Origin of the sequence: Croceibacter atlanticus HTCC2559 (assembly GCF_000196315.1) — a bacterium.
Taxonomy (GTDB): Bacteria; Bacteroidota; Bacteroidia; order Flavobacteriales; family Flavobacteriaceae; genus Croceibacter; species Croceibacter atlanticus.
This window is the reverse complement of sequence record NC_014230.1, coordinates 2593871-2709213: the sequence shown is the minus strand read 5'-3', so window position 1 is coordinate 2709213 and position 115343 is coordinate 2593871. Positions and strand designations below refer to the sequence as shown.

The window sequence follows — 115343 nt, the reverse complement described above, 5'->3', positions numbered from 1 at the left end:
CCGAAACACTTTATGTGATAAAGTTTAAAAAGCCTATATATACTCACTTTTATCTGTTTAAAAAGAAGTTACCAGAATCTTCAATCACTATACTAGAAAACCAGTTTGAATTTTATGGTTTACTTAATACTTCTCAGAAAACATTTTTTCAACATAGGTTGGCCACATTTTTAGCAGATAAAGAATTTTTTGGACGCGAAGATTTAGAGGTTACTGAGGAAATGAAAGTTTTAATTGGTGCTACAGCAATTATGCTAACTTTTGGGATGCGCAATTATTACTTAGGTATTTTAGATCGCGTTATAATTTATCCTAATACGTATTACTCTAACATTACTGCTGCATATCATAAAGGTGAGTTTAATCCAAGGTTAAAGGCGTTGGTTATTTCTTGGAAAGATTTTAAGGAAGGTTATGCAGATACTACAGATAATTTAAACTTAGGTATACACGAGTTTACACATATTTTGCAGTTAAATAGTAAAAAATTTAGAGATGTAAGTGCTTCAATATTTAGTGATGGCTATACTGAAATAGAACAAATTTTAAAAGATGATTTATACCGTAATAATTTAATGGCATCAGACTACTTTAGGAATTATGCTTATACCAACAAATACGAGTTTTTAGCTGTTCTCATTGAAAATTTTATTGAAACACCTAAAGATTTTAAAATGAATTTTCCTCAGTTATATAGTAAGGTTAGACAAATGCTTAATTATAATTTTGCAGGTTATTAATCTTATTTTTTAATAATATCTTCTACAATCATCTTTGCATGTATACGTGAGTTTTCTATAAACCATTTATGAGTTTCCATACCACCACAGATAACTCCTGCAAGATAAACGCCTTTTACATTTGTTTCCATAGTTTCTGGATTATGTTCAGGAATGCGTCTTTTATCATTAGATAAATTAATACCTACATCTTTCAAAAACTTAAAGTTTGGTTGGTAACCAGTTAGTGCTAACACAAAATCATTATTTAATGTTTTATGAGTACCGTTGTGGTTTATATCAACTTCTGTTTCTCGTATCTCAGTAAGTTCTGCATTAAAATACGCGGTAATGCTACCTTCTTCTATTCTGTTTTCTATATCTGGTTTTACCCAATATTTTACACGGTCGCCAATACTGTCTCCTCTAACAATCATAGTAACGTGTCCACCTTTTCTGTAAATCTCTAGCGCTGCATCTACAGAAGAGTTGCTGGCACCTACAACAACAGTATTTGTTGCTGCATAAAAATGTGGGTTTCCATAATAGTGAGAAACTTTATTTAAGTCTTCGCCAGGAATATTAAGAGGATTTGGGATATCATAAAAACCAGTTGCTATAATTACGTGCTTAGTAATATATGTTGCCTTTGTAGTTTCTACAGCATGTAATTTGCCTGAAGTAATATTTGTGACCCTTTCAAAAAGATTTATAGTTAACTCTTTTGAAGTTGCAATGCGCCTGTAATATTCTAAGGCTTCTTCTTTGGTAGGTTTTGCATTAGCACTTATAAATGGAATGTTATGTAGCTCAAGTTTTTCAGACGTTGAGAAAAATGTCATATTAGTAGGGTAGTGGTAAAGAGAATTTACCAAGGGTCCTTTTTCTAATATACAATACGACAGTCCCTTTTCTTTGGCCTGTAAACCACAAGCAATACCAATGGGACCACCACCAACAATTATAATGTCATATGTGTCTTGCAAAATTATAAGTTTTTTGTAAAAGTATTAATAGCGTTAAAATAAGCAGTCTTAGCATCTAACCAACCATAATGTTTGCAATTCTCTAAAATAACTAGTTCAGAATTTGGTATAAGATTATGGGCATGCTCAGGTATAGATAGTCCTACAACATCATCCTTACCATGCAGTATTAACACTGGTTTTTTAAATGTTTTAAAAAATGAAGCTGTACTAAATTCAATACGCCTTAAATCTTGCCAGACCAAACTGTTTATTGCTCTATTACCTTGTGTTAGTCTCTTAGCTACAATAGGTATGTAAGTTGAATTATATACATATGCTGGTGCTAAAAATTTACCTCTATTATATGCTGTTGCATAAGACGTATCACCATTAGAAATCTTACGGGTATAATAATCTAATGAATCTCTTTGTGTTTGGGAAAGACTTCCTCTTATATCTAAACGCTCTATTATAGTGAGATCTAATCCTCCAGAGGAAGATTGTATTAATGCAGAAACGTGTTCAGGATATTTTGCTGTATAATAATATGCCAGCATACCACCAAAGGAATGTCCCAATACTGTCCATTGGTCAATATTTAAATGACAGCGTAATACCTCAATATCTTCAGCCATAGCATTTATGGTTATGGTTACTGAATTTATGTCGTGTAAGGTAGATAAGCCAGTACCTCTTTGATCGTAAAGGATAACAGAATTGGTTTTGGAAAGTTCTTCAGCTAAAGGTTTAAATCCTTCTGAATTCATACCTGGTCCTCCATTAATTATTAAAATTGGAGAACCTTCACCATAAATTTGATAATGTAGTTTGCCAGAGTTAACATCTAAAATAACATCTGTATGTTGAGAATGTAGCATACCTACATTACCAAAAACCATCATAGCAATAATGATTATAGATAATCTAGGTATGTTAACCATTGTTTTAATTTACCTGAGCTTTTAAATCTTTAATAGTTTTTAAAGGGTCTGAAGATCCAAATACATAGCTTCCTGCCACAAGTACATCTGCGCCTGCATTTACCAATTCTTTGGCATTTTTATTAGTAACGCCACCATCAATCTCTATAAGAGTTTCGGCATTGTTATTAAGGATAATTTCTTTTAACCTTGTTACCTTCTTGTAAGTGTTTTCAATAAAGCTTTGTCCTCCAAAACCTGGATTTACACTCATAATACAAACAACATCTATATCGTTTATAATATCTTCTAATAAATCTACAGGAGTATGTGGGTTAATTGCAACACCAGCTTTCATGCCTTCGGCTTTAATGGCTTGTAGTGTTCTGTGCAAATGGGTACAAGCTTCGTAATGCACTGTAAGTACATTGCTACCAAGTTCTGCAAATGTTTTAATATAGCGATCTGGATCTACAATCATTAAATGCACATCAATAGTTTTATTGGCGTGTTTATTAATTGCTTTTAAAACGGGCATACCAAATGATATGTTTGGGACAAAAACACCATCCATAATATCTATATGAAACCAATCTGCATCTGAGTTGTTTACAAGTTCTATATCACGTTGAAGGTTAGCAAAATCTGCAGCTAAAATTGAAGGAGCAATACGTTTTTGAGACATGTTATAAGTTTTTTGCAAAGGTAACCAATAATATAAATGTTGAAGCTGTTGTGAGTTTAAGAATACTCTTAAAATGAGAAAACCTCCGGTAATCAGCCGGAGGTCATTCATCAATCAAAAAACGAACAGTATGTTATTGTAGAAACAATAAACTGAATACTGTCGTATCGTTAAATATTTTAGATTTAGCGAAGATAAGGAATTTAGCCTAAATAGGTTTTTAAGATCTTACTTCTAGAAGTATGTTTTAAACGTCTTGTGGCTTTTTCCTTTATTTGGCGAACACGCTCTCTAGTAAGCTCGAAGGTTTCTCCAATCTCCTCAAGTGTTAGCGGTTGCTGTTGTCCTAAACCAAAATACAGTCTTATAACATCTGCCTCTCTAGGTGTAAGTGTTTCTAATGCTCTATCTATTTCAGTTTGTAATGACTCAACTAAAAGGTCTTTTTCTGGGTTTGGTGATTCTCCAAATTTTAAGACATCATAAAGGTTAGAGTCTTCACCATCTACTAAAGGCGCATCCATTGAAAGGTGGCGACCAGAGTTTTTAAGAGATTCTTTTACTTCAGAAATCGTCATTTCCAATTCCTGTGCAATTTCTTCTGGAGTAGGTGGTCTTTGGTTAGACTGTTCCAAATACGCATACATCTTGTTAATCTTATTAATAGATCCAATTTTGTTAAGAGGCAATCTTACAATACGAGATTGTTCTGCTAATGCTTGTAGGATAGATTGACGAATCCACCATACGGCATACGAGATAAATTTAAAACCACGTGTTTCGTCAAAGCGTTTTGCAGCTTTTATTAGTCCTAAATTACCTTCATTAATTAGGTCTGGTAATGTTAGTCCTTGGTTTTGGTATTGTTTAGATACAGACACAACAAACCTTAAATTGGCTTTTGTTAGTTTTTCTAATGCACGATTGTCTCCAGCTCTAATACGTTGTGCTAACTCTACCTCTTCTTCGGCAGTGATTAAGTCTACCTTTCCAATTTCTTGTAAATACTTGTCTAATGAAGCGGTTTCACGATTGGTAACCTGCTTTGTAATCTTTAGTTGTCTCATGTAATTTTTTTAGATGATTGATGACATCTTGTTGTACAGGTTATACGTAAGAATAGAAAAAAAGGTTACAAAAAAGATTAATTTTTTTTGCATAAAAAAAACCGCTTCCAAAATTGAAAGCGGTTTTAAATATGTTAAGTGTTTTGCTTATAGGTGTATAACCTCATCATAAGCAGCAGCAGTAGCTTCCATTACAGCTTCACTCATAGTTGGGTGAGGATGCACTGCTTTTAAAACTTCGTGTCCTGTAGTTTCTAGTTTACGTCCTAAAACAGCCTCTGCAATCATATCTGTTACACCAGCACCAATCATATGGCAACCTAACCACTCACCGTACTTAGCATCGTAAATTACCTTTACGAAGCCATCTTTTGTTCCAGCAGCACTAGCTTTACCAGAAGCAGAGAATGGAAATTTCCCTATTTTAAGTTCGTAACCAGCTTCTTTAGCTTGCTTTTCGGTCATTCCAACACTTGCAATTTCTGGAGTAGCATATGTACAACCAGGAATGTTACCGTAGTCTAATGCTTCAACTTTCATTCCTGCAATTTTTTCTACACAAATAATACCTTCTGCAGAAGCAACGTGAGCCAATGCTGGACCTGGCGTTACATCTCCAATAGCATAATATCCAGGAATGTTGGTTTGGTACCAGTCATTAACTAAGATTTTATCTTTGTCTGTCTTAATGCCTACAGCTTCAAGACCAATATTTTCAATATTTGTTTTAATACCAACAGCAGATAGTACAATTTCTGCTTCTAAGGTTTCTTCGCCTTTTTTAGTTTTTACTTTAGCCTTAACACCATCTCCAGAAGTATCTACACTTTCTACAGAAGAGTTGGTCATTACTTTTATACCAGCTTTCTTAAAGCTTTTCTCAAATTGCTTAGACACATCTTCATCTTCAACAGGAACTAAGTTTGGTAAAAACTCTACTATTGTTACCTCAGTACCCATAGCATTGTAAAAGTGAGCAAACTCAACACCAATAGCTCCAGAACCTACAATTATCATAGATTTTGGTTGCTTAGGCAAGTTCATTGCTTGGCGGTATCCTATAATTTTCTCACCATCTTGTTTTAAGTTTGGTAATTCTCTAGAACGAGCTCCAGTTGCAACAATTATATGATTAGCTTCATAGTCTTTCTTACCATCTTTACCTTCAACAGAAATTTTCTTTCCGGTTTTTAATGTCCCAAAGCCATCAATTACATCAATCTTATTTTTCTTCATTAGGAATTGAACACCTTTGCTCATTCCTTCTGCCACATTACGACTACGTTTTACAACTTTAGTGAAGTCTTTATCTGGATTCTCAACACTAAGACCATAATCTTCTGCGTGCTTTAAATAGTCAAAAACTTGAGCACTCTTTAACAATGCTTTTGTAGGGATACAACCCCAGTTTAAACATACACCTCCAAGATTTTCTTTTTCTATTACAGCAGTTTTTAAGCCTAATTGTGAGGCGCGTATTGCAGCAACATAACCGCCAGGACCGCTTCCTAATACAATAACATCGTACTTACTCATATTTTCTGATTTTTTAGTCTGATTTTAAGGCTACGAATTTACGCAATATTAAGAGAAACAAAAAGCGATGCTCTGTAAGTTAGAGCATCGCTTTTTAATATAATAGATGTTTTTAGAAATTAGTTTTCTAAACCTTCTGTTGTATTGTTTCTGTCGTTTAAAGCATTCATTACAGCATTGTAATCTGTAACATCTACTGTTAATGCAAAGTCTGAAGGGACTACAACAAATCTAAAAATTTGATCGTCTGTATAACCGAAATCTAAGTTACTAAGGTCATAATTACCATCTATAAACAATTCTAGATCTATAAATGTGTGAGCAGATACATATTGTATTGTACCTTCATCTGTAAAAAAGTTTTGAGGTATAAGACTCCATAAATCTGCAGTAGATCCATCATTTAACCCAACTTGACCATCAAAACGATACACTAAAATAGCGTCGCTTTCAAAGACTTCAATGTCTGAAGGGATATCGATAATTGTAGACCACAAGTTTGCACTTGCATCATAAGAGTAATTAATATTTTCTATTTCAAAAGTTTGACCTAGAATATTAACACCTGGTTCTCCAGATGGTCCTGGAGGTCCTGGATCTCCTTCGCAACTTGTAAATAAAACGGCTGTAAATGCTAATAAAGCTAATATTTTTTTCATCTCTAAGGTTTTGTGTTAGTTAAATTGAAATCAAATTCAATGCCAAAACTATTATTAGAAAAAGATAGCGCTTCCCAAAGACTCGTTAAATTATTACTTATTAAAGTTTATACTAGCAGAATTTACACAGTAACGTTGTCCAGTTTCTGTAGGGCCATCATCAAAAACGTGCCCAATATGACCTCCACAGTTAGCGCATAAAATTTCGGTTCTAATCATACCAAGAGTTTTATCTTGTTTGTACTCAATAGCGCCATCAATAGCATTATCAAAGCTTGGCCATCCACAACCACTTTCAAATTTGCTGTCACTATCAAATAATTTAGTGTTACAAGCAGCGCAGTGGTATTCACCATCTTCAAAATGCATATTGTATTTACCTGTATGTGGTCGTTCTGTTCCTGCTTCTCTAAGAATATGGTATTGCTCTGGAGATAACTCTTTTCTCCATTCTTCTTCTGTCTTATTTATATTATAGTTAGTAGACATATAATTTTTTATTTAGTTGAAGGAATAAAATCTAAAGCATCACCATTTATACAATGGCGTTTGCCTGTAGTGTTTTTTGGACCATCATTAAAAACGTGTCCTAAGTGACCACCACAAACCGCACAATGTTCTTCTACACGTGTATAGCCAATTTTATTGTCTGTAGAGAAGGCAACATTACCATCTATTTCTCTATCAAAACTTGGCCAACCTGTACCGCTATCAAACTTATGTTCGCTTTTAAAAACTGGTGTTTTACATGCTGCACACACATAAGTACCTTCTTCTTTAATGTCTAATAGCTCTGAAGAAAAAGGGCGTTCTGTTCCTGCTTCTCGTAGTATATGATATTCTTCTGAAGATAAAACTTCTTTCCATTCTGCGTTGGTTTTAGAAACCTCGTACGTATTTTCTGTTTTAGCAGAATCTTTTTTTTGTGCATTGCCACAACTCATTATAAATAGAGAAAGCGCAACTAATGATAAATATTTCATAGTATTTTTTTTGTTTTTAAGTGTTGTATGTTAAGTCGTGAAATGACTATGATACTTACGTTTTAAGGATTATCATTCAATAACTATTCCGTTATAAACGATGTAATTTCTTCAATGGTTTCAGGATGACCTAAAATACGTCTGTGTCCTAATTTTTCAGTAAGAAGCAAACTGCCTTTATCTAAAACCGAATTAATTTCTTGTGCAGAAGAATAGTGTACATCTACATCGTCTTTATCATGAACTACCAAAGTAGGAATGTTTACATTTTTAGCTGAAACAGCTCCAGAATAATTATCTAAGTCTTCACCAAATTTACCATCCATATAAGACTTTAAATGCGTAGCAACTTCAGGTTTTAACCTCATATTTCTCACAAAATCTTTGGTGATATGTGTAATGCTGTTAGCTGTGCCAATAATGCTGAGTCTATCTAAAGGCAAGCCGTCACTTACCGCTTTAAGTAGAGACATGCCTCCAAGTGAGTGTCCTATAGCAAGTTGAAAAGGATACTTTTCATGAAGGTATTTTACAGACTCTATAAAAAATGGCATCATGCTTATTTTTCCAGGAGCACGACCGTGAGCTGGAGCATCAAAACTAATAGTTGAATATCCTTTTTTTTCTAAAGACTCTGCAATTTTAGCTAATTGAGTACCACTTCCAGACCAACCGTGGCACAATAATACTTTTTTAGGAGAGGTTCCATAATGAAATACTACAATTTCACGATTAATTGAAGGTACAGTAAGTCGCTCAATCCTAGAATTATTATACATGTGTTTTTCTCGCTCAGGCATTGGATATTTAAATGGCGTGAGAAATAATTTAGCTGCAAACCTGCTTGCTAATTTTGGAGAAAAAAATTGTATTATTTTTCCTATAGCTATAAACTGTTTTGGCATGAGTAATGCTTGAACAGGAACCGCGTCTTTTTTTGTTGTGGTCATGGATATACTTTATCCTAACAAATTTACTTATTTGCATTGTGACCAAGTCTTAAATTTATCTTATTCAATAGTTATATTTAGCTTTTTCTGTAAACCAACTTCAACTAATTGCCTGTATTTTGAAAGTGTAATATCTACTAAGCCTAGTTCAATCTTTGAAATAAGTTCTAGTTTGGTATTAGTTCTTTCTGCAATATCTTCTTTGCTTATTTTTTCTTTTTTTCTAGTAGTATTAAAAAGGACTCCGAGTTTAAATTTTAAAGATTTCTTGTCAAACTCATCTCGCTTAGGTGTTCCTTTTCTACCAAATCTATCTTCTATATGTTGTTTGTAAGATGTAGGTGTTTTTAAAGGGTTCATAATATTTTGATTTTATAAGTGTCTTTAATTTAATAAAATAGGCAGTGACTCTCAAATTTTAGCCTACTATTTGTCGATACGCTCTGTATTTCGCCGGTTTTAAGGTCTTTTATGACTTTTTATGATTTTCTTACAAAGTGTTATTGGTATCGTTTTTGTAATTTTAAGCCTATAAAAAATCAACTATGAAAACTAAAACAACTTTAATATTATTAGGAGCTGTAGGATTATTTCTTGCGTGTACCACTAATCCTTTTACTGGTAAAAAAACATTAGCGCTTGTGCCTAATTCACAAATTTTACCAATGGCATTTCAACAATATGATGCTTTCTTGTCTGAAAACAATGTTGTGACAAATACAAGTGAGGCATTAATGGTTAAGCGAGTAGGAGAGAAAATTAAAAATGCTTCTGAAACTTGGCTTAATGCAAATGGATATTCAGGTTACACTTCAGATTACCGTTGGGAATATAATTTAGTGCAAGATGATCAAATTAACGCTTGGTGTATGCCAGGTGGAAAAATTGTTGTGTATACTGGTATATTACCAATTACTCAAGACGAAGCAGGTTTAGCTGCAGTTATGGGTCATGAAGTTGCTCACGCATTAGCAAATCACGGACAGCAACGTATGAGTGCAGGACAATTACAACAAATAGGAGCTGTTGCAGGAACTATTGCTGTAAGCGGAAGTAGCCAAGAAACACAACAAATCTTTGGTACAGCTTATGGTTTAGGGACTCAATTTGGTGTCATGTTACCATTTAGCAGAAGCCACGAAACAGAGGCAGATATTATAGGACAACAAATTATGGCCATTGCAGGTTACGAACCATTAGAAGCTGTAGAGCTATGGCAACGTATGAAAGCAAATTCTGGAGGTCAAGCACCACCAGAGTTTATGAGTACTCACCCAAGCAGTGATACCAGAATTAACAATTTGCAAGCCAATGCAGATAACGCTAGGGCAGAAGCTAGACGATTTGGAGTTACTAGCTTTAAACGTTAATTCTTAAAAATATAATCTATAAAAGCCGTTCTATTTGAGCGGCTTTTTTATTTTTATAACATGCAAAACCTACCAAAAGGAAGTAAAAAATTGCTCAATGCTTGGGCGTTTTACGATTGGGCAAACTCGGTATATAGTTTAGTAATTGCTTCTGCAGTCTTTCCTATTTTCTACGGCGCCATTACATTAGTAAAAGATGAACAAACAGGTAAAATCTTAGATGATACCGTTACCTTTTTAGGCATCAATTTTAATAACGATAGTCTAATAAGTTATATTACAGCTTTAGCTTTTTTAGTGGTATCCTTCTTAAGTCCGTTTCTAAGTGGTATTGCCGATTATGTAGGGAATAAGAAATCTTTTTTAAAATTCTTTTGCTATTTAGGCGCTATATCCTGTATAGGTTTGTTTTGGTTTAATATAGATTATCTGTGGTTTGGTTTTTTATGTTACTTTTTGGCTTTAATAGGATTTTGGGCAAGTTTAGTATTTTACAATTCATACCTGCCAGACATCGCTTTTCCAGAACAACAAGATAAAATTAGTGCTAAAGGCTTTTCATTAGGTTATATAGGTAGTGTTATATTATTAGTTATTTGTTTAGCAATGATAATGTTTTACGACGCATTTGGATTTGAAGATGAAGGCTTACCTACCCGATTATCTTTTATTCTTACTGGAGTTTGGTGGATAGGATTTAGCCAATACACCTATAAATACTTACCCAAAGGGAATAAGGCTGAAAAAAAATTAACTAGAGGTGTGTTATTTAATGGTTTTAAAGAACTAAAACACATTTGGATTAAACTTGGAGATAACATAAGATTAAAACGATTTTTAGGCGCTTTTTTTGTTTATAGTATGGCTGTGCAGACAATAATGTTAGTAGCCACTTATTTTGGAATTGAAGAATTAGATTGGGGAGAACAAAACTCTACAACAGGTTTAATAATTAGTATTCTACTTATACAGTTAGTAGCTGTAGTTGGTGCTACATTAACGTCTAGAGCCTCAGGTAAATTTGGTAATATCCCAACATTAATTGTAATAAATATTATATGGATGGCAATTTGTATATATGCATATACAGTAACTACTCCTAATCAATTTTATGTTGCAGCAGCTTGTGTTGGTCTTGTAATGGGTGGCGTACAAAGTTTATCTAGATCTACGTACTCAAAGTTGCTTCCAGAACACGCTATAGATACAGCATCATACTTTAGTTTTTATGATGTTTCAGAGAAAATAGGAATCGTGATAGGAATGTTCTCTTATGGTTTTATTGCTGAGCTTACTGGAGATATTAGGTATTCCATTATCACATTAACTGTATATTTTCTAATTGGTATTATTTTGCTCTTAAGAATTCCTAAAGCTTTGGGATAATCATCTTAATATTTTTTAATTATGTTTGTTATGACTAAAAAACATATGATGAAACACCTACTTAACTTAAAATGTATTCTTATTGCCCTAATTGTAGTTAGCTTTTCAGCTTGCGAGAATGAACCTTTAGAAGGAGAATTTGCAGCTAGTGGCGGCGCAAATCTTACCTGTGAGCAAGCAGCACAGGCAACTGTTTCTGCAGGACTTGCACTTTCTGATGCTACAACAGAAAATGTAGATCAACTTTGTAACACTTATAGCTTAGCTATTGAACAACAAATTACATCTTGTGGAGATGAAACAGGTGTTTTACAACAATTATTAGATAGTATTGAAGACTGCTCTGCCTTTGTTGGTGGTGGTGGAAGTACATCTGGAATCTTCGATTTTGATATTGTAGATGGAGATGCTTTTGAAGGTGTTTCAATTTCTGCAGTTAGCAATGAAGACGGATTGTTAGTTGATGCAACAGTAGGAACAAGACAAGCAGGATTCCAAATATTTAACCCAGTACAAGGCACTACATATGATCTGTCTGACCCAGATCAAGCTATATTACTTTATGATACAGATATTTCAAATGAAGAGTCTGACGTTTTCTTTGCTATTTCTGGATCACTTACATTAAGTACGTATAATACTAATACAAATATAGCTGGAGGTAGTTTTTCTGGTGTAATGCAGGAATTTTTTACAGAGTCTACAATTACTGTAGAAAATGGAATTTTTCAAAATATTGAATTTTCTGTAGAAGAACCAGTAAACAGCTGTACAGCAACAATAGATGGTGCAGGATTTAATGCAAGTTTATTTCCAGTAGTATTTGTACAAGAAACAATACAGGTGACTTTTGATGATGATATGGGAAGACAGATCCGAATTATTTTCCCAGATAACATTACAGAAGGAACATATGATTTAGCTGCTACTCCAGAAATTTATAGTGCCACGTATACAGAAAGTGATGTGGATTATACAGGAGTTGAAAATAGTGGAAGCATTGTTATTACAAATGTAGAAAATGATGTAGTTACAGGATCATTTAATTTTGATGTCGTTAATGATGGTGACCCAGAAGATGTAATTGTAATTACAAGCGGAGAATTTGTTATAGATGTAAGCTTTTAAGTTTTACCTATAATTTTAAAAAAGCCGATAGAGTATATGCTCTATCGGCTTTTTTTATGCCTTAATTATTATTGGTTTTAAATATACAAGTAATGTTTTATAGAGCCTTGATTCAACTTTAAATACCTAATTACTGTCTCTAAGTATTTTAAGTTTAACAACATTAGTTACACTTAAATTAGCATTAAATCTTAAACACAAATATTATAGCATAAAAAAACCGACTCAAATTAATGAGTCGGTTTTAATAATATTAGGATTTAGAATTACTTCTTAGAAGCTTCATCCATACCTTCTTTTACCATACTGTAAAATTGGTCTAATTTAGGAAGTACTACAATACGAGTTCTTCTGTTTTTAGCTCTACCTTCTGCAGTGTCATTACTAGCAACAGGAATGTAGTAGCTACGTCCTGCAGCTGTCATACGCTGAGGTGGCACACCATACTCGTCTTGTAAAATTCTTACAACACTTGTTGCACGTTTAGCACTTAAATCCCAGTTGTCTTCTAAAACAGCATTCTTAATTGGCACATTGTCTGTATGACCTTCTACCATAAATTCAATATCTGGTTTAGCATTTACAACTGTAGCAACTTTACCTAAAACTTCTTTAGCACGGCTAGTTACGTTGTAGCTACCACTCTTAAATAATAATTTGTCTGAGATAGATACATATACAACACCTTTTTCAACATTAATTTCAATGTCTTCATCTGCCATATTACCTAAAGCACCTTTTAAGCTTGTTACTAATGCAAGAGTTACAGAATCTTTTCTTGTAACAGCATCACGTAACGTTTTAATCTGTAAATCTTTTTCTTTTAAAGATTCTAAAGATTTTTCAAGGTTTGTAGCACCTTTAGTTGTCAAGGTAGTTAAGTTACCTTTTGTTTCAATAAGATCTGCATTAGTTCTTCTTAAGTCTGCTACCTGATCTTCTAAAGCATTTGCCTTAGCAGTTGCTCCAGCTTTTTCTTCTAAACAAGAGTTTAATTTTACGGTAGCCGTATTTAACCTGTCTTGCGTTTCCTGTTGCTGAGCTTCTAAATCAGCATATTTCTTCTGAGAAACACAAGAAGACAATAAAACCGCTGCAGATGCAGCAATAATCATTATTTTTTTCATAATTGTTTTAATTCGTTATTTGTACATCAAAATTATCAAAAAGAATGCCGACTTTCTTAGTATTAACAATACTTTAAGTAAAGATTATAGTTCCTTAAAGGATTGTTTTTTCAGAATAAAGTGTTTGTAAACTACCGAGTTAATTTGATGATATTTAATACTACTTTTTAATGCCTTTCGTTTCTTTAAAAATTTTGGTAGTTGTGCATAAAAGCTACCGTGTGCTTTAAGAATAGCAATAAAATGTTTTGGTTTTTTTTCAAGTAGAAATTTAAATCCTGCAATCCCATCTAAAATTAAACGAATTAAGATGAAGCCATAAACTTTAGGGCCAGCAACGTTTTTAATTAGGGCAAATAAGGTATTCCTAAAGTTAAAGAATGTTTTCTTAGGATTCATACTGTTTAATGTAGCACCACCAACATGATATACAGTGCTTTGCCCAGTATAAACTATGTAATATCCTGCATTTTTAATGCGCCAGCATAAATCAATTTCTTCTTGGTGAGCAAAAAAGTCTTCATCTAAAGCGCCTACCTCATGAAATGCATCATTTTTAATTGCAAGGCAAGCGCCGCTTGCCCAAAATATTTCTTTAGTGTCATTGTATTGTCCGTGGTCTTTTTCTAAGCTATTAAAAATACGACCTCTACAATAGGGATAACCTAAAGCATCAATATAACCACCAGCTGCACCTGCATATTCAAAGTAAGATTTATCTTTATAATCTAATATCTTTGGTTGTACCGCTGCTACGTTAGGGTTGCTTTTAAAACAAGTTAAAATAGGAGTGAGCCAATGTTCTGTCACTTCTACATCACTATTTAATAGAATAAGGATATCTTCGTTAAGATGTTTTAAAGCATCATTATACCCTTTAGCATAACCGCCATTAACAGCATTCTGTATTATTTTTACTGAAGGGAATAGTGAAGTTATCAATAAGACAGAATCATCTGTCGAGGCATTATCTGCCACATAAACAGTTGCTTCTTTAGAGAAATTAACAACAGATGGTAAGAACTTTTCTAAGAGCGCTCTACCGTTCCAATTTAATATGACAACTGCAATCTTCAAAGGATAAAATGTTTAAGGGCAAAACTACTTTAAAATATGTTATTTCTAAGTTATTACTCGTGTAATTGCAATTTTCTGTAGTTTAGTAACCTCTAAAAGATTCCTTATGAATGTTATAATTATTGAAGATGAAAAACCATCTGCAAGGCGTTTACAACGTATGCTTGCCGAAATTGGAATCTCTGCATTAACAATGCTTCATAGTGTAGAAGAATCAATCGAGTGGTTGAGTATGAATGCACATCCAGATCTTGTGTTTTTAGATATTCAACTAAGTGATGGCTTATCTTTCGAAATTTTTGATGTGGTAAACCTTAAGAGTGCAATAATCTTTACTACGGCTTATGATGAGTATGCGTTAAAAGCATTTAAATTAAATTCTGTGGATTATTTACTTAAACCTATTGATGAAGATGAATTAAAAGTGGCAGTTAAGAAATTTAAGACAACATTTTCTACAGCATCATCGGCATCAATAAACATGTCTGAGATACGACAATTATTAAATGTTGCTGAAACTGCTTCTTATAAAACAAGATTTACGTCTAAAGTTGGTCAACATATTAAGGTATTTAACAGTTCTGCAATTGAGTGTTTTTATTCTGAAAACAAAGGAACCTATCTTTTTAATACTGAAGGAAGAAGTTATTTAGTAGACACAACAATTGATGAACTATCAACCGATTTAGATCCAAAAAAATTCTTTCAAGTTAGTAGAAAGTTTATCGTGAGTTTTAAGGCAATACAAGATATTGTTAGTTATTCTAACTCAAGGTTAAAGGTGAAACTAAAAACATACAATGAGCAAGAAATTATAGTTAGCCGAGAACGTGTAAAAGAATTTAAAGCTTGGTTAGAGTAAGTATATGTCTAAATCTTTAAGAGTCCTTCAAATTATAGATACGTTAAATGCAGGTGGTGCAGAGCGCATGGCAGTACAAATAGCTAATGGTTTAGTTGATAAGACTGGCTTTTCAGGTCTATGCTGCACTCGTGAAGAAGGTGTGTTGAAAGATTCTTTAAGTCATAAAGTAAATTACCTTTTCGCAAAAAAAAATAAGATAATTGATTTTAGTGCATTAAAAACAGTTTTAAGGTTTTGTAAAAAGAATGAAATAACAATACTTCATGCACACTCTACCTCATACATATTTGCAATACAACTAAAAATATTAAAACCATCCCTTAAAATTGTTTGGCACGATCATTTTGGCAATTCTGAATTCTTAGAAGAAAGAAATTCTTTCCTTCCTTCCTTAGTTTCTGTTTTTTACTCAGGAATAATATCTGTGAATAAAAGCCTTGAAGCTTGGGCAAAACATAATCTATACTGTAAGAAAGTAGAATGTATAAATAACTTTTATTCAAAAGATAAATGTAACTCGGCTAATGTAGTAAAATTAAAAGGCTATGATGAGAAAAGAATAGTTGCATTGGCAAATTTAAGGCCACAAAAAGATCATGGATTTTTACTAAGCTCATTTGCTTTAGTAGTGAAAGAATTTCCTGATTGGACTTTACATTTATTAGGTAGCTATAATGAAAGTAGCGACTATTTTAATTCTCTAAAAATCTTAATAACGTCTAGTGGTCTAGAAAATAATGTATTTATTTATGGGTCTGTAATCTGTGTTCAAGAGGTCTTAAAACAAGCTGATATAGGTGTTTTGTCATCTAAAAGTGAAGGACTTCCGCTAGCCCTTATTGAGTATGGAATGGCAGGATTACCTGTTATTACAACAAATGTTGGTCAATGTAAAGATGTTGTTGATCAAGATGGTTTAGTAATTAATCATGGTGATGTTAATAATTTTGCTAAGGCCTTTAAAACTCTTATAAAAGACATTGAATTAAGGAAACAATTAGCAAACACTTATTACATTAAAATAAATAAACATTATACAGCTAATATATCTTTAACTAAAATCTGTGATTTTTACATAACACTCTAAAGTGAAATTTAAACCATTAAAAAAAATAGCATATTTACAGTTAGTAGTATTACATATTGTAATAGCAATAATTGTTACGGTAATACCAGTATTTGCTAAAGTTTACTCAATTTCAGTTTTACTTATATTTTTATTTCTAATTCTAAAATCTAGAAACAAAAATAACGAGGTTTTAGTAGCTGCAGCATATTTTACATCTTGTGAAGTATTCTTGAGAATGACCAATGGTGGTATTGCTTATGAGTTTGGTAAATATGTTGTTATTGGGTTATTACTAATAGGTCTTTTTTATAGAGGAGCATCTTCTCGATCTGGCCCATATTGGTTATATCTTATCCTATTAACACCTGGAATTTTATTTGCAGCAATGTATTTAAATCCAGAAACAAATGTTAGGAATACAGTTTTATTTAATTTAACAGGACCTGTTTGTCTTGGTTTAAGCGCAATTTACTGTTATAGGCGTTCAATTAGTACGCGTAGGTTACAGCATATTATTCTTGCGCTGTTACTACCGGTAATAACTATGACCGTTTACTTATTTTTTAATACTCCAGATATTGGAGATATTTTAGGAAGTACACAATCTAATCATGAAGCTTCTGGAGGTTTCGGTCCTAACCAGGTTGCTACAACTTTAGGAATAGGAATATTTGTACTTCTTACCCGCTTATTTTATATAAAGAATAAGTTCATTAATATTTTAGATCTCATATTGCTAGCATTAGTTACATATAGAGGTTTAGTTACGTTTTCGCGTGGAGGTATAATTACAGGGTTAATTTGTGCTATAGCTTTTGTAGGTATTTATTTTTTAAGAGGAAATATAAAAACTAAAGCGTTTTTAATACCGAGGCTATCTATAATAGCTATTATACTAGCAAGTACCTTTGCTTTTACGGCTATTAAAACTTCTGGGTTAATAACGAATAGATACACAAACAAAGATGCTGCTGGTCGTTTAAAAACTGATATTACCACTGGAAGAGCAGAGCTTATTACTTCGGAACTTGAAGCGTTTTATGATAAACCAATTACTGGTATTGGTATTGGTAAAATTAGAGAGTATCGCTATGAGAAAACTAAAATTCTTGCAGCTACACATAATGAATTTAGTAGATTATTATCTGAACATGGTATTTTAGGTATTGTAATACTTCTTATTTTAGTATTAACTCCGTTACTTTACAGGTTTAAGAATAGGCGTAATAATTACTTTTATGCATTTTTGTTATTTTGGGCATTAACTATTAGTCACTCTTCAATGAGGATTGCAGCACCAGCATTTATTTATGGCCTCTGTTTATTAAATGTAACCTATGAAACATCTCCTTTACGTAGGAAACAAACTTCAGCAGCACGGTTACACACCTAGTGGTGTAGATGTTTATTCTAAAAAATTTGAAGAATTAGGCTTTAAGGTAACTGCAGTTTCTTCAATAAAAAATAAATATCTAAGACTTTTAAAAATGTTTTTTACAATACTTAGATATAGAAATAGTGTTGATTTTATTTTAATAGATACCTACAGTACTCAAAATTTTTATTTTGCTTTTCTATGTGGTCTATTAGCTAAGCTTATAAAGATAAAATACATTCCTATTTTAAGAGGTGGCAACCTACCACAAAGGCTTGTAAAATCTAAAAAACTTTCTAATTTATTATTTAAAAATGCTCACGTAAATATAGCGCCATCAAAATATTTAAAAGACGCTTTTAACGTTCATAATTTTAATAATGTCTTATACATTCCTAATAGTATTTCTTTAAAAGATTATGAGTTCACTCCTAAACCAATTGATATTCCAAAATTACTTTGGGTAAGATCTTTTGTAAAAATTTACAATCCCAAACTTGCTATTAAAATTTTTAGTGCTATTAAAAGTAAATATCCAGAAGCTACACTGTGTATGGTTGGGCCAGAGAAAGATGGTAGTTTACAAAATTGCAAAGCCTATGCAGAGCAGTTAAATTTAAATGTAAAATTTACAGGGCAATTAACAAAGCAAGAATGGAGAGAGCTTTCTAATAATTATAACATCTTTATAAACACTACAAATTTTGATAATACACCAGTAAGTGTAATAGAAGCTATGGCTCTTGGTTTACCCGTAATCTCGACAAATGTTGGAGGATTACCATATTTGATAAATAATGTTGAAGATGGAATATTAGTTCCGGCTAATAATCCCACACATTTTATAGATGCAATTGTTTCCTTAGTTGAAAACCCAACAAAAGCTCAGGAATTATCAATACACGCAAGAGAAAAAGTTTCTAACTATGATTGGCAAATCGTTAAGCTTAATTGGCAAAAACTCTTTACTTAAAATGTTATATTTGAATCCCAACTAAATGAAATGCCTAAACCTACAACTATTCATTTCGAAATATCTGAGCGTAAAGTTTTATTAAGAATATTTGATGTTCTTTTAGTACTTTCTAGTCTTTATTTGGTTAGTGAGTTGTTTGATTTAGAGTATTTTAATATAAGTGAAGAACATTGGGTGTGGTCTATTGTACTGTGTGTTTATTTACTTGTGTTTTCTACTATATTTGAACTCTACAACCTTCAAAAAGCAAGTAATCTTCAAAAAACCGTCAAGAATATATTTGCAGCTGTTTCACTAACAGTATTACTTTATCTTTTTACTCCTTTTTATACACCTAAACTTCCTAGTAACCGATTACAAATTTTAGTGTTTTTCGGTATTATAACATTTACACTCTTTATATGGAGATTGGCTTACATAAAGTTAATTTCTGCACCTAGGTTTTTCAAACGTATTTTAGTGGTAGGCGATTCTTTTGATATAGAGCTAATTGCTGAGGCATTACAAAAAAGTGATCCTAACTATCAAGTAATTGGATATGTGAATACAGATATTAATAATGACGAACAATCAGAATTTAAAAATTTAGTTCAGATAGATGTTAACGTTATAGATGATGCCATAAAGCAATATCATATAAATGAAATTGTAGTAGCAAGTTCTTATACAGAAGGTGTAATGTTGCCGCTATATAATAAGTTAATAACTCTTCTAGAAGATGGTTTCCCTATTAGAGAATATACACAGGTATATGAAGAAGTAACTCATAGAATACCTGTACAGCATATAGATAAAGATTTTTATAAATTTTTCCCTTTTAGTAGAAGTAATCAAAATAAATTCTACTTGTTTTATCATCGCCTTTTTGATGTTCTAGTTTCAGTTTTAGGTATTTTACTATCTACTATATTATTGCCTTTTATCCTCATAGGAAATTTAGTAGCCAATCGAGGCCCTTTATTTTACATACAAGAACGTATAGGGAAAAATGGAAAGCCATTTAAGATAATGAAATTAAGAACTATGGTTGTAGATGCTGAAGTTTCTGGGGCACAATGGGCAAAAAAAAATGATACTAGAACAACTCCATTCGGAAAGTTTTTAAGACGGTCAAGAATAGATGAAATTCCTCAGTTTTATAATATTATATTAGGACACATGAGTATTATTGGTCCTAGACCAGAACGACCAATGTTTGTGAAAGAACTATCATCCATAATCCCTTTTTATGAAACTAGACACGTTGTAAAACCAGGTTTAACAGGTTGGGCCCAAGTAAATACATCTTACGGATCATCTTATGCAGACAGTCTAGAAAAACTGCAGTATGATCTTTATTATATAAAACACAGAAGTGTTTATTTAGATATAAGCATTGTACTTAAAACGTTAAGCACTATAATATTTTATAGAGGACAATAGGTTGTTAATTTAGACTTCGCCACGCCTTCTTGTTATAGCGTATAAGAAAAGGAAAATTAAGACAAAGGCAGATGTTCGTGCTATATAATCACCATATTTTACATAAAATGTCATAGTATCATTTAGGGTAACAGTGCCTTTAATGCTTCCTTGCTTCTCATATCCTAAAGTTTCTAAAACCTCTCCAGTTTCAGAAATAAAACCAGAAATTCCAGTATTAGCACTTCTAGCAATACTTCGTCTAGTTTCTATAGCTCTTAATCTTGCGTAATTAAAATGCTGCTTATGACCTTGAGTATTGCTCCACCATGCATCATTGGTTATAATACTTAAAAACTGAGCTCCGTTTCTTACGTAACCCGTTACAAATTCACCATAAATAGACTCATAGCAAATTATAGGAGCTGTTTTTATATTGTAATTTAAAGTAAAAGCTTCTCTATCTTCTTGTGTCGTTTTCATTGCTACTGTACCGCCTAAATCTAACATAACATCACCAAGTAGCGGTTTTAATAGTCCTTGATACGGAAAATTCTCTACGCCAACTACAAGTTTAGATTTATGATAAAGCTGAATATCTTTACTTGTATTCATCATATAAGCAGAGTTATAATCATCAAACCAACCACCTTTAGGATGACTATTAGATTGTGGTGTTACTCTAGAACTTTCAGTAAAATAATCATACATAGAAATGCCAGAAAGTATGCTTAGTTTATAGTGCTTACTCACCATTGTTTTTCCAAATTGATAAGCTGGTGAATAGTTTATTTTAGAAAGTGGTGTATTGTCTGCAAATACTGTCTCAGGTGCTAAAACTAAAGCCGTACTATCTGTAACTCGCTCTTCTGCTAAAGTAGTAAGGAGTGTTTGTATGTTGCTATCTGTAATGTTATATTTCTCGTTGTAAGGATCTATATTAGGCTGTAAAATAACAACCTCTGCAGTTTTAGTAGATGTTTTGTAAGTTTTTAAAATGATTACAGATACAAGTAATGGTAAACCTATACAAGCCATTAACTTTATCGCACCATTTAAGATAAGTTTAGTCTCTTTATATTTAAGGTAAAGCAACGTTGCTTTAAAGATAATAAAATTTCCTATCCAAACCCATAACGTTCCTCCAAAAGCACCTGTGTACTCATACCATTGAATCCACGATGTATATTCTGCAAATGCATTTCCTAAGTTTAACCAAGGCCAAGAAAATTCCCATTGTAGGTGAAGGTATTCAAATGATATCCAAAGCAGTACGAGAAATAGTGCGCTTTTCTTAAAATCTAATCGTTTGGTTATTTTGTAATAAAATAAAAACACCAAAGCCATTAAAAGTGTGTTTACTAATACAGCAAACCACATACCGAAAGGCGTAGAGTAGTAGAGCCAATACGTGCTTACAATATTCCAAATAAAGAATGATAGGTATGACAAACCTAAAATTAACCAGCCAGATTTTTTTTGAGATGCACTGCGTTCATGAATTACAATGAGTAATGGTACAAAAGCAAAAAATAGTAATTGTGGTATACCGTATGTTGGCCAAGCTAAAGCTAACAAAACTCCAGAGAGTAGAGAAAGTATGAGGTGTCTCATCTATTTAATTTGAAATCCTCTCAAAAATAGCAAAAGGTAATCCCATTACCTAAAGGAATCTAAACTTACCTTTAAAGAAAAAACGTTAGAGTAAAGAGCAGCACTTTGATCACCAATGTCTGTAAAAGCATAATCTACCTGAATACCTCTGTATTTAAATCCAACACCAAAACTTGGCTGAAATCCAATACGTTCATCACCTTGAAACTCACCTTCAAAATCTGGATCATTTGGTGCGCCTTCTAAAGTTTCAATATTTTGAAAATTATTAACGCCACCTCTTAAGTAAACAAGGTTTATATAACCTACTTCAAAACCAAATGCTGGAGAGATGCTAAATGCTGAGGTTGAAATAATATCATTAGTTTCTGCAAAGCGCATATTTAAATCTAATTCTGCTTTTACATCAAAATCGTATCTAATCGTCATGCTTTTTGCAATACCTAATTGTAATTTAGGAAGCGTGATCTCTGTATTTTCAGGAAGTTCTTGGTTTTGGCCTTCTACAGCATTTTGTACAGTAGCATACTCTTCTTCATCTATACTCCAAGCATTAAATGTTGTTGTAATATCACGCGCCATAAAACCAAATTTCCAGTTGTTTCTTTCAAGCTGAATACCTGCATCTAAACCAAAACCCCAAGAATTCGCAAAGTCTCCAATAATACGGCGAATTACTTTAGCATTTACACCATAACTAAAACCAGGTATCTTTAGCTGTCTTGCATAAGAAAACGTAAAAGCGTAATCTGCAGTTGAGAATAAGCTTATCCTATCATAATTTATGTTTCCTTGGTCGTCTATTAATTGTGTGGTGTTTAAAATATCATCAACACCAAAACGTATGACACTAAACCCAATTGCACTTTCATTATCTAAAGGTTTTGCAACCGCCAGGTAATCATAATTAGCAATGTTTGCAAAGTAGCTGGCATGCATTCCAGAAACTTCCCAATCATTAATATTAACTAAGCCAGCTGGATTCCAATAACCAGAATTTACATCATTACTAAGTGCCGTAACAGCATTACCCATACCAAAAGCAGCAGCATCAACACCAATATTTAAAAATTCATTGGAGTATTTACGTGTGGTCTGTGCACTAAGTGTAACAGATACTAAAATTAAAAAGAAAGTAAAACTATGGCGCAATATGATGATTTTAGGCAAATATGCTGAAAAAAATACAATTCTATAACTCTAATTACGAGGCAATATTGCCTTTGGTTGTTATAAGACGAAAATACTTTGCTATTTTTACATTGTAACTATAATTATCCTAAATGACTAAGCAAATACCTAACCTAATTACACTATTAAATTTATTGTGCGGAAGCATTGCAACAATCCTTGCAGTACAAAACCATTTGGTGCTTGCAGCTTTGTTTGTAGCTATAGGTATTTTCTTTGATTTCTTTGACGGTCTTGCAGCAAGACTTCTTAATGCAAAAAGTGAATTAGGTTTACAGTTAGATTCTTTGGCAGATATGGTTACAAGTGGATTAGTTCCAGGCATTGTAATGGTGCAACTATTAAATAACGCTCTGGTATCTAAAGATGGTTTTTATGGAAGTTGGGATGTTGAAAATCATATTTTCGAATACCCGATGTTATCATTTATCGGCTTAGCGATTACGTTAGCGTCTTGTTACAGGTTAGCTAATTTTAATGTAGATGATAGACAGACAGATAGTTTTATAGGATTACCAACTCCTGCCAATGCATTGTTAGTTTTAAGTTTGCCGCTAATATTAGAATACCAACCTGTAGAAATATTTGTTGAGCTATTTACTAATATGTGGTTCTTATTTGCTTTTACAGTTTTAAGCTGCTTTTTATTAAATGCTAATTTAGAATTATTTGCTCTTAAATTTAAGAACTTCAAATTAGATGGAAATAAAACAAGATTTGGATTCTTGCTATTGTGTATATTGCTAATTGTGTTTTTAAAGTTTATAGCTATTCCAATTATTATGTTAAGCTATATTTTAATTTCATTCTTTAAAAAACCATCTCATGCCTAAAAAATCTTTAGTCCTATACGTTGTTATATTTATAGTAGTTTATTTTGGATTTAATTACTTTTTACAACGAGAAGTCTTTGCAGAGAAATGGCCGGCAATTTTAATTACTTCAATAGTCGCTGGATTGTTTTCTGGAGCTGTACTTTACTTTTTGTCTAAGAAGAACCGTAAAAAATAATCATACATTTTGCTATGAGTAATCTGATTTATTTAAATCTTACTCACTTAGATGTCTTAAAAAAAAGAGAATTTTGATAGTAGTAGTATTTATTAAGTAAACAACTTCTTCTTACGTAACTCAAAGTTTTGCCCTAAGTATACTTTACGTACCATTTCATCTTCTGCCAACTCTTCTGGTTCGCCATGTTTCAAGATGCTTCCTTCAAACATAAGATAAGTTCTATCTGTAATGGCTAACGTCTCTTGAACATTATGATCTGTGATAAGAATACCTATGTTTTTGTTTTTAAGCTGCGCTACAATACGCTGTATGTCTTCAACAGCTACAGGATCTACTCCTGCAAAGGGTTCATCTAAAAGTATAAAACTGGGATCTGTAGCTAATGCACGAGCAATTTCTGTTCGCCTACGTTCACCACCACTTAATAAATCGCCTCTGTTTGTCCTAATATGATTTAGACTAAACTCATCTATAAGGCTTTCCATTTTCTCCTCACGTTGCTGCTTATTAAGCTTTGTGAGTTGTAAGACACTCATAATATTATCTTCTATACTTAGCTTTCTAAATACAGAAGCTTCTTGAGCTAGATACCCAATGCCGTGCTGTGCACGTTTATACATTGGGTATTTAGTAATATCTTGTTGGTCTAGATGTATGCTTCCGCCGTTAGGTTTAATTAGGCCAACTATCATATAGAACGAGGTTGTTTTTCCGGCACCATTAGGTCCTAATAAACCAACTATTTCTCCTTGGTTTACTTCAACAGAAATACCTTTTACAACTTTACGGCCTTTGTAGGCTTTCATTAAATTGTCTGCTCTTAATTTCATTGTTGTCTATATTAAATCACTAACTAAACGTAAAGATAGCAATTAGATTATGCTTCAGAGGTTTCTAAAATTTCCCAGTACTCATAAGCTCTTCTTAAGTGAGGAATTACTATTGTACCACCAACTAATGTACCAATACTTAATGTTTCCATTATTTGTGCTTTGGTAACGCCTTGGTTAAAGCTACTTTCTAAATGGTACTTTACACAATCGTCACAACGTAAAACTAAAGATGCTACTAATCCTAATAACTCTTTTGTTTTTACATCTAAAGCACCTTCTGCAAAAGCATTGGTGTCTAGGTTAAAAATTCTCTTAATGACTTTGTTGTCTTCATTAAGGATTTTGTCGTTCATCTTACTACGGTAAGAGTTGAACTCATCAACCATATTTATCATGAGGTCTTTTTTAATTGTTGTTCTTTTTTTCGTTGTTTACGCACAACCCATTTTGCAATTACGATACTTACTTCGTATAAAATAAGTACAGGAATTGCTACAATAACCTGACTGGCTATATCTGGAGGCGTAATAACTGCTGAGATTACCAAGATGATAACTAACGCATACTTTCTATAGGTTTTTAAGAATTCTGGAGTTACCAAACCTATTTTTGTCAAGAAATAAATGACAATTGGCAACTGAAATATTAATCCGCTAGCTAAAACTGAAGCTCTTACTAAACCGGTATAACTACTTAAATCAAAATCATTAAACACCTCTTTACTTACTTGGTAGCTACCAAGAAAGTTTATAGATAATGGAGTGATCACGTAATAACCAAATAGTACTCCTAAAAAGAATAGCATAGATGAGGCCGTTATAAAGCCTCGTGCGTGTCTGCGTTCTGTATGGTGTAATCCTGGCGAAATAAATTTCCAGAATTGATAAATTATGTAAGGAAAGGCTACTATAAATCCTGCGGTAATAGACATCCAAATGTGAGCAGAGAATTGTCCTGCTACCTTTCTACTTTGTATTCTAAATGGTAACTCTTCAAAACAAAAGCTATCATCTAAATGAACAAGTTGTGCTAATTGGCATAAAATATCATAGGTTACAAAATCTGCTTTCTTAGGGCCAAGTAAAACAACATCAAATAAAAATTTATATGAGAGGAACGCCGCAGTAGCACAAATTAAAACAGCAATTACGCACCTAATAAGATGCCATCTTAAATCTTCAAGATGATCTAAGAAAGACATTTCTTTCGCGACTTCTTTAACAGATTTTTTTGCCATTATATAATACCTTCTCTAATAAGATTGTGTAAATGTACAACGCCGCTATATGTACCGTTTTCTTCGGCAAGTAGTTGTGAGATGCCATTGGTTTCCAAAACATCCATAGCATCAACAGCCATAGCATCATTATCTATAGTTTTTGGAGATTCACTCATGATATCCTGAGCAGTGAGCGCTTCAAAATTATCTGTTTTTGCGAGCATACGTCTTAAATCTCCGTCTGTAATAATACCTACAATTTTGTTGTCTTTAGTTACAGCAGTAACACCTAACATTTTTTCAGAAATCTCTACTATTACTTTCTTTATGTCTGTAGTTAAAGATACTTCTGGTTTTTGGTTTGCTTTGGTAATATCACTTACGCGTAAATAAAGTTTTTTGCCCAATGCACCACCAGGATGATATTTGGCAAAGTCTTTACTTGAAAATCCACGTAGGTCTAAAAGACAAACTGCTAAAGCATCACCTATAACCAATTGTGCCGTTGTACTTGTTGTTGGTGCAAGGTTATTAGGGCAAGCTTCTTTTTCGACAAATGCGTTTAAAACATAATCTGCTTGCTGTCCTAAAAATGAATCCTTATTACCTGTAATAGCAATAAGTTTATTATTAAAGTTCTTAATTAATGGTACTAAGACTTTAATTTCTGGTGTATTACCACTTTTTGAAATACAGATAACCACATCATCTTCAAGAATAGTTCCTAAATCACCGTGTATGGCATCTGCAGCGTGCATAAAGATTGCTGGAGTTCCGGTAGAGTTTAAGGTAGCAACAATTTTAGTAGCAATAATAGCACTTTTGCCAATACCTGTAATAATTACACGTCCTTTTGAGTTATAAATACATTCAACAGCATTAGAAAATGAATCATCTAGCAGGCTCTCAAGGTGAGCAACGGCTTTAGCTTCATTTAAAATGGTGTCTTTTGCTACGGAAAGAATTTTATTCTGAAGTGTCAATTTTATGAATTTTTGGACTTGTAAGTCCTTTAGAAATCTGTATATTTAAAATACAAAGGTAATGTAAAAATGTAATTAAGCTTAATGGGATTAACCGAAATCAATTTACACGAGCAGCTTAAAAAGTACTTTGGCTTTAGCCAATTTAAAGGCCTTCAAGAACAGGTCATTAAGAGCATAGTTTCAAACGAAGATACATTTGTAATTATGCCCACTGGTGGCGGAAAATCTTTATGCTATCAATTGCCAGCGTTAATAAAAGACGGTACTGCAATTGTGGTTTCGCCGTTAATTGCATTAATGAAAAACCAGGTAGATGCCTTAAGAAGCATTTCTTCTCAAGAAGGCATTGCTCATGTCCTTAATAGTTCTTTAAATAAAACTGAAATTAATCAAGTAAAATTAGATATCACAAATGGTGTGACCAAGCTATTATATGTTGCGCCAGAATCTTTAACAAAAGATGAGTATGTCGATTTTCTTAAAGAACAAACCATTTCTTTCTTAGCTATAGATGAAGCACATTGTATAAGTGAATGGGGACACGATTTTAGGCCAGAATACAGAAACCTTAAAAAAATTATTAAACGTATTGGAGATGATATTCCAATAATAGGACTTACGGCAACCGCAACTCCTAAAGTGCAGGAAGATATATTAAAGAACCTTAATATGTCTAACGCCAATACATTTAAAGCTTCTTTTAACAGGCCAAATTTGTATTACGAGGTACGCCCAAAGACAAAGGAAGTCTTTTCAGATATTATTAGATTTATAAAAAAGCGAACTGGAAAAAGCGGTATTATTTATTGCTTAAGCAGAAAAAGTGTTGAAGAACTAGCACAGACACTACAAGTAAACGGTATATCTGCAGTGCCATATCACGCTGGCTTAGACGCTAAGACAAGAGCAAAGCATCAAGATATGTTTCTTATGGAAGATGTAGATGTTGTTGTAGCAACCATAGCTTTTGGTATGGGTATAGATAAACCAGATGTAAGGTTTGTAATACATCACGATATTCCTAAGAGTTTAGAAAGCTATTATCAAGAAACTGGTCGTGCCGGTCGTGATGGTGGTGAAGGGCATTGCTTGGCATTTTACGCTTATAAAGATATAGAGAAACTGGAGAAATTTATGAGCGGTAAACCTGTTGCAGAACAGGAAATTGGTCATGCATTATTGCAGGAAGTTGTTGCATACGCAGAAACCTCTATGTCTCGAAGAAAATTTTTACTTCATTATTTTGGTGAGTCTTTTGAAACTGAAACAGGAGATGGTGGTAATATGGATGATAATATCAGGAATCCAAAAACTAAAACTGAAGCCAAAGATGAGGTTACATTATTATTAAAGACTATTAAAGATACTAATGAGCTTTACAAGTCTAAAGAAATTGTAAATACCTTAATCGGAAAATCTAACGCATTAATAAAGTCTCATAAAACAGATGCTCACGAGCTATTTGGAAAAGGAAAAGATAAAGATGCCAGCTTTTGGATGGCGCTATTAAGACAAGTGCTTGTTGCTGGTTATTTAAAGAAGGATATAGAAAGCTATGGTGTTGTAAAGCTTACCAAACGAGGTAAAGACTATTTAAATAATCCGCAGTCGTTTATGATGTCTGAAGATCACGTTTATGATAGTAATGCAGAAGGAGATATTATTGTAGCTACTAAATCTAAATCAACTGGGCCAGATGAAAAGTTAATGAAGATGCTTAAAGATCTTCGTAAGTCTGTAGCTAAACGAAAGGAGTTGCCTCCATTTGTGATTTTCCAAGATCCGTCTTTAGAAGATATGACGGTAAAATACCCTATAACTATTGAAGAGTTAAGTAATATACATGGTGTAGGAGAAGGCAAAGCGAAAAAGTATGGAGCTCAGTTCGTAAAACTAATTTCTGAATATGTAGAGGAGAATGATATTTTCAGGCCAGATGATTTTGTTGTAAAAACAACAGGTTCTAACAGTAGTTTAAAACTCTACATCATTCAAAACATAGACAGGAAATTACCATTAGAAACCATTGCAGGTTCTAAAGGTATGACCACTCAAGAATTTATTGGTGAGCTTGAGGCTATTGTTTATAGCGGAACAAAATTAGACATCTCATACATTGTAAATGATTTGTTAGATGAAGACCAACAAGAGGAAATACACGATTACTTTTTAGAAGACGCAGAGACCGATAAGATTGAAGATGCTTTAGAAGAATTTGATGGTGATTATGATGAAGAAGAACTTAGGCTTTACCGAATAAAATTTATTAGTGAGGTAGCCAACTAAAACACTTCAACTATAACCTTTAGGAGGTAAAAATTAAGTAGTGTAACAAACAACCGCTATAAACTACTTATATAGAAAACCATAACCTATGAAATCATATTGGAAGAAAGGCCGAAAACAAAAGCTAATAATTGTTTTTGGAAGCGTGTTACTACTATTACTTTTGTTCTTCCTAAGAGATGATTATCAACCCATTTTATTATTTATAAGGAAATATATATTCCTCATTCTTCTTGGAGGTATATTCTTAGCATTTGCATTTAGAGCTTTTAGGCATTCAGAAACATTTTTTAAACGCATTGCATATTTGGCGCTAATTGCAGGAGTTTTTTTTGCGGGATGGTATGTTGGTTGGAAATTGGAGCTATACGAATATATGCAAACCTACAATGTCTATAACAATCTAGATAAAGTTGAAATAGATGAATTGCCATTAACAACAAATGAGCGTATACAGCCTTATAATAATATACTTACAATGGCCTACGAGAGTATTTCTGAAACCCAAGAAGTGTCTCTGCCACAATTGGTTAGGGTAGATAATGAAAACAAGTGGACAATGGCTGTGCAACCGGCACAAGAATACACGTGGCAACGTGTAAATGATAATACCGAAGAGGTATTTTCTGTTGAAAGTACTTCTCCTTTTCCAAGGTTTTCAAATGAAAATAGAATTCCTGTAACTTTTTCAATAGGAGAATCTCTAGCTTTTAGCCGAAATACATATAATGCCGTAGTACAACGATTCAATATCTTTCAACTTTTTAATTTAGAGCCAAGTGAAGTTTTTTACATGAAAAATGACACAGGTGCTTGGGTGCAAGTTGTTAGTCTTATAAAATGGAAAGGCTTCTTTTTTCCTTATCCTACTTTTGGAGGAGTTATGATTATAGATTCTGGAGAGCATAACTTTAATGATTATGTAGAGCGAATGACAATAGGAAAAGGCTTATATGTTAGCCCAGACCAAATGGACAACTATCCTTTTTTAAGAAAGCAAAATACATTAGCAGAGCAAATTTCAAAGTTGCAAGCAGAATCACTAAAATTCTTAGCAGGTTTTTCTGATCCATTACCCTGGAATATGGAAACAGCTGTTAAAATTCCAGATCTTAAGGATGATGAGAATACTCAACCTTACGTAACAGATTTTATATTTGATGATGTAGATAATACCGCATTTAATGGTCTATACCATTGGTTTGGGTTGGAGCCAATAGGTGAGGAGCGTACAAGTTTAGCTTTTAGTGTGTTTGTACCTGCAGATGGTACTCAAAAATTATATTATTATAATCATGCGGCAAAAAAAGAAGGTTTAGCAGGTGTGTCTGCAATGCCTTTAAAAGTCATTGAATCTAAAAAAGAATACGATTGGGATAATAATAGACCAGTTGAATTTAGACCATACATTAAGCATATAGGAGAACGTAAGCGCATGTTTGTACTAGGTACAGTTACAGCAAAACGGAAAGACAGCAAGAAGTTTGATGGCTCTGCAACACCAGATTTAGCTTTGGTAGATGTTCAATATAGAGATGTAATCTGGATAGATGCTAAACATCCTTCATCTTGGGAAAAAACTATTTACAACCAAATGGCTGAGGTTTGGTCTACAGCAGAAGGTTTAAACCTTAAGTCAGAAAACACCCTGGAAGTTAAAGCAACAGATACAATTACTAATACTAAAGCTATTAAAGAAGCTTTACAGGCTATAGCTAGAGACAGTATAAATTAAAATCTATTTTTTTATAGCAGAAACTTCGTCTTCTGTAACCATTGTTTCTTGAGTATTGCCCCAAGAATTCATAACGTAATTCATAACATCTGCAACTTCATCATCAGATAAGCCAAGTGGTGTCATAACATTGTTATACGTTTTGCCATTAACTTGTATTTCACCGTTTAGTCCATATTTTACAGAATGTATGCTTTCCTTGCGTTTTTCTTCTAACCAATTAGAGCCTGCTAGTGGAGGATAGGTAGTGCCAACACCTTTACCGTTAGGCATATGGCAACGCTTACAAAAATCTATATATACAGCTTCACCTCTTTTTATACTTTGCTCCAATGGTGATTCTTGAGAAAATGTTTTTTCAGATTCTGGTATTAATGAAGTCTCAGTCTTTTGAGTTTCATTTTTACAGGAAAGCAGTGAGAATACTGTTACACAGATTAAAATACTATATTTCATTATTGTTGTTTTGTTACTAATTTTAATATTCCTTTACTTTCTACACCTATATATATAAAACCATCAGGTCCTTCTTCTACACTTCTAACACGACCAATGTCCTTAAGTAAGCGTTCTCTCTTGGTTACATTTTCACCATCTAATATATTATGTTCTAGATATTGAAATTTAAGTGATCCAGAAAGTAAGTTTCCTTTTAGATTAGGGTATTTATCTGAAGTTACAAAAGACATACCGCTAGGTGCTATTGAAGGAACCCAATAAAAAACAGGTTGCTCCATTCCTGGTTTGCTTGTATCTTTTGTGATTGTTGTTCCAGAGTAATTTTTACCGTAAGTAATAGATGGCCAACCGTAGTTTAACCCTTTTTTAGGAATATTAATTTCATCGCCACCTTTAGGACCATGTTCATGTAACCAAATTGTATTTGTTTCTGGGTTTATCTCCATACCTTGAGGATTTCTATGTCCGTAAGACCATATGGCTTCTTTTGCATTTTCTTTACCAACAAAAGGGTTGTCTTTAGGTACAGAACCATCTATATGTAGTCTATATAACTTTCCGCCGTCTCTTGTAATATCTTGTGGATTTTCATCTCTATTACCACGTTCTCCAATTGTAAAGAAAATAAAACCTTGATCATCAATCACAATTCTACTTCCAAAGTGCTGACCTCTAGTTGTATTAGGAGTAGCCTTATATAATGTTTTAATATTTTCTAAAGTATTATTTTTTAACTCAGCTCTAATTAATGCAGTATTTCCACCTTTGCCTTCACCTTCCTCAGAAGCATATGTAATAAAAATAAAATTGTTGTTTTTAAAATCAGGATGTACTTTAATATCTAACAATCCGCCTTGACCTCTATTATAAACCGCAGGGACATTTTTAATAGCTGTCTTTTTACCATTTACAATATGGTATAGAGTTCCACTTTTTTCAGTAACCAACATACTTTCATCTGGAAGAAAATCAATGCCCCAAGGAATATCTATTCCGTCTACCACTAATTCTGTTGTATAAGAGTTATTATCAACTAAATCTAATGTTTCTTGTGGTATAGTTTGTTTGTTTGTGGTTGTCGTTTGTGCCGTATCTTCAGAAGATTTCTCTTCATTTTTACAACTACCAAAATTGGATAAAATTAAAACAGAAAGTAAAAGTTTAAATAGCTTCATAGGTAAGTATGCTTTAGACTTGAAAATTAATAAAACTAATTAATAAGTTTCTAAAACTTAGGTTAAGACTTCATATAAACTATAAGACTTACATAACCAAGACGATTAAATTTATGGGTTTTATAACATCTCAAATTTGTATTTGTTGAAGTTTTAAAGCATATTACAGCAACAAAATATATTACTATGACAACCTTAAGCGCAGGAGATAAAGCTCCAGATTTTAAAGCTGTAGATCAAGACGGCAACACACATACATTACAAGATTATAAAGGCAAAAAATTAGTGGTATTCTTTTACCCTAAAGCAAGCACACCAGGCTGTACTGCAGAAGCCTGCAACTTAAGAGATAATTGGACAACATTTCAATCTCAAAATTATGCAATATTAGGTGTTAGTGCAGATTCACAAAAAAGACAAAGTAATTTTAAAACTAAACACGAATTACCGTTTCCTTTATTAGCAGATGAAGATAAATCTGTAATAAATGCATTTGGTGTTTGGGGTCCAAAGAAGTTTATGGGTAAAGAGTATGAAGGTATACACCGCACAACATTTGTTATAGATGAAGAAGGTGTGATCTCAGAAGTAATACAGAAAGTGAAAACCAAAGCTCACGCAGAGCAAATTTTATAATCATGGCAATATTTGGTAGTTTAATTAAGAGTGCAATTGAGTTTAGAGAAAAATTTACTTCAGAGTCTCAACCAATACTGGAGCAAGAGAAAGTTTTAGAAGAGCTACTTAAAAAAGCAAAGGATACGCTTTTTGGTAAATATTATTTTTTTGATAATATTTTGCAGTGTGATAATATTCAGAAAACATTTGCAGAAAAAGTGCCTTTTTTTGATTACCACCAAATGAATGACCAATGGTGGTCGCGATTACACGAAGGCCAAACCGATGTGTCTTGGCCTGGAAAGCCATCTTACTTTGCGTTAAGCTCTGGAACTACAGGAAAAACCAGCAAACGTATTCCTGTAACAGATGATATGATTGAAGCTATTAGGTTAGCAGGAATTAAACAAGTTGGTGCATTAAGTAATTTTGATCTTCCTTCAGATTTTTTTGAAACAGAGTTTATGATGCTAGGAAGCTCTACAAACCTTGTGGAAAAGGACGATCATTTAGAAGGTGAAATTAGTGGAATTAGCGCAAGTAGAATTCCGTTCTGGTTTAAAGGATATTATAAACCAGGAGAAGATATTGCAAAAATAGACGATTGGGATGAGCGCGTACAACATATAGCAGAAAATGCTAAAAACTGGGATATAGGTGCCTTAAGTGGTATTCCATCTTGGCTTGAATTAATGTTGAAAAAAGTTATCGAACATCATAATCTAGATAATATTCATGATATCTGGCCAAACTTACAAGTGTATACTTCTGGCGGTGTAGCTTTTCAACCCTATGAAAAAAGTTTTAACGCATTATTAGCGCGTCCCATTACAGTAATAGATACTTATTTGGCTTCAGAAGGTTTTATCGCTTTTCAAAATAGACCAGAAACTACAGCCATGAAACTCATAACAGATAATGGTATTTATTTTGAATTTGTACCATTTAAACCAGAGTATATTCTTAAGGATGGTAGTATTTCTCAAGACGCAGAAGTTCTCAATTTATCCCAAGTTAAAACAGATGAAGATTACATTTTAATTATGAGTACAGTTTCTGGAGCTTGGAGATATTTAATAGGAGATACCATTGCTTTTACAGATGTTGAGAGAGCAGAGATTAAAATAACTGGTCGTACAAAGTTCTTCTTAAATGTTGTGGGATCACAGCTTTCAGTTAATAAAATGAATGCTGCTGTTAAAGACCTTGAAGAAACTTTTGATATAGAAATACCAGAATACACCATATCTGCAAAACGATTTGATGGCGAATTTTACCATAGTTGGTATTTAGGGACCAATGCTACAATAGATAATACGAAACTTGCTGAAGCTTTAGATGAATCATTGCAAAACGCAAATAAGAATTATAAAGTTGCAAGAGGTAAATCTTTAAAAGGCGTAAAAGTTACTTCCGTATCTCCAGATGTTTTTTATGAATGGAGTGGAGCCAACAAAAAGAAAGGTGGCCAAGTAAAAATGGAAAAAGTGATGGGTGAGGAGAAATTTAAAGATTGGGAGGCATTTGTTGAAGAGAATAAATAAGTGACTTTGTTTTAGTAACTTATTTGATCTTTAATCGTTCGTGTGTAACGAGGAAAGATTATTAATCATATACGCATGTTGTAGACGTTTATACTGAAGGAGAATTTACTAGATTTATAAATATAAAAAATGCGTTAACTAAAATTGCTAACGCATTTTCTTTAAAAATTTGCATAATGAAGATTATGGCATTTATGCAGGTACACTTAATTTTACTTCGACTTTATGGTCATTAAATTTAACTTCAACCTTACTATCATCAGTTTTAACTTCAAATTGATTTGAAGTATTTTTTTCACCTCCAGCCTTTAGTGCATTATCGCCAGAAAAGAATGTTTTATGGTCGTCTCCTAAATTTGAACCTGCCATTCTTTGATGTTTTACGCAAGATACACCTTTGCGAATTTCTTGTCTTTGTACCTCTTTTACATAAGACAACATACCAGACTCTCCAAAATAACCTTTGGTAAGATCATTCATGTGTAATGCGGTTGTATGATATGTAGGCAATGTGATTAAGTGATGGAAAATTCCGGCGTCTCTTGCACTATCTGTTTGAAATGTTCTAATTTTCTCATCTGCGCGATAGCATAGTTCTGAATTATCATATTGAGCATCCATTAAATTATTTCTATCATAAGCTGTCATGTTTTCACCTTCCAAAAGCATTTCTTCAAATACTTGATTACGGAAATTTAATGTCCAATTAAAAGAAGGTGAGTTATTGTAAACCAATTTTGCATTAGGCATAACGTCTTTAATTCTGTTTACCATGTGTGCAATTTGCTTAACATTAGGCGTAGGTGTTTCAATCCATAACAAATCTGCTCCGTTTTGAAGATTTGTAATACAATCTAACACAACTCTATCTATATTTGAGCCGTTTTTAAATTTGTATAAACCATTTGCTAATCGCACAGGGCGAACTAATTTACCATCTCTTTTAAGCAGCACATCATCTTCTTTAGCATCATTAATCGCTATTTCTTCAGTTTCTACAAAGGCTAAATATTTAGATGCTAAATCACCAGGTTCTTGGCTAACTGGCAGTTTTTGGGTAAGGCCAGCACCTTCAGAATCTGTTCTTGCCACAATGATCCCTTCGTCGACTCCTAATTCTAAAAAAGCATACCTAATAGCATTTAATTTAGCTATAAAATCTTCATGTGGTACTGTAACCTTTCCATCTTGGTGTCCACATTGTTTTGCATCAGAAACTTGATTTTCAATTTGGATAGCGCAAGCTCCAGCTTCTATCATTTTTTTAGACAGTAAATAGGTTGCTTCTTCATTACCAAAGCCTGCATCTATATCTGCAATGATTGGGACAATATGTGTTTCAAAATTGTCTATTTGATCCTGAACATCCTCACCGTTTTCAAGTCTGTTAAACAAATCATTCAATTCTATTGCATCTGCTTGTCTTAAAAAGTCATAAATTTCTTTTATTAATGCCGGAACAGCAGTTTTTTCATGCATAGATTGATCTGGTAATGGTCCAAATTCTGAACGTAATGCAGCAACCATCCATCCAGAAAGGTACAAGTATTTTTTATTGGTGGTCTTATGATGTTTTTTAACTGCTATCATTTTTTGCTGAGCAACAAAACCGTGCCAACAACCAAGGGATTGTGTGTATTGAGATGAATCTGCATCATACTCGGCCATATCTTTTCTCATTATTGCAGCCGTATAATTTGCAATATCTAAACCTGTTTTAAAACGATTTTGAGTCACCATTCTAGCAGCACTTTCTGGATCAATTGCATTCCAAGTATCTCCATACTTTTCTTTAAGGTTTCTTACAGCTTGCAGTGCAGAACTATAATTAGCTTGTGATAAATTTTTCATAATTTTGTGATATGTTATTTAGTATTAATAATTAGGTCCTGTTGATTGTTGCCGCAATCGCAGGATTGTTTTTTACAGATATTGATAAGCTGAAAGCGTTAAAAATTCTTCAAATTTTTCTGACAATACTATTTTATCAAATAGCTCAAACGCCAGTTCAAACTTGGTATTTTTAATGTTAGACTCGCCATACTCTTTTATTATTTTTTCAACTTCATCATTAAACAACGCTTTGTAGAGTGTAAGGTCAAATTTTCTGTCATCTTCAAGTATGACTTCATTTTTTAACCATTGCCAAACTTGTGTTCTAGAAATTTCGGCAGTAGCAGCATCTTCCATTAAATTGTATAGTGCTACAGCTCCATGTCCTCTTAGCCAAGCTTCTGTATATAAAATACCTACGTTAATGTTTTTTCTAATTCCTGCTTCTGTCACAGTACCTTTTGGAATTTCTACTAAATCTTCTTCGGTGATGTGTATATCGTTACGTGTTACGTGTAACTGGTTTGGTGTTGGCATAAACTTGTTAAATTCTGTCATTGCTATTTCAACTAAAGCAGGATGCGCAACCCAAGTACCATCGTGACCGTTCTTTACTTCACGTTCTTTATCTTTTCTAACTTTTTCTAGCGCAACCGCGTTGGCTTCTGGATTGTTTTTAATAGGAATTTGCGCTGCCATACCACCAATGGCAAGTATGCCACGTTTATGACAACGCTGGATCACTAATTTTGAATAAGCATCCATAAATGGTGTCGTCATAGTTACCTGGTCACGATTAGGGACTACAAAATTTGGGTGATTTCTGAATTTCTTGATGTATGAGAAAATGTAATCCCAACGACCACAATTTAAACCAACAATATGGTCTTTAAGCTCGTAAATTATTTCATCTAATTGAAAACTTGCAGTAATTGTTTCTACTAAAACGGTTGCTTTAAAAGTTCGTTTTGGAACTTTTAAATAGTCTTGAGCGAAAGTGAAAACTTCATTCCACCAGCGTGCTTCTAAATAATGCTCTAATTTTGGTAGATAAAAGTAAGGAGCTGTACCATTTTCTAACAATGTTTTTGTGTTGTGAAATACGTATAACCCAAAATCTACTAAACTTCCTGAAGCTTCTTCATTATTTATTAATATGTTCTTTTCGTTTAAATGTAAGCCTCTTGGTCTTACTAGAAGAACAGCTGTTTTATTATTTAATTTGTAAGATTTCCCACGTTTTGTGTCAACTAATTTAATTGTTTTCTTATTAGCATCCATTAAGTTTTGCTGTCCTTGAATGCTGTTTCTCCAAGTAGGGGCATTGCTGTCTTCTAGGTCAGCCATAAACGTTTTGGCACCAGAATTTAAAGCATTAATAATCATTTTTCTATCGACAGGACCAGTAATCTCTACGCGTCTATCCTGTAAGTCGCCCGGAATGCTACCTGCTGTCCAGTCGGTATTTCTAATCTCTTTCGTTTCTTTAGGAAATTCTGGAAATTGCCCGTTGTCAAATACACTTTGCTGTTGTAAACGTCTATTTAACAATTTTAATCGCTCTCCATTAAATTTTTCATGAAGTGCAGCCAAAAAATCATGAGCTTCATCAGTTAAAATTTCTGGATAATAATTATTGACATCTTTGGAGTATGTGATTTTTGGTAATTTTAAAAGCGTGTGTTCCATCTTGTGATTATTTTATGAAGCAATATTAGTATAAAGATTGCTATAAAACAAGCGAACGTTCGCTAAAAGTGTATTTTCGCAAAAAATTAAGTGTTCGCAGAAAAGTTTATATTTGCTATTATGGAAGAAGATTATATTAAACTTATATTCGGCTTGAAGTTAAAGCAAATAAGGACTGACAAGAATTTGTCATTGTTTGGTTTGTCTAAACTTTCGGGTTTATCTAAGTCGTATTTAAATGAAATAGAAAATGGGAAAAAATATCCCAAACCTGATAAAATCGCCATACTGTCTAAAAAATTAGACGTGCCTTTTGATCAAATGGTATCACTAAAATTAGATAAAAATTTAGCGCCAATTGGAGATATTTTACAGTCTAAAATACTCAAGGAAATACCGCTCGAGGTTTTTGGTATTAAAGAAAGTAATTTAATTGATATTGTTGCAAACGCACCAACTAAAGTGAATGCGTTTATAAGTACAATTATCAAAATTGCACAGCATTATAATTTTGGTAAGGAGAATTTTTACCTCGCTTCAGTGCGTTCATTTCAAGAGGCAAACAAAAATTATTTTGAAGATTTAGAACAAAGTGTTTTAAAGTTTGCTAAAGCTTATCACTTGGATTTGAATCAAAAAATTACCGCTAAAGATCTAGAAGATATTCTAATAGAGGAATATGGCTATAGTATTGTAGCTAATGAGTTAAGTAAATATGAAGCTCTAGGTAATTTACGATCTGTTTTTATTCCAAAGACTAATACTTTATTACTTACAGATGAGGTAGATGATGCGCAACGCACCTTTATTTACGCCAAAGAATTGGCTTATAATTTTCTTGAGATAAATGAACGGTTATTTACGTTTCCTTGGATAAAGTTTGATTCTTTTGATCAGGTATTAAATAATTTTTATGCGTCTTATTTTGCAGGTGCATTGATAATACCTAACGATCAAATTAAAGCAAAATTGACTAAAATCTTCAAAAAGGAAACTTTTGATACATCTCTTTTTTTAGAAGCTATAGATGCGTTTAATGCTTCTCCAGAATCTTTTTATCAACGCTTAACTAATATATTACCGAAAGCCTTTAATATCCAAAATTTATTTTTTTTAAGATTTACTTATAAAGCTGCAAGTAATAAATTTCATCTTAAAAAAGAGTTACATCTGTCACACCAGCATTCACCACGTGCCAATGAAACTAATGAACATTATTGTAGAAGATGGGTGTCTTTAAAAGCTTTAAAAGATATAAGTAAAAGTAAAAAAGAGCACGAATTTGATATTCAGATTTCTGAGTATGAGGATGGCGCAAAGTATTTAGTAATATCTTCTGCTACTAAAGATCCATTTAAAGATAACCACTACAGGAGTATAAGTGTTGGAATGTTAATTAATAAACATTTGCATCGAAAGCTCAGTTTTTTAGAAGACGCAAAAATAAAAAATCAGAATGTAGGCGTGACTTGCGAGCGTTGTGCAATTAAAAACTGTGAGGTTAGACAAGTTCCACCAACTATATTAGATAAAGTTGCTAGAAACAAAAAGATAGAAGAAATTGTTCAAAAATTAAATACGAAGTTCACGTCTTAAATGAATTACGTTTTGCATATGGCTAGTGGCGGCTTCGAAGCACTTTCCTGTCCACCGAAATCAAGGCTTGCTACGTAGCGAAATTCTTGCTGACAGCCGTTCACCCGCTATAAAATATATGTTTTGTTGTGTGCAGTTTTTATTCATTCTTTTATTGATTGTGGAGGACCTGCTTGTTCAATTGCATCTCCACCAAACTTAATTAAATCAAAAAGATGAGTTACCGTCCATCTTAATTCATCTTGATTGCAGTAGTAGCCTTCAATCTTTCCATATTCGTTGTAATCTGATATATTAAAACCGTCTTCGATGTCATTAAACCAAATCACTTTCTTGCCACAGATTCCTACGACCCAAAATCCACCACCTTCGCTCCCATAGTCCGGTTCAGTCCATTTTTCAGGATTAATTTTTATCAGTTGCCAGAAATTCCATAATTCTCCGTTCAGGTCAGTTTCTGTTTTCAGAATTTTGACCAGTATCTCAATCTCTGTTATTGGTTTCCACATAGTTCTTTCAAATTGCACACAACTCGCTAAATAATCTATTTTATCGTCGATATCCAGTAAAGATATAGAATTAAACTATTTGTCATTTGGCGTCAATTGGGTTAATGGTTTTTAAGATTTTAAAGTTATCGACTTCTGAACTGTTCTTTATGTTGGGTATTCTCAGAATTATTAACATAATTCTTCAAATAATGCTCGAACTGACATTTGAGGATAAAAAAAAAGCCTTCCAAAACTGGAAGGCTTTTTAGTTTATACAAAACAGGAATTAATCTCTGCTTTTGTTTCTATCGCGATCACCACTACGATTTCTATCACGGTTTCTGTCGCCTCGAGGTTTGTCTTCTCTAGGAGCTCTTTCTTTATAACCTTCTGGCTTTTCTAAAAGTGCTTTACGAGATACTTTCTCTTTACGTGTACGTTTATCTATACCAAAGTACTTAACATCAATAATATCACCTAGTTTTACTACATCAGAAACATTTTCTGTGCGTTCCCAAGCAAGTTCACTAACGTGCAGTAATACTTCATTTCCTGGAGCTTCTGTGTATTCTACAACAGCACCAAAGTCTAGCATTTTAATAACTTTAACTTCGTAAACGCTACCAACTTGTGGTTTAAACGTTACAGAGTCTATCTTAGCTAGTACAGCATCAATACCTTCTTGCCCAGTACCAAGTATTTCAATAATACCTTCTTCTGTAACAGGATCTTCGTTAATAACGATAGTTGTACCTGTTTCTTTTTGAAGTTCTTGAATTACTTTTCCACCAGGTCCAATCATTGCACCAATATACTCATTAGGTATTCTTACAGAAACCATTTTAGGAGCATAAGATTTTACATCTTCATTTGGTTGAGAAATAGTATCTGTTAACTTCTCTAAGATATGTAAACGACCATCACGAGCTTGTTTTAGCGCATTTACTAAAATCTCATATGATAAACCTTTTACTTTAATATCCATTTGGCAAGCTGTAATACCATCTGCAGTACCAGTTACCTTAAAGTCCATATCACCTAAGTGATCTTCATCACCTAAGATATCAGATAGTACAGCATACTTTCCACTTTCTGCATCAGAGATTAATCCCATTGCAATACCAGAAACTGGTTTTTTCATTTGTACACCAGCATCCATCATTGCCATTGTACCAGCACATACTGTAGCCATAGAAGAAGAACCATTAGATTCTAATACTTCAGAAACAACACGTACGGTGTAAGGACAATCTTCAGGAACCATACCTTTTAAGGCACGTTGTGCTAAGTTACCATGACCAACTTCTCTACGTGATGTTCCACGAATAGGTCGTGCTTCACCAGTTGAAAAAGGAGGGAAGTTATAGTGTAAGTAAAAACGCTCTTCACCTTCATAAGAAGGCATATCAATCATATTTGCATCTCGTGATGTACCTAAGGTTACTGTAGCTAAAGCTTGAGTTTCTCCTCTGGTAAATATTGAAGATCCGTGTACAGATGGTAAATAATCTACCTCACACCAAATAGGTCTTATATCTGTAGTTTTACGACCATCAAGACGTAAACCTTCATTAAGCGTTAAATCTCTAATAGCAGCTTTTTCTGCTTTGTAGTAATACTTAGAGATTAAGCTGCCAAAATCTTCTTGTTCTTCTTCAGAGAAGGTAGCAATAATTTCATCCTTAATATCAGAAAATGCTTGGCTACGTTCGTGCTTAGCAGATCCAGCTTGTGCAATAGCATAAACTTTATCATATGCCATATCATGCACTTTCTTAGCAAGATCTTCATCTTCACGTTCTGCAGCGTATTCACGAGTCTCTTTCTTACCAAATGCTTCAGCTAATTTTACTTGAGCCTCACATTGTACTTTAATAGCTTCGTGTGCAAACTTAATGGCTTCTGTCATTTCTTCTTCAGAAATCTCATCCATTTCACCTTCAACCATCATTACAGAGTCTGCAGATGCACCAATCATCATATCGATGTCAGATTCTGCTAACTGTGTTCTTGTTGGGTTGATTACAAATTCCCCATTTACACGACCTACGCGTGCTTCTGAGATAGCACACTCAAAAGGGAAATCTGAAAGTTGAATTGCTGCAGATGCTGCTAAACCAGCCATTGCGTCTGGCATTACATCGTCGTCATGAGACATTAACTGAATCATCACTTGAGTTTCTGCATGATAATCTTTTGGGAAAAGAGGACGTAAAACACGGTCTACTAGACGCATTGTTAATACTTCACCATCACTTGGTCTTGCTTCTCTTTTGAAGAAACCACCAGGATAGCGTCCTGCAGCTGCAAATTTTTCACGGTAATCTACCGTAAGTGGAAGAAAGTCCACATCACTTTGTTTGTAGTTAGACACTACGGTACAAAGAAGCATACATTTGCCAGATTGTACCACTACCGAACCGTGTGCTTGCTTAGCAAGTTTACCAGTCTCAATAGTAATTTCTCTACCATCACCTAAATCGATGGTTTCTTTAAATACTTGAGGTATCATAAATTGTGTTTGTTGAGAGCAAATACTGCTCTCATTGTTAAAATTGGTCTTCGTCTTTCCTGGACGATACAGGGTTGTGTGTAGTAGTAGTGTGGCTTTCGCCGAAAATTGACCAATGAAAAACTAGAGTTTAGCTTTCTTGTATAGTTGTAGTTTTAAATGCCCAACCAAACATTGTAATAAAAAAGGGAACGCCTAGACGTTCCCTTATATATAACTTACTTACGTAAATTTAATTTCTTTACAATCTCTCTGTATCGTACAATATCTTTCTTCATTAAGTAATCTAATAAAGAACGACGACGACCTACCAAACGTACTAGAGAACGCTCTGTAGCGTAATCTTTACGATTGTTTTTTAGGTGATCTGACATGTGTGAGATACGGTGAGTAAATAATGCGATTTGTCCTTCTGCTGAGCCAGTATCATTTTTATCTTTACCGTGTTCTGCGAAAAGGTTTCCTTTTTCTTCTTGAGTTAAATACATTCCAAAATTGTTTCAATGAATATCATGTACATGGCAGACGTTCTACCAAGCCGCAAAGATATACTTTTTATTTAGATAATTAATTTTCAGTTTGAAAAATTATTTAAACATACGATTACAATTAATTTCTCGTTATTCATAAACTAATAAAAACTCAAAAACTAAACTTATGAAATTAAAATTTTTAGCTATTTGCTGTATTACTTTAGGAATAGTATCGTGCTCTGATGATGATAACGAATCAGAAAATGAAACACCTTCTAATTTTTCTGTCGAAAATGAACAACGCTCTGCTCAAATGAGTACAAGTTCAGATTTAAGCTTTAACGTAGTAGAAAATGCATTCGATGAACAAACAGCTCCAAGTGAACTAGTCTCTAGCACAACATTTTTTCCTACTTGTGCAACAATTACTTTAAATGGAAATGGTGACGGTAGCGGTACAATAACTGTTGACTTTGGTGAAGGTTGTACCTTAAATGATGGCAATTATGTACAAGGTGCTATTATTATAGATTATGAGACAGTAGATGAAAATACACGAAATCTTACATATACTTATGAAGACTATGCTGTAAACTTAATTGAAATTTCCGGTGGTGGTGCAGCAGTAAGAACCCTATCTAACAACAATGGTTTACCACAATCTGTAGCTACAGAATCTATTTCTGCATCTTTTCCTAATACAGATGTTACAGGTACAAGAGTTGCAAATCGTACTGTAGTATGGGTTGAAGGTGTAGGTTCTGGAACCTGGACTGATAACGTATATGAGGTTTCAGGAAACTGGGATACGGAATTAAGTAATGGATTTTCAAGATCTGGAAATGTTACTACAGTGTTACGTAGAGAGCTAAGCTGCCCAGTAGTGGTAAGTGGTGTTGTGGAAATTACTCAGAATATAGGTACAGCTAGTTTAGACTATGGTGATGGCACTTGTGACTCGATAGCTGTTTTAACCTTTAACGGTGTAGATTATGAAATCTATATTGGAAATTAAGAGCTTTTCAAAATAGGATAAAAAAAGCCTCCAATTATTGGAGGCTTTTTTTAGTTTCTTACCGGCTGATTTAAAATTAAATCAAGGTATAAGTTTACTTTTTTCTTTAACTCGCTTCTTGGAGTTATAAAATCTAAGAAACCGTGTTCTTGTACAAACTCTGCAGTTTGGAAACCATCTGGTAATTCTTTACCTGTAGTATCTCTTACTACACGTGGACCAGCAAAACCTATTAAGGCTCCAGGTTCACTAATATTTATATCTCCTAACATTGCAAAAGATGCTGTAGTACCACCAGTAGTAGGATCTGTACATAATGATATGTAAGGAATATTTGCATCTGCCAATTGAGCAATCTTTGCAGATGTTTTAGCTAATTGCATTAAAGACAAAGCAGCCTCCATCATACGAGCACCACCAGATTTAGATATCATTAAAAATGGAATGTTGTGTTTAAGTGAGTAGTCTGCAGCACGTGCAATTTTTTCACCTACAACACTACCCATAGATCCTCCAATAAACCTGAAGTCCATACAGGCAATAACTAGATCTTTACCTTGAGATTTTCCAACTGCAGTTCTTACTGCGTCTTTTAAACCTGTTTTCTTTTCAGCTTCTTTAAGACGATCTACATATTTCTTTTTGTCTTGAAATTTAAGTGGATCTTTAGAAGTTAGGTTAGCGTCTAACTCTTTGTATTTATTGTCATCAAATAGTATTTGAAAATACTCGTTACTACCAATTCTTACGTGATAGCCATCTTCTGGACTAACATAAAAATTTTCTTCTAATTCTTCTGCATCTACAATCTTACCAGTAGGACTTTTGTACCAAAGTCCTTTAGGGACATCTTTCTTGTCTTCTGTCTTTGTCTGTATCCCTTTTTGGGTTCTTTTAAACCAAGCCATATTTTTGGGTTTTTTAAGTTGAAATTAAATTCAATTTCAATCTTTATAAAGTATTCACATTATTTAAATCTTCAAAAGCTTTCTTTAGTCTAGCTTTAAAAGTTAATTCGCCTTCACGTACCCATTTTCTTGGGTCGTAATATTTTTTATTTGGGATATCATCTCCGTCAGGATTTCCTATTTGTGCCGAGATGTAATCTTTTTTGTCTAAAATATAATCTCTACATCCTTCGGTAAATGCATATTGTAAATCTGTATCAATATTCATTTTTATTACGCCGTAACCTATAGCTTCTCTAATTTCTTCGACTGTAGAGCCACTACCACCGTGAAATACAAAATCTATGTGGTTATGTTCTACATTGTATTTATTAGAAATATATTCTTGAGAATTTTTAAGAATCTTTGGAGTAAGCTTTACATTTCCTGGCTTATAAACTCCGTGTACATTTCCAAAAGCTGCTGCAATTGTAAATTGGTCGCTTACTTTGCTTAACTCTTCATAAGCGTAGGCAACTTCTTCTGGTTGTGTGTATAGTTTAGAGTCGTCTACATCTGTATTGTCTACACCATCTTCTTCACCGCCAGTAATACCTAGCTCAATCTCTAATGTCATACCCATCTTACTCATGCGAGCAAGGTATTCTTTACAGATTTCAATATTTTCTTCAAGAGGCTCTTCACTTAAGTCTATCATATGAGAGCTGTATAGAGATTTACCAGTTTCGTTATAAAACTTTTCACTAGCATCTAACAAACCATCTATCCAAGGTAATAACTTTTTAGCACAGTGATCTGTATGTAAAATAACAGTTGCGCCATAAGCTTCTGCAAGCTCGTGTACGTGTTTAGCACCTGCTACACATCCTGCTATTGCAGCTTTTTCATTTTCATTAGATAATCCTTTTCCAGCATTAAATTGACCGCCACCATTTGAAAACTGAATAATTACAGGTGAGTTTAACTCTGCCGCTGTTTCCATTACAGCATTAACAGTACTTGATCCAACCACATTTACGGCAGGTAAAGCATAGCCGTGTTTTTTAGCGTGGTTAAAAATATCTTGAACTTCTTTGCCTGTAGCAACTCCAGGTTTTATTGTGTGACTCATAATTTTTAGTTTGTTAGGTTACAAAAGTAGTAAAAAATGCCTGCTTAAAAAGGATAGTTTATACCAACATTATATACGGCATTTGCAAAGTTATATTGTTTAAACCATCTGTCTCCTTCAGTTAATGCTGGATTGTATGTTTTAAAGCCGATATCAAATCGTATTACGAAAAAATTCACATCGTATCTTAAACCAAAACCAGAACCTACAGCTAACTCACTAAGGTCTGAAAGTGATGTGAATCTTGCATCTTCATCATCTACATTATCTAGTACATTCCAGATATTTCCTACATCTACAAATAAAGCACTGTTTAATTGTCCAAAAAGATTAAATCGGTATTCACCGCTAAAATGTATTTTCATATTAGCTTCATTAAACTCATTACGGCCACCTGTACTTCCTGGTCCAAGATCATATGCTTGCCAACCTCTATTATCATTTGTGCCTCCTGCAAAAAATGACCTAGAAAAAGGAATGCTTTCTGAGTTGCCATAAGGAATGGCTATACCACCAAAAGTGCGTATTGCAAAAATATTCTTGTTGCCCCAATCCCAATGCTTTATGTAATCTAGCTCTAATTTTGCGTATTGAGAAAATCGTACACCAAAGATATTATAACCACCAGTATTGTTTTCTTCGAGACCTATACTACTGGCAATTGTTGACAGTGTATTTCCTGCAAATTCTATTTTACCTCTAAATCTTGAAAAATCATTATCATAAAGGTTGTCTCTATTATCATAAACATAGGAGAAATTAGAGGCAAAAATCAGGTTGTCTTCTGTTAACCTGTCTTGGCGTTCATTTATATTGTTTATGTCTTGTAGCTCATCTGTAGTTAAGTTATCTATGTTGTTAGATAAAGCATCATTAATAAAGCTATTGGCGCCTTCGGGAATTATTAATGTAGATGTGCCGTCTTCGTTAGTATTAAAGTATGCAGGGTTTACATCATTATTGTTTTGAGCAATGTCATTTAGAATATTAAAAGAGTTTCTGTAAACATTAAAATAATTTCCTGTATTTAAATTTCTAACATACTGAACGTTAAGTAAATCTAGTTGATGTGTTAATGTTTTTTTAGGCTGCCAACGGTATGAAAAAGCACCTGTGACATTTTGTTTATCTAAGCCTATATTTTGTTGAGTGCTTACACCTACGCTTAATGTGGTGAAGGGTGACATGTAATTAGGAATATATTTTTCTGTGTTTATAGGGAACAGTATTTTTGGGAAAGACAATTTCATATCTGCTCCAACTTCTGATATATTAAAAAAACGATCTTCGCTATCTGCAGCATCACTGGAAGAACCTATACTACCTCTAGTTGATATTTCAAAAGTTTCTGCACCTCTAAAAATGTTTCTAATTAGTAAAGAGCCTCCAAAACCAATACCGAAATCTTGTATATTACTTTGAGAGACATCAAAATTAAAGGCGACATTGTATTTTTCTCTAGGCGTTAAAAATACATTGGCTATTAAATTAGTATTTGTGCTGTCTCGAGGATCTTCCACATATTTAATATTAGGATATTTAAAAATCCTTAATTGTGAAATTCGATTGTATGTTAAGGTTCTGTCTATGTCTTTAAAAACATCGCCCTTTTTTATAAAAATATTATCTGTTAAAGATTTGGGCCTGTACTTTATTTCATCGAAAGCCATGAGATTATAACCGTCATAGCTAGTGGTATCTGTAATGGGTTTATTTCTATTTTGATACGTGTAGTCTGTAATAATATTAACCTCACTAATCTTATGAATTTTAAAGGGAACCTTTATAGCAGTATCTCCCAGTTTTACAGGTCTGTCACCAATAAGCACATTTACATTAACCTTATGGTTAGTGTTTACAGTATCTGCATCAAAATTTAAAAATTCTTGCTCAAAATGATAAAGGCCACTATTTCTAAACAGTGTTGTAAGACGGTCGCGTTCATTCCCAAAATCTTTAGTGGCATATTGTACTCCAGACTTAATAAGACTTTTATCTTTATGGGCTTGATATAAAGAATCTACAACTGGTGACTCTATTTTTCTTGAAATGCTATCTACTATGTAGGGTTTGCCTGTAGTAATAAAATAATCAACAGTACCACGTTTGTTGTCTTCTAAATTTATTTCATATTTAGAATCAACATTAAACCAGCCATTATTCCAGTACCAAGCTTCTAATCTGTTTTTAGATTTGTTGGTTTTTTCTTCATTTATAATTGTTGGTGCTTGTCCTGTACGTTTAATCCATTCGTTAAAGTTAATTCCAGCATCTATGCGCTTGATAATTTGCTTTTCTGACCAGAATTTTTTCAGAAATTTTAGTTTCTTAGGGTTGTCATAAATTCTAGAAGTAAGAATAGAATCTATATTTGGTCTTGCCATATTATAAATGTGCAAGCGTAAAGGAACGCCAAGTAGTTTAACGTTAGGGTTTTGATACAATTGGTTTCTTATGCGAGGATCTGAAACTTTTTCATCGTTTTGATAAATAGTATTTTCAGTAAGTAAATGCTCATCTGCTTCTAAGCGTTTTACAGCATTACAAGAGCTTAACACCACAAGGATTAAAAGAATAAGTGTTATTTTTACGTGCTGTACGGTCAAGCCTATAGTATAATCTAATATTAAACGTTCAAAAGTACCATTTTTACATGGTTAGCAAAAGCCAATCTAAGTTAATACGCAGTCTAAACCAAAAAAAATTCCGTTTAAAACATGGGCTTTTTGTTGTTGAAGGTGTTAAGAGTATAAATGAATTTTTAAACTCAAGTTTAGAGCTCTATTCATTATTATCAACAGAAAATGTTTTTTTAAGTCATTCTAAAGAAACTCAGCTTATTTCTTTAAAAGAATTGCAGGCAATATCTCATTTGTCTACAGCTCAAGTTGCTTTGGCAGTGTTTAAGATTCCTGTTCCAAAAACTGACTTTAAACAAAATAGACTTCTTGCTTTAGATGGTGTTAGGGACCCTGGAAATTTGGGAACTATTATTAGGTTATGTGATTGGTTTAATATTCAAAGTCTTATTTGCTCTAAGGATACTGTAGATTGTTACAACCCTAAAGTTGTGCAAGCCACAATGGGATCATTAACTAGAGTAGAGGTTATTTATACAGACTTACATAAGCACTTAAATACTTTAGATTTACCAATTTTTGGAACTTTTATGAATGGGGAATCTGTTTACAGCAAACCATTACCAGAAGATTTTGTTATTGTTATGGGGAACGAAGCTAATGGTGTTACTAAGGAAATAGAGGAACTTTGTAATCATCGTATTGCCATACCTCAATTTGGTAGTGGTGCACCTACAGAAAGTTTAAATGTGGCAACTGCTACTGCAATTACATTGAGTGAATTTTCTAGACGTCTTATTGAAAGGTAAAGTTTATAAATACGCCTCTAGAAGACATTTTTTCAATATTACTTGTATAAATACTGTTAGGGTCCGCATCTCTTACCAATTCATCATTAAGAGCAAAAACACCTCGTATTGAAGGTGTAAATTTGAAATAGTAAAGGTACAGGTCAATCCCAAAGCCTACCTCATAATAATAACTGTTATTGGTCATTCTAAACTGGCCAACACTATTATCATCTGGATTATCTTGGTTACTAGAAAGGTTTATTGCTGTTGAAAGGCCACCAACAATAAATGGCTTCCAGTTATTTAAGCGTTTTGTTGAAACTTTTAATAGAAGCGGAATATGAACATAGGTAGATTTTACTTCTCGCAATCTATCTTGATCATCTTCACCTGCAAACGGAAATATTAAGTTTCGGCTACTAAACGCAACCATTGGCTCAAGCCTTAAATCTAAATAATCATTAAGTCTTAAATTTCCTAAAAGCCCAACATTAAAACCAACGCTTTTTTCTACTATGATATCTTCTGTTTGGTTTTTGTAATCAAAATCAAAGTCATAACTATTAAACCCTAAGGTGTATCCCCAAGATAATCTTGATTTATCAAAATTGTCAAGGTTTCTAATTTTCTCTTTGCCAAAAGGCCATTGGGCTTGGGCATTATGAAATGATACTAAGGCTATTAAGATGATAAGAAGTCTTCCCATTAAGATGTTTTTGAAGCAGTATAAATTGTTGCAGAACCTAGAGTTTGTGGTAAATTCTTCACATTTATAAACCCTACTTTTCTCAAAATATTGTTGAAAGCTTCACCATGTGGAAATTTAGAGGCACTTTCACTTAAATATTTATAAGCTACTCTGTCTTTACTAAACATTTTTCCAATGGTTGGTAAGATAAACTTGCTGTATAAATTATAACCTTGTTTAAAAGGGAATCTTGTGGGAACAGAAGTTTCTAATACCACAAAAGTTCCAGAAGGTTTTAGTACTCGTAATATTTCAGACAGTCCTTTTTCTAAATCTTCAAAGTTTCTAACACCAAAAGATACCGTTATAGCATCAAATTTATTGTCTTCAAAAGGTAAGGCTTCACTATCTGCTTTTTGCAAGATAACCTTATCTGTAAGATTTGCTTGAGCCACCTTTTTATGACCTATAGAAAGCATTCCTTCACTAATATCCACACCAATTATTTCAGAAGCACCGGTGCGTTCCATTTGTATAGCAAGGTCTCCAGTACCAGTGGCAATATCTAAAACGCTTTTAGGGTTGGTAGAAGCCACTATGTCTATCACCTTTTTACGCCATTTTACATCAATACCAAATGAAATGACACGATTAAGCCCATCATAATCTGAAGAGATATTGTCAAACATTTGTTCAACCTGCTGCTTCTTATTAAGTTGAGAATCTTTATAGGGAGTAACTTTCTTAGACATTTAATTTTTTTTGCAAAGATAACTTTCTAAATTGATACCTGTGGAATTGTAGATAAGTAAAATTAATAGCTACACTATACAATTACAAAAAACAATTTTAAAGCAGTTTAAACTTCTGAAAGTCTTTAGGTTAAAAACCTTCCGAAATTTGACTTAACGTGTTTGGTGTCTAAATAACCCTTATAATTCTTTAAGAATTTAAATTTGAAGTATCTTTGTATCACTTTTTTATAAACTATGAAGATTATTATTGCCGGAGCTGGCGAAGTAGGCTTCCACCTTGCAAAACTACTTTCTTACGAGTCTCAGGATATTACCCTGATAGATAATGATAGGAAAAGTCTTAATTACGCCGATACGCATTTAGATATTAGGACAATTAAAGGTGATGCTACATCTATACGTATATTAAGAGAATCTCAGATAAAAGGTGTAGACCTTGTTATAGGTGTAACCGAAAGTGAAAATACAAACATTACAATTTGTGTGTTAGCAAAGCAATTAGGTGCTAAGAAAACCATTGCAAGAATCTCCAACACAGAGTTTATAGATTTTAAAGAAGAAATAGGGTTTACCAAATTTGGAATAGATGAGCTAATTTCTCCAGAAGCCTTAGCTACTAAAGAAATTGGGTTACTACTTAATCAAAGTGCATTTAGTGACACTTATGAATTTGAAGGAGGCGCACTTACACTTATAGGAGTTACATTATCTAGAACAGCATCTTTTGTTGGTAAAACAGTTAAGGAAGCCGCTAAGATATTTCCAGAATTACACTTTCAACCTATTGCCATACAGAGATTTGGAACTCAGTATACCTTAATTCCTCGTGGAGACACTCAGTTTAAAGAAGGCGATCAGGTATATTTTACTACTATAAAAGGTGGCGTTGAAGAGCTTTATAAATTAACTGGTAAAATTAAGCAGGAGATTAAGAATGTCATGATTCTTGGTGGTAGTAAAATTGGAGAGCAAACAGCAAAACAATTATGCTCTACTAAATTTAACGTTAAGCTTGTAGAAAACAATAGTGATAGGGCTTTTGACCTTGCAGACGATTTGCCGAAAGCTTTAGTAATAAATGGAGATGGTCGTAATGTCGAGCTTTTAGAAGAGGAAAACATTCAGGATATGGATGCTTTTATTGCCGTAACAGGTAATAGCGAAACAAATATCATGTCTTGCCTTGTTGCCAAAAGTAAGAGTGTTAAGAAAACTATAGCGCTAGTTGAGAATATGGATTATTTTCAATTGAGCCATTCTATCGGGATTGATACATTGATAAACAAAAAGCTATTAGCTGCGAATAACATATTTAGATACATACGTAGAGGAGATGTTGTTGCTATGACAAAGCTCAACAATATGAATGCAGAGCTTTTAGAGTTTATAGTAAAATCTACATCAGAGGTTTGTAATACATTAATTAAAGATGTCGCATTTCCTAGAGCCGCTATTATAAGTGGTGTTATAAGAGATGGAAAGGGTATTATAGCTTTAGGAGATTTTCTTATAAAAAGTGGAGACCGTATAGTAGTTTGCTGTTTACCTAGAGCCATAGTAAAGGTTGAAAAACTCTTTTTATAATGCCAAGGTTAAACTTTAAAATCATCTTATATATAATGGGACTACTATTGCTTTGCAATGGTGGTTTTATGTTACTTTCTGTAATTGTAAGTTGGTATTATAATGATGGTGTTACTTTAGAGTTATTCTCTTCTTCATTGCTTACTCTAATAATTGGGACATTATTAATGTTCACTACAAGAAACCATAGTAAACGTATAGATAAACGTGAAGGGTATATCATAGTTACTTTTGGTTGGATTTTTATGGCTCTTAGTGGTATGATACCCTATTTGCTTTCTGAAGCTATTCCAGGTTTTACAAATGCATTTTTTGAGACCATGTCTGGTTATACCACAACAGGCTCTACAGTATTAAGCGATATAGAAATAGTACCTAAAGGTGTTTTGTTTTGGCGTAGCCTTACACATTGGATAGGAGGTATGGGTATAATTGTACTAGCAATTGCCATTTTACCATTATTAGGAATAGGCGGTATGCAGTTATTTGCTGCAGAAGCGCCAGGACCAAGTGCAGATAAACTTAAACCTAGGATTACAGACACAGCAAAACGTCTTTGGTTAATTTATGTTGGCTTCACTTTTTCTGAAACTATTCTTTTGAAAGTTGCAGGAATGGGTTGGTTTGATGCTGTGAACCATTCCTTAAGTACATTATCCACTGGAGGTTTTTCTACTAAAAATGCCAGTTTAGCTTATTGGAACGATACGCCAATTATACAATATATAGTAATTGTATTTATGTTTTTGGCAGGTATGAACTTTGTCATGAGCTACTTTGCATTAAAAGGGAAATTTAGTAGGCTTTTACAAGATGATGAACTGCGTTGGTATTTTGTATTTATAACTGGCTTTACCATAATAGCTTCTGTTTTGGTTTACTTATTTGCAGATGTAAGCATATCCTCAATAGCTCATCCAATGGTTTGGGGTGAAGCAGAAAGTAGTTTTAGACATTCATTATTTCAAGTATTGGCAATTATAACTACAACGGGTTTTGTGACCGCAGACTATACGTTATGGACACCATTCTTAACTATTTTCTTTTTCGGAATGTTCTTTTTGGGTGGTTCTGCAGGATCAACTTCTGGTGGTGTGAAAGTTGTGAGACACCTTATTCTTATTAGAAACGGTATAACAGAATTTAAGCGCACTTTACATCCAAATGCAATCTTACCAGTACGATATAGACAAAAAGCTATTCCAAAAGAAATTGTTTTTAATATCCTTGGTTTCTTTATCCTTTATATGTTGGCATTTATTATTGGTGCAATAGGATTAGCTGCTTTAGGGTTAGATTTTGAAACAGCTATTGGTGGTGCAGCAACATCAATTGGTAATATAGGACCTGCATTTGGTGACTTAGGACCTGTAAACAATTTTAATGGTTTGCCTAATTTTGGAAAATGGTGGTGTAGTTTTCTTATGTTAATAGGAAGGCTAGAGCTGTTTACAGTTCTTATTATACTAACACCATTCTTCTGGCGTAACAGATAACTTTAATTTAGGTTTTCATTAAATGCACTTGGCAATAGTTTAGGAATAAACTTAATAAGGATAGGTAGCAAGATGCTTCCGCCAGGAACTAAAAAAATAGCCAGAGATGGTATAGATTTACAAATATCTAATAGCTGCTCCTTAACCTTTTGTTTTTCCACATCATTTAAATCTCGCACTGTAGACTGTCCCAAGAGGATAACCAACTCTTTACTTTCAGATAATTCTTTTAGGAGTCGTTTTCTATTTCTTATTACTAATACTTTTACAGTACGGTTAGTTTGTTTGTAAAAGTGTTTTACAGGATTACTGTATTGAAAAAATGCAATCTTATTTTTATGCGTTTCTATAAAAAAATGAACGTGAGTTAAAGCCTGCTCAACAAAATCCTTTCTTATGCTCAAAGCTTCTCCTAGATCATAAATAAATTGAAATTCTGTTTGGTCAAGCCTATTGTCATCCCAAACCGCAAGGCAAGACATATCTAAAAGGTAATAACGTTCTAAAACTTCAGAAAGAGAATCAATAGAAAGATCAGACAAGTCTGCAGCATTATCGTGTATAATGGTATTGTAACGAACAGAGCTTTTAAAGAGCTTTAGTAATAGTTCATCATACTCTTCTTTATTTTCCTTTTGCTTTAAGGACAAGCATATAGATTTAACAACAGTAGCCTCAATATGCTTTGCGTATTTTAAAGTATCATTATTGTACATTAAAAAATGATCGAAAGCTAAGACATCAATAAACAAAAGAGCATTGGTTACTAAATGGCTAAAGTTCTTTTTTATAAAAGATTCATTGGTTTGTATACGTTGCTGAAGTAAGTTTTCTAAGGTTTCATAGTTAGAAAGTTTAGAAACACTAGGTAATTTCAAAAATGTATACGTTTTACTATTTAAGCTTCTGTAGAATTCAATTATAGAAAGAACGCAATCTTCTTCAGATGCATTTTCAATAGATTGAAAATATATATAACATAAGGCATCAAATAAATTAACCTTTGTAAGTTCTTCCTCTGTTAACTTAAGTCGTTTAGTTTCTTCGGTATTTAAAGTTTTTACAGAAGTACCATAAATGAAACCAGATTCTCTAAACTGCGTATAAACATCTTTCTCTTCGCCTAAATAGGGAAGAGTGGCTGTTATAAAATGAGGTAAGTGCTTCTTAATCCAGCCTTTCGCAGAAGGGTTCATAATTTAAGATTATGCAGGTAAAGTTAAAATATTATCAAAACAATATGTTAATCTATTATCATATTTAGCTGTTTAATATTTCTTTATATGTGTTTAACACAACATTAACGATTGTTACAAAACTGTAGCCTCTAATTCCCCGTAAGTTTAGGTGAACGAATAAAATTTTTAAATTCTAATTATGAAAAAATCAAAATTAATAGCAGCAATAGGTGGTCTTACGCTTGCTGCGGTTGCGACAGTATTTATCGCGGCTGACCACATTGACTCTCCATCTGTTGTAAACGGAGGAGCAGACATTGCAGACCTTTACGCTTTTGAAGGAGAAAATCCTGATAACACAGTATTTATTGCGACTTTGCCAGCTATGACATTACCAGCAGGTTCTCCAGCAATAGATTTTGACGAGAGTGTTCTTGTTGAGTTTAACATAGATACCACAGGTGATGGTGTTGAGGATTTCGTATTACAAGCTATCCCTAGAGATGGTGTAATGTATTTCTTTGGACCATATGCAACTACTGCAGATACTACAGGTAAAGTAAGTACTATTGACACGAATGCACAGTACCAATCTTCTGTAAACATTAACGGAGCTCCTGTAACTAGTACAGACGGTCTTAGTTATTATGCAGGTACAAGAAATGATGCTTTCTTTTTCGACTTTGAGCAATTTAACAATGTAAAGCAAGGTCCAGACGTAGCACCTAATGGTTTTGACCAAGCAGATGAAGCTTCAGATTTATTCTCAGGTTTAAATGTTAATGCTATCGTTGTAGAAGTTCCTAACTCTATTTTAGGTGATGGTGCTCCACACGGTGCAGGTACAGGCGTAGACGTTTATAACGTTTGGGTTGAAACTAAAAGACAATAAAAGAAAACGTAAATTTTTAAAAGACAATAATTATGAAAATATTTAAATATACAATCTTATCACTTTTTGCAGTTGCTGTATTAGCTAGTTGTGGTGATGATGATGATAATGGAAACGTTGTAGCTGCAGATCCTACTTGTAGCGATGGTATCCAAAACCAAGGAGAAACAGGCGTAGACTGTGGTGGTCCTTGTACACCTTGTGAAGATATGGGTACAGTAGATTTCTCAGGTACTTTTACGCAAGTAGATATTATGGGACGTCCAGGTATTAATACTGTATTAGGTATTAGTGATGAAAGAAAAGACGATTTTAATGACTCTACTCCAGCAGAACAAGGTGCAAACTTTGCAACTGAATTTACAGGTATGATTAATGGTTACCATACTGCATATGGTGCAGAATATGAAAATAATATTCTTAACTTAACTGCAGACCAAATGGGATCTATCTTAGCTTTAGATGTATTACAAGTAGCACCTAACGCGCCAACTACATATTTTGATGGAGAAAATGTTCTTACAGGTCGTAACTTAACAGACGATGTTGTAGATGTTTCTTTAGTATTATTATTTGGTGGTGCTAACGGAGATAGATTTGATGGTGACGATGGTTTACCAGAGTTAGTAAGTGACAATGTTGGGTTTGACTCTACAAATGCAATTACTACTAGTTTCCCATATATGGCTCCAGCAAACTAATAATTAAGAGTTTTATTGAGTAAATTTGTAGAAGAGAACGCATATATGTGTTCTCTTCTTTATTTAAACCTATTTTTAAAATGAAATATTTAGCCTACATTTTTATTGCCAGTTTTCTGTTTATTTCCTGTAAACAGGATGCAAAGCAAGATTCAAAAGAAGAAACTTCAACTGTTTTAAACAAAGAAGATTATAATACGTATTTAGTGAGCAACAATACAAGCACTTATGATTTTGCACTAAAGAATAAAGAAAAATGGGCATCAAATGTTGCTAAAGATAGTAATGCTATTGCAAGCTTAAGCTATTTAGCCAGTGCCTACAATATGCTTTTTAATACAACAGGCAATGTAAATTATTTAGATACAGTTGCACTATTGCAAGACCGTGCTTTAAATGTCTCTTCTGAAACTTTTAAAGCAGACAAGATGCGTGCAAGAGCTGCAACATTCATTTCACAGCATAGATTTCAAGAAGCAAGAGATAGTTTGTTGGCAATTAAAAATTTATCTGGTAAGTCTGGAACAAACCTTATGTTGTTCGATGCTTTTATGGAAACTGGTGAATATAACAAAGCTGAAACCATATTAGATTCTTTAAAAAATAATAAGGATTACGATTACCTAATAAGAGCAGCAAAATGGAATGATCATAAAGGCGATCTAGATACCGCTATTAACCTATTAGAAAAAGCTAGAGAAATTGCAGACAAACGTAAAAATCCAACTTTACAAATTTGGATTTACTCTAATCTTGGAGATTTTTATGGTCACGCAGGAAGAATAGAGGATTCCTATAATAGTTATTTAAAAACGCTTGAGTTGCAACCAGATAATGCATACGTAAAGAAAGGTTTGGCTTGGATTGCCTATTCTTATGAGAAAAATGCAGATGAAGCCTTAAGAATACTAGATAGCATAAATGTAAATTATAATACACCAGATTATCATTTACTAAGAGCAGAAATTGCAGAATATAAAGGTGACGATGCTCAAAAGGAAAAAGAATTACAAGAGTATAAAGATAAAGTGAACAATCCTGCTTACGGCGAAATGTACAATGCATACAATGCTGTGGTGTACGCTGAAGAATTTAAAGACTTTGACAAGGCACTACAAATTGCACAAAGAGATGTAAACAATAGATCTACTCCAGAAACCTATCATAACTTAGCTTATGTACACCATTTAGCCGGTAATAATGAAAAAGCTTTAGCACTTATTGAAGATCACGTTAAAGGAAAAACATATGAGCCAATGGCCCTATATCATTCAGCAATAATTTATAAAGCCAACGGAATGACCGAACAAGTCGAAACTTTAAAAAATGATGAGTTATTAGGTACAGCCTATGAAATGGGACCAGTAACTTATGAAAAAATAAAAAATCTTTAAAAAATTTAAATCTGAGAAAACCATCGTCTATATTTTCTCGTAAGTGATAGTATAGAGAAAGTTTGAAATTCAAAGTAAGAGGTGATTTTCAAAAAAATAAAAGCTCGAGAGAGCTTTTTGTATAAGCTAGTTTAGCTTAGAGTTTTTTCAGAGTTTTTTGTTAGTAGGATACCTGTCTAGAAATAGACAGGTATTTTTATTTAGAGTTATTTGCAAAGCAAATTAGTATATAAAAAAAAGCAGCTTAAACTATTTAAGCTGCTTTTGTAATAATGAAAGGGGTTTATCTTTATGCACCAACGGCACCTAAAACATATAGTTGTTCTAGAGTTGGAGATTCACTTCCGCCTTCCGGCTCTAATGTAATACCAAAAGCTTCAGAAGTATTGCTGTTATCTAATTTATATATTTGAGAAGATTGTGACTCATTCTCAGTTAGCAAACCTAAACTAGTAGGCGTAAGCGGATCTAATTTAAGAGACCATACTTGGTAAACCTTACCTTTTGGAGGCTTTGGTAAACCTTGAGCATCAATATAGGCTGTATTTGTTTTTGTATTCCAATACACAGAAGCATAAGCATCTTTATCAACAGCTTGTGCTCCAAGAGGAACTTTTATATACTCATTACTTCTTACAATGGTAAGCAAGTCTTTGGTTTGAGTAAGTTCAAGTTCAGCTTGCTCATATTTACTATTTACAAGTACATTTTGAGTTTTTTGATATCTTAAGTCTTCTCTTAAATTATTAGTTTCGTTAAGTGTATAAAATAATCCACCTATTAAAGCTATGCTTGCAGCCCAACCAATAATTGCAGGCATATTATAACTCTTTTTAGGAGCTATAGAAACTACTTTGCCTGTATGATTAAGTTTTCGTTTTATATCTGCCAGAACTGTTTCTGGGTTATATGGTGCAACATGAGTAGATAAGCTTTTTAAGGCAGTTTCAATTTCTTCTACTTCTTTATGTACTTCTGGGTATTGGTGTAATACCTTAGACACTTCTTCTGCCTCTGCTTGAGTTAAAGCGCCGTATACATAAAGTTCAAGTATACCAGATTCTATATATTTATTAATATCCATGTGTAACTATTCAGTCATTAATTCCCTCAACCTGTTAATACAAATCCTATTTCTGGTTTTTACAGTACCAAGTGGCATATCTAACTCGACTGCGGCATCTTTTTGTGTAAACCCTTTGAAGTATAAAATTTCAATAACTTTTTTGCAAAGTGGCTCAAGAGCGTTTACAAATTTTCTGATTCCGATAGTGTCTGTACGTTTAGAGAAACTATTCTGATCTTCAAGAATATTTACGAAAAACTCTGCCTTTAGGTTTTTCTTTTTGTTCTTAAAGTCTTTAGATCTAATCTTATCTATAGCTGCATTGCGAGCAATGTTAAGAACCCAAGTAAAAAATCGACCTTTAGTTGAAGAATAAGAATTGGCATTGTCCCATATCTTAATAAAGACATCTTGCAAAACTTCTTCTGCAATTGCTGTGTCTTGTACCACGTTATAAATAATACCAAATGTGCTTTCGGAGTATAGTTCGTAAAGTCTTTCAAATGCTTTTTCGTCTCTACGTTGCATTTGAAGAATTAAACTGTCTGGTTGCATAGTGCTTTTTTAGTTCAGCTAAAAATAAATAAAAAAATGGAAGAAGGGCATAAAAAAAGCGACCATTAGGTCGCTTTATGATTTTTAGCAATGAAATCTACATTTTTGCGATCACACCACACCCAACTCTAGTACCTGCAGCACCAGATGGTTGGCTTGTAAAATCATCTACACCATCGTGAATAATAATAGCTTTGTTTAAAATATCTTTATTAGTATCTCCACAGCCAATACACCATTCATCTGTAGTTAAGTTTACTGTACCATTACCTTTAGCATCTACGTTAAAGTTTCCAATATCACCTTTATGGTAGCCATTTTCACTTCCCCATTTGCCGTGTGGTGCGCCAGTAGGATTCCAGTGTCCACCAGCACTTGTGCCGTCTGTAGCACTACAATCTCCTTTTTCATGAATATGAATGGCATGTTTACCTTCTGCTAATCCAGAGATTAAGGCTGTCATAGATACATTGTCTCCTTCTTGTTTAAAAACAACGCTTCCGCTTACAGTACTTTCACTTTTGGCTTCAAGGGTAGCTTTGGCTTTTTTTACCATAGTTTCCTTAGGAGCTTCAGTTACTTCTGTAGTGTCCTCAGACATTTTATCTTCTTTCTTTTCTTTCTTACAAGCAACTGCAAAACATAATAATGTCGACAGTGCTAATACGCTTAATTTTTTCATCTTTAATTCGTTTTGTATGGTTATAATACCAAGTTACTATTATTTGCCTTTCCTATCAATATTTTAAGGAGGTTTAACTTAAATACAACACTTATTAAGATTTGCTAATGCTGCCTTTGTTGTCCATATATAATAGTAGTAAGGGTATTAAACCGTGTGGTAATCTATATAACATCTCAAATGTGTTTTGATGTAAAGATCTTAATATGAAATCTGAATAAAAATTACCGAGTAATCTAGCCATTGCTGTGGAGAATCCCCAGATTACAGCCCATATAAGACAATATTTTACAATGGTTTTGTTTGGAAGAAAAATGCCAATTGCAATTACAAAGTCTAAAATACCTGCTATAAGTAAGAATGATTTTGCAAAACTTTCTGAACAATTAAAAATGCGTATAACCATATCAACAAAATAACCAGGTACAGGATAATATCCTAATGCATAAAGTCCATGACCGATGAAGGTTAATGCTGTAATTAGTTTTAATATAAATTGAAGCGTTTTATAACTCAAATTAAATCTCAAGTAGCTTAACAAAATAAAAGGAGTTGTAAACTGAATACTGTACTCTATAAATTGTCCAATCTTATAATTTTTGGTAATTGTAAGTAACACAGCTAGAAATATGAGGCCAATGCCAGAAAATAATATGGGTACTTGAAAGGCTTTATAATTTTTTTGGCGTAACCATATAACAAATGGTATAGTTATGATAAATAACGTTCCAAAACAGTATACAATATAATCTGTGTAAATATCTATTTCTGGTAAGGACAAGAACTCGTGCCAAGTCATTTTAAACTGCTTTTCTACATACGGTTTAAAATATTCTGCATAATAATATAAACTTATAAATGGCGCCGAGAAGAAAATAAATTGGTAAGCTCTTCCTAGTAATACAAGAATTACAGAAATTTTTAAAAACGTAATCAGTTTTGAGTTTGGCATTTTTAAAATTTCAGCAAAAATAGAGGCTTTATTTACAAACAAGACCACTTAACAATTATGTAACTTTTTAATAAAATAAAAAGGTATTTAAGGTAACATAGCAAGGTTAATATTGCATGTGTAACATCTTAACATTTTCATTAACAATTAATTATGTATAAAATTACCTTCATCGCTTTTTTTGTCTCTTTATCTGTTTTTTCGCAATCTGAGAAATACAGATTAATTATAAACGACGACCCTGCCACTTCTGGAACAATTGCATGGCACCAGCCAATATCTTCAATAGGATCTTCTATATTATATTATGGTACTGAAGATTTTGGTTCAGATTGGAATTCTTATCCAAACTCTCAAGAAGCAGACAGAACATCTTTAGCACAACAAATGCATACTAAATTTGTTAGGTTAACTAACCTACAACCAAACACTGCCTATTACTTTGTACTTAGAAATCCTATTACAAATGTAACCAGTGAGCGTATGTTTTTTAAGACCTTACCAAATGACCAAAGTAGGTTATCTTTTGTTGCTGGAGGAGATTCTAGAACAGATGGAACACCAGATGTTTTTGCAAATAGAGATGCTAGGTTAAATGCCAATAGGATGGTAGCTAAAGTTAAACCTCACGCCATTTTTTTTGGTGGCGATTTTACGTTTGCAGACACACCAACAGAATGGGATTATTGGTTAGATGATTGGCAGCTAACAATATCAGATGAAGGTCAATTATTTGGTATAGTGCCAGCTAGAGGTAATCATGAATTTAATCCATCTACTGTTTACGATCTTTTTGATGTGCCAACTTCAGACTCATATTACGCAATAACCTTTGGAAATAATCTTGTAAGAGCATATACTCTTAACTCAGAAATTTCTGTTGCAGGAGACCAAGCGTTGTGGTTAGAAAATGATTTACAAGAAAACAATGCAGATCAATGCTGGACTCTTGCACAATACCACACACCAATAAGACCACACGAATCTGGCAAGACTGAAAATGACGATCAATATGATGCTTGGGCAGGATTGTTTTATGAACATGGTGTCGACTTAGTTTTCGAATCTGATTCTCATATGGTTAAAACTACCAAAGCATTAAAACCAGACGTAAACGGAGAATTAGGTTTTAGTGAAGATCCTATAAATGGAACCTATTATGTAGGAGAAGGTTGTTGGGGAGCACCAACAAGAAATAATGATGATGATAAGGAATGGACTTTAGCATCTGGTTCCTTTAATCAAATTAAGTGGGTTTGGGTAGACTGTGAACGTATAGAAATGCGTACTATAATGACAGATAATGCCGAAGAAGTAGCAAGTTTAGGAGACAATATATTTGAAGAGCCAGATAATATTGAATTATGGAATCCAGAGAGTATTGGAGAAGTGTTAGTAATTCAAAATCAAGCGTTGTCTAATCCAGATTTTGTTAAAACTAATGTAGCTGTTTATCCAAATCCTTTTAAAGGCATACTTAATGTTGAAGTACCTAGTATATTAGAGAAAGTTAATATTACACTATATGATATTAACGGTCGTTTAATATTAAATGAAACTAAAAAAGTTATTAAGGGTTCTTTTACAATCAATACCACAACAATTTCTAATGGAATGGTGTTTTTGAGAATTTCAACCACAAGAGGTCAAGCTATTGCTACTAAAAAGTTGCTAAAAGAGTAATTATTACTTAGAAAAACACAGATACAAGTGAATCTCTACAGTTTTAAAACTGTAGAGATTTTTTTTTCGTAGCTATTTTACCAAATTTGGAATAACGAAACATACTCCACACATAACATTAGGAAGCTTTTTTTTGTAATTTCGTCGCCCTTAATTAGACAGATACACTATGTGCACGGTAACTTTAGTACCAAATAAAGCAAGAAAAGATAGTTTTACGCTCACCTCAAATAGAGATGAAGCTATAAACAGGGAAACTATAGCACCAGAGTTTTACGAAATTAACGATGTAAAAATGTTATTTCCTAAAGATGCTATAGCTGGTGGCACTTGGATAGGCCTTAGTGAAAAAAAGCGAGTAGTTTGCTTGTTGAATGGAGGTTTTAAGCTTCACGAAAGACAACTACCTTATAGAATGAGTAGAGGTATAGTTGTAAAAGATGTATTAGGCTGTGAAACTATAGAAGAAACTTTGCAATCTTATAATTTTGATAATGTTGAACCATTTACATTGGTGATAGCAGACTGGAACCAAGGATTAAGATTTTATGAAATGGTTTGGGATGGTAATAAAGCACATTTTAAAGAATTGCCATTAACTACCCATATTTGGTCATCTTCAACATTATATACTGATGAGATGAAAGCAAAGCGAAGACATTGGTTTGCTAAATACCAATTACAACATAAATTAACTCCAGAAAACTTATTAGATTTCCATTTAAATGCAGGAGAAGGTGACTCTAATGTAGATTTACAAATAGATAGAGGAATGCTCAAAACTATTAGCATAACTCAAGTTGTAAAGATAGATGAAGAGCCTACTATGCGTTATGAAAACCTAAACACTAAAAATGTGCTAGCTACAAAATTTGAGCCTGCAACACTTTGAAATCTTCAGGTAAAATAATACCAATTGCGTTTCCAGATCAATTTGTAAAATTATCTGATGAAAAACGATTATCCTATCTACATTGGTTTGGCTTAGGCACAAAAACGCATATAAAAGCAGGACACGCATCACTTGTTTTGGTAGACCACGCTAATGGTGAACTGCATTATTATGATTTTGGAAGATATATAACACCAAAAGGAAAAGGTCGCGTAAGAAGTAAACGCACAGATGTTGAAGTTAAGATTCCATTTACAGCACAATTTGATGCAGAGAAGACTATTGTTAATCTAGATGAAATTTTAATTTGGTTGCAGTCTAAACCAGAAATCACACATGGTTATGGTAGGTTAGTAGCATCTGTAGCAGATATAGATTTTGTAAAAGCTTACACCTACGTCGAAACTTTGCAAGAAATGGGAAGCATTCCTTACAAAGCATTTGGTGCCGGTACTAAGGAGTTTGGATCTAATTGTTCTCGATTAGTTACAGATACTATAATCGAAGGAATTTCTAATCCTAAGGTAAAGCGAAAATTAAAACTTAATAAGCAGTTTACACCAAGCCCTATTGGTAATGTGCAATCTGCAGCCAATAGCTCTAAAATTTATTGTGTAGAGCACGGTATTGTATCTGAGTTTAATAGCACAGCATTTAAAGAAAATATTGTAAATTTTTTTGACAAAAAACACGTTTTAAACACCTCTGGAATTAAGGTTATAAAACCTAAAGATTCTTGTTTTTTAAAAGGTACAGGAAGTAGTGCTTATTTTAAGCTGAAGGCTTCAGAACTAAGCAATGAGTATCTAATTACAAGGTATAACGAGGAAGGCCAGAAAGACTTTGAAGGAAGGTTTAAGCCAACTACTTCAGATTTCAGCATTACTAAACCTTACAAGTTTGTTTATGATAGTAATTGTTTGTATTGCCATATAGAACAGGAAGGCAAACGCTTTAAGTTTAATTTAATATAAACGGAGCACTCAATTTAAAATTCGGGATACTAACCTTAAATGTTTTTCCTGTAGAAAAATTTAGCATCTCGTAATATCCATTCATTGAACCTATTGGCGAGGATAATAAACATCCGCTTGAGTAGCTATGTTTTTGTTGTGGCGGTATCACAGGCTTTTTACCTATAACACCTTCTCCTTCTACATATTCAGGTAATTTTAAAGCGTCTCTAATTTCCCAAAACCTATTAAGTAACTGTATGGTGTCCTTGCTTAAATTTTCGATAGTAATGGTATAGGAAAAAGCTTGAAACAGTTGGTGTTCTCTATAAATAGAGCCTTCAAACTTTGTTTCAACAGAAATTTTAATTCCTTTTGTAACTTTTGTAACCATACGTTTTTTAAAAAATAGCGAAGGATACTAAAAATGAGAGTATAGCACCAACAAACGCTAAGATTAAAAATACAAAATTTACGATAATAAACTTCACAATAGTTTTAAATCGTCTTTGCTTATAAAACCTTCGCATGGCCTTATAGAGATAAAAAAAGAATATTAGCGTGGCACCATAAAATACAATTTGACCAACTCCTATATAACTTAATATAAATGCAAAGGAATACAGTACAAAAAACAAACTTTGGATATGAAATAAAAAGACGATATGTTCTGCATAACTAAAAGGATTTCTAATGTATAGTAACCATACAAATAATGCAAAAACAGGAAGGTAAAAGAAAATAATTATAGGCAACTTGTTTATAAAATAGCCCAATACAGAAGATAGGTTAGAGGTAACATCACTTAGTTGTACGCCTTTGTGGTAAAGATACCTGTGATAATATGTTTTTGTATGTTTTAAACTGTCTAAACCTAATGCTGCATTTGTGATGCTTGTGTCTTCGTAAAATTGCTGATACAAATCTAAGCGTTTGTCTAGTGTTGTGAAAAAACTAAGACTATCTAATTCTTGTTCTGAAATATAAATATCCTTGTAAGACGTTATGGTGTCGTTTTTTAAATACTTATTTAAACCTAAGCTATCCAGATGAGCAAGGTCTTCTTTAGGAACCTCGCTTAATTCTTGTTTAAAAGTGTTTGAAGTATTTTCGGATAAGTTGTCTAATTTTCTGATGTTATAATCTATAGCATCAAAATTTAAACTAAAGCCATAAATTATAAAAAATATAATACTCACACTAAGATAAAACCGAAACGGATTTACATAGCTTCTTCGCTTTCCTTTAATATATTCCTCGCTAATTTTTCCAGGTTTAAAGAGCAAGGCTGTTAATGTATTCCTTAGTCTGGAATCATAGGAAATAATACTTGCAAAAAACTCTCTTACAAAATCTCCAACTTTAAGCTTTTTAAGTGTGTTTAGTTGTCCGCATTGTGCGCAGAATTTGTCGCTAACATCTAGAGGGTGATTACAATTTAAACAGGTTTCACCGCGATATTTACGGAGTAGGCGAGAGTCACTCATAAGGTTTGGTTAGAGTGCTATAAAAATAGGGATTTAATTAAAATAATTAATTAGTAATGTTTACACTATTTGCAGAACCAATACCAATAACACGATCAAAACGACCACCAATATCCCTATAATAGGCTAAGACAGTATATTCATTTTCTGTTTTGTCAAAATTACCACTTATAAATCCTGGATTAATACTGCCGTCTGGGTTAAGTAAAATATACTTGTAATTATAAAAACCTTGCTTAAATAAGCGTTCGTTTTCATAAACACCACGTTCCTTATTATAAGTAAGCTTAGTGGTGTCATCTAATATATAGTTATTAAAGTTACCATATATATGCAGCTGTCCGCCATTTAAATCTTCATAACATTGTAATGAGAAATGCATCCATACGTATTCTGCTTCAATATCCTCATCACGTCCTTGTAGTGTTCTAACTCTGTAACTACCATTAATGTCTGGATAATAGGTATAAGGCTCAAAGGCTCTCATTCCATCTGTATAAAGGAAATTGTGATAAATGTCACGTTTTTCAATCCTCTTAATATTAATGGTTGCAGCTCTAACATCTTTATTGTCAAAATTTAAAAACTCATTGCTTGCCCAAAAGGAAGATTCGGTATCATATCTATAAACATATTCGTTACCTATATTGTACTGTGGTCTTAAATTACTTATTGCAGTATTTAAGTCGTTATTTTGAATAACTAGCGTTTTTAAAGCAATATCTGGGTTCTTGATAAGTAATTGGTCGGAAGAGATACTAAAATGTACAGACTGCTTCGTATTTATAAACTCTTGGTCTCTCATACGTTTTACCTGTGCTTTTACTGTTGCTAAATTTTCATAAACAATAAACTTGCGACTAAACATTAACTCCTTAGAGTCATTATATATCTTAAGCATATAATTGCCGCTCTTCTCAATGCGTTTAGTGTCTTCATTAGGTATCTGGAGCGTATAGTGGCTGTATAGTTGTAAAGCATTAAAGGAGTTTTCGTAGGTTACCAGCCTTACATTGTCAAAACCTTCAAGATATTCATTTTTAGATATGGTTGTTGGCGTCCAATCAAAATTATAATAGTCTATTACATAGTAGTAATCCTCTTCATCGCCAATAATATCATCAAATTCTAGAGTTAATCTTTCGCCGAGTCTTATAATAGGAGTACCACTAAATTCTGAGCTTGAGCCTTTAAAATTTACAGTTCTTATATAATCTGGAGGAATTGTTTCCCATTCAGGATTTTGAGCTAATGCGCTGAAAGATATTGCAATAAATAGCGTTAAGACTAATCTGTTAATCATCTATAATGAGTTTTTACAAATATAAACAAATATGATGCCCATTATATGAGAGGTATAAGAATACTGAAGCCTCTTAATTTAGAATTGTTATAAATAAAATTACAAGACGATTTAGGTGATTTAAAAACAGTTTTATTATTAAATTTGCACACCGTTTCAAATACTCAATTTGTTCGGTATTAATTGAGAACTTAATAGCTATTGTATGTCAAAAGACATTACCATTAAAAAAGGTCTCGATATACGCTTAGTAGGAAGTGCAGACAAAGTACTTGTTGATGCTCCTAAATCTAAGACGTGTACGATACAACCCGCAGATTTTCATCTCACCATTCCAAAAATGGTCGTTAAAGAAGGCGCTAAATTACGTGCTGGAGATGAATTATTTTATTCAAAAACACAAGACAGTATAAAAGTAGTGTCTCCTATTGCAGGTACACTTAAAGAAATTACACGTGGTGCAAAGCGTGTAATTACTCATATTGTTATAGAAGCAGATGGCTCTAACGAGTCTCGCGACTTTGGTGCAGTAAATGTAGCAAGCGCAGATGCAGAGGTGTTAAGAGCTCGTTTCTTAGAAAGTGGTCTTTGGCCATTTATTAAGCAGCGTCCTTATGATGTAATTGCGAACCCAACTTCGGAGCCTAAAGCCATTTTTATCTCTGGTTATGCCAGTGCACCATTGGTGGCAGATTTAGACTATACGCTTGCCAAGCAAGAAGAGAAATTGCAAGCTGCTGTTACAGCACTTAGCAAAATGACTAAAGGGCAAGTTCATGTTACTATAGGTAAAGATTCTGTGTCTCCTTTTGAAAATTTAAAGGATATTACTTTACATAAGATAACAGGACCGCATCCTGCAGGAAATGTAGGGACGCAAATCTCTAAAATAGATCCAGTAAATAAAGGAGAAGTAGTTTGGACAGTAAATGCTCAAGATCTTATTGTGATAGGAGAGTCTTTGCTTACGGGTCATTTTAACTCAGAACGTCAAATTGCTGTTGCAGGTTCATCTGTAAAGGCGCCTAAATACTTTAGAACTCATATTGGAGCAGATTTAGAAGGAATTTTAAATGAAGCTGGTATAGAGGCTAACTCAAGAGTAATTACAGGTAGCGTTCTTACAGGAGATAAGACAACTGCAAAAGGAAACTTAGGGTATTATCATAACACTGTTACTGTAATCCCAGAAGGAGATGATTATGAATTCTTTGGTTGGAATAAGCCAGTTTTTAATAAAATATCTCTTACAAGAGCATTAACATTCTCTTGGATGCAACCAAACAAGAAATACGATTTAGATACCAATACCAATGGAGAACATCGTGCCTTTGTTGTTACAGGTATGTATGAAGAGGTTTTTCCTTTAGATATTTATCCATTACAAATTATGAAATCTTGCCTTGTTGAAGATTTAGATGCAATGGAGCAATTAGGAATGTACGAAGTAGCACCAGAAGACTTTGCATTAACAGAGTTTGTATGTGTATCTAAACAACCACACCAAGCAATTATCAGAAAAGGCTTGGATGTTATGTATAAAGAAATAGGATAAGGGATGAGCTTAAAAAGTAAATTACACGATTTAAAGGTTAAGTATCAAGGCAAAAAAATGGCGCCTGCATTTAATGCATTGCATACATTTTTATATGCGCCTAATGAAACCACATCTCACGGCTCACACGTTCGTGCAGCAGATGATTTAAAGAGAACAATGAATACGGTTATCATAGCTTTGGTCCCGTGTTTAATCTTTGGTATTTTTAATACTGGTTACCAACATTATGCAGCTATAGATGCTGCTGCAGGTGTAGCAAGAGAACTTTCTGTTTTTGGAAACTTTCTTACTTGGGATAATTTTTGGTTAGGATTTATTACTGTAATACCATTAGTAGTGGTGTCTTACGGAGTTGGTCTTTTAGTTGAATTTATCTTTGCTGTTATTAAAGGACACGAAGTAGAAGAAGGTTACTTAGTAACCGGAATGTTAGTGCCACTTATTGTACCTGTAGATATTCCACTTTGGATGCTTGCAGTAGCTGTAATATTTGGTGTAGTAATAGGTAAAGAGGTATTTGGTGGTACAGGAATGAATATTCTAAACCCTGCATTAACAATTAGAGCATTCTTGTTCTTTGCTTATCCAACCTGGATGAGTGGTGATAAAGTTTGGGTTCATGGTGCTGTAGATCGTGCTAAAGAAATTGCTGGTGGCGCAAACGTCGATGCTATTTCTGGAGAAACTGTGTTAGGGATGTATGCACAAAACCAAAACGTGTTAGATACCTATTCAATAGCAGAAATGTTTTATGGCTATATACCAGGTTCTGTAGGAGAAACTTCTAAGTTACTTATTATTATAGGTGCATTATTCTTAATCTTTACTAAAGTAGGTAGCTGGAGAATTATGCTTAGTACTTTAATAGGAGCTTTAGTGATGGGCTTAATATTTAATGGAGTTGTTAATTTAGATTGGATTTCTGAAAGCAGCAAATTTTACGGATTAATGAGCGTTCCTTTCTGGCAACACTTAATTATTGGTAGTATTTTATTTGGTGCGGTGTATATGGCTACAGACCCTGTATCTGCATCACAAACCAATAAAGGAAAATGGATTTATGGATTCCTTATAGGTTTCATAGCGATAATGATACGTGTGTTTAACCCAGCATATCCAGAAGGTGTATTCTTAGCAATTCTATTAATGAATGTGTTCGCACCAACAATTGATCATTATGTTGTTCAAGGAAATGTGAAGAAACGTATGAAGCGTTTAAAACTTAAAACTGCTTAATCATGGCAAATACAGATAAAAATAGTTACACTATAATATTCGCCATTATCATGGTGGTTGTAGTAGGTGGTATTTTGGCAAGTTTAGCTTCAGGTTTAAAACCTTTAGTTAAAGCCAATGAAAAATACGAGAAACAGCAAAACGTTCTTTACGCTTTAGGGGTAAATGATAACGAAGGTCCAGGTGATGTTAAATTTCTTGGGACAGATGTTGTTGAAGATAAATTTAAGAGCATTGTTAAAAAACAACTTTTAATAAAAGGAAGTGAGATAAAGGAAATAGCTTTAGATACACTTGTAGATATTAAAAAAGAAGAAACAAAAGCGAAAGACCCTAATTACGAAAGAGCTTTGCCATTATATGTTGCAGAAAAGGATGGTAAAGAGTTGTTTGTAATACCTGTAAGAGGTAAAGGTCTTTGGGATGCTATTTGGGGATATGTTGCTGTAGATAAATCTATGACTATCACTGGAGTTTACTTTGACCATAAAGGTGAAACACCAGGTTTAGGAGCAGAAATTAAACAGCGTTACTTTATGGACGATTTTACTGGTGAGTCTTTCTTAGATGGAGGTGCTTTTAAAGGTATTACAGTTGCTAAAGGTAACAACGATCCAAAAAATACAGACACTAGCGATAATGAAGTAGATGCCCTTGCAGGCGCAACTATTACAGGAGATGGTGTAACAGCAATGTTAAAGAAGGATGTACGTATGTATGTTCCTTATTTTAAAACTTTAAATAATTAATATGGCTCTTCTTTCAAAAAAAGATAGGGGTTTAATTTTAGACCCATTAGCAGATGATAACCCAATTACAATACAAGTTCTTGGTATCTGTTCTGCATTAGCAATTACAGCTCAGTTAAAACCATCTATTGTAATGGCTATTTCGGTAGTCTTTGTATTAGGTGTGGGTAATGTTGTAATCTCATTAATGCGTAATATAATTCCTTCTAAAATTAGAATTATAGTACAACTTATAGTAGTAGCAACATTAGTAATTATTGTAGATCAGGTCCTAAAAGCCTTTGCTTACGAATTAAGTAAAGAGCTATCAGTATTTATCGGTCTTATAATTACTAACTGTATTATTATGGGACGTTTTGAAGCTTTTGCTTTAGGTAATGGCCCTTGGAGATCTTTCTTAGATGGTATAGGAAACGCTGCAGGTTACGGTTTAATATTAATTATAGTAGGTTTCTTTAGAGAGCTTTTAGGTTCTGGAACTCTATTCGGATTTAAAGTTCTTGGTGATTCTGTTGAGAAAACAGGACTTTATGCTATTGGTTATGAAAATAACGGTTTTATGGTATTGCCTCCTATGGCACTTATCGTAGTTGGAATCATTATATGGGTACAACGTAGTAAGAACAAAGCATTAATAGAGGAAAACTAATAGCAGTAAGCAGTTTTATATAAACTGTTAACTGAAAACTTATTACTTAAACAATGGAACATTTAGAATTATTTTTCAAGTCAATTTTTGTTGACAATATGGTATTCGCATATTTCTTAGGAATGTGTTCTTACCTTGCCGTTTCTAAGAAAGTGAGCACAGCTGTAGGATTAGGTGCTGCTGTTATTTTCGTATTAACTGTAACTGTACCGTTAAACTGGTTGTTGGATCAATATGTACTACAAGAAGGTGCTCTTACTTGGTTAGGACCAGAATTTGCAGACTATGATTTAAGTTTCCTTTCATTCATCTTATTTATTGCTACCATTGCTACAATGGTTCAGTTAGTTGAGATAGTTGTAGAAAAATTTTCACCATCACTTTATACATCATTAGGTATTTTCTTACCTCTTATTGCTGTAAACTGTGCTATTTTAGGTGGTTCTTTATTTATGCAATCAAGAGAGATAGAAACTTTTACTTTAGCGCTTAACTATGGATTTAGCTCAGGTATTGGTTGGTTTTTAGCTATCCTTGCTATTGCAGCTATTCGCGAAAAAATTAGATACTCTAATGTACCTGCTCCATTACGTGGATTAGGAATTACATTTATTATCACTGGTCTTATGGCTATTGGTTTTATGAGTTTTGGAGGAATGCTTACTGGTGGCGATGGAGAAACACCATCTACTGAAGGTACTCCAGACGATTTAGGAGTAAAGATAGAAGAGAGTGTAAAAACTAATGAAACCGCAGAGGTTTCTAACATAACTATAAAATAATATGTTTTTAGCAAGCACATTAGGAGTTGTTGCAGCAACAGTTATTGCTTTTTTAGCATTAACATTAATATTAGTAGCATTATTATTATTTACAAAGCAAAAACTATCTCCATCTGGCCCTGTAAAGATTACCATTAACGGTGAGAAAGAAATAGAGGTTCCTTCTGGAGGTACTTTACTTACAACATTAAGTTCAGAAAAAATCTTCTTACCATCAGCTTGTGGTGGTGGTGGTACTTGTATACAATGTGAGTGTCACGTACTTGAAGGTGGTGGTGAAGCATTACCTACAGAAACACCACACTTTACAAGAAAGGAATTAGCACACGGTGCACGTTTATCTTGTCAAGTAAAAGTAAAGAATGATATGAATATTCAAATCCCTGAAGAGGTATTTGGAATTAAAAAATGGGAGGCAACTGTTGTACGTAACTATAACGTGGCATCTTTCATTAAAGAATTTGTAGTTGAAATTCCTGAAGATATGAATTACAAAGCTGGAGGTTACATCCAGATTGAAATTCCTGAATGTGAAATAAACTACAAGGATATAGACATTACAGCTCACCCAGAGGAACATGATAGTCCAGATAAGTTTCAAGCAGAATGGGATAAGTTTGGTCTATGGCCTTTAACAATGAAGAATGACGAAGTTGTAGAAAGAGCTTATTCAATGGCCTCTTATCCTGCAGAAGGACGTGAGATTATGCTTAACGTACGTATTGCTACGCCACCTTGGGATCGTAACAAAAATGCTTGGATGGATGTAAATCCTGGTATTGCTTCATCTTATATTTTTGCAAAGAAACCAGGAGATAAAGTAACTATTTCTGGTCCATTTGGTGAATTCTTTATTAATCCAAGTGATTCAGAAATGCTTTATGTTGGTGGTGGTGCAGGTATGGCGCCAATGCGTTCTCATCTTTATCACTTATTCCGCACACTTAAGACTGGTCGTAAAGTTACGTATTGGTATGGAGGTCGTTCTAAAAGAGAGTTATTTTACTTAGATCACTTTAGAAACTTAGAAAAAGATTTTCCAAACTTTAAATTTTACCTAGCATTATCTGAACCGTTAGAAGAAGATAATTGGAAAGTAAAAGAAAATATTGATGCAGAAGGAGATGGCTTTGTAGGCTTTATTCACCAAGTGGTAATCAATAATTACTTAAATCACCATGAGTCTCCAGAAGATATCGAGTTATATTTCTGTGGACCACCATTAATGAACCAAGCCGTTCAAAAAATGGGTGAAGACTTTGGTATCCCAGATGAAAACATCAGATTCGATGATTTCGGAGGATAATCCATTTTAATTCAACATATTAAAGACGCTCTTATGAGCGTCTTTTTTTATGCTTAAAATACCCATTTTTAGGTATTTAGAGTCTTTAGGTTATTCTTTAAACTTGTATATAACTTAAATGTCTGCCCTATGAAACTATTTATTATAGCTTGTTGTATGCTATTTTGGTACACAACTAACGCACAAATAAATATTAATATAGAGAATGATACAATTTACTCTATTCAAGATCTTATTGAGCTAAAAGAATATTCATATTCTAAAACTCATCCACTAGAATTTGTGGGAAGTTTTGAAAAACTTAATGAATATACAAGAGACGGTTATTCTTGGAAAACAAAAGTCAAAATTTCACTACTTAAAGATGGAACTTGTAATACACTTTGGTATAATAGTGGTTTTGCTGATAAGCAACCCATTACTAAAGAAGTGCCTGGCTTTTGGGGTATTGCTGTAGATAAAGAAACATCATTACCAATCACAAAAATGGTAAACGGAAATACTTATTACAGAATCATACTATCTTCTGGTTCAGATAAAACCTTGGCTTATTACGATAGGCCCACATACGATGATTGGATTATAGTGAACCCTAACAAAGAAGTTTTTCTCAAACTTATTTTTTCTAGTGATGAACCTATAAAGAAGACCTAGTTTTTAGTTACTTTCTTAAGTGCAAACTCTTAGTTATTTTAGGGGTTTATTTACCTTTGTAAAATGGCACTATTAACTGAGCAGGAACTTCATAATTTAGCTATGAATATTGTAGGAAAAGACCTTGAATCTAAAGGGTTTGAGTTTCTTGCGGTAAATTCTAAATTAAAAAAGGACCCTCAATTTGTAGCTCTTAAAGATAAAATTCTTCATTTTGTAGTAGTAAGAGCTATTACTTTTCCAGATAATGCCAATAGTTATGACAAGGACTTTATGCAAACCATAAAAGATCATGCCATAAAATTTGAAGCCAAAACATATTATGCTGGTGTAGGTTTAGGGAACTCAAATAACTACCAACAACCGTTAGAGCAAGGTGATGCGTATGCGGTTATATATAATGGTTTACAAGAAGTATGAAAAAGTGTTTATTCTTATTAGTTATATTTTTTATTTGGTCTTGTAATAATAATGATCAAAATGAGAAACGTATTAGTGGTAACGCTTTAGGTACTACCTATCAAATAATCTATTTTGATAATTTAGATGAAGAAGTGTTTACAAAAGACATGGATTCTCTATTATATGCTGTTAACTCATCACTAAGCACATACCAATCAGATTCTGATATTTCAAAATTAAATGCTGGAGACACTACTATTGTTATTGATGATATGTTTACTGAAGTATTTCAACTTTCTAAGAAAATACATAAAGAAAGTTCAGGTTATTTTGATCCTACAGTTGGTAACCTAGTAAATGCTTACGGGTTTGGTTCTAAGAAATTTACAACAGTTGTAGATAGTACTGTAATTGATTCCCTAACTACCTATGTAGGATTAGATAAAGTAGTACTTAACAAAAATAGAACCATATCTAAAAAACATCCAGAAGTTTACTTAGAGTTTAACTCCATAGCAAAAGGCTATTGTTTAGATAGAATTTCAACTTATCTAAAAGAAAAAGATATTTCTAATTTCTTAATTGAATTAGGAGGAGAACTAGTAGCAAGTGGAAGTAAGCAACCTGAAAATAAACTCTGGGTAGCTGGTATAGAAGAGCCTTTGGAAGATGGCTCAAGGGCAATTGCAAAAACCGTGAAGCTAAAAGATATAGCTATGGCAACTTCTGGAAACTATAGAAAATATAAAATAGACAGTCTTTCTGGTCAAAAATATGTACATACAATTAACCCTTTAACAGGTTTTCCTGAGCAGAATGACATGTTAAGTGCTTCTGTATTTGCTCAAACTTGTGCAGAGGCAGATGCCTATGCAACCACGTTTATGACAATGGGTTTTAAAAAGTCTAAACAACTACTTGATTCTTTACAAAGTATAGATGCTTATCTTATGTATTTAAATACCGATAATGAGATAGAAGTGTATGTAACAAAAGGCATAGAGCCTTTTATAAATTAAGGTTTAGTACAAACAGGTAAAAGTTCTCCCCAAGCCAATCTAAACCTATCTGAAGCCTCTTTTCCTATAGTTTTTGTATAATCTATGGCATCTACTTTAAAACCGTGAGAACGTAATATATCAAAGTAATCTAACCCATATACTCTTACATGGTCATATTGACCAAAAATCTTTGCTCGCTCTTTGGCGTCTGTAATGCTGTCATCCTCAAAAGTAGTAGCTCTTTCTGTCTCTTGAGGAACTTGTAGTATTGCAGTTCCACCTGGTTTTAAAACCCTGTACAATTCAGAAATAGCTTTATGATGATCTGGAATATGCTCTAATACATGATTACATAAAATAAAGTCATAAGCGTTATCTTGAAAAGGTAGGTTGCAAATATCTGCCTTAACATCTGCTAAAGGCGAATTAAGATCTGTAGTGGTGTAGTCTAAATGTTCTAGAGACCTAAATCTTTTATAAAATGCTTGTTCCGGAGCAAAATGAAGCACTTTTTGTGGTGTGGTAAAAAATGTAGTTTCGTTTTTAAGATATAGCCAAAGTAATCTATGCCTTTCTAAAGAAAGCGTAGAAGGTGATAGTACGTTTTCTCGTTGGGTTTCATAGCCATATGGTAAAAACTTCTTATACGATTTGCCATCTATAGGATCTGTATAGGTGTTACCTTTATAAAGCCTTGCTAATATTGGTCGCGCAATATAGCTTAACCTTATTAGTAATGGTCTAGGTACCACATTAAGAATGCTACTAAAAACAGTTTTCAACTTATGATTCTTGTAAAAGTGTAGTTAAGTCTAACCTAAACTCATCCTCTTCATTTGTGGTAATTCCTAGAGCTTCGTGAACATAATCGAACGTAGATAATAAAACAGGCTTACCATCTACAATGGCAACATCATGTTCAAAGTGTACACTTGGTTTGCCATCTGCAGTAAGAATTGTCCAACCATCAGATAATTGCTTTATACGTTTTGCTCCCATATTTATCATAGGTTCAATAGCAACTGTCATACCTTCAATAAATTTCTTACCGCGACCACGTTTACCATAGTTTGGCATTTCTGGATCTTCATGCATCTTTCGGCCAATACCGTGACCAACTAATTCTCTTACTACAGAATATCCTCTTTGTTCGCAGTATTTTTGTATTGCAAAACCAACATCACCAACTCTATTGCCTTCCTTAAGTTGTTTAATACCAACGTAAAGAGACTCTTTAGTAGTTTTAATTAATTTTTTTGTGGCTTCATCTACTTCACCAATTTCAAAGGTGTAAGCGTGATCTCCGTAAAATTCATTCTTAATTGCACCACAATCAACAGAAATAATATCACCTTCTTTAAAGGGAATGTCTTTTGGGATTCCGTGTACTACTTCTGCATTTGGAGATATAAGTAGAGTAGAAGGACAATCATATAAACCTTTAAAACCTGGTATTGAGTTTTCTTCTTCTCTTATGTAAGCTTCTGCTAGAGCATCTAACCTTGCACCTGTAACGCCTGGTTTAATTTCCTTTGCCAACATACCTAAGGTTCTAGAAACTACATGTGCGCTTTCTCGCATTAAAGCGATTTCTTCTCTTGTTTTTGCTATAATCATAATTGGGTATTACTCTGCGTAACTGTGTTTGTATGGTTGGCCAGATACTATTTTTAAAATATCTTCTGCCAATGTTTCTTGGGCGTACTCAACAAATCTATTTACTTCTTTGCCGTTCTTACTAAATATAATTGTTGGTACTTTTATAATATTATAACCTTCTTGGAGGTTATTAGGTGTTACTTTTTTACGGTCTACAGATATTACTTCTAAGTTGGCCATATTATAACCAGACTCTTCTAGTAATTTATAGAGTTTAGGTGTTTCTCGCTTACTATCACTACACCAAGTGCCCATAAACACCTTAATATCATAATCATTAATGTATTTGCTTATGGCAGCAGCTGTTTCTGCATTTATACTATAGTCTTCATATCTTGGCGAGAACCAATCTCCATAGGGCGCATTCATAAAGTCTTCTTTTGTAAGAATACTAGATGGTGTTTTTACCATAATTGAGTCTACTTTAGCTGTAGTTTCTGTTGGAGTTGCTGTACTTTCTACAGCAGTTTTTTGGTGACCACAAGACATAAGGGTTACACATAAAACAAGGATAAAAAATGTTAATCTCATAATAATGAATTTTGAGTCATTAATTTAGGTTTTGCAACTCCCATTAAATGTAATATTGTAGGTGCTATATCTCCCAATACACCATCTTTAATAGTTTTAAGAGAATCATCTACCAATAGCATTGGTACAGGATTGGTTGTATGTGCTGTATTAGGTGAGCCATCTGGATTTACCATTACCTCACTATTACCGTGATCTGCAATTACAATAGTTGTGTAGCCTTGTAACTTAGCAGCTTCAATTAGTGTTTGTGCACAAGAATCTACAGTTTCACAGGCTTTAATAGCTGCATTAAAATCTCCAGTATGACCAACCATATCTGGATTTGCAAAGTTAATGCAAATAAAATCGCTAGCAGTTGTCTCAATGTGAGCTTTTACACGTTCTGTTAACTCAAAAGCACTCATTTCTGGTTGTAAATCGTAAGTAGCAACATTAGGAGATTTTGCCATAATCCTTGTTTCACCCTTAAAAGGTTGTTCTCTTCCGCCAGAAAAGAAAAATGTAACGTGCGGATATTTTTCGGTTTCTGCAGCGCGTAATTGCGTTTTACCACTCCATTCTAAAACTTCGCCTAAGGTTTCTTTAATATTTTCTTTTTTAAAGATGACTTTAATATCATTAAAGGTTTCATCATACATTGTCATAGTAACAAAATATAATGGTAGCTTAGCCATACCTTCTTCAACAAAATCTCTTTGGGTTAGTGCATTTGTTAATTGCCTACCACGATCTGTTCTAAAATTAAAGAATATTACAACATCGTTTGGGTTTATAGTAGCAACTGGATTATCATTATTTGTGCAGATAAGCGGTTTTATAAACTCATCTGTAATGCCGTCGTCATAATTAGACTGTATACTTTTAAGTATATTATTTGTTGGCTGTCCTTCTGCATTTACCAGTGCATCATAAGCTAATTTGGTGCGCTCCCATCTTGTGTCTCTATCCATTGCATAATATCTGCCAGTAACTGTGGCAAGCTCTGCATTATATTTTGGCAATGTGGTTATTAAGTTTTCAATAAAACCTTTACCTGATTGTGGGTCTACATCACGGCCATCTGTAAAGGCGTGTATGTAATTTTTAGAAATACCGTAAGCATTTGCAGCGTTTAAAAGCCCGTTTAAATGAGATGTGTGAGAATGTACGCCACCATCTGAAAGTAATCCTATATAATGTACAGGTTTATTAAACTCTTTTGCATAGCTAAAAGCACGTTGTAGGACCTCTTCATCTTTTAAGGTGTTTTGAGCTACAGCGTTATTAATTTTAGCAAGATCTTGATAAACTATGCGTCCTGCACCTAAATTCATATGGCCAACTTCGCTGTTTCCCATTTGTCCTTCTGGTAATCCTACATTCATACCATCTGTGCGTAATGTAGCATTTGGATATTTTGTATACAATGCATCTATATAAGGTGTGTTTGCAGCATCGACAGCAGAGACAGATGTATCTGTTGCAATTCCCCAACCATCTAAGATCATTAACATTACTTTTTTATCCATAGCCATATTTTTTGGCAAAGATAAGGAAGACCTAAGACATACAACTTTAGTTTAGCAAGCTGAATTTTTAGAAATAGGATTGAAAAATTAAACTTAATTAGGAATTATTTTTCACATTGAAAGTACATTGAATTTCAGGAGTTTTAAAACATAAATTTAAGCACTAAAATTAGGGGACTAACTTTCAGTTTTATCTGTTTTAAAACAAATTAAGAAGATAATGTTAGCAAACAATTAAGTCTTTGCAACTTTTCATTTTTTATTAGGTTATTCTTAAAATCGGTGCCAACTTTGCACTGTGAAAAGGAAGTAAGAATTTAGTTTTAAAACAATGAGAAGACTCTTTATAGTAATAGCACTTTGCCTATTTGCTTTTGGGTTTGCCAAGCACTTTAAAAAAGACTTAAAGACGTTTAAAGCAGATCAAGAACAGATAGATGAGCCCATTACAAAGGCCGCTAAACTGAAACGATAAATACAAAGGAGCTACTGAATAAACAGTAGCTCCTTTAAATTTATAATGAACTTAAAACTGTAAGTATAAACTCCACTTTATTACAATTCTAAAAGTTCTTTTAGCACATCTTTATAAACTGAAACGGGTTGCGCTCCAGATAAAGCACTTTTATGATTAAAGACCATTGTAGGAACAGAAGTAACACCTAAATCTTGCCATTTTATCTCTTTAGCAACAACTGCATTTTTATAACTTACATCGTCTAAGCGTTGTTCTGCTTCTGTCTTATTTAATCCAACAGTTTCAACAGCATCTAACAATATAGTTTTTTCTGAGATGTCTTTTCCTTCGCTAAAAAACAAGGAGACTAACTCTAGGTTTAATTCGGTTTGTTTGTGTTGTTCATTTGCATATTCTAACACAATATGTGCATCTTTTGTATTAACCATTCTCAAGGCGTCGTGATAATTAAATGTAAACCCTAATTCGGCTCCAAATTGTGTCATACGTTCTTGAGACTGTTTTTGATCTTCTAAAGATGCACCATACTTTTCAGAAATATGTTCTTGTACAAGCTGTCCTTCTTTAGGCATATTTGGATTTAACTCAAATGGTTGCCACTCAATAGTTACTTGTTCTTCTACATTTAATTCCTTAATAGCTTGCTCCAAGCGTTTGTAGCCTATAATGCACCAAGGACATACAACATCTGATACAATATCTATCTTAAGTTGTTTTGACATATTTTTTTATTTAAAAATACAGAAACCTAATTAGCTTAGGCTTCTGTATATGTATACTTTTATTACTTAGAGGTTTTCTCCCAAGCAAATTTCTCAAAAGCATCATCAACCGGAGTTTCTGCAATGTGATTAGTGTAATTACTAATTACTTTTTGTGAAAGGCCTAAGATTATTTCTAAGAGTTGTCTTTCACCATAACCAGCATCGTAAAAAGCTTTTAGTTCTTCATCACTTACATTACCGCGGTTTTTAACAACAGATAATGTCATTGTACGCAATGCTTCTAATTTTTCGGTAGGTAATTCTGTCTCATTACGAAGGGCATCTGTAATAGCATCATCTACCTTCATCATCTTTGCAATTCCTGTATGCGCAGGAACACAGTAATGACATCCATGTTCTACATTAATACTTTGCCAAACAACCGTAAGCTCATCATTATTAAAAGATGAGTTTGTAAATAGCTCATGTAAGGTTTGGTAAGCTTCTAATAAACCTGGAGCACCAGCTAAAACACCGTGTAATCCTGGAATCATACCATATGCTTTCTGAGATTTTTCTAATAAAGGCTTGCTCTCTTCTGGAGCTGTCTCTGCGTTGTGAATTTTTAATGTACTCATAATTTTCAATTTTAATGTTAGTAATTATTAAACTAAGCAACTGCTTAGTTATAGGGTAAAAAAATAGATTATATATTTTTAAATGTTGTTTCTATATAATCGTCTAGTTGTTCGTCGTTAAGAATTCTAGAACCTAACGACAATCCTAGCATAGATGTCATTAAGTAGTTAGATTCTCTTGTAATATCTTCTTTTGTCTTTGTAGTTTCCTGTTTTAAGTTGTTTATAAACAGAACTTTAATTTCTTCTGTAAACTTTAATAACTCTTTCATTAAATCCTCTTCTGCATTGTTGCCAAGTTCACTAACGGTGTTACAAACTAAGCATCCTTTTCTAGAGGTATTGTCTTTTGTGAATTCTAAAAAATCATAAAAGAACTGTTTAATTCCAGTTGTACCAGAGTTAGAATCTCTTAATTTATGTCTAATAAAATTCAACTGAACTTTGTACGCCTTAATACTTTCTACAAATACACCATGTTTACTTCCAAAACTAGAGTATATAGAAAATTGATTAATTCCCATTTCTTTTTCCAGCATACGTATAGATGTGGTTTCATAGCCATTCTTCCAAAAAAGGTTCATTGCTTTTTGAATCACATCGTGTTCGTTATATTGTTTTGTTCTGGCCATAATTTTAAGAGAACACAAAACTAAGCAATCGCTTTGTTTCTTTTTATATAAGTCGGCATTTATTTAAATTCTTACAATATTGGAAATAATCCAATTTATAGTATGGAATATTTCCAAGTTATGAATTTCTGAATTATATTTGTGTATAAATTAGAGTATATGTCTTTTGATCGACTTAAAGAAAAATTAAATATTCTGGCAGATGCTGCAAAGTATGATGTCTCTTGTTCTTCCAGCGGAAGCAATAGAACTAATAAAAACAAAGGTTTAGGAAATGCATCTGCTTCAGGAATATGTCACACATATACAGAAGATGGCCGTTGCGTGTCATTATTAAAGATATTACTTACCAATCACTGTATTTTCGATTGTGCGTATTGTGTAACTAGAAAGAGTAACGATATAAAACGAGCAGCATTTAAAGTACAAGAAGTGGTAGATCTTACCATAAATTTTTACAGGCGTAATTACATAGAAGGATTATTTCTTAGTAGCGGCATTTTTAAAAATGCAGATTACACTATGGAGCGTTTGGTTGCTGTAGCAAAGAAATTAAGGTTGGAAGAAAACTTTAATGGTTACATACACCTAAAATCTATTCCAGGTGCATCAGACGAGTTAATGCGCGAAGCCGGTTTGTATGCAGACAGGCTAAGTGTGAATATAGAAATTCCTACCACAAGCGGCTTAAAGTTATTGGCACCAGATAAAAAACGCGAAGATTTTATAAAACCAATGGTAAAGGTTAAAAATGAGATTATTCAATATAAAGCAGAAAAGAAGCTTATAAAAAGCACACCAAAATATGCGCCAGCAGGACAAAGTACACAAATGATTATTGGTGCGAGTGGTGAGACAGATAAGGATATTATGTATGCGTCTAATTACTTCTATAAAAATTTTAACCTTAAACGGGTGTATTATTCTGGCTATGTGCCAATAAGTTATGATAGCCGTTTGCCACAGATAGGTGCAGAAGTCCCAATGCTTAGGGAAAATAGACTTTATCAAACAGATTGGTTATTGCGTTTTTATGGGTTTGATATTACTGAAATTTTAAATGAAGATCATATGAATTTAGATTTAGATATAGATCCAAAATTAAGTTGGGCACTTAGGAATATGAATGAGTTTCCTATTGATATAAATAAAGCAGATGGCAGGATGTTAGCCAGAATTCCTGGTTTAGGAATGCGTAGCGTATATAAAATACTTAAGGCTAGAAAGTTTAGAGCACTTAATTGGGATCATCTCAAAAAAATTGGGGTAGCACTAAATAGAGCACAATACTTTATTACTTGCGATTCTAAAGATTTTGAAACGAGAGACCTTACTCCAGAGCGTATTAAAGGCTATATATTACAAAACTCTAAAACTAAATTTAATAGTGCTAGGCAAGCACAATTAAGCCTATTCTCATGACAACACGTTTCACACTAAATTACGATGGCACTTTTGATGGCTTCTTAACGTGTGTGTTTGAAGTGTATGAAAAGAAAATTAAAATATTTAATATCCAGAATATTACAGTGGCGCAAGATTCTTTGTTTGCGCAAAGTTATGCTGTACAGACAGAAGAGGTAAAAGCTAATCGTGTATGGTCTTCTTTAAAAAAACGCTTAACACCGCAAGCATGCCACCAACTATATTGTGCATTTTTAAGTGAGCGTACAGGCATAGAAGATGTAATGTTACGCTACATACAAAAGTCTTTAAAAAGTAAAAGAAGTATAGCTACAGATTTTTCTGATGATGATGTTTTAAAAGTAGCACAACTAGCTAAAATGGTAAATAGGGAAAAGCACCGTATGGAAGCTTTTATTAGATTCCGGCTTACCAAAAACGGCGTATATTTTGCCAATTGTGATCCAGATTTTAATGTACTCCCATTAATACGTAAGCATTTTTTAAAACGCTACGCAGATCAGCAATGGATTATATACGATTTAAAGAGAGATTATGGTCTGTATTATAATCTGCATAAAGTAGATATTGTAAACTTTCAGTTTGATAAAAACTTTGATCCCACTAAAACATCTTCAGATATGTTTGATGAAGATGAGTTGGTTTTTCAAACCTTATGGCGCGATTATTTTAAAAGCACCAATATTAAATCTCGCAAAAACATGAGGTTACATATTCAACATGTACCAAAGCGATATTGGAAGTATTTAAGTGAAAAATTACCTGAGTAGGAAAATCTATTTATGAGGTACGCCTTTTACGGGTATATATCTTAAGAACCACATTTTTTCGCCATCTGGTTGTACCCATTCGTGAAACATATCAAATCCATAACGGCGATATACTATCACTACTTTACGTTTTCTGGTTTCGGCATATAATGGTAATTGTAGTTTATCTGCAACGTCCATCATTTTATCTTTCATTTCTTTTGCCGTTTGGGTTTCGTCTCCAAAACCTCTTGTATCTGGTAGGATACCCCAAAACCAACAGTATAAATAATCACCTTCTAACGGGCGTTGAGCTTTAATGTACTTTTGTTTCTTTAAAATTTTAAGTGCATTTTTTATGCCTGTTACGTGGCGTACCAATGCCAATTCTTTAGGAAGATCTTTCCAAAAGTTTTCTTCTTTAGCGTTAGTCTTAAAGAGAATAGCAGTACCAGCGCCATTTTCTGAAACTATAAGTGCGTCTTTAGCTATGGCTTTTTCGACCATATGCGTTGCTAGGTAATGAAAGCGTTTGTCACGGTTTCCACCTTTCTTAACAATTTCCTGTGCGCTAGGCGTATCTTTTAACGTTGTAGCAACGTTTTCAATAATTTGAGCTTTGTTCAATGCAGATAAATTTCGACAAAGATAAAAAAATAGTTATCCTAAAGATTGTATATTTAAAATCCGAATAAAATTAAGCCATGAGACAAATTTCTGCAGACCAATTTAAGATTACATATTCAACTACTTTAAAAGAACATTCAACTAAAATAGACCTGCAAGCAGATGAGGATACAGTAAAGGATGCTTTAAAAGATGTTCGTAAAGATTTGGGAGATTGGCAGGATACGCTTTATGCTCATGACAAGTATGCTGTGCTAGTTTGCTTACAGGGAATGGATACTTCTGGAAAAGACAGTTTAATAAGAGAAGTTTTTAAAGATTTTAATGTTAGAGGTGTTGAGGTGCATAGTTTTAAGGTACCTACAGATTTAGAGCGAGATCATGATTACCTTTGGCGCCATTATTTGGCGTTGCCAGCACGAGGAAAGTTTGGTGTTCATAACAGGACACACTATGAAAATGTATTGGTTACACGAGTACATCCAGAATATATTTTGGGAGAGCAACTACCTAATGTAACTTCTTTAAGTGATGTAAATGATAAGTTTTGGAATAAACGCTTTAAGCAAATAAATAATTTTGAAGAGCATCTTGCAGAAAACGGAACTTTAATCTTTAAGTTTTTTCTTAACCTCTCTAAAGAAGAACAAAAACACAGACTCCTAAGACGTTTAAACAAAAAGAGTAAGAACTGGAAATTTTCTCCAGGAGATCTTAAGGAGCGTAAACTTTGGGACAATTATATGACTTGTTATGAAGATGCTATAAATAGAACATCTAAACCACACGCACCTTGGTATATAATACCAGCAGATGATAAACCAACGGCACGTTATTTGGTTGCTAAAATATTACACGATAGCTTAACACAACTTGAAGATGTTGTTGAGCCAGAATTAGATTCCGAAATTAAAGCTGAAATAGATAGTTATAAAGCAGAATTAAATAACGAATAAATCCTATTACAACTGTAACAACAGTTTAAAACTACCGTAATTAACGTATAAACGTAACACATACAATGAAATATATTACCTTTTTACTTGCCCTAGTAATCTCTCTAACCACATTCGCACAAAATACATCTGCAGAAAATGATTCTTTAGCTTTACGTAAGCTTTATGATATGTCTTTGCTTAATGGCAAAAGTTATGAGTGGCTAGACCATTTATCTAATCAAATAGGAGGTAGGTTATCTGGATCTATACAAGCAGAACAAGCAGTGCAATACACTAAAAAAGAATTACAAAAATTAGGCTTAGACAAGGTTTGGTTACAACCAGTAATGGTTCCAAAATGGACAAGAGGCACTAAAGAATACGCTTATATAGAAACTAAGCCTGGCGAGAGTAAAACAGTAAACATCTGTGCGCTTGGTGGCTCTGTACCAACACCAGTAAATGGATTAAAAGCTGAGGTTATCGAGGTGCAAGGTCTAGAAGATTTAGCAGAATATGGAAAAGAGCAGATAGAAGGTAAGATTGTATTTTATAACAGACCAATGCGCGCCAACCTTATACAGACGTTTGAAGCTTATGGAGGTTGTGTAGACCAACGTTATGCAGGTGCTGCAGAAGCTGCTAAATATGGAGCTGTAGGTGTTATTGTGCGCTCTATGAATTTGCGCTTAGATGATTATCCACATACTGGATCTATGAGCTATTTAGACACCCCAAAAGATAATAGGATTCCTTCTGCTGCAATTTCAACTAATGATGCTGAATATTTGAGCAGCCTTTTAAAATTAACGCCAGATGCTAAATTCTTTTTTAAGATGAGCTGCAGAACGTTTGATGATGTACAATCTCATAACGTTATAGGAGAAATTACAGGAAGTGAGTTTCCTAATGAAATAATTGTAGTAGGAGGTCACTTAGATTCTTGGGATTTAGGCGATGGTTCACACGATGATGGTGCTGGCGTTGTGCAATCTATGGAAGTGTTACGATTATTAAAAGAGTCTAACATTACACCAAAACGAACTATTAGAGTTGTATTGTTTATGAATGAAGAAAATGGGTTACGTGGCGGAAACAAATATGCAGATGTTGCAAAACAGAAAAACGAAAATCACATTTTTGCATTAGAAAGTGACGCTGGCGGATTTACACCACGTGGATTTTCATTTGATTGTACAGATGCTCAATTTAAACAAGTAGAAGCTTGGAAACCATTATTTAAACCTTATTTAATTCACTTTTTCGAGCAAGGTGGAAGCGGAGCAGATATAGGACCTCTTAAAAACGGAAACTCTGTATTGGCTGGATTACGCCCAGACTCACAACGTTATTTTGATTACCATCACGCTGCAAATGATACATTTGAGGCAGTTAATAAACGTGAACTAGAGCTAGGTGCAGCAACTATGACAAGCTTGGTATATTTATATGATACATATGGTGTAGAAGGTTTTCCTACAAAGATGCCTTTTAAGAATTAATTAAATTATTCTTTAAACTCTCCATACATCTCAATTAGTTTGTTGTATCTGTATTTAAAAATTTCCTCTAATTTAGGTTTTACTAAAAATGGATGCACAAGTTGTCCTAACCAACCAAACGGTACTTTATAATCTACAATATCTTCCATTTCAACACCACCATCTATCTCTTTAATAAAGTGCTTGTGATGCCATAATGCGTAGGGACCAAAACGTTGTTCATCAACAAAATAAGATTTGTCTTTTACGTGGGTAATCTCTGTTACCCATTTGGTTTTAATTCCTAAAACTGGAGTTACTATATATTGTATTATTTGTCCTGGATACATAGGTCTGTCTGCACCACTCAAAATATGAAACCCCATATAGTCTGGAGTAATTAATTTTAGGTTTTTAGGATTAGCCAGTAATTCCCAAGCTTCATCAATTGTAATAGGTAATTTTTGAAATCTATGTAGTCTATATATCTTCATATCACAAAGATAACATATTGTTTAATCATTTATTAAAAATAATAAACAAAGTTAATAATCACTCAGTGATGAGATCATTTTAATTCAATTCCTTTTAAGATTTCGTTAACATTTCAAGGTGCTTAATAATAGTACTTTAGAGGGCAACTAAAAATTACATTTTATGAAACGTATAGTATTATTTATGAGTGCTTTAGCTTTGTCTGTAGCTACTCAAGCACAAATTAAAACACCAGCACCAAGTCCTGCAGCAAAAGTAATGCAGACTGTAGGTCTTACAGATATGACAGTTGAGTATTCAAGACCAGCAATGAGAGATCGTGAAATTTTCGGAAATCTTGTACCATTTGATAACGTGTGGAGAACAGGTGCTAACGCCAACACTACAATTACATTTAGTGAAGATGTTATAGTTGGAGATGAAAAAGTTCCTGCTGGAACTTATGCGCTTTATACTATACCAAACGCAACAGATTGGGAGTTCTTTTTATATAGCGATACTAACAATTGGGGTGTACCACAAAAATGGGATGACAGCAAGATAGCTGCAAAAGCTACTGCTAAAGTACAAGAAATGCCAATGGATATAGAGAGCTTTACCATTACTTTTGACGATGTCATGAGTGACTCTGTAAACCTAGGATTATTATGGGAAAACGTGTATGTAGCCTTACCAATAAAGACACATACAGATAAGACAGTAATGGCAAATATTGAAGCTACTTTAAATGGACCATCTCCAGCAGATTATTACGCAGCAGCGGTTTATTATTCAGCTAACGATAAAGACATAAAGAAAGCTCAAGATTGGATGACAAAAGCTATGAGTATGATGGAGCAGCCTGCATTTTGGCAACTGCGCCAACAATCTTTAATTTATGCTAAAGCAGGAAACAAGAAAATGGCTATTGAAACTGCTAAGAAATCTTTAGAAGGTGCTGAAAAAGCTGGAAATGCAGATTATATAAAGATGAATAAAGAATCTTTAAAAGAATGGGGCGCTAAATAATTTAGAACCTAACCAACTATTTAAACTCCTCAAACTTATGTTTCGAGGAGTTTTTTATTTAATGTTCTTTAGCTTTAAAAGTTGTTTGCAATAGGATAGCAATTGCCATTACAATACCACAACCCAAAACATTAAGCCATAGGTAAGGCAGGTAATCCATATACCAAACAAACACAATAATTGCTTGTGTAAGTATGGCAGCTACAAATGTTGCCTTGCTTTTTACATACTTTACAAAAAAGGCAAGTAGGAAGATACCAAGAATATTTCCATAAAATATTGAACCTATAATATTTACGAGCTGTATAAGATTGTCAAATAAATTTGCGACACAAGCCACTAATATGGCTAAAACTCCCCAACCTAATGTGAACCATTTAGAGGCTTTCACAAAATGCATGTCATTTTTTTCTGTAGTAACGTTACGCTTATACAAATCCATAGCTGTGGTAGATGCCAATGCATTTAATTCTGATGCCGTGCTACTCATAGCAGCAGATAAAATTACAGCCAAAAGCAAGCCTATAAGACCTCTTGGAAGATTGTTTAGTATAAAATTTATAAAAACATAATCCTTGTCATTAGTTTCAATTGTAGCGTCTGCACTCGTGATTATTGTTTTTGCTTTTTCGCGTACGGCAACTTCTTCTTTGTTTAATTGAGCCAATTGAGATTTTAACGCCTTGTAGTCTTCTGAACTAGTTTGATCTGAAACTTCTGCATACGCCAAACTGGTAATATTCTGTTCTGCTTGAATTGTTTTTAATTGATTTTCAAGTGCAGTGTATTCTTGTACATATTCAGAATTCTGAACAGCTTCATGAGCAGCTGGATTAAAGTTTATAGGAGATGCGTTAAATTGATAAAACACAAATACCATAACACCAACCAATAGAATAAAGAATTGCATTGGTACTTTAAGAAGACCATTAAATAATAGTCCTAATTGGCTTTCACGAACAGATCGACCAGACAAATATCGCTGTACTTGGCTTTGGTCTGTCCCAAAATAAGATAACATTAAAAAGGTACCTCCTAAAAATCCTGTCCAAATAGTATATCTATTACTAAGATCAAAAGAAAAATCGAGGATCTCCATTTTTCCACTTGCACCAGCAATATCTAAGGCTTTAGTAAAAGTAATATCTTCTGGTAGTTTGCTTACAATAATAAAGAAGGCAGCAAACATACCTGCAAAGATTACGGCCATTTGCTGTTTTTGTGTAATACTTACAGCTTTAGTTCCACCAGATACAGTATAAATAATAACAAGAACACCAATAATAATATTAAGCGTGAGTAAATCCCAACCTAATACTGCAGATAAAATTATTGCAGGAGCAAATATGGTTATACCTGCTGCTAAACCACGCTGTACAAGAAATAGTATTGCTGTAAGCGTTCTGGTTTTTTGATCAAACCTACTTTCTAAATATTCATAAGCCGTGTATACCTTTAAGCGATGGTAAATAGGAATAAACACCAAGCAAATAATTACCATGGCGATAGGTAAACCAAAATAAAATTGAACGAAACCCATACCGCTATGAAAGGCTTGTCCTGGTGTAGATAAAAATGTGATGGCACTTGCTTGTGTAGCCATGACAGATAAACCTATGGTCCACCATTGTGCTTCATTATTACCTTTTATATAATCTTGTACATTCTTACTACCCTTAGTTTTATAGGCACCGTAAGCCACGATAAAAAGTAGTGTACAACATAAAATGACCCAATCTATATTCGACATTTAGTTTTGTTTATGTTTTAAGTAATTCACAAGATTTTTAGTATTGTCTATATCACAATTGGTAAGTAAAATATCCAAGTGTTTGTTTTTAATTTTGATAACTAGTCGTTTTCGGGTCTTATAAACACCATCATTAAATATAATTTCTCCAGAAGAAGATATTGATGTGAATATTGAAAATACAAAACTCAAAATAGAGCTTAATATTTTTTTTTCTTCCTCTATAATATAGACTTTAATTAAATCATTGTAATTATAATTTCCGTTATGGTTTCCATTGTAAGCACTTATAATTTTAAAATTGTCTTGATATAGAATAAATTCTAATAAAGGATCACTTCTCAAAATATAAGATTCTAATGAAACCATTTTAACTAAATTGATTCATTATAATGTAAAACAACAGGATATAGATAGCATTAGCTACTAGTATAACTGTGTAAATAGGTTTCCAAACATACTTTTCAGGTTTTTCCATTACTTTCCTAGTGATATTAAGTTAGTAAATAGGCGATAGGCTCCAGATACACCAGCAGGAAATTCTCTAAAGAAACTTAAGCCTGTATATATATAATTTCCTTTACCATATTTAGCAATTAGTAAACTTCCTTTTTTAGGAGATTCTCCACTATCATTCATTTCAAAAAGTGGTGTAAACTCTTTACCCCAATCATCTGGAAAGTACAAACCACGTTCTTGCACCCAACCTTCAAAATCTGTTTGGGTAATCTTATTTGGTGTATTTAACACTGGATGTTCAGGATTTAAAAATGTAACCCTAGCAAACTCATCTGTAACTCGGTCTCTAGAAAGATTTAATTTATAAGGTGCCAAATTCTCTTGAACTAACAACCTGTGTGAGGTGTTATATTGTACAATGAGATTACCACCATTATTTACATATTCTAAGAGTATAGGCTGTTTAAATTTAAGTGCATCAACCGTGTTGTAAGCTCTAATTCCTACAACAATAGCATCGTATATCTTTAAATTTTCAGCAGTTATGTTATCTACATTTAATAATGATACGTTGTAGCCTATTTGTCTTAAACTTTCTGGAACAACATCACCAGCACCAACAATATAACCAACATTATTTCCTTTTTTCTTAATGTTTAACCTTACAACTTTACTTTCTGAAGGCAGTAAAACACGTTGTATTGGTATGTGATCATATTCAATGACCTCTAATGCGTTGGTATACGTATTAGTTGCTGTAGTTAATATTGGAGAGATATAACCTTCATCTTGGTGTTGTGGTGGTGTAACTTTAAAATTTATAGATTGTGTAGCGCCTTTCTGTTTTATGGAAATAGCAGCGCTCTCTGGAGAAACATTCCAAGAATTAGGAACATTTAATTTTAAAGTACCATCTAAAGATGCTGAGTGGGCTGTAACATTAACAGCTATGGTTTTAGAAGCTTCATCTTCAAAGATTACGACATCATCATTTAAACTTACACTAGCTTTTGGGACAATTTCAAAAGGCATATAAACTTCTCCCTTTACAGGATCACTTGTTTTATATACTATTAGCCTTGTAATAGTAATAGGCATTCCTGCTATGGTTAGCTTAAATTGTACATTATGTGGAGATGGCGTTTGTGGTTTTCCTATAAATGCTTCATTGTCTACGGCGTACATTCCTAAAGTTCCTTTTTTTGTAAGCCAATACGGCGATGTGAATGCTGCAGAATTTGATATACTATAATTAAACTGGCGTTCAATATCATTGTTTGGAGTAAGTTCTAAAGTGTCTTCAATAACTTGGTTACTTGCCGGAAACAGGATACTATTTACTCTAATATTAACAGGAGATCTATTTATTGCTTCAATATTTAAAGGAATATTACTAACTCTTGTTGCTGTAGGTGTTGTTGCAGCAGCTTCTAGATAAAGACCTGCACAAGCCGTTATAATTTGTTCTAACTCTTTAGACTTTGTGGTTTTCCAATGAGAGTCATCTAGTTTTTGCAATGCCGTATAAGCTTGCATTAGCATTGGTATACTGGCAGAAGGATCTTTAAAATTATAATTGGTTTCAACAGATTTTAGTAATTTTCCTACAGTCTCTCCATTTTCTAGACGACTCCAAGTGGTGTTAATGCCTTCAAAAAGATTTGATTTATCTTTTGGCATATCGCCATTAATAAGCTCAAGGTAATTTACATCGCTACCACGAGATCCTGTACGACCAAAACCCTGAGATTTATGCTGACTTCTACTTAATGCTGAAATTTCTGAATTAGATAAGCCTTTTGAAGGGTAATACACGCCAGTTTCAAATTCTAATAATTTAGATTTGTCTGCATTATCAAATTTTTCTTGGCTTCCGTAAAACCACCACGATGTATTGAAAAATTGACGTTTTGGTTGCCAAGGTTCTAACGTTTTTAATTGGTCTTTAAACGCAGTAGCTTTTCCTGCCAAACTATAGGCTTCAACACTTAACATTGCAGAAGATGTATGATGGCCGTGTGTTGTTCCAGGAGATCTATGATCAAACCTGTTTATGATAACGTCTGGTTTAAACGTTCTAATCATCTTCACCACATCTGCGAGCACCTCATCTTTGTTCCAAATGTTTAAAGTTTCATCTGGATGCTTTGAGTATCCAAAATCATTAGCACGTGTAAATAATTGTTCACCGCCATCTGTACGTCTGGCAGCTAATAACTCTTGTGTTCTTATTACTCCTAATAACTCTCTAATTTCTGGGCCAATAAGGTTTTGACCGCCATCACCACGTGTTAATGATAAATATGCCGTTCTAGCATGCTTTTCGTTAGATAGGTATGATATAAGCGTTGTATTTTCATCATCTGGATGCGCAGCCACATACAGTACAGAAGCAAGAACATTGGCTTTTTTTATAGCCTGATAAATGTCTGCCGAATTTAATTTTGTTGGTGCTTGAGAAGATACAGTTGTTGCAATTGCTAAAGCTATTAGCAGGAAAAATTGTTTCATTAATGTAGTTTCAATTTGGGTATTCTCAAAGATACCAAAATCGAAAAGAACGCACAGTTAATAAAACTGATCTTCTTTAGGAGTTTCTGTAGTAGGATCTTCTGGTTTAGGAATATCTTCAAAAGCTATAATACTAACACCTTTTTGCATAAACATAGCGTTAGGATAGGTGATTATAGCATTGGTATTAGTTCTTAATACTACTTGAAAAGCTTTAATATTCTCTATATAACCCTCATAATCATACTCTTTATCATGTATTTTAATGTAGTCTCCAATTTTATATGGAAATGTAAAGAACATAATAATACCACTCGTGATGTTACTAAGAATAGACCATTGGGCAAAAAAACCAACACCAATAACAGCAAAGACTGAAGAAAATACTAAGCCTAAATCTTTTATTTGAACACCCCAAACCATAATAAGTCCTAAGACTGTACAGAAAATGGTAAAGAAATCTACATATCTAATTATAAGTCCTGTACGGTGTTCCATACGCTCAAACTTACGTGCGTATTTCTTTATAATCTTAATGAGCACTAATCTTATTATAATTAGTGTAAGTATTACAATTGCAGATATGATAATTGGGTAGGTCATATATAATGTGGAATTAAAGTCCTAGAGAATCTCTTAGCACTTCGTGTTTGTTAGCATTTTTTTTCCAGTATGGTGATTTTAAACGCTTCATCTTAATAGCTTTTGTAGTAAGTGTAGTATTACCATCTGGATAGGTTTCAAACCACGATAAAATCTCAAAAGGAAAGTTAGGGTCTTGGTGTATTTTTAGAGTTCTGTTTAATTCTGGATACTTTAGAACAGTAACCAATGTGTCTTGTAGTTGGTTTTGTGAAAGATCTACATTATAGGCTTTTAAATCTTTATGCTTCAATCTTAAATATTCTAAAGATGGTATCATACGTTTAGTGTCCAGATTTAGTGTTGTGGGATCTATACGTAATTGTGTCCAAAGATCATGTTCTAATGCAGATTTGTCCAATGTAAAATTTTGATCTGCTTCTCCCTGAAAATAGGAATGAGACGTAATTTCATAACTGTTTCTGTTATTTAGCTGCGTGTACACATGACCACACCATTCTTGCACAGATGTAGAAACCTTTAAAGCCGATTGATTATTAGCTACAGGATAAAATGTACTCGTCATTATGGAGTAAGGGTAAATTCCTGTATTAAACGTTTTTGTGGCATTTAATTTAAGAACGGAAATATTACTATCCTTTTGCTCATCTGCTTTTACTTGTACTTCTGGTAAAAATGGTTCTGTTACAAACACCATCATAGCCGTTCCTTCTCTTAATTCACCATAGCGAGCTTGAGAAAGTTTGTAGCTTGTTAATTCTGCTTCACCAGCATACCAATAAGATTTAAATGCTTCAGACAACTCTTGAGGATTCTTTATTGAACCATCTGAAGTACTATTGGGTAAATTATAATCTTGGTTACAACCTAATGTTAAAAGAGCAAAAAAGGGTATAAGTCTTAAGGATTTCAGCATAACAGTTAAGGTTTTTTAAAAGGGTTTAATACAGCTATAAAAGTGTAATAATATAAGTATTAAAACTGAAATATCTTTAACGTGTAGATGCGGCAATGGCCATTAACTCCTCATAAACCAAATGCATTGGCATTCCTACAACATTGGGATAACTGCCTTCAATTGATTTTATTGCGATTAATCCAATCCATTCTTGTATACCATAAGCACCAGCTTTATCCATTGGCTTAAAGGTATCTACATAATAAGAAATGGCTTCTTGAGAAATAGGATTAAAGGTTACTTTGGTTGTGTAATTTACAGTTTTGCTTTGGTGCTTTTGAGTAAAACAAATAGAGGTCATAACCTCATGAGATTTGCCAGACATTTTAGATATCATCTCTTTAGCTTGTTCTGGAGATGTAGGTTTTCCCAAAGCTTCACCTTCAAACCAAACAATAGTATCACTAGTGACCAAAATATCTTTATCGTTAAGGTCTTTAAATGCTGAAGCCTTTAGTTCTGCCAAATAATCTGTTATAGCTACACCTTTTAACTCTGGTGGATAAATTTCTTCGACTGGCTTAAGTTGTACAGTGAAATCTAACTGTAATTCCTTAAAATATTGCTGACGTCTAGGTGAACCAGATGCCAAAATAAGATTGAAATCTTTTAAATGATCTTGTAACATAATTAAAGCATGAATTGATAAAACGCCATAGAAATTACACCAAACAACATAACAAGTTTTAAAATACCGCTCAATTTGCGATAATCGTGTTTAGTATCTGCATTCCAGATTTTTATTAAAACATATAATAAAGGGCCTAGAATAAGAAAAAGAACATATAAAACAGCAACTTGATTTTGAAACATGTAGGTGTATAAATAATATATCAAGCCAATAATTAATAAGGCTGTAACCGAAAATATTACTTTGTTGGTTCTTGTTTTTCCTAAAATTATAGGAAGTGTTTGTATACCAGAATTATGATCTCCCTTTACATCTTGTTGATCTTTAACCATTTCTCTAATAAGGTTAACTGCAAAAGCAAACACTGCATAGTCTAACATTAATCCAAATATTAATGTTTGTACAGCTTTATTTTGAGGTGTTATAGCTGGCATTAAATCATAAATGGCAACTACAATTATAACAAATGCTACAAGCAGGCTAATAACCAAATTACCAACAAGCACAGTACGTTTTAGGTAAGAGGCATATATATAAAGAATAGCAGAAATACTTATAAATAAAGCAGAAAATCCTGGTTTGCCTATAATATTAGATAAGTAAAAACCTATCCCTACAGCTATAACATTTAAAATTATAAAGAGTGTATAGGCACTTTGCTCTGAAATAGATTTACCTACCAACACATGTTCTGGTTTATTTATCTGGTCTGTCTCTACATCATAAATATCGTTTATTACGTTTCCTGCTGCAGTAAGGCATACTGTTGCAAGTACTAAAAGCGCATAACCAAAATCACTTAGAGTAATAGTTATACCAAAAGGTTCAAAAAGAAAATAACGCAGGAACACCTGTGTTAAAATAACAAAGATGAGGTTTTGATAGCGGAAGAGTTTTAAATACTTCAAGGGGACAAAAATTTAGATGACAAAAATAGAAAAATAGGGGACTTGCATAAGCAATTCCACTTAAATTAAGCGTTTGGCCACCAAACTACAAATACTCTTGAAAACGTGTCCTTATGTTTAACCCAAATTAATGGCGCGCGGTTTTCTTTTAAATGAGTTTCGATAGTTAAAATAGCTTCAGCTTTAGACAACCATTCTTTATGATACTTAGGACTAACACACCAATCTGTTTTTTTTGGAATCGCAAATGCATATGCTTCAGAATAAAAGTCTTTAAATGTTTTTAGTGACATATAACTACCAGAAACACTTTTGGAATTAATGGTAAATCGCGTTTTGTTATTTAAAGAAAACGGAACAAAACAATGCGCCATAAAACAAACCTGTTGTACGCAATCTGCAGCGTTAATGTTATATGCTTTTAATGCTTGTTGGGTTTCAGGTTGATGTATTAAAGGTAATTGATGAGCTTTAAGCTTATCTAGTTTTTGCCTAAATGAATCTTTACGATTAGGACCTATCCATTGCTCTGGTTCTGTATTAAAAGCGCTGTCATAAAGATAAAATTTACAAACTTGTTCTAGGTGAATAAGTGTATTTGTCTTAATGTCTTTAACTATAAAATCTATCTCGCCAATAGTATTCTTGCCATCTTTTATTTGCAAATTACTTGCAACAACCTCATAGCGTGAACACTGTTGCAAAAGGTTTTCTAAAAACCGTTCAGAACGCTTGCCTAAAAATAAATTGTCTTGTATAGGTTCACCAGCATAGCTATCAGTTTGTAATTCTGGTAGCTCAAATTGTGTGAGAGACTCATACTGCCCGAACCACAGTTGAGGTGTGTTTATAAAACCTCTATATTGTTGCTGTAAATTTTGTTCTGCAGTAAAAGTTTTATTCATAGCTACAAAATTACAGTACTAAAGAATAACCAATTGCAATTCGGTATTAAAAAACTACAATTCGGTATATCTAATTGTGTAACTTTAGGAATAGCCAATACATTTGCTACAGTAAAACAAACAAACCTATGTCATCATTTTTCACACATTTAATAAGAGCCTTTTTTGTTGGGATACTTGTGTTTATTATTCTCACTAGCATTCAAATTTGGACAGGTTCTGTATTTGTGCTTAATAAAAATGTGCTTTTAAATTTTCTATATACAGAAGCGTACAGTATCATACTTTACCTTATAAATTATTATACCGTAAAATTTCTAATAGATAGGTTTGGTAAACATTTGTTTAAGCTTAAGAATATAGTTTTAGGTATAGTTCTTAATGTTTTAGCAACAGCAATAGGTATTTTCTTTTTAAGGCTATTTACAGAGGTATTTGTTGGCGGCCAATCTCTTGTGCAGTTTTTAAGTTCAGAAAATCCTATTACTTATTGGTTGTCCTTAACTATAGCGATTACCATAACTAGTATATTTTATATTGTTTACTACAACCAACAAAAGCAGGAAATTGCAGTAAAAACAGAACGTATAATAGCGGGAACAGCATCTGCAAAGTTTGATGCTCTAAAAAATCAATTAGATCCTCATTTTTTATTTAATAGTTTAAATGTATTGTCTTCTTTAATTGAAGAGAACCCAAGAAACGCACAGAAATTTACCACGTCATTATCTAAAGTGTATAGGTATGTGTTGGAGCAGAAAAATAAAGAATTGGTAAGTGTAGATGAAGAGTTAGATTTTGCTAGAACATACAGCAACCTATTGAAAATGAGATTTGAGGACAGTGTGATTTTTGATATCCCAGAAACTTCAACCAATCCTAATGCCAAGGTGGTACCATTATCTCTACAGTTATTGTTGGAAAATGCAGTTAAACATAATGTGGTATCTGTTAAAACACCATTGCGAATTAGTATTTATGAAGAAGCAGGATTTTTAGTCATTAAAAACAACCTTCAGGCAAAAGAACATTTAAACAAGCGTCAAGGTGTTGGCTTATCTAACATAAAATCTAGATATGCGCTCTTAACAGAACGTGCTATGAAGATTATTAAAACCCCAAACACTTTTGAAGCAAGACTACCAATATTAACCAAACAACTTTCTATGACAACACAACTTTTAGAAGAGAATACTATTTCTCAAACAGACAATCAAGCCAGACTTAAAGCCGCAAAGGAGCAAGTAAAGAAGCAACGTGAGTTTTATGGAAACCTTGTAAGTTATTGCTTTGTAATACCATTTTTAGCATTTATTAATTATACGACAATGGGTTGGGGCTTTATGTGGTTTTTATTCCCAATGTTTGGTTGGGGATTGGGTTTAATGTTTCACGCTATGGATGCCTTTGATTGGAATCCCTTTTTAGGTTCTAATTGGCAAGAGAAGAAAATTAAAGAATTAATGAATAAAGATAATTTTAAAAACTACTAAGATGGAAAGACCAGAACAAAATACATACACAACAAAATATGAGCAGGCAAAAGCACGCGTAAATGAACTTAAAGGCTTTTATAATCACTTAATAGCATATATAGTTGTAATAGTTGGCTTAGCAGGATTAAATTACTATACTAACGAGTTTAGATATGCTTGGTTTTTATGGACAGCTTTTGGTTGGGGTATAGGATTGGCTAGTCACGCATTTAAGACATTTTATGGTAGTGTGTTCTTTGGAAAACAATGGGAAGAACGTAAGATTAAAGAGATGATGGATACAGATGCAACCTATAATGACAGCACAACATCTGGACGTTGGGAGTAAATTAGAATTTAATAAAAAAATGCTATCGTCTTGGGTGAAATTGATTAACCACATCTCTTAAATGTGTTTGGTCCAAATGCATATAAATTTCAGTAGTCGTAATACTTTCGTGTCCTAGCATTTGTTGTATAGCTCTTAAATCAGCTCCATTTTCTAATAGGTGAGTTGCAAAAGAATGTCTAAACGTATGTGGACTTATAGTTTTTTGTAAACCACATTTTTCAGACAAGTTTTTTACAATAGTAAAAATCATAGCACGTGTTAATCCGCGACCTCTACGATTTAAAAACAGAGTATCTTCGTGGCCTTTCTTAATATCTTGATGGTTTCTTATTTCGGTTTTATAAATAGAGATTAACTTTTGAGTATGTTCTGCAATTGGTACAAAACGTTGCTTGTTTCCTTTTCCTGTTACTTTTATAAAGCCTTCCTCAAAAAAGAGATCAGAAAGATTAAGGGTAATTAATTCACTTACACGTAACCCGCAACTGTATAAAGTGTCAATCATAGCTCTATTACGTTCGCCTTCTGGCTTACTAAGATCTATATGTGCAATTAAATTGTCTATCTCTTCTAAGGATAATGTATCTGGTAATTTTCTGCCTATTCTAGGAGATTCAATTAAATCAACAGGATTTGTTTCTCTATAATCTTCAAAGACGAGATAGTTGAAAAAACTTTTTAATCCAGAAATTAATCGTGCTTGAGAACGCTCATTCATATGTTTAGCCACATCATACACAAAGGCCTTTGTAATGTTTGCATCAATTTTTAAAGGAGATGTTTTTAAGTCATTTTTCTCTAAAAATTTCATAAGCTTCTCAACATCATAAGAGTAGCTCTTTATAGAGTTTAAAGAGAGACCACGTTCTATTTTAAGATAATGTTGATAATCTTTTAACGTTTGTAACCAAGTCAATATTTTTAACGTTTTTTAAGTTATGATTAAGAATGAAATAACACTTTCTTAAATAAACAACTTCTAAATTCGCTTAAAACTAAAACTAAAATTATGAAAAAACTATTTTTATTTGCAGCAATCGCTGCATTCGGTATTACAAATTTACAAGCACAGGATGGGGTTTCATTTGGTGCAAAAGGTGGTGTTAATTTTTCTACCTTAACTGGTGATGATGTTGATGATCTAGATGAAGATAATGCCAGAACTTCTTTTCATGTTGGTGCCATAGTTGAAATTCCTATTTCAGATCGTTTTTCTGTACAGCCTGAAATTTTATATTCAGGACAAGGTATAAAATTTGAAGATGAAGATTTTTTAGGACAAGGAACAGAAGCTAAAATTAAATTAGATTATATTAATGTACCTGTATTGGCTAAGTTTTATCTAGTAGAAGGTTTTAGTATTGAAGCTGGACCACAATTTGGATTCTTAGTTAATGATGAATTTGAAATAGAAGACTCTAATGGTGATACAATAGAAAGTGAAGATCTTGATGCTGCATCATTTGATTTAGGAGCTGCTGTAGGATTAGGTTATAAATTTACAAATGGCTTATTCTTACAAGGACGCTATGTATTTGGACTATCTAATATAGACGATTCTGATGAAGAAGGTGCTTTTGAAGATGACTTAACTAACTCAACATTACAATTTTCTGTAGGTTTACAGTTCTAAGAAACCTTAGAGATTATAGTAAAAGGGAAGCTTTTTAAAGCTTCCCTTTTTTTATTTTAAGAAAAATTTAAACCTCTAATTATACCATTTGGCACGAAACTCGTTATAGGAATAACAAAATTTACACATATGAAACGATTATTAATTTTAGGAACAGTTTTAATGTTCTCAGTAATTACAGTGCAAGCACAAGAAGTTTCTTTTGGATTAAAAGGAGGTTTTAATGCTGCAAATACAAAGACAGACTCAGGATTTGAAACTGAAACAAGAAATGGTTTTCACGTAGGGTTATATGCTGAAAATAGATTGAGTGATGTTTTTGCAATACAACCAGAATTAATTTACTCACAACAAGGTTTTACAGAATCTAACGGAGCTTCAGAACGCGAACAGAAGGTAGATTATTTAAACCTTCCGGTAATGCTTAAGGTTTATGTTATTCCAGGATTGTTTGTAGAAGCTGGTCCTCAAATTGGATTGGCCATTAACGATAAAGAAGAAATTAATGGTCCTTTCTTTACATCTGAGACCGAACGTGATCCAGATTCTTTTGATTATGGGGTAGGCCTTGGTGGAGGTTTAAAACTATTTAATGGCCTAATGGTTGGCGCACGTTACAATATTGGTTTAGGCGAACTTTATGAAGATGTAGAGTTTAATAACCGCGTATTTCAAGTTTACCTAGGAATAGAATTATAATAGTATTTAATTATATATTTGTTCAAAAAGCCACATAGCACATTGTAATGTGGCTTTTTTAATACCTTTACTGTATGAAGTTACTCATTATAAATGGTCCTAATATAAATTTATTAGGCAAACGTGAACCAGGTATTTATGGCACTCAATCTTTTGAAGATTTTTTTGTAAACCTTCAATTTAAATATAAAGATGTAGAGTTGTCTCATTTTCAATCTAATGTAGAAGGAGAGTTGGTAACTAAACTTCAAGATGCAGATACAGAGTTTGATGGCATTATATTAAACGCTGCAGCATACACACATACTTCAATTGCAATAGGAGACGCTGTAAAAGGTATTATGACCGCAGTGGTCGAAGTTCATATATCGAATACATTTTCTAGAGAAGAATTTAGGCATAATTCATTTATCTCGCCTGCAGCAAAAGGTGTAATATTAGGCTTCGGAATGCAAAGTTATGAATTGGCCATACAAAGCTTTTTAAATACTGTTGAAGATGAAGGCTAAAGCGTTTTTAAATTGGAGTAGTGGTAAAGATGCAGCATATACACTACAACTTTTAAATACCTTGGAAGAATATAAAGTTGAAGCTTTAGTAACTACCGTAAATTCTGAAAATAACAGAGTCTCTATGCACGGATTACGCGCTGAGTTTTTAGAACTACAAGCAGAAGCATTGGGGTTAAAATTAAAAACTATTGCGTTGCATGGCCAGGTTTCTATGGAAAGCTACAATAAGACTATGCAAGATGCTGTTTCAGCTTTAAAAACATCAGGATTTACGCATAGTGTGTTTGGTGATATTTTTTTAGAAGACCTAAAATCTTACAGAGAAGCGCAATTACAGGACGTTGGTATTTTTGCCGTTTTCCCATTATGGAAAAAGAGTACCACACAACTTTCTAAAGAAATTATAGCTTCAGGCGTTAAAGCAATTGTAGTTTGTGTAAATGCTAACGTGTTAGACAAGTCTTTTTGTGGTAGGGAATACAATGAGCAATTTTTAGAAGACTTACCGAAAGAAGTAGATCCTTGTGGTGAAAATGGAGAGTTTCACACCTTTGTTTATGATAGCCCATTATTTAAAAACAGCATAAAATTTACTTTAGGAGATATTGTAAATAAAACCTACAAACCTGTTTCTAAAGGCAGTAATTGTCACAAAGACAATACAACTTGGGATACTTCGTTTTGGTATGCAGATTTACTACCAAACTAACAGCAATTTCTTTGCTTAAATGTCCCATCAGGCTTACCTTTGCAACACTAAATTTATAAATGAAATCTGAAGATTCAAAACATAAAAGATCTACACCTAAAAAGTCTCGATTTAGACTATTACACCAATATTATAGCTATACGGGATTTTATAAATTTTTAGGTACCAGCTTAAAGAAGGCATTACCACCTATATTAATATTTATAGGTATTTTAATGGGTATACATTATTTCGTTATTGATATTAATGAATTACTTGTTAAGATGACAGAAACGTATTCTGCCATTGTAATACTTACAGTGTTTTTTATATCAGAATCTATTTTAGGTATTATTCCTCCAGAAATATTTATTGCTTGGAGCGATAAGACAGATGCACCATTGGTATACTTATCTATTATTGCATTATTATCTTATTTAGGAGGTATTATTTCTTACTTTCAAGGTGTTCTTATCACTAAAATTCCTGCAATGCACGAGTATTTAGAGGTTAAGATGGCTAAACACGTAAATAATACTAGAAAATGGGGTGGTTTTCTAATTATTGTAGGAGCACTTTTACCTATACCATTTGCAATGACAAGTATTGCTGCTGGTATGATTAAATATCCATTTGTAAGTTATTTATTATTCGGGTTGTTGCGTTTTGTAAGATTTTACCTTTACGCTCTAGCTATCTTTAGTTTGGTATAATTATGTTGAAAACATTTAAAATTGTTAGCTATTTAGAAGGTATTTCATACCTGCTTATATTATTTGTTACAATGCCCCTTAAATATATTTGGGATATGCCAGAAGCTAATATGGTAATTGGTATGGCGCATGGTGTTCTTTTCTTACTCTATATAGCTTTAGCAGTTTTTATGAAACAAATTTTAAACTGGAATATAAAGACTTTCCTTATTGTCTTGGTGTGTAGTATTATACCATTTGGTACGTTCTGGATGGATAAAAAGTACCTGTAATTAATTAGCATTCATAAATGCTTTAATTTCTTTAACTCTATTATTCCAAGGATAAAAGTACTGCACAATCATTGGTACGTGTTTTTTATCTAATTTAATAAGTTTTGCTTCGGGTTGTACCTTGAGTAACTCTTCTCTAAATATTCTATTTCCTTCAATAATAGAGTTATAGGTTTTTGTACCTAGATAGGTAAAAATAGGAGGTGTTTCAGCATCTATGTGATAAAGTGGAGAAGCTTCTTTCCATAGTTTAGGATTTGTAGTCCAAGTGGTTACATAATTATCTGGTTCTTCTTTTGGTGGGTTTTCTTTAAGATAACTATACATATCTAAGCCTGCTGCATCATTTAAGATTATACCTTTAATTTTAGATGTTTCTCCTTTATACTTTGGAGACATTGTTGCCAAAGCTGCTAAATGTGCTCCTGCAGAGTGTCCTGTAATAAAAATTCGTTCTGGATTACCACCATAGGTTTCAATAGTATTATATGTCCACGTAATTGCTTTAGTAACCTGTTGTGCCATTGTATCATAATTAGCATTTGGGCTTAAAGTGTAGTTTGGAATTACTGTAACAATATCTTCCTTGCCAAATTGCCTTCCCATAAAACCATACATATCTTTATTGCCACTGTTCCAATTTCCGCCATATATAAAGATGATAACATCTTTAAGTTCTTTTTTAGATGATCTGGGTGTAAAGACATTTAATTTTAAAGGTTTTAAATCGTGATGTTCTGTATAACTTATATCTTTAAACTTTTTAGTTGCACAACTTGTAAAGACCATTAATATAATACCAATTGAAAGAATTTTCTTTGCAGACATTTTTATTTTTTAAAGCTTAAAATTACCATTTATTTTAGTGAGATTAATCATAAAACAAATCTGTTTAACTGTTTGTAGTGCATTGTTTACAATCAATTCATTTCAAGCTCAAAGCACTATTGATGACACTTTAGTAAACCTGAAATCAACTAGTGATGAATTTTTTTATGACATACGTTATGCAACAGCTAATAATTTTTTAAAATCTGCTTTTTACGATTGTCCTAATTGCTATTTACAGCCAGATGTAGCAGAAGCACTTTATTTAGCCAATCAATATTTTTGTGAGTTAGGTTATTTTATAAAATTATATGATTGTTATAGGCCTATAGCTAAACAGAAGCTAATGTGGGATGCTTACCCTAACCCTATGTATGTTGCCAACCCATACACTAAAGGCTCTATACATAGTAGAGGAGCAGCTGTAGATCTTACATTAGTAGATGAGAGAGGTTGTGAGCTTGATATGGGAACACCTTATGATTTCTTTGGAAGAGCAGCACATATTGATCATACCAATTTACCAAAAGAGGTAATAGAGAATCGCAAACTACTTCAAGAAGGGCTTCTTAAATTTGGTTTTTTAACTATTAGAACAGAGTGGTGGCACTTTAGTTACAAAGCAAATTACCGGTATAAAGCTTTAGATATACCATTTAACTGTGAAGAGTAATACTAGAAAAAAGAATCTAATTTATCTTCAAAATTGGTGTCTTGTAGTATAGCATCTCCTGAAACTATAATACCATCTTCATCTATAAATATTACCTTGTTTATAAGGTCTGTGTATAGTTGAGGTTCAAAAGGAGCATCAACAAGTCTAACTTCGGTATTGCGATTATAGTTATAATTGTCTAACAACTTTGTCCAGTCTTCAAAACCTATAAGGTCTGTATTTACAGCTATAAACTTATATTCTGGATGCTCTAAACGTATTTGGTTAATTTTATGATGCTTTGAGGTTAAGCGTTGAGAAAAATTATTATTCCAGAAATAAATTACAGTTTTAGATTTCACTCTATTTGTAATAGGTTCCTTTTTACCACCTATATCTTGTATAATAAAGCTTGAAATCGATTTTCCAGGAAATAAAGAACGTTGCAAGTCTGCTAGATTATTAAAGAAATCTAAGTTTTTTACTGATGGGTGAACAGTATGAATTAGCTTCATAGTCTCCATCATATTTTCCATAGTGTTGGATAATAGTAAGGCTTCTGTTCCTAAACGTTTAATAAAGCGCTGTTTAACACTTTGTTCTTTTATAACACTATCTACTGTTACAAGTTTAGCTCTCAGGTTTGTTAGTTTACTTTCTTTGTAACATTCATCTGGTGAGTTAGTAGTAACACATTGTTCTGCTGTAATATTCTTTACATAAGTATCTAGTGTTCTTAAATAGATATAAAATTTAGAAAAACGTTTACTATTAAAGTTTAAGGAATCTCTATAGCTTAAAAATTCATTAGAGAAGACATTAGATCTATTGTATTTATTTTGAAGATACACATACTGCTCGTTCTGAAAGTAATATTGATAATCTGCACTAGTTTTTGCAAATGAATAGAAATTATCTGAAAACTTAAACTTTTTATGTTGTCTGTTAAGTTCCTTTATTCTGTTATTATATATACTATCTGAAATCTTTTTAAATTCTTTTGGAGGATAAGATTCAGACTTTTTAATGAAGTTTACACTGTATTCGTCTTCTAGGAAAGTGTTTATTAATAAGTTGTTTTTTTCACTGCCTTCTCCACTAAATGAAAGGGACTCATCAAACTCTTCGGTATTTAAATAGATACCAAGGCTATCACCAGGTTCAAGAAAAAACAATTGGCTTTCTGAAAAATGCTTTATCCAGTAAATATCAGATGCTGCAGAGTCAAACTTATATTGAAACTGGTTTTGTTCATCTAAAAATATAGTATCTGCATTACCATTTGTTTGTAAAATGGTAATATAGTTATTGTGTGGATTAGCAATTTCTCCTATAATATAGGCAGATGGTGTGTCCTTTACTTTTAAAACCTCGTTTTTACAAGAAATTAAACACAAAAATATGCTAAATAGCAGGCTGTGGTGTTTTAACTTCATCTTTTTGAGCTTGATTGTTTAAAATAATAAATCGGTCAATAGCATCTGTAAATTCAGGTTCTAAAAAGTGGATGCTTCTCTGTAAAACTCGACTATTTTTATCTAAAAACAATATTCTTCTTGAAAGTTTAATTAAAGTACTTTGGCTTTCCTTAAAAGAGGCTAATTTATATTCTTTTGCAGTATTGTATTCAAAATCTTCAATAATATCTAACCATTCACCTTTAGGTTCTTTATCTATATTAATTGCTATAAAATTAAGGTCTGGATACATCTTTTGAAGATCATACATCTTATTATGGTAAGCTCTATAATTATCTTCATTGGTGCCAGTCCATGTCATTATAATTGTAGGCTTAGTTACGACATTGCCTAAAGTAACACTATCTTTTGTATTAGCAGATATTAAAATACGTTGTGCAATTGTGCTTCTGGAAAGATAGCTTCTTTGCATATTTGCCAAGTCTTCAATTTTCTCTGCTTGCTTTTCATTTGGTAAAAGCTCAGATACCAATCTGTATATGTCATCGATTTCCTCTACACTTTTGGCAGTTATAATGCTAGAGGTTGCAAAATTTTGAAGGTATCTGGACTTTAGACTTGGTAAGGTAATGAGTGAGTCTGTAATTTTAATTCTTTCAATATAGCTTTCGAGAGTAGAGAGGTTTTGGCAATCATTAGAAGTTAGCTTACATTTTTTTATGTAGGCGTTAGTTATGTAGCTATTAATAAATCTTAAGTAAGAGAAATCTGATTTTAAAGGAGCGTCATTAAAATTAACGTCTTTACGATATTCAAAATAGGTGTCACTAAATTGGTCTAATAACTCTGGTTTAACCTTAGTTATAAAATTAAAGTAGCGCTCTTTAATGTCGTAATAGTTATAATTTACTACTTGTCTTGCTAAATATTTAAACTCATTAGAGTAACCTCTTTTGCTGAGTAATTTCTTAGTTTTTAGTTTTTGAGATTCCCAATCTTCATTAATATGTTGTTCAAATACTTTAGGACCAACTTCTAATTCTGATATAAGTTTAGAGTCACTTTTTTCATTGATTAAAAAGATATCTATCAAAAAATTATTCTTCTTATAGCCTTTGCCAGAAAAGGAAATAGACTCGTCGAATTCGTAAGTATTTAAGCGTATTAGTATACTGTCTTTAGGTTCTAAATAAACAAGTTGTTGCTCTGTAAAATGCTTAAAGCTATAAATGTCTGGTTTAACGTTTTTAACTATATATTCAAATCGCCCTTTGTCATCTAAATAAATAGTATCAATTAAAGCATTGTTTTTAAGAAGTACAACGTGGTTAACTTTGGGATTAATAATTTGTCCTCCTAAAAAAGCATCTGTTTTACCAATCTTAGAATCCTTAGAAGAATTTTGACAACTAACTAAAGCAGTTAAAATAAGTAGGCCGTAAGTAAGATTCTTAATCATATTTAACCTCTAAGATTTGTTGAAGTTTTATAAACTATGCAAGTTAACGTGATTATATACAAACTTTTGTTAAAAACTGTTAAAATATGTTAATTGAAGATCTTGTTACTGGTTAAGAAATTCCAGGATGATTTGCTCAAAATCAGAGTCATTTAAAAGTGTTGCACCAATGACAATTGTACCTTGTTTATCTACAAAAATAACTTTATTGGTATAGTTCTTTAGCAGTTTAGAAGCTACCGGAGATGTTAATATATGGTATTCTTTTTCTGGATTATAGTTATACTCTTCAATAGTCTTAATCCAAGGATTTACAGACGTTGGGTCTTCAGAGAAATTTGCATAATCTGTTGTAATACCTATAAAATCTACTTCAGGATATTTTTCACTAAGATTGCGTATTTTCTTGTGATTAGTACTGTGGTGCAAATAAGAATCGATATTCCAACTGTGTAATATTGTTGGCTTATTAATAATTTCCTTTAAAGTAGATGTGTTTTTATCTACATCTACAACTCTTACTGAAGCCATATTACTTCCAGGCAAAAATAATTTTTGAAGATATAACAGATTTTTAAGTTCTTGTATACCATCTTTATTATACCCTAAGTTACTTAATAATTTTATGGTTTTTTGAGATGTTATAGTATCATTACTTAATAAAACACCTTGTTTTCCAAACCTATTGTAAAATCTGTCTTTAAGAACAGGTAAATTTGTAATTGAATCTAGTAAGTTGGCTTTAAGCTCTATATTATTAAAATCATTGTTTTTAGTACAATCTAAAACTTCTGTATGTTCTTTTATACAAATATCAAAAACCTTGTTTTTTAGGTAGTTGTCTAAAAGTCTAATGTTGGTATAGTAATATTGAAACTCTTCATCATTAAATTCTAAATCTTCTCTATAGCTAAAATACTCTTTAGTAAAGAGCTTTCTTTTTTCTGGGTAGTACTTAGAGATGAAAAAGTAAAAACGTTCTTTTAGGTCATAATATTGAAGATGCGCTGCTTTCTTAGCAAACTTTAAATAGTCTTTAGATAAGTTTTCCTGTGAAGCGATTTTTTCAATCTGCGCTAAATTTCGATTAAGTTGGTCTTCAATTTTAGCAGAGACAAGATGTGGTTTTAAAGCACTGTTTCTAACTAAGAAATCTTCAGCCAATTCATTTTGTAAATACAAACTGGTAATAAAGTTATTTTTCTTGTAACCTTCACCGCTAAAAGCTATTGACTCGTCAAAATTAAATGTATTTATATGGAGTAGGATGCTATCATTTTCTTCAATATAAATTAGTTGGCTTTCCTTATTATACGAAAACTCATATAAGCCATCGTCAGGATTATTAATTTTAAAAGAAAACCTATTAAAATCGTCTACTTTGGAAGAGTCTACAACCTTTCCAAATTTCTTTAGGTATATATTGGTAGCTGTAGGATTTACGATTTGACCACTAAAAATAGCATATCCTTTAGTATTCTCTGATTTGCAAGAATTTAAAAGAAGCGTAAATAAAAATAGAACTAGTAGTGTTGACCTCACTTTGTAAATTAGTTGTGGGTAAATGTAATGCTACTTCAAATTCTACATTGTTAATCAGTAGTTAAATGGAAATCTGTAATCGTTAATCTTTTATTAATCTCTTTAATATGACTACTTTTGCCGAAAAATTAAACAGTTTATGCTAACAGTTTCAAATTTATCTGTACAGTTTGGTAAGCGTGTCCTTTTTGATGAGGTTAACACAACGTTTACTCAAGGTAATTGCTATGGTATTATTGGTGCAAATGGTGCTGGTAAGTCTACCTTCTTAAAAATCATTTCGGGCAAGTCTGAGCCTACTTCTGGTCAAGTGTCTTTAGAGGCAGGAAAACGTATGTCTGTTTTAGAGCAAGACCATACATTATATGATGAGTATCCAGTATTAGAAGCTGTTATAATGGGTAATAAACCATTATATGCTATTAAGAAAGAGATGGACAGCATTTATGCAAAAGAAGATTTTGGAGATGCTGATGCAGAACGCGTAGGAGAACTTCAAGTAGATTTTGAAGAAATGAATGGTTGGAATGCAGATAGTGATGCTGCGGCATTATTATCTAACTTAGGGATAGAGCCTGCTTTGCATTATACAAAAATGGCAGATATAGATGGTAAACTAAAAGTAAGAATTCTTTTAGCTCAAGCACTTTTTGGATCTCCAGATGTGCTTATTATGGATGAGCCTACCAACGACTTGGATTATGAAACTATATCTTGGTTAGAGCATTTCTTGGCAAATTTTGAAAATACAGTAATCGTAGTATCTCACGACCGTCACTTCTTAGACGCTGTATGTACGCATATTAGTGATATAGATTTCGGAAAAATTAATCACTTCAGTGGTAACTATACTTTCTGGTATGAGTCTTCACAGTTAGCAGCAAGACAACGCTCTCAACAAAATAAGAAGGCAGAAGAAAAGAAGAAAGAATTAGAAGAATTTATAAGAAGATTTAGCGCCAACGTAGCAAAGAGCAAACAGGCAACATCTCGTAAGAAGATGATTGATAAGCTAAATATTGGCGAGATTAAGCCATCAAGCCGTCGTTATCCTGCAATAATTTTTGAGCGCGAGAGAGAAGCTGGAGACCAAATTCTTAACGTAGAAAACTTATCATCTTCAATAGATGGAGAGTTGTTGTTTAAGAATATTAACTTAAATCTGGCTAAAGGAGATAAAGTGGTTGTCTTTTCTAGAGACTCTAGAGCAACTACAGCATTTTATCAAATACTAAATGGACATCAAGAAGCAGAATCTGGCAAAGTTGAATGGGGTATCACTACTAACCAATCATACTTACCATTAGATAATTCACAGTATTTTGAAAGTGACCTTACATTAGTTGATTGGTTGAGACAATGGGCTAAAACAGAAGAAGAACGTGAGGAAGTACACATAAGAGGTTTCTTAGGTAAAATGATTTTTAGTGGAGAAGAAGCACTTAAAACCTGTAACGTACTTTCTGGAGGAGAAAAAGTGAGATGTATGTTAAGCCGTATGATGATGATGCGTGCTAATGTTTTAATGCTAGACGAGCCTACAAACCACTTAGATCTAGAATCTATTACAGCATTTAATAACTCTTTAAAGAACTTTAAGGGAACGGTTATGTTTACAACACATGATCACGAATTTGCACAAACCGTAGCAAATAGAGTAGTGGAGCTTACACCTTCTGGAGTTATAGATCGTTACTTAACGTTTGATGAGTATATGAGTGATAAGAACATAAAAGAACAGCGTGAGAAAATGTATGCAGTTAATGCGTAACACCTGTATTTTAATATAAATTTTAAAACACCTGTAAAATATAAATTACAGGTGTTTTTTATTTTAAGAAATGTTGAAGTAGATATAGTTTTACATTGTCTATTTTAAACGAAAATGTAACATTGTTTTTATAACTAAAAACTTATTTCTTAATATCTTTAACCTATATGAAAAACATAGAGGACTACAGACAATCCTACGAGAAAGATACCTTGGTCGAAACGGCATTAAGAGACCAACCTTTGGCACAGTTTGAAGACTGGTTTAAAACTGCAGAAGCTTGTGAAGATATCTTAGAGGTTAATGCAATGACGTTGTCTACACTAGGTAAAGATGGATTTCCAAAATCCAGAGTGGTTTTGCTTAAGGAGTTTTCTCAAGAAGGCTTTATTTTTTATACCAATTATACATCAGAAAAAGCAGAAAGTATTGCTTACAACCCAAAGGTATGTATGTCCTTTTTTTGGCCACCATTGGAAAGACAAATAATAATTAAAGGAACTGTTGAAAAGGTTTCTGAAGAAAAATCTCAAGCCTATTTTAATAGCAGACCTAGAGGAAGCCAGTTAGGTGCTTGGGCATCTCACCAAAGTAGTATGGTGGCATCAAGAAAAGTTATAGAAGAACGCTTACAGCAACTTAAAACTAAGTTTGAAGATAAGCCAATTCCAAAACCAGATTTTTGGGGCGGATTTTTAATAAAACCAGAAACGTTCGAGTTTTGGCAAGGAAGACCAAATAGGTTACATGATAGGATCCTTTATACAAATACAAATAACACTTGGAGTCATAGACGCCTAGAACCTTAGCATTATGAAAAGACTAATTTTAGTAAGACATGGTAAATCATCTTGGGAAACTAACCTTCCAGATAGGCAACGCCCTTTAAAATCTAGAGGCAATACAGATGGCATACTTATTTCTAAAGCCTATAAGGAAAGTTATAAAAACCCAGAATTAGTACTAACTAGTGATGCTGTAAGAGCAAACACCACAGCTAATATATTTAAGGCAACGCTAGAGATTCCAGATGATAAATTTATTGTAGATCCTAAACTTTACACTTTCGACGAGCGTGAGCTAAAGCACATTATAAAAGGTTGTAAAGAAAGTATAGATACGTTAATGGTTTTTGGCCATAATAACGCCTTAACATTTTTAGCTAATGATATAGGCAGTGAGTATATAGATAATATACCAACAACAGGCCTTGTAATTATAGACTTTAAAGTAGAACGTTGGACACAAATTAAAGAAGGACAAACAATAAAGACATTATTCCCAAAACATTTAAAGTAGATGCACGATAACCAATATGTAAACCGGGAATTAAGCTGGTTACAATTTAATGCCCGAGTTTTACAGGAAGCAGCAGATATAAAAGTACCCTTAATAGAGCGCTTAAGATTTATAGGAATTTTTTCAAACAACTTAGACGAATTCTTTAAGGTAAGATACGCTACAATAAAGCGAATAGACTTAGCTGGCAAAGGTGCTAAAAGCATTTTGGGAGGTATAAAAGCTTCAGATTTATTAGAGAAAATAACCAAAATTGTTATTGAGCAGCAAACCGAGAGCTTAACAATACTTAAAGCTATTCAGAAGGAAATGGCAGAGGAAAATATTCTTTTCCTAAATGAAACTAACTTGTCTGAAGAGCAACAACTATGGTGTAAAAATTACTTTCTACAAAAAGTAAGTCCTGCATTAGTTACCATAGTATTAAATGATCTGGTTGAACTTCCTAGACTTAAAGATACAGCTGCATACCTAGCTGTAAAGATGGTTATGAATGAGGTTGAAGAACCTAAGGGCATAAAAAAAATTATAGGAAAACCACAGCGTGAAAAAAAATATATACTAATTGAAATCCCTAAAGATATAGAGCGCTTTGTTGTTATGCCAGAGAAAGATGGTAAACAACAAATTATAATTCTAGACGATTTAATTAGGGCGAATCTTCAAACCATATTTAACATCTTTAATTTTGAAAGTATCACTGCGCATATGATTAAAATTACCAGAGATGCAGAGCTGGATATGGATAGTGATTTGAGTAAAAGTTTCATCGAGAAAATATCATTAAGTGTTAAGGATAGAGTAGAAGGAGATCCTGTACGCTTTGTGTATGATAAGAAGATAGGAAAAGATACGCTTACCTTCTTAATGAATATGATGGGTATAGACAATAATGATAGTATAATTCCTGGTGGTCGTTACCACAATAGGAGAGACTATATGAGTTTTCCTAGTTTAAGTGAAGGTAAGTATCTGTATGAAAAAGTAGAACCTTTGCCTATAGCAAATTTTAATATTCAGGGAAGTTTGTTAAAACAGATATCAGAGAAAGATGTGCTGCAATATGCACCATATCACACATTTTCATATACAGTTAAATTTTTAAGAGAAGCTGCTTTAGATCCAACTGTAAGATCTGTAAAGATTACAATATATAGGTTGGCTAAGATATCTCATATTGCCAGCTCATTAATTAATGCAGTTAAAAACGGTAAAAAAGTAACAGTACAAATTGAATTGCAAGCACGTTTTGATGAAGCTGCAAACATTAAGTATGCCGAGCAAATGCAGCGTGAAGGTGTAAAGTTGATTTTTGGTGTTACAGGCCTAAAAGTGCACTGTAAAGCTTGTGTGATTGAACGTGAGGAAAAAGATGGTATGAAACGCTACGGCTTTATAAGTACTGGTAACTTTAATGAATCTACTGCAAGGATTTATACAGATTATACATTGTTTACTGCCAATCAAAAAATTCTTAAAGAGGTAAATAAAGTATTTAACTTCTTTGAGATAAACTACAAGGTTAGCAGGTATAAACATTTATTGGTAAGTCCTCATTATACAAGGTCTGGATTGCTAAAATTAATTCAGAATGAAATAAATCTTGCAAGGTTAGGCAAGCCTGCAGAAATAAAAATGAAGCTAAACAGCCTTTGTGATTACCCAATGATTGATAAACTTTATGAAGCAAGCAGAGCTGGCGTAAAAATAAAGTTAATTATTAGAGGTATTAACAGTCTAATTCCTGGCGTGGAAGGTATGAGTGAGAATATAGAAGCCATAAGCATTATCGATAAATTTTTAGAACATCCTAGATTATATATCTTTGGAAAAGGAAGTGATTCTAAAATCTATATTTCTTCAGCAGATTTAATGTCGAGAAACTTAGATAACAG

Annotated in this window: 114 protein-coding genes (2 of these 114 running past the window's edge); 54 read left to right on the top strand and 60 right to left on the bottom strand. The window is 33.1% G+C overall.

The window, feature by feature from the left end:
- Positions 1-740: the 3' portion of a zinc-dependent peptidase gene (locus CA2559_RS12320; RefSeq protein WP_013188237.1), read on the top strand. It extends 67 nt beyond the left edge of the window; 740 of the gene's 807 nt are visible here — the last part of the coding sequence; the start codon falls outside the window, past its left edge; its stop codon occupies positions 738-740.
- A gap of 2 nt (positions 741-742) precedes the next feature.
- On the opposite strand, the gene CA2559_RS12315 is transcribed toward CA2559_RS12320, so the two are convergent.
- The 10 genes from CA2559_RS12315 to CA2559_RS12270 all read right to left on the bottom strand — a co-directional run bounded on the left by CA2559_RS12315 (position 743) and on the right by CA2559_RS12270 (position 8847).
- Entirely contained in the window at positions 743-1705 is a 963-nt protein-coding gene (locus CA2559_RS12315) for a YpdA family putative bacillithiol disulfide reductase (RefSeq protein ID WP_013188236.1), read from the bottom strand.
- 2 nt (positions 1706-1707) lie between these two features.
- Positions 1708-2628: an alpha/beta fold hydrolase gene (locus CA2559_RS12310; RefSeq protein WP_013188235.1), complete on the bottom strand. Its 921-nt coding sequence runs from the start codon at positions 2626-2628 to the stop codon at positions 1708-1710.
- Positions 2629-2632: 4 nt separating this feature from the next.
- Positions 2633-3292 (bottom strand): ribulose-phosphate 3-epimerase, encoded by a 660-nt coding sequence (rpe, locus tag CA2559_RS12305; protein ID WP_013188234.1) that lies wholly within the window; start codon positions 3290-3292, stop codon positions 2633-2635.
- Between the two features lie 203 nt (positions 3293-3495).
- Positions 3496-4359: a sigma-70 family RNA polymerase sigma factor gene (locus CA2559_RS12300; RefSeq protein WP_013188233.1), complete on the bottom strand. Its 864-nt coding sequence runs from the start codon at positions 4357-4359 to the stop codon at positions 3496-3498.
- A 147-nt stretch (positions 4360-4506) separates the two neighbouring features.
- Positions 4507-5895: a dihydrolipoyl dehydrogenase gene (gene lpdA, locus CA2559_RS12295; protein ID WP_013188232.1), complete on the bottom strand. Its 1389-nt coding sequence runs from the start codon at positions 5893-5895 to the stop codon at positions 4507-4509.
- 119 nt (positions 5896-6014) lie between these two features.
- Positions 6015-6554 carry a hypothetical protein gene (locus tag CA2559_RS12290; protein ID WP_013188231.1) on the bottom strand — a complete coding sequence of 180 codons (540 nt, stop codon included), beginning with the start codon at positions 6552-6554 and terminating at the stop codon, positions 6015-6017.
- A gap of 93 nt (positions 6555-6647) precedes the next feature.
- Entirely contained in the window at positions 6648-7043 is a 396-nt protein-coding gene (gene msrB / locus CA2559_RS12285; RefSeq protein WP_013188230.1) for a peptide-methionine (R)-S-oxide reductase MsrB, read from the bottom strand.
- 8 nt (positions 7044-7051) lie between these two features.
- Positions 7052-7537, bottom strand: coding sequence for a peptide-methionine (R)-S-oxide reductase MsrB (gene msrB / locus CA2559_RS12280; RefSeq protein WP_041241021.1), 486 nt, complete (start codon positions 7535-7537; stop codon positions 7052-7054).
- A gap of 83 nt (positions 7538-7620) precedes the next feature.
- Positions 7621-8487 carry an alpha/beta hydrolase gene (locus tag CA2559_RS12275; RefSeq protein ID WP_013188228.1) on the bottom strand — a complete coding sequence of 289 codons (867 nt, stop codon included), beginning with the start codon at positions 8485-8487 and terminating at the stop codon, positions 7621-7623.
- 60 nt (positions 8488-8547) lie between these two features.
- Positions 8548-8847 (bottom strand): helix-turn-helix domain-containing protein, encoded by a 300-nt coding sequence (locus CA2559_RS12270; protein ID WP_013188227.1) that lies wholly within the window; start codon positions 8845-8847, stop codon positions 8548-8550.
- 185 nt (positions 8848-9032) lie between these two features.
- On the opposite strand from CA2559_RS12270, the gene CA2559_RS12265 reads away from it, so the two are divergent.
- From CA2559_RS12265 to CA2559_RS12255, 3 genes are read left to right on the top strand one after another with little or no spacing between them, the layout of a single operon-like run.
- Positions 9033-9857, top strand: coding sequence for a M48 family metallopeptidase (locus CA2559_RS12265; protein WP_013188226.1), 825 nt, complete (start codon positions 9033-9035; stop codon positions 9855-9857).
- A gap of 60 nt (positions 9858-9917) precedes the next feature.
- Positions 9918-11243 carry an MFS transporter gene (locus CA2559_RS12260; protein WP_013188225.1) on the top strand — a complete coding sequence of 442 codons (1326 nt, stop codon included), beginning with the start codon at positions 9918-9920 and terminating at the stop codon, positions 11241-11243.
- Positions 11244-11288: 45 nt separating this feature from the next.
- The gene (locus CA2559_RS12255; protein ID WP_148232816.1) at positions 11289-12371 is read left to right on the top strand and encodes a DUF6252 family protein; all 1083 of its coding nucleotides are present in this window, start codon (positions 11289-11291) and stop codon (positions 12369-12371) included.
- Between the two features lie 266 nt (positions 12372-12637).
- Here the strand turns inward: CA2559_RS12255 and CA2559_RS12250 are convergent, their stop codons facing one another.
- Positions 12638-13498 carry an OmpA family protein gene (locus CA2559_RS12250; RefSeq protein WP_013188223.1) on the bottom strand — a complete coding sequence of 287 codons (861 nt, stop codon included), beginning with the start codon at positions 13496-13498 and terminating at the stop codon, positions 12638-12640.
- Positions 13499-13582: 84 nt separating this feature from the next.
- Entirely contained in the window at positions 13583-14575 is a 993-nt protein-coding gene (locus tag CA2559_RS12245; protein ID WP_013188222.1) for a glycosyltransferase family 2 protein, read from the bottom strand.
- 106 nt (positions 14576-14681) lie between these two features.
- On the opposite strand from CA2559_RS12245, the gene CA2559_RS12240 reads away from it, so the two are divergent.
- From CA2559_RS12240 to CA2559_RS12220, 5 genes are read left to right on the top strand one after another with little or no spacing between them, the layout of a single operon-like run.
- Complete coding sequence (locus CA2559_RS12240) at positions 14682-15437, top strand: LytR/AlgR family response regulator transcription factor (RefSeq protein WP_013188221.1); 756 nt, start codon at positions 14682-14684, stop codon at positions 15435-15437.
- Between the two features lie 4 nt (positions 15438-15441).
- Complete coding sequence (locus CA2559_RS12235) at positions 15442-16527, top strand: glycosyltransferase (protein ID WP_013188220.1); 1086 nt, start codon at positions 15442-15444, stop codon at positions 16525-16527.
- A gap of 1 nt (position 16528) precedes the next feature.
- Positions 16529-17902, top strand: a complete 1374-nt coding sequence (locus CA2559_RS12230) for an O-antigen ligase family protein (RefSeq protein WP_013188219.1) — start codon at positions 16529-16531, stop codon at positions 17900-17902.
- A complete protein-coding gene (locus tag CA2559_RS12225) occupies positions 17847-18857 on the top strand; it encodes a glycosyltransferase family 4 protein (RefSeq protein ID WP_013188218.1) in 1011 nt (336 codons plus the stop codon). The genes CA2559_RS12230 and CA2559_RS12225 overlap by 56 nt, the downstream gene beginning before the upstream one ends.
- Before the next feature lie 30 nt (positions 18858-18887).
- Positions 18888-20282 carry a sugar transferase gene (locus tag CA2559_RS12220; protein ID WP_013188217.1) on the top strand — a complete coding sequence of 465 codons (1395 nt, stop codon included), beginning with the start codon at positions 18888-18890 and terminating at the stop codon, positions 20280-20282.
- Positions 20283-20291: 9 nt separating this feature from the next.
- Here CA2559_RS12220 and lnt read toward each other — a convergent pair whose 3' ends face one another.
- Both lnt and CA2559_RS12210 read right to left on the bottom strand, forming a co-directional pair.
- Entirely contained in the window at positions 20292-21875 is a 1584-nt protein-coding gene (gene lnt / locus CA2559_RS12215) for an apolipoprotein N-acyltransferase (RefSeq protein WP_013188216.1), read from the bottom strand.
- A gap of 45 nt (positions 21876-21920) precedes the next feature.
- A complete protein-coding gene (locus tag CA2559_RS12210; RefSeq protein ID WP_013188215.1) occupies positions 21921-23027 on the bottom strand; it encodes a putative type IX sorting system protein PorV2 in 1107 nt (368 codons plus the stop codon).
- Between the two features lie 131 nt (positions 23028-23158).
- On the opposite strand from CA2559_RS12210, the gene CA2559_RS12205 reads away from it, so the two are divergent.
- Both CA2559_RS12205 and CA2559_RS12200 read left to right on the top strand, forming a co-directional pair.
- Complete coding sequence (locus CA2559_RS12205; protein ID WP_013188214.1) at positions 23159-23899, top strand: CDP-alcohol phosphatidyltransferase family protein; 741 nt, start codon at positions 23159-23161, stop codon at positions 23897-23899.
- Entirely contained in the window at positions 23892-24077 is a 186-nt protein-coding gene (locus tag CA2559_RS12200) for a hypothetical protein (RefSeq protein ID WP_013188213.1), read from the top strand. Before CA2559_RS12205 ends, CA2559_RS12200 begins: the two co-directional genes overlap by 8 nt.
- A 92-nt stretch (positions 24078-24169) precedes the next feature.
- On the opposite strand, the gene lptB is transcribed toward CA2559_RS12200, so the two are convergent.
- The 4 genes from lptB to CA2559_RS12180 are packed head-to-tail and all read right to left on the bottom strand — an operon-like array spanning position 24170 to position 27115.
- Entirely contained in the window at positions 24170-24910 is a 741-nt protein-coding gene (gene lptB, locus CA2559_RS12195) for an LPS export ABC transporter ATP-binding protein (RefSeq protein ID WP_013188212.1), read from the bottom strand.
- 47 nt (positions 24911-24957) lie between these two features.
- The gene (locus CA2559_RS12190; RefSeq protein WP_013188211.1) at positions 24958-25308 is read right to left on the bottom strand and encodes a carboxymuconolactone decarboxylase family protein; all 351 of its coding nucleotides are present in this window, start codon (positions 25306-25308) and stop codon (positions 24958-24960) included.
- Positions 25305-26150: a twin-arginine translocase subunit TatC gene (gene tatC / locus CA2559_RS12185; protein ID WP_013188210.1), complete on the bottom strand. Its 846-nt coding sequence runs from the start codon at positions 26148-26150 to the stop codon at positions 25305-25307. Before tatC ends, CA2559_RS12190 begins: the two co-directional genes overlap by 4 nt.
- Positions 26150-27115 carry a KpsF/GutQ family sugar-phosphate isomerase gene (locus tag CA2559_RS12180; RefSeq protein WP_013188209.1) on the bottom strand — a complete coding sequence of 322 codons (966 nt, stop codon included), beginning with the start codon at positions 27113-27115 and terminating at the stop codon, positions 26150-26152. The genes tatC and CA2559_RS12180 overlap by 1 nt, the downstream gene beginning before the upstream one ends.
- Before the next feature lie 84 nt (positions 27116-27199).
- Between CA2559_RS12180 and recQ the strand changes: the two genes are divergently transcribed.
- Together recQ and CA2559_RS12170 are read left to right on the top strand one after the other, a co-directional pair.
- A complete protein-coding gene (gene recQ, locus CA2559_RS12175) occupies positions 27200-29404 on the top strand; it encodes a DNA helicase RecQ (RefSeq protein ID WP_013188208.1) in 2205 nt (734 codons plus the stop codon).
- A gap of 88 nt (positions 29405-29492) precedes the next feature.
- Positions 29493-31139 (top strand): TIGR04086 family membrane protein, encoded by a 1647-nt coding sequence (locus tag CA2559_RS12170; protein ID WP_013188207.1) that lies wholly within the window; start codon positions 29493-29495, stop codon positions 31137-31139.
- A 3-nt stretch (positions 31140-31142) separates the two neighbouring features.
- Here the strand turns inward: CA2559_RS12170 and CA2559_RS12165 are convergent, their stop codons facing one another.
- A complete protein-coding gene (locus tag CA2559_RS12165) occupies positions 31143-31595 on the bottom strand; it encodes a c-type cytochrome (protein WP_013188206.1) in 453 nt (150 codons plus the stop codon).
- Positions 31595-32773, bottom strand: a complete 1179-nt coding sequence (locus CA2559_RS12160; protein WP_013188205.1) for a PQQ-dependent sugar dehydrogenase — start codon at positions 32771-32773, stop codon at positions 31595-31597. The genes CA2559_RS12165 and CA2559_RS12160 overlap by 1 nt, the downstream gene beginning before the upstream one ends.
- 186 nt (positions 32774-32959) lie before the next feature.
- Here CA2559_RS12160 and bcp point away from each other — a divergent pair, with 186 nt between their 5' ends.
- Entirely contained in the window at positions 32960-33409 is a 450-nt protein-coding gene (gene bcp, locus CA2559_RS12155) for a thioredoxin-dependent thiol peroxidase (RefSeq protein WP_013188204.1), read from the top strand.
- 2 nt (positions 33410-33411) lie between these two features.
- A complete protein-coding gene (locus tag CA2559_RS12150) occupies positions 33412-34935 on the top strand; it encodes a GH3 family domain-containing protein (protein ID WP_013188203.1) in 1524 nt (507 codons plus the stop codon).
- A 192-nt stretch (positions 34936-35127) separates the two neighbouring features.
- Here the strand turns inward: CA2559_RS12150 and CA2559_RS12145 are convergent, their stop codons facing one another.
- Positions 35128-36786: an isocitrate lyase gene (locus tag CA2559_RS12145; RefSeq protein WP_013188202.1), complete on the bottom strand. Its 1659-nt coding sequence runs from the start codon at positions 36784-36786 to the stop codon at positions 35128-35130.
- A 72-nt stretch (positions 36787-36858) separates the two neighbouring features.
- The gene (gene aceB, locus CA2559_RS12140) at positions 36859-38457 is read right to left on the bottom strand and encodes a malate synthase A (protein ID WP_013188201.1); all 1599 of its coding nucleotides are present in this window, start codon (positions 38455-38457) and stop codon (positions 36859-36861) included.
- Positions 38458-38577: 120 nt separating this feature from the next.
- On the opposite strand from aceB, the gene CA2559_RS12135 reads away from it, so the two are divergent.
- Positions 38578-40053 (top strand): helix-turn-helix domain-containing protein, encoded by a 1476-nt coding sequence (locus tag CA2559_RS12135; protein WP_013188200.1) that lies wholly within the window; start codon positions 38578-38580, stop codon positions 40051-40053.
- Positions 40054-40196: 143 nt separating this feature from the next.
- Here the strand turns inward: CA2559_RS12135 and CA2559_RS12130 are convergent, their stop codons facing one another.
- The 3 genes from CA2559_RS12130 to rpsO all read right to left on the bottom strand — a co-directional run bounded on the left by CA2559_RS12130 (position 40197) and on the right by rpsO (position 43544).
- Positions 40197-40562 (bottom strand): hypothetical protein, encoded by a 366-nt coding sequence (locus CA2559_RS12130; RefSeq protein ID WP_013188199.1) that lies wholly within the window; start codon positions 40560-40562, stop codon positions 40197-40199.
- A 268-nt stretch (positions 40563-40830) separates the two neighbouring features.
- Positions 40831-43056: a polyribonucleotide nucleotidyltransferase gene (locus CA2559_RS12125; protein ID WP_013188197.1), complete on the bottom strand. Its 2226-nt coding sequence runs from the start codon at positions 43054-43056 to the stop codon at positions 40831-40833.
- A 218-nt stretch (positions 43057-43274) separates the two neighbouring features.
- A complete protein-coding gene (rpsO, locus tag CA2559_RS12120) occupies positions 43275-43544 on the bottom strand; it encodes a 30S ribosomal protein S15 (protein ID WP_013188196.1) in 270 nt (89 codons plus the stop codon).
- Between the two features lie 169 nt (positions 43545-43713).
- Here rpsO and CA2559_RS12115 point away from each other — a divergent pair, with 169 nt between their 5' ends.
- Positions 43714-44544, top strand: coding sequence for a hypothetical protein (locus CA2559_RS12115; protein ID WP_013188195.1), 831 nt, complete (start codon positions 43714-43716; stop codon positions 44542-44544).
- 50 nt (positions 44545-44594) lie between these two features.
- Here CA2559_RS12115 and accD read toward each other — a convergent pair whose 3' ends face one another.
- The 3 genes from accD to tamL are packed head-to-tail and all read right to left on the bottom strand — an operon-like array spanning position 44595 to position 49169.
- Entirely contained in the window at positions 44595-45452 is an 858-nt protein-coding gene (accD, locus tag CA2559_RS12110) for an acetyl-CoA carboxylase, carboxyltransferase subunit beta (protein ID WP_013188194.1), read from the bottom strand.
- Positions 45453-45495: 43 nt separating this feature from the next.
- On the bottom strand, positions 45496-46563 hold the full coding sequence (gene fbaA / locus CA2559_RS12105; protein ID WP_013188193.1) for a class II fructose-bisphosphate aldolase: 1068 nt from the start codon (positions 46561-46563) through the stop codon (positions 45496-45498).
- Between the two features lie 44 nt (positions 46564-46607).
- Complete coding sequence (gene tamL, locus CA2559_RS12100; protein ID WP_013188192.1) at positions 46608-49169, bottom strand: translocation and assembly module lipoprotein TamL; 2562 nt, start codon at positions 49167-49169, stop codon at positions 46608-46610.
- Between the two features lie 47 nt (positions 49170-49216).
- On the opposite strand from tamL, the gene CA2559_RS12095 reads away from it, so the two are divergent.
- Complete coding sequence (locus CA2559_RS12095) at positions 49217-49951, top strand: RNA methyltransferase (RefSeq protein ID WP_013188191.1); 735 nt, start codon at positions 49217-49219, stop codon at positions 49949-49951.
- Here CA2559_RS12095 and porT read toward each other — a convergent pair.
- Entirely contained in the window at positions 49938-50639 is a 702-nt protein-coding gene (porT, locus tag CA2559_RS12090; RefSeq protein WP_013188190.1) for a type IX secretion/gliding motility protein PorT/SprT, read from the bottom strand. The genes CA2559_RS12095 and porT overlap by 14 nt on opposite strands.
- A complete protein-coding gene (gene ubiE / locus CA2559_RS12085; RefSeq protein ID WP_013188189.1) occupies positions 50639-51373 on the bottom strand; it encodes a bifunctional demethylmenaquinone methyltransferase/2-methoxy-6-polyprenyl-1,4-benzoquinol methylase UbiE in 735 nt (244 codons plus the stop codon). Before ubiE ends, porT begins: the two co-directional genes overlap by 1 nt.
- Positions 51374-51610: 237 nt before the next feature.
- Between ubiE and trkA the strand changes: the two genes are divergently transcribed.
- Together trkA and CA2559_RS12075 are read left to right on the top strand one after the other, a co-directional pair.
- The gene (gene trkA, locus CA2559_RS12080) at positions 51611-52960 is read left to right on the top strand and encodes a Trk system potassium transporter TrkA (RefSeq protein ID WP_013188188.1); all 1350 of its coding nucleotides are present in this window, start codon (positions 51611-51613) and stop codon (positions 52958-52960) included.
- Positions 52960-54456 (top strand): TrkH family potassium uptake protein, encoded by a 1497-nt coding sequence (locus CA2559_RS12075; RefSeq protein WP_013188187.1) that lies wholly within the window; start codon positions 52960-52962, stop codon positions 54454-54456. Before trkA ends, CA2559_RS12075 begins: the two co-directional genes overlap by 1 nt.
- Positions 54457-54458: 2 nt before the next feature.
- Here the strand turns inward: CA2559_RS12075 and CA2559_RS12070 are convergent, their stop codons facing one another.
- A complete protein-coding gene (locus CA2559_RS12070; RefSeq protein WP_013188186.1) occupies positions 54459-55652 on the bottom strand; it encodes an LETM1-related biofilm-associated protein in 1194 nt (397 codons plus the stop codon).
- A 181-nt stretch (positions 55653-55833) separates the two neighbouring features.
- On the opposite strand from CA2559_RS12070, the gene CA2559_RS12065 reads away from it, so the two are divergent.
- The 3 genes from CA2559_RS12065 to CA2559_RS12055 all read left to right on the top strand — a co-directional run bounded on the left by CA2559_RS12065 (position 55834) and on the right by CA2559_RS12055 (position 58621).
- Positions 55834-56526 (top strand): DUF4331 family protein, encoded by a 693-nt coding sequence (locus tag CA2559_RS12065; protein ID WP_013188185.1) that lies wholly within the window; start codon positions 55834-55836, stop codon positions 56524-56526.
- 32 nt (positions 56527-56558) lie between these two features.
- Entirely contained in the window at positions 56559-57227 is a 669-nt protein-coding gene (locus tag CA2559_RS12060; protein WP_013188184.1) for a DUF4331 family protein, read from the top strand.
- An 80-nt stretch (positions 57228-57307) separates the two neighbouring features.
- Entirely contained in the window at positions 57308-58621 is a 1314-nt protein-coding gene (locus CA2559_RS12055; protein ID WP_013188183.1) for a tetratricopeptide repeat protein, read from the top strand.
- 289 nt (positions 58622-58910) lie between these two features.
- Here the strand turns inward: CA2559_RS12055 and CA2559_RS12050 are convergent, their stop codons facing one another.
- From CA2559_RS12050 to CA2559_RS12035, 4 genes are all read right to left on the bottom strand, one after another.
- A complete protein-coding gene (locus tag CA2559_RS12050; protein WP_013188182.1) occupies positions 58911-59705 on the bottom strand; it encodes an anti-sigma factor in 795 nt (264 codons plus the stop codon).
- 6 nt (positions 59706-59711) lie between these two features.
- Positions 59712-60242 carry an RNA polymerase sigma factor gene (locus CA2559_RS12045; RefSeq protein ID WP_013188181.1) on the bottom strand — a complete coding sequence of 177 codons (531 nt, stop codon included), beginning with the start codon at positions 60240-60242 and terminating at the stop codon, positions 59712-59714.
- 97 nt (positions 60243-60339) lie between these two features.
- On the bottom strand, positions 60340-60924 hold the full coding sequence (locus CA2559_RS12040; protein WP_013188180.1) for a superoxide dismutase family protein: 585 nt from the start codon (positions 60922-60924) through the stop codon (positions 60340-60342).
- 94 nt (positions 60925-61018) lie between these two features.
- Positions 61019-61876: a hypothetical protein gene (locus CA2559_RS12035; protein ID WP_148232815.1), complete on the bottom strand. Its 858-nt coding sequence runs from the start codon at positions 61874-61876 to the stop codon at positions 61019-61021.
- 153 nt (positions 61877-62029) lie between these two features.
- Between CA2559_RS12035 and CA2559_RS12030 the strand changes: the two genes are divergently transcribed.
- The 3 genes from CA2559_RS12030 (at position 62030) to CA2559_RS12020 (ending at position 65425) form a co-directional block, all read left to right on the top strand.
- Positions 62030-63559 carry a fibronectin type III domain-containing protein gene (locus tag CA2559_RS12030; protein WP_013188178.1) on the top strand — a complete coding sequence of 510 codons (1530 nt, stop codon included), beginning with the start codon at positions 62030-62032 and terminating at the stop codon, positions 63557-63559.
- Between the two features lie 169 nt (positions 63560-63728).
- Positions 63729-64451 (top strand): NRDE family protein, encoded by a 723-nt coding sequence (locus CA2559_RS12025; RefSeq protein WP_013188177.1) that lies wholly within the window; start codon positions 63729-63731, stop codon positions 64449-64451.
- A complete protein-coding gene (locus CA2559_RS12020) occupies positions 64448-65425 on the top strand; it encodes a DUF6695 family protein (protein ID WP_013188176.1) in 978 nt (325 codons plus the stop codon). The genes CA2559_RS12025 and CA2559_RS12020 overlap by 4 nt, the downstream gene beginning before the upstream one ends.
- On the opposite strand, the gene apaG is transcribed toward CA2559_RS12020, so the two are convergent.
- Genes apaG through CA2559_RS12005 form a run of 3 tightly spaced genes read right to left on the bottom strand, consistent with a single transcriptional unit; the run spans position 65412 to position 68194 of the window.
- Positions 65412-65798, bottom strand: a complete 387-nt coding sequence (apaG, locus tag CA2559_RS12015) for a Co2+/Mg2+ efflux protein ApaG (RefSeq protein WP_013188175.1) — start codon at positions 65796-65798, stop codon at positions 65412-65414. The two genes, CA2559_RS12020 and apaG, sit on opposite strands and share 14 nt — an antisense overlap.
- Positions 65799-65805: 7 nt before the next feature.
- Positions 65806-66891, bottom strand: a complete 1086-nt coding sequence (locus CA2559_RS12010) for a DUF3667 domain-containing protein (RefSeq protein WP_013188174.1) — start codon at positions 66889-66891, stop codon at positions 65806-65808.
- A gap of 46 nt (positions 66892-66937) precedes the next feature.
- The gene (locus tag CA2559_RS12005; RefSeq protein WP_013188173.1) at positions 66938-68194 is read right to left on the bottom strand and encodes a type IX secretion system plug protein; all 1257 of its coding nucleotides are present in this window, start codon (positions 68192-68194) and stop codon (positions 66938-66940) included.
- 205 nt (positions 68195-68399) lie between these two features.
- On the opposite strand from CA2559_RS12005, the gene CA2559_RS12000 reads away from it, so the two are divergent.
- From CA2559_RS12000 to CA2559_RS11960, 9 genes are all read left to right on the top strand, one after another.
- Positions 68400-69749 (top strand): Na(+)-translocating NADH-quinone reductase subunit A, encoded by a 1350-nt coding sequence (locus CA2559_RS12000; RefSeq protein ID WP_013188172.1) that lies wholly within the window; start codon positions 68400-68402, stop codon positions 69747-69749.
- A gap of 3 nt (positions 69750-69752) precedes the next feature.
- Positions 69753-70988, top strand: coding sequence for an NADH:ubiquinone reductase (Na(+)-transporting) subunit B (locus tag CA2559_RS11995; RefSeq protein WP_013188171.1), 1236 nt, complete (start codon positions 69753-69755; stop codon positions 70986-70988).
- Between the two features lie 2 nt (positions 70989-70990).
- The gene (locus CA2559_RS11990) at positions 70991-71737 is read left to right on the top strand and encodes a Na(+)-translocating NADH-quinone reductase subunit C (protein WP_013188170.1); all 747 of its coding nucleotides are present in this window, start codon (positions 70991-70993) and stop codon (positions 71735-71737) included.
- A gap of 1 nt (position 71738) precedes the next feature.
- On the top strand, positions 71739-72386 hold the full coding sequence (locus CA2559_RS11985) for an NADH:ubiquinone reductase (Na(+)-transporting) subunit D (RefSeq protein ID WP_013188169.1): 648 nt from the start codon (positions 71739-71741) through the stop codon (positions 72384-72386).
- A 53-nt stretch (positions 72387-72439) separates the two neighbouring features.
- Complete coding sequence (gene nqrE / locus CA2559_RS11980; RefSeq protein ID WP_013188168.1) at positions 72440-73168, top strand: NADH:ubiquinone reductase (Na(+)-transporting) subunit E; 729 nt, start codon at positions 72440-72442, stop codon at positions 73166-73168.
- A gap of 1 nt (position 73169) precedes the next feature.
- On the top strand, positions 73170-74474 hold the full coding sequence (nqrF, locus tag CA2559_RS11975) for an NADH:ubiquinone reductase (Na(+)-transporting) subunit F (protein WP_013188167.1): 1305 nt from the start codon (positions 73170-73172) through the stop codon (positions 74472-74474).
- A 129-nt stretch (positions 74475-74603) separates the two neighbouring features.
- Positions 74604-75128: a hypothetical protein gene (locus CA2559_RS11970; RefSeq protein WP_041241020.1), complete on the top strand. Its 525-nt coding sequence runs from the start codon at positions 74604-74606 to the stop codon at positions 75126-75128.
- A gap of 63 nt (positions 75129-75191) precedes the next feature.
- Positions 75192-75548 carry a hypothetical protein gene (locus CA2559_RS11965; RefSeq protein WP_013188165.1) on the top strand — a complete coding sequence of 119 codons (357 nt, stop codon included), beginning with the start codon at positions 75192-75194 and terminating at the stop codon, positions 75546-75548.
- Entirely contained in the window at positions 75545-76549 is a 1005-nt protein-coding gene (locus tag CA2559_RS11960; RefSeq protein ID WP_013188164.1) for an FAD:protein FMN transferase, read from the top strand. The genes CA2559_RS11965 and CA2559_RS11960 overlap by 4 nt, the downstream gene beginning before the upstream one ends.
- On the opposite strand, the gene CA2559_RS11955 is transcribed toward CA2559_RS11960, so the two are convergent.
- Genes CA2559_RS11955 through gpmI form a run of 4 tightly spaced genes read right to left on the bottom strand, consistent with a single transcriptional unit; the run spans position 76546 to position 80232 of the window.
- Entirely contained in the window at positions 76546-77313 is a 768-nt protein-coding gene (locus tag CA2559_RS11955; protein ID WP_013188163.1) for a class I SAM-dependent methyltransferase, read from the bottom strand. The genes CA2559_RS11960 and CA2559_RS11955 overlap by 4 nt on opposite strands.
- 1 nt (position 77314) lies before the next feature.
- On the bottom strand, positions 77315-78148 hold the full coding sequence (gene map / locus CA2559_RS11950; protein WP_013188162.1) for a type I methionyl aminopeptidase: 834 nt from the start codon (positions 78146-78148) through the stop codon (positions 77315-77317).
- Between the two features lie 9 nt (positions 78149-78157).
- Entirely contained in the window at positions 78158-78721 is a 564-nt protein-coding gene (locus CA2559_RS11945) for a thioredoxin family protein (protein WP_013188161.1), read from the bottom strand.
- Entirely contained in the window at positions 78718-80232 is a 1515-nt protein-coding gene (gpmI, locus tag CA2559_RS11940; RefSeq protein ID WP_041241229.1) for a 2,3-bisphosphoglycerate-independent phosphoglycerate mutase, read from the bottom strand. Before gpmI ends, CA2559_RS11945 begins: the two co-directional genes overlap by 4 nt.
- Before the next feature lie 331 nt (positions 80233-80563).
- On the opposite strand from gpmI, the gene CA2559_RS13840 reads away from it, so the two are divergent.
- Positions 80564-80707: a hypothetical protein gene (locus tag CA2559_RS13840; RefSeq protein WP_013188159.1), complete on the top strand. Its 144-nt coding sequence runs from the start codon at positions 80564-80566 to the stop codon at positions 80705-80707.
- Between the two features lie 80 nt (positions 80708-80787).
- On the opposite strand, the gene CA2559_RS11935 is transcribed toward CA2559_RS13840, so the two are convergent.
- The 3 genes from CA2559_RS11935 to CA2559_RS11925 all read right to left on the bottom strand — a co-directional run bounded on the left by CA2559_RS11935 (position 80788) and on the right by CA2559_RS11925 (position 82684).
- Entirely contained in the window at positions 80788-81432 is a 645-nt protein-coding gene (locus CA2559_RS11935; RefSeq protein WP_013188158.1) for a DsbA family oxidoreductase, read from the bottom strand.
- Positions 81433-81494: 62 nt separating this feature from the next.
- Positions 81495-82052 carry a carboxymuconolactone decarboxylase family protein gene (locus CA2559_RS11930; RefSeq protein WP_013188157.1) on the bottom strand — a complete coding sequence of 186 codons (558 nt, stop codon included), beginning with the start codon at positions 82050-82052 and terminating at the stop codon, positions 81495-81497.
- 68 nt (positions 82053-82120) lie between these two features.
- A complete protein-coding gene (locus tag CA2559_RS11925) occupies positions 82121-82684 on the bottom strand; it encodes a TetR/AcrR family transcriptional regulator (protein WP_013188156.1) in 564 nt (187 codons plus the stop codon).
- 159 nt (positions 82685-82843) lie between these two features.
- Here CA2559_RS11925 and CA2559_RS11920 point away from each other — a divergent pair, with 159 nt between their 5' ends.
- Both CA2559_RS11920 and CA2559_RS11915 read left to right on the top strand, forming a co-directional pair.
- Positions 82844-84106 (top strand): putative DNA modification/repair radical SAM protein, encoded by a 1263-nt coding sequence (locus CA2559_RS11920; RefSeq protein ID WP_013188155.1) that lies wholly within the window; start codon positions 82844-82846, stop codon positions 84104-84106.
- Complete coding sequence (locus CA2559_RS11915; RefSeq protein WP_013188154.1) at positions 84103-84879, top strand: TIGR03915 family putative DNA repair protein; 777 nt, start codon at positions 84103-84105, stop codon at positions 84877-84879. Before CA2559_RS11920 ends, CA2559_RS11915 begins: the two co-directional genes overlap by 4 nt.
- A 6-nt stretch (positions 84880-84885) precedes the next feature.
- Here the strand turns inward: CA2559_RS11915 and CA2559_RS11910 are convergent, their stop codons facing one another.
- Positions 84886-85485 (bottom strand): hypothetical protein, encoded by a 600-nt coding sequence (locus CA2559_RS11910; RefSeq protein WP_013188153.1) that lies wholly within the window; start codon positions 85483-85485, stop codon positions 84886-84888.
- A gap of 77 nt (positions 85486-85562) precedes the next feature.
- Here CA2559_RS11910 and CA2559_RS11905 point away from each other — a divergent pair, with 77 nt between their 5' ends.
- Positions 85563-86441: a PPK2 family polyphosphate kinase gene (locus CA2559_RS11905; RefSeq protein ID WP_013188152.1), complete on the top strand. Its 879-nt coding sequence runs from the start codon at positions 85563-85565 to the stop codon at positions 86439-86441.
- A gap of 65 nt (positions 86442-86506) precedes the next feature.
- On the top strand, positions 86507-87925 hold the full coding sequence (locus CA2559_RS11900) for a M20/M25/M40 family metallo-hydrolase (protein WP_013188151.1): 1419 nt from the start codon (positions 86507-86509) through the stop codon (positions 87923-87925).
- Positions 87926-87930: 5 nt separating this feature from the next.
- Here CA2559_RS11900 and CA2559_RS11895 read toward each other — a convergent pair whose 3' ends face one another.
- Positions 87931-88398 (bottom strand): SRPBCC family protein, encoded by a 468-nt coding sequence (locus tag CA2559_RS11895; RefSeq protein ID WP_013188150.1) that lies wholly within the window; start codon positions 88396-88398, stop codon positions 87931-87933.
- 163 nt (positions 88399-88561) lie between these two features.
- Here CA2559_RS11895 and CA2559_RS11890 point away from each other — a divergent pair, with 163 nt between their 5' ends.
- A complete protein-coding gene (locus CA2559_RS11890) occupies positions 88562-89407 on the top strand; it encodes a DUF2911 domain-containing protein (RefSeq protein WP_013188149.1) in 846 nt (281 codons plus the stop codon).
- Between the two features lie 58 nt (positions 89408-89465).
- Here CA2559_RS11890 and CA2559_RS11885 read toward each other — a convergent pair whose 3' ends face one another.
- The 8 genes from CA2559_RS11885 to CA2559_RS11850 all read right to left on the bottom strand — a co-directional run bounded on the left by CA2559_RS11885 (position 89466) and on the right by CA2559_RS11850 (position 98132).
- Complete coding sequence (locus tag CA2559_RS11885; RefSeq protein ID WP_041241019.1) at positions 89466-91157, bottom strand: sodium:solute symporter; 1692 nt, start codon at positions 91155-91157, stop codon at positions 89466-89468.
- Positions 91158-91526 (bottom strand): hypothetical protein, encoded by a 369-nt coding sequence (locus CA2559_RS11880; RefSeq protein WP_013188147.1) that lies wholly within the window; start codon positions 91524-91526, stop codon positions 91158-91160.
- Between the two features lie 108 nt (positions 91527-91634).
- Positions 91635-94127, bottom strand: coding sequence for a PIG-L family deacetylase (locus CA2559_RS11875; RefSeq protein ID WP_013188145.1), 2493 nt, complete (start codon positions 94125-94127; stop codon positions 91635-91637).
- Between the two features lie 57 nt (positions 94128-94184).
- Positions 94185-94730 carry a mechanosensitive ion channel domain-containing protein gene (locus CA2559_RS11870; RefSeq protein WP_013188144.1) on the bottom strand — a complete coding sequence of 182 codons (546 nt, stop codon included), beginning with the start codon at positions 94728-94730 and terminating at the stop codon, positions 94185-94187.
- Positions 94731-94743: 13 nt separating this feature from the next.
- The gene (locus tag CA2559_RS11865) at positions 94744-95646 is read right to left on the bottom strand and encodes a hypothetical protein (RefSeq protein WP_013188143.1); all 903 of its coding nucleotides are present in this window, start codon (positions 95644-95646) and stop codon (positions 94744-94746) included.
- Between the two features lie 76 nt (positions 95647-95722).
- A complete protein-coding gene (locus CA2559_RS11860; protein ID WP_013188142.1) occupies positions 95723-96316 on the bottom strand; it encodes a Maf-like protein in 594 nt (197 codons plus the stop codon).
- A 2-nt stretch (positions 96317-96318) separates the two neighbouring features.
- Positions 96319-97227, bottom strand: a complete 909-nt coding sequence (locus CA2559_RS11855; RefSeq protein ID WP_041241018.1) for a geranylgeranylglycerol-phosphate geranylgeranyltransferase — start codon at positions 97225-97227, stop codon at positions 96319-96321.
- Positions 97228-97292: 65 nt separating this feature from the next.
- Positions 97293-98132, bottom strand: a complete 840-nt coding sequence (locus tag CA2559_RS11850) for a DUF1853 family protein (RefSeq protein ID WP_013188140.1) — start codon at positions 98130-98132, stop codon at positions 97293-97295.
- 128 nt (positions 98133-98260) lie between these two features.
- Between CA2559_RS11850 and CA2559_RS11845 the strand changes: the two genes are divergently transcribed.
- The gene (locus CA2559_RS11845; RefSeq protein WP_013188139.1) at positions 98261-99625 is read left to right on the top strand and encodes a 2TM domain-containing protein; all 1365 of its coding nucleotides are present in this window, start codon (positions 98261-98263) and stop codon (positions 99623-99625) included.
- 1 nt (position 99626) lies between these two features.
- Positions 99627-99956, top strand: coding sequence for a 2TM domain-containing protein (locus CA2559_RS11840; protein WP_013188138.1), 330 nt, complete (start codon positions 99627-99629; stop codon positions 99954-99956).
- A gap of 22 nt (positions 99957-99978) precedes the next feature.
- On the opposite strand, the gene xerD is transcribed toward CA2559_RS11840, so the two are convergent.
- Positions 99979-100875, bottom strand: a complete 897-nt coding sequence (gene xerD, locus CA2559_RS11835) for a site-specific tyrosine recombinase XerD (protein WP_013188137.1) — start codon at positions 100873-100875, stop codon at positions 99979-99981.
- Positions 100876-100968: 93 nt separating this feature from the next.
- Here xerD and CA2559_RS11830 point away from each other — a divergent pair, with 93 nt between their 5' ends.
- From CA2559_RS11830 to CA2559_RS11805, 6 genes are all read left to right on the top strand, one after another.
- Complete coding sequence (locus CA2559_RS11830; protein ID WP_013188136.1) at positions 100969-101592, top strand: porin family protein; 624 nt, start codon at positions 100969-100971, stop codon at positions 101590-101592.
- 129 nt (positions 101593-101721) lie between these two features.
- Positions 101722-102291 carry a porin family protein gene (locus CA2559_RS11825; RefSeq protein WP_013188135.1) on the top strand — a complete coding sequence of 190 codons (570 nt, stop codon included), beginning with the start codon at positions 101722-101724 and terminating at the stop codon, positions 102289-102291.
- Between the two features lie 74 nt (positions 102292-102365).
- Complete coding sequence (gene aroQ / locus CA2559_RS11820) at positions 102366-102800, top strand: type II 3-dehydroquinate dehydratase (protein ID WP_013188134.1); 435 nt, start codon at positions 102366-102368, stop codon at positions 102798-102800.
- Positions 102790-103512, top strand: a complete 723-nt coding sequence (locus CA2559_RS11815; RefSeq protein ID WP_013188133.1) for a Dph6-related ATP pyrophosphatase — start codon at positions 102790-102792, stop codon at positions 103510-103512. The genes aroQ and CA2559_RS11815 overlap by 11 nt, the downstream gene beginning before the upstream one ends.
- Positions 103513-103571: 59 nt before the next feature.
- Positions 103572-104204, top strand: a complete 633-nt coding sequence (locus tag CA2559_RS11810; RefSeq protein ID WP_013188132.1) for a YqaA family protein — start codon at positions 103572-103574, stop codon at positions 104202-104204.
- Positions 104205-104206: 2 nt separating this feature from the next.
- Positions 104207-104476 (top strand): DUF3817 domain-containing protein, encoded by a 270-nt coding sequence (locus CA2559_RS11805; RefSeq protein WP_013188131.1) that lies wholly within the window; start codon positions 104207-104209, stop codon positions 104474-104476.
- Here the strand turns inward: CA2559_RS11805 and CA2559_RS11800 are convergent, their stop codons facing one another.
- Complete coding sequence (locus CA2559_RS11800; RefSeq protein ID WP_013188130.1) at positions 104477-105304, bottom strand: alpha/beta hydrolase; 828 nt, start codon at positions 105302-105304, stop codon at positions 104477-104479.
- 37 nt (positions 105305-105341) lie between these two features.
- Between CA2559_RS11800 and CA2559_RS11795 the strand changes: the two genes are divergently transcribed.
- Entirely contained in the window at positions 105342-105977 is a 636-nt protein-coding gene (locus CA2559_RS11795; RefSeq protein ID WP_238524713.1) for a M15 family metallopeptidase, read from the top strand.
- Between the two features lie 2 nt (positions 105978-105979).
- On the opposite strand, the gene CA2559_RS11790 is transcribed toward CA2559_RS11795, so the two are convergent.
- The 3 genes from CA2559_RS11790 to CA2559_RS11780 all read right to left on the bottom strand — a co-directional run bounded on the left by CA2559_RS11790 (position 105980) and on the right by CA2559_RS11780 (position 110378).
- The gene (locus tag CA2559_RS11790) at positions 105980-107395 is read right to left on the bottom strand and encodes a hypothetical protein (RefSeq protein ID WP_013188128.1); all 1416 of its coding nucleotides are present in this window, start codon (positions 107393-107395) and stop codon (positions 105980-105982) included.
- Positions 107364-108836, bottom strand: coding sequence for a hypothetical protein (locus CA2559_RS13615; RefSeq protein ID WP_013188127.1), 1473 nt, complete (start codon positions 108834-108836; stop codon positions 107364-107366). Before CA2559_RS13615 ends, CA2559_RS11790 begins: the two co-directional genes overlap by 32 nt.
- Positions 108837-108941: 105 nt before the next feature.
- Positions 108942-110378, bottom strand: a complete 1437-nt coding sequence (locus CA2559_RS11780) for a TlpA family protein disulfide reductase (protein ID WP_013188126.1) — start codon at positions 110376-110378, stop codon at positions 108942-108944.
- Positions 110379-110517: 139 nt separating this feature from the next.
- Here CA2559_RS11780 and CA2559_RS11775 point away from each other — a divergent pair, with 139 nt between their 5' ends.
- From CA2559_RS11775 to ppk1, 4 genes are all read left to right on the top strand, one after another.
- A complete protein-coding gene (locus CA2559_RS11775) occupies positions 110518-112149 on the top strand; it encodes an ABC-F family ATP-binding cassette domain-containing protein (protein ID WP_013188125.1) in 1632 nt (543 codons plus the stop codon).
- Positions 112150-112316: 167 nt separating this feature from the next.
- A complete protein-coding gene (gene pdxH, locus CA2559_RS11770; RefSeq protein ID WP_013188124.1) occupies positions 112317-112958 on the top strand; it encodes a pyridoxamine 5'-phosphate oxidase in 642 nt (213 codons plus the stop codon).
- A gap of 4 nt (positions 112959-112962) precedes the next feature.
- Positions 112963-113448, top strand: a complete 486-nt coding sequence (locus CA2559_RS11765; RefSeq protein WP_013188123.1) for a SixA phosphatase family protein — start codon at positions 112963-112965, stop codon at positions 113446-113448.
- Positions 113449-115343: the 5' portion of a polyphosphate kinase 1 gene (gene ppk1, locus CA2559_RS11760; RefSeq protein WP_013188122.1), read on the top strand. It continues 208 nt past the right edge of the window; only the first 1895 of its 2103 coding nucleotides appear in the window; the start codon lies at positions 113449-113451; its stop codon lies beyond the right edge, outside the window. It begins immediately after the preceding gene.

Coding starts and splice junctions, on each gene's coding strand:
- CA2559_RS12310 (WP_013188235.1), bottom strand. CDS start 2,628: ATGGTTAACATACCTAGATTATCTATAATCATTATTGCTATGATGGTT.
- rpe (WP_013188234.1), bottom strand. CDS start 3,292: ATGTCTCAAAAACGTATTGCTCCTTCAATTTTAGCTGCAGATTTTGCT.
- CA2559_RS12300 (WP_013188233.1), bottom strand. CDS start 4,359: ATGAGACAACTAAAGATTACAAAGCAGGTTACCAATCGTGAAACCGCT.
- lpdA (WP_013188232.1), bottom strand. CDS start 5,895: ATGAGTAAGTACGATGTTATTGTATTAGGAAGCGGTCCTGGCGGTTAT.
- CA2559_RS12290 (WP_013188231.1), bottom strand. CDS start 6,554: ATGAAAAAAATATTAGCTTTATTAGCATTTACAGCCGTTTTATTTACA.
- msrB (WP_013188230.1), bottom strand. CDS start 7,043: ATGTCTACTAACTATAATATAAATAAGACAGAAGAAGAATGGAGAAAA.
- msrB (WP_041241021.1), bottom strand. CDS start 7,537: ATGAAATATTTATCATTAGTTGCGCTTTCTCTATTTATAATGAGTTGT.
- CA2559_RS12275 (WP_013188228.1), bottom strand. CDS start 8,487: ATGACCACAACAAAAAAAGACGCGGTTCCTGTTCAAGCATTACTCATG.
- CA2559_RS12270 (WP_013188227.1), bottom strand. CDS start 8,847: ATGAACCCTTTAAAAACACCTACATCTTACAAACAACATATAGAAGAT.
- CA2559_RS12265 (WP_013188226.1), top strand. CDS start 9,033: ATGAAAACTAAAACAACTTTAATATTATTAGGAGCTGTAGGATTATTT.
- CA2559_RS12260 (WP_013188225.1), top strand. CDS start 9,918: ATGCAAAACCTACCAAAAGGAAGTAAAAAATTGCTCAATGCTTGGGCG.
- CA2559_RS12255 (WP_148232816.1), top strand. CDS start 11,289: ATGATGAAACACCTACTTAACTTAAAATGTATTCTTATTGCCCTAATT.
- CA2559_RS12250 (WP_013188223.1), bottom strand. CDS start 13,498: ATGAAAAAAATAATGATTATTGCTGCATCTGCAGCGGTTTTATTGTCT.
- CA2559_RS12240 (WP_013188221.1), top strand. CDS start 14,682: ATGAATGTTATAATTATTGAAGATGAAAAACCATCTGCAAGGCGTTTA.
- CA2559_RS12235 (WP_013188220.1), top strand. CDS start 15,442: ATGTCTAAATCTTTAAGAGTCCTTCAAATTATAGATACGTTAAATGCA.
- CA2559_RS12225 (WP_013188218.1), top strand. CDS start 17,847: ATGAAACATCTCCTTTACGTAGGAAACAAACTTCAGCAGCACGGTTAC.
- CA2559_RS12220 (WP_013188217.1), top strand. CDS start 18,888: ATGCCTAAACCTACAACTATTCATTTCGAAATATCTGAGCGTAAAGTT.
- lnt (WP_013188216.1), bottom strand. CDS start 21,875: ATGAGACACCTCATACTTTCTCTACTCTCTGGAGTTTTGTTAGCTTTA.
- CA2559_RS12205 (WP_013188214.1), top strand. CDS start 23,159: ATGACTAAGCAAATACCTAACCTAATTACACTATTAAATTTATTGTGC.
- CA2559_RS12200 (WP_013188213.1), top strand. CDS start 23,892: ATGCCTAAAAAATCTTTAGTCCTATACGTTGTTATATTTATAGTAGTT.
- lptB (WP_013188212.1), bottom strand. CDS start 24,910: ATGAAATTAAGAGCAGACAATTTAATGAAAGCCTACAAAGGCCGTAAA.
- CA2559_RS12190 (WP_013188211.1), bottom strand. CDS start 25,308: ATGATAAATATGGTTGATGAGTTCAACTCTTACCGTAGTAAGATGAAC.
- tatC (WP_013188210.1), bottom strand. CDS start 26,150: ATGGCAAAAAAATCTGTTAAAGAAGTCGCGAAAGAAATGTCTTTCTTA.
- recQ (WP_013188208.1), top strand. CDS start 27,200: ATGGGATTAACCGAAATCAATTTACACGAGCAGCTTAAAAAGTACTTT.
- CA2559_RS12170 (WP_013188207.1), top strand. CDS start 29,493: ATGAAATCATATTGGAAGAAAGGCCGAAAACAAAAGCTAATAATTGTT.
- CA2559_RS12165 (WP_013188206.1), bottom strand. CDS start 31,595: ATGAAATATAGTATTTTAATCTGTGTAACAGTATTCTCACTGCTTTCC.
- CA2559_RS12160 (WP_013188205.1), bottom strand. CDS start 32,773: ATGAAGCTATTTAAACTTTTACTTTCTGTTTTAATTTTATCCAATTTT.
- bcp (WP_013188204.1), top strand. CDS start 32,960: ATGACAACCTTAAGCGCAGGAGATAAAGCTCCAGATTTTAAAGCTGTA.
- CA2559_RS12150 (WP_013188203.1), top strand. CDS start 33,412: ATGGCAATATTTGGTAGTTTAATTAAGAGTGCAATTGAGTTTAGAGAA.
- CA2559_RS12145 (WP_013188202.1), bottom strand. CDS start 36,786: ATGAAAAATTTATCACAAGCTAATTATAGTTCTGCACTGCAAGCTGTA.
- aceB (WP_013188201.1), bottom strand. CDS start 38,457: ATGGAACACACGCTTTTAAAATTACCAAAAATCACATACTCCAAAGAT.
- CA2559_RS12135 (WP_013188200.1), top strand. CDS start 38,578: ATGGAAGAAGATTATATTAAACTTATATTCGGCTTGAAGTTAAAGCAA.
- CA2559_RS12130 (WP_013188199.1), bottom strand. CDS start 40,562: ATGTGGAAACCAATAACAGAGATTGAGATACTGGTCAAAATTCTGAAA.
- CA2559_RS12125 (WP_013188197.1), bottom strand. CDS start 43,056: ATGATACCTCAAGTATTTAAAGAAACCATCGATTTAGGTGATGGTAGA.
- rpsO (WP_013188196.1), bottom strand. CDS start 43,544: ATGTATTTAACTCAAGAAGAAAAAGGAAACCTTTTCGCAGAACACGGT.
- CA2559_RS12115 (WP_013188195.1), top strand. CDS start 43,714: ATGAAATTAAAATTTTTAGCTATTTGCTGTATTACTTTAGGAATAGTA.
- accD (WP_013188194.1), bottom strand. CDS start 45,452: ATGGCTTGGTTTAAAAGAACCCAAAAAGGGATACAGACAAAGACAGAA.
- fbaA (WP_013188193.1), bottom strand. CDS start 46,563: ATGAGTCACACAATAAAACCTGGAGTTGCTACAGGCAAAGAAGTTCAA.
- CA2559_RS12095 (WP_013188191.1), top strand. CDS start 49,217: ATGGTTAGCAAAAGCCAATCTAAGTTAATACGCAGTCTAAACCAAAAA.
- porT (WP_013188190.1), bottom strand. CDS start 50,639: ATGGGAAGACTTCTTATCATCTTAATAGCCTTAGTATCATTTCATAAT.
- ubiE (WP_013188189.1), bottom strand. CDS start 51,373: ATGTCTAAGAAAGTTACTCCCTATAAAGATTCTCAACTTAATAAGAAG.
- trkA (WP_013188188.1), top strand. CDS start 51,611: ATGAAGATTATTATTGCCGGAGCTGGCGAAGTAGGCTTCCACCTTGCA.
- CA2559_RS12075 (WP_013188187.1), top strand. CDS start 52,960: ATGCCAAGGTTAAACTTTAAAATCATCTTATATATAATGGGACTACTA.
- CA2559_RS12070 (WP_013188186.1), bottom strand. CDS start 55,652: ATGAACCCTTCTGCGAAAGGCTGGATTAAGAAGCACTTACCTCATTTT.
- CA2559_RS12065 (WP_013188185.1), top strand. CDS start 55,834: ATGAAAAAATCAAAATTAATAGCAGCAATAGGTGGTCTTACGCTTGCT.
- CA2559_RS12060 (WP_013188184.1), top strand. CDS start 56,559: ATGAAAATATTTAAATATACAATCTTATCACTTTTTGCAGTTGCTGTA.
- CA2559_RS12055 (WP_013188183.1), top strand. CDS start 57,308: ATGAAATATTTAGCCTACATTTTTATTGCCAGTTTTCTGTTTATTTCC.
- CA2559_RS12050 (WP_013188182.1), bottom strand. CDS start 59,705: ATGGATATTAATAAATATATAGAATCTGGTATACTTGAACTTTATGTA.
- CA2559_RS12045 (WP_013188181.1), bottom strand. CDS start 60,242: ATGCAACCAGACAGTTTAATTCTTCAAATGCAACGTAGAGACGAAAAA.
- CA2559_RS12040 (WP_013188180.1), bottom strand. CDS start 60,924: ATGAAAAAATTAAGCGTATTAGCACTGTCGACATTATTATGTTTTGCA.
- CA2559_RS12035 (WP_148232815.1), bottom strand. CDS start 61,876: ATGCCAAACTCAAAACTGATTACGTTTTTAAAAATTTCTGTAATTCTT.
- CA2559_RS12030 (WP_013188178.1), top strand. CDS start 62,030: ATGTATAAAATTACCTTCATCGCTTTTTTTGTCTCTTTATCTGTTTTT.
- CA2559_RS12025 (WP_013188177.1), top strand. CDS start 63,729: ATGTGCACGGTAACTTTAGTACCAAATAAAGCAAGAAAAGATAGTTTT.
- apaG (WP_013188175.1), bottom strand. CDS start 65,798: ATGGTTACAAAAGTTACAAAAGGAATTAAAATTTCTGTTGAAACAAAG.
- CA2559_RS12010 (WP_013188174.1), bottom strand. CDS start 66,891: ATGAGTGACTCTCGCCTACTCCGTAAATATCGCGGTGAAACCTGTTTA.
- CA2559_RS12005 (WP_013188173.1), bottom strand. CDS start 68,194: ATGATTAACAGATTAGTCTTAACGCTATTTATTGCAATATCTTTCAGC.
- CA2559_RS12000 (WP_013188172.1), top strand. CDS start 68,400: ATGTCAAAAGACATTACCATTAAAAAAGGTCTCGATATACGCTTAGTA.
- CA2559_RS11995 (WP_013188171.1), top strand. CDS start 69,753: ATGAGCTTAAAAAGTAAATTACACGATTTAAAGGTTAAGTATCAAGGC.
- CA2559_RS11990 (WP_013188170.1), top strand. CDS start 70,991: ATGGCAAATACAGATAAAAATAGTTACACTATAATATTCGCCATTATC.
- CA2559_RS11985 (WP_013188169.1), top strand. CDS start 71,739: ATGGCTCTTCTTTCAAAAAAAGATAGGGGTTTAATTTTAGACCCATTA.
- nqrE (WP_013188168.1), top strand. CDS start 72,440: ATGGAACATTTAGAATTATTTTTCAAGTCAATTTTTGTTGACAATATG.
- nqrF (WP_013188167.1), top strand. CDS start 73,170: ATGTTTTTAGCAAGCACATTAGGAGTTGTTGCAGCAACAGTTATTGCT.
- CA2559_RS11970 (WP_041241020.1), top strand. CDS start 74,604: ATGAAACTATTTATTATAGCTTGTTGTATGCTATTTTGGTACACAACT.
- CA2559_RS11965 (WP_013188165.1), top strand. CDS start 75,192: ATGGCACTATTAACTGAGCAGGAACTTCATAATTTAGCTATGAATATT.
- CA2559_RS11960 (WP_013188164.1), top strand. CDS start 75,545: ATGAAAAAGTGTTTATTCTTATTAGTTATATTTTTTATTTGGTCTTGT.
- map (WP_013188162.1), bottom strand. CDS start 78,148: ATGATTATAGCAAAAACAAGAGAAGAAATCGCTTTAATGCGAGAAAGC.
- CA2559_RS11945 (WP_013188161.1), bottom strand. CDS start 78,721: ATGAGATTAACATTTTTTATCCTTGTTTTATGTGTAACCCTTATGTCT.
- gpmI (WP_041241229.1), bottom strand. CDS start 80,232: ATGGATAAAAAAGTAATGTTAATGATCTTAGATGGTTGGGGAATTGCA.
- CA2559_RS13840 (WP_013188159.1), top strand. CDS start 80,564: ATGAGAAGACTCTTTATAGTAATAGCACTTTGCCTATTTGCTTTTGGG.
- CA2559_RS11935 (WP_013188158.1), bottom strand. CDS start 81,432: ATGTCAAAACAACTTAAGATAGATATTGTATCAGATGTTGTATGTCCT.
- CA2559_RS11930 (WP_013188157.1), bottom strand. CDS start 82,052: ATGAGTACATTAAAAATTCACAACGCAGAGACAGCTCCAGAAGAGAGC.
- CA2559_RS11925 (WP_013188156.1), bottom strand. CDS start 82,684: ATGGCCAGAACAAAACAATATAACGAACACGATGTGATTCAAAAAGCA.
- CA2559_RS11920 (WP_013188155.1), top strand. CDS start 82,844: ATGTCTTTTGATCGACTTAAAGAAAAATTAAATATTCTGGCAGATGCT.
- CA2559_RS11915 (WP_013188154.1), top strand. CDS start 84,103: ATGACAACACGTTTCACACTAAATTACGATGGCACTTTTGATGGCTTC.
- CA2559_RS11905 (WP_013188152.1), top strand. CDS start 85,563: ATGAGACAAATTTCTGCAGACCAATTTAAGATTACATATTCAACTACT.
- CA2559_RS11900 (WP_013188151.1), top strand. CDS start 86,507: ATGAAATATATTACCTTTTTACTTGCCCTAGTAATCTCTCTAACCACA.
- CA2559_RS11895 (WP_013188150.1), bottom strand. CDS start 88,398: ATGAAGATATATAGACTACATAGATTTCAAAAATTACCTATTACAATT.
- CA2559_RS11890 (WP_013188149.1), top strand. CDS start 88,562: ATGAAACGTATAGTATTATTTATGAGTGCTTTAGCTTTGTCTGTAGCT.
- CA2559_RS11885 (WP_041241019.1), bottom strand. CDS start 91,157: ATGTCGAATATAGATTGGGTCATTTTATGTTGTACACTACTTTTTATC.
- CA2559_RS11880 (WP_013188147.1), bottom strand. CDS start 91,526: ATGGTTTCATTAGAATCTTATATTTTGAGAAGTGATCCTTTATTAGAA.
- CA2559_RS11875 (WP_013188145.1), bottom strand. CDS start 94,127: ATGAAACAATTTTTCCTGCTAATAGCTTTAGCAATTGCAACAACTGTA.
- CA2559_RS11870 (WP_013188144.1), bottom strand. CDS start 94,730: ATGACCTACCCAATTATCATATCTGCAATTGTAATACTTACACTAATT.
- CA2559_RS11865 (WP_013188143.1), bottom strand. CDS start 95,646: ATGCTGAAATCCTTAAGACTTATACCCTTTTTTGCTCTTTTAACATTA.
- CA2559_RS11860 (WP_013188142.1), bottom strand. CDS start 96,316: ATGTTACAAGATCATTTAAAAGATTTCAATCTTATTTTGGCATCTGGT.
- CA2559_RS11850 (WP_013188140.1), bottom strand. CDS start 98,132: ATGAATAAAACTTTTACTGCAGAACAAAATTTACAGCAACAATATAGA.
- CA2559_RS11845 (WP_013188139.1), top strand. CDS start 98,261: ATGTCATCATTTTTCACACATTTAATAAGAGCCTTTTTTGTTGGGATA.
- CA2559_RS11840 (WP_013188138.1), top strand. CDS start 99,627: ATGGAAAGACCAGAACAAAATACATACACAACAAAATATGAGCAGGCA.
- CA2559_RS11830 (WP_013188136.1), top strand. CDS start 100,969: ATGAAAAAACTATTTTTATTTGCAGCAATCGCTGCATTCGGTATTACA.
- CA2559_RS11825 (WP_013188135.1), top strand. CDS start 101,722: ATGAAACGATTATTAATTTTAGGAACAGTTTTAATGTTCTCAGTAATT.
- aroQ (WP_013188134.1), top strand. CDS start 102,366: ATGAAGTTACTCATTATAAATGGTCCTAATATAAATTTATTAGGCAAA.
- CA2559_RS11815 (WP_013188133.1), top strand. CDS start 102,790: ATGAAGGCTAAAGCGTTTTTAAATTGGAGTAGTGGTAAAGATGCAGCA.
- CA2559_RS11810 (WP_013188132.1), top strand. CDS start 103,572: ATGAAATCTGAAGATTCAAAACATAAAAGATCTACACCTAAAAAGTCT.
- CA2559_RS11805 (WP_013188131.1), top strand. CDS start 104,207: ATGTTGAAAACATTTAAAATTGTTAGCTATTTAGAAGGTATTTCATAC.
- CA2559_RS11800 (WP_013188130.1), bottom strand. CDS start 105,304: ATGTCTGCAAAGAAAATTCTTTCAATTGGTATTATATTAATGGTCTTT.
- CA2559_RS11790 (WP_013188128.1), bottom strand. CDS start 107,395: ATGAAGTTAAAACACCACAGCCTGCTATTTAGCATATTTTTGTGTTTA.
- CA2559_RS13615 (WP_013188127.1), bottom strand. CDS start 108,836: ATGATTAAGAATCTTACTTACGGCCTACTTATTTTAACTGCTTTAGTT.
- CA2559_RS11775 (WP_013188125.1), top strand. CDS start 110,518: ATGCTAACAGTTTCAAATTTATCTGTACAGTTTGGTAAGCGTGTCCTT.
- pdxH (WP_013188124.1), top strand. CDS start 112,317: ATGAAAAACATAGAGGACTACAGACAATCCTACGAGAAAGATACCTTG.
- CA2559_RS11765 (WP_013188123.1), top strand. CDS start 112,963: ATGAAAAGACTAATTTTAGTAAGACATGGTAAATCATCTTGGGAAACT.